This window comes from Micromonospora sp. NPDC047644 (genome assembly GCF_040704315.1).
Taxonomy (GTDB): Bacteria; Actinomycetota; Actinomycetes; order Mycobacteriales; family Micromonosporaceae; genus Micromonospora.
The window spans coordinates 1-113,187 of sequence record NZ_JBEYSY010000004.1; the positions used below are offsets into that span (position 1 = coordinate 1).

Below are 113,187 nucleotides of genomic sequence, written 5' to 3' on the forward strand. Positions count from 1 at the left end.
TGGCCAATGGTGATCACCGCGATCGGCATCGGGGTCATCGGGCTCTCCGCCCGCACCGACCGGGCCGCCGTGGCCCACCCCCGGCCCCGGCCCCACCCCCACCCCCGGCCCCACCCCGGCCCGGCCCGCGTTGATCAAGAGGTTTACGTCAGGAACCGCAGCTCCGGTGACGCGAACCTCTTGATCACGAGATGGGGTGGAGTGGGAGGGGAGGGGTGGCGCGTTGGTTGGTGGTCGGAGGACGGGATGGGTGCAGCTTCGGGGATGTTGCTGCCTTGACGGCTTCGGAGGAAGCGCCTTCGGTGATGTTGCGCCGATCTTCCATCGAGATCGTGCTCGATCCTGGTGGTAGTGCTCTCCCGGGCTCGCGTCACCCCTCTATCCAGGATCGAGGGGCTTGCTCGACCGCTCCGGGGGGTGATCCCGTCGCGCGCTCCATTGATCATGAAGTTGTTGCCCTCCGGATCGGCGTGTCGTGGCAACAACTTCATGATCAACAGGCTGTGGGGGGATGGGGCGGGGCGGGGAGGGCGGGGGGAGCGGGAGGGGGAGGGTGGGGCTGGTGAAGGGGGTGCCGAGGTGGGGGGTGGCCAGGACGGTGGGGGAGTGGGTGCGCAGGGCGGTCAGCCGGGAGGTGCGGGCGAGTTCCGGGTCTTCCTCGTGGGCGTACGCCAGGTCGGGGTCGACGAGTTGCACCATGTGCACCAACAGGTCCCCGGTGAGCAGCATCCGCTCGTCGGCCCAGGTCAGGAGCACCGACTGGTGACCGGGCGTGTGGCCGGGGGTGGGCAGCAGTCGTACCGCCGGGGTGAGGGCGGTCTCGCCGTCGACCACCCGGAGCTGGCCGGCGGCGCGCAGGGGCGCGATGAGGCCGGCCGGCAGCCCGGGGTTGAGCGTCTTCGCCGCGTCGATCTCGGCGCGCTGGACCAGGTAGCTCGCGTTCGGGAAGTACGGCCGCCCCGGCGTGCCGGTGACCGCCCAGCCGATGTGGTCGCTGTGCAGGTGGGTCAGGACGACGGTGTCGACGTCGGCGGTGTCGATGCCGGCGGCGGCCAACTCGGCGGGCATCCGCCCCGGCACGGGTGCCCAGCTCGCGGCGGGTGCGTCGGCCGGGCCGATCCCGGCGTCGACAAGCGTGACCGGCCCGTCTCCGGCGCGGATCGCGAAGCTGCGGAACGGCAGCCACCATTGCCCGTCGCCGGTCACCGAGCCGGGATCGCGCCGGTCGGCCTCCGCCCAGTGCGCCGCCGTGGCCTGCGGAAACGCCTCCGTGCGGGGCTGAAAGAAGGCACCCTCACCGTCGGTGAGCGCGGTGACCGTGATAGACCCGAGGGTGCGGCTCAGTGGCATCGGACGATGATTCCAGGGCATTCCTGTTCCGCGCAGCCCGGTTTCGCCGGCCGGTCGAGGCCGGCTGGGGGCTGCCCGCCCAATTGCAGTACGCTCGTACTGCTTGAGCACGTGTCCCCCGAGAGGAGCGCCGGCCGATGGCGAAGATCAAGGTAAACAACCCGGTCGTAGAACTCGACGGCGACGAGATGACCCGGATCATCTGGAAGCAGATTCGGGAGCAGCTGATCCTGCCCTACCTCGACGTCGACCTGCACTACTACGACCTGTCGATCCAGTACCGCGACGAGACCGACGACCAGGTCACCATCGACGCCGCCAACGCCATCAAGGAGCACGGCGTCGGCGTCAAGTGCGCGACCATCACCCCGGACGAGGCCCGGGTCGAGGAGTTCGGCCTGAAGAAGATGTGGCGGTCGCCCAACGGCACCATCCGCAACATCCTCGGCGGCGTCGTCTTCCGTGAGCCGATCATCATGTCCAACGTGCCGCGGCTGGTCCCCGGCTGGACCAAGCCGATCATCATCGGCCGGCACGCCCACGGTGACCAGTACAAGGCCACCGACTTCGTCGTCCCCGGCCCGGGCACGGTGACCATCACCTACACCCCGGCCGACGGCGGCGCGCCGATGGAGATGGAGGTCGCCAACTTCCCCGGCGGCGGCATCGCCATGGGCATGTACAACTACGACGAGTCGATCCGGGACTTCGCCCGGGCGTCGTTCCGGTACGGCCTGGACCGCAACTACCCGGTCTACATGTCCACCAAGAACACCATCCTCAAGGCGTACGACGGCCGGTTCAAGGACATCTTCGCCGAGGTGTTCGAGGCCGAGTTCAAGGCCGAGTTCGACGCCGCCGGCCTCACCTACGAGCACCGGCTCATCGACGACATGGTCGCCGCCGCGCTCAAGTGGGAGGGCGGCTACGTCTGGGCCTGCAAGAACTACGACGGTGACGTGCAGTCCGACACCGTCGCGCAGGGCTTCGGCTCGCTGGGTCTGATGACCTCCGTCCTGCTCTCCCCGGACGGCCGGACCGTCGAGGCCGAGGCCGCGCACGGCACCGTCACCCGGCACTACCGGCAGTACCAGAAGGGCGAGAAGACCTCGACCAACCCGATCGCGTCGATCTACGCCTGGACCCGGGGCCTGGCCCACCGGGGCAAGCTGGACGGCACCCCGGCGGTCACCGAGTTCGCGAACACCCTGGAGCAGGTCATCATCGACACCGTCGAGGGTGGCCAGATGACCAAGGACCTCGCGCTGCTCATCTCGCGCGACGCCCCGTGGCTGACCACCGACGAGTTCATGAACGCGCTCGACGAGAACCTGGCCCGCAAGATCGCCGCCTGATCCAGGCGTACCGCGTCATCGGAGCCCGCCGGCATCTCAGCCGGCGGGCTTCGGCGTGTCCGGCGCCGCCGCGCCGGCTGGCGTCACTGCCCCCGGCGCGCCTCGTTGACCAGGATGGACGAGATGCCAGTCGCGTCCAGGAAGGTTGACCACGGTCGACCCGCGGCACCCGTGCGCCGATCAGCCAGCCTTCCCGGCTGTGCCGTGCACAGCCAGCCGTCCCTTCCCTGCGGGGGGCCCTGTCCCGGGCCCCCCGCGCCCTGTTTCCCGCCAAGCCCATGCGGCACCGCACAACACCGCGCCGCGCCGCACAACACCGCGCCGCGCCGCACAACACCGCGCCGCGCCGCACAACACCGCGCCGCGCCGCACAACACCGCGCCGCGCCGCACACGCCCTGCCAAGCCAAGCCGTGCCACGCCGAGCTCAGGCCCCGCGCGCCGCAGGGCTGCTCAGGCGGCGCGCAGCAGGTCGGCGGCGCGTTCCGGTGCGATGTCGTTGATGAAGACGCCCATCCCGGATTCGGAGCCGGCCAGGTACTTCAGCTTGTCCATGGCCCGCCGGATGCTGAACAGCTGCAGGTGCAGGTGGCCCAGCTCGCGGTCGACCCGCACGGGAGCCTGGTGCCAGGCCGAGATGTAGGGCATCGGCATGTCGAACAGGCCGTCGAATCGGCGCAGTAGATCCAGGTAGAGCGGCCCGAAGGCGTCCCGCTCGCTGTCGCTGAGCGCCGGGATGTCCGGCACCACGCGGTGCGGCGCGACGTGCACCTCGAACGGCCAGCGGGCGGCCGCCGGGACGAACGCCGTCCAGTGTTCGTTCTCGGTGACCACCCGGTCACCGGTGGCGCGCTCGGCGGCCAGCACGTCCGCGTACAAGTTGCCTCCGCCGGTCCGCTCGGCGTGCCGGCGCGCCGCGGCCAGCAGCGCGCGGGTGCGCGGCGTCACGAAGGGGTACGCGTAGATCTGGCCGTGCGGATGGTGCAGCGTGACGCCGATTTCAACGCCCCGGTTCTCGAAGCAGAAGATCTGCTCGACGCCGGGCAGCGCGCCGAGCACCTCGGTGCGGTCGGCGAGGGCGTCCAGCACGGTGCGGACCCGGCGCGGGGGCAGGCTGGCGAAGGAGGCGTTGTGATCCGACGTGAAGCAGACCACCTCGCACCGGCCGAGGCCCGGCCGGACCGGTGTGAACGGGGTGATCTCGCCGGGCTCCTCGGCCACCCGACCGCTCAGCGACGGGAACCGGTTCTCGAAGACCACCACGTCGTAGTCGGGCGCGGGGATCTCGGTCAGCCGGTCGCCCACCGACGGGTCGAGAGGGCACTCGTTCGCCGGTGGGAGGAAGGTGCGGGTCTGCCGGTGCACGGCGACCGCCACCCACTCGTCGGTCAGCGGGTCGTAGCGCAGTTGCGACGCGGGAGGCGGCGGCGGCAGGTCCCGGCGGTCCGGCTGGTCGCGGACCGCGTCGTCGCGCTCGTCGAAGTAGATCAGCTCCCGGCCGTCGGCCAGGTCGATCGCGGTGCGCTTCACGGCGCCGTCCCCTCAGTTGTCGGCGTGCGCGTTCCGCGGCCCGCCCCTGTCGCCTTGACCATGATCAGTTCGCCCACCTTCTCGCCGAGTACCCGTCGTGCGGGTGGAGGCAACCGGTCGTCGCTGACCAGTACGTGGGCCGCCGTCAACCCGACGATCGAGGAGATGCCGACGGTGCCCCACTTGGTGTGGTCGGCGAGCACCACCAGCTGGTCCGCCGCCGCCACGAGCGCCCGATCGGTCTCCGCCTCCATCAGGTTGGGGGTGGTGAAGCCGGCCCGTTCGGTGATCCCGTGGACGCCCAGGAAGAGCAGATCCAGGTGCAGTGAGCGGACGGCCCCGACCGCGAGCGGACCGACCAGCGCGTCCGACGGTGTGCGTACGCCGCCGGTGAGCACCACCGTCTGGTCCGGGCGGCCACCGGCGTGCATGATCTCGGCCACCGGCAGCGAGTTGGTCACCACTGTCAGCTCGGGCACGGCCACCAGCCGGCGGGCCAGTTCGGCGGTGGTGGTGCCGGCGGAGAGCGCGACCGCCGCTCCCGGCCGGACCAGCTGGGCCGCCCGGTCGGCGATGGCGGCCTTCTCCGGCAGTTGGCGGACCGACTTGGCGCGGAAGCCCGGCTCGTCGGTCGAGCTTGGCCCGGTCGTGGTGGCGCCGCCGTGCACCTTGGCCAGCAGGCCGCGCTCGTGCAGCGCGTCGAGGTCCCGCCGGATGGTCATGTCGGAGACGCCGAACTCGCCTGCCAACTCGCTGACCCGGACGCCGCCGGTCGTGCGGACCCGCTCCAGGATGGCCGTCTGCCGCTGCTGAGCGAGCATCAGCCGTGCCTCCCCGAGCGTTCCGTACCCTCACGCGGTCAAACGTGTTCCAACAAAGGTGAACACTAGCGCGTGTCGCTCAGCGGTGAGAGGAACGGGTACGGCGACGCCTCAGGCGGTGGCGATCTTCAGCTCCACCCAGCCGGTCTCGGTCAGGTGGTGCAGCACGGCCTGCACCGCGTCCGCCACGCTCAGGTCGGTGGTGTCGAGCACCAGATCGGCGTCGGTCGGCTCCTCGTACGGGTCGTCGATGCCGGTCATCCCGGTGAGCAGGCCAGCTCGCGCCCGCGCGTACAGGCCCTTGCGGTCCCGCCGCTCGCACACCTCCAGCGGAGTGGCCACGTGCACCAGCACGAAACCCGATCCGGCGGCGAGGGCCATCTCCCGGGCGGTGGCCCGGGCCGCCGCGTACGGGGCGATCGGACAGCAGATGCCCACCCCACGGTGCCGGGCGATCTCGGCGGCCACCCAGCCGATCCGCCGGACGTTGAGATCCCGGTCGGTCTTGCTGAAGCCCAGCCCGGCGGAGAGTTCCCGACGCACCACGTCCCCGTCGAGCAGGGTCACAGTGCGGTCGCCGCTCTCCCGTAGCGCGTCCGCCAGCCCCCGGGCGATCGTCGACTTGCCGGAGCCGGAGAGACCGGTCAGGAAGACCACCAGCCCTCGCTGCCGACGCGGCGGCCGGGCCCGGGCCAACTCCCGCGCCACGGCGGGCGGCGTGTGCCACTCCGGTAGCGGGAAGCCCCGATCGAGCAGGTCGTCGATCTCCGGCTGGGTCAGCGCGAGCCGGCGGTTACGCGGCGGGATGTCCTCCCGCCACCGCCACTGCCCGTCGCGGTTGTCGTAGGCGAGTTCGCGCGGCACCAGCACCCGCAGCCCGGCGCCGGAGAGCATCTCTCCGGTGGAGAGCAGGTGGGTGACCCCGTACGCGGCCGAGACCCGGGCGCGAAGCAACGCGTCGCTGATCTCCTCGCGTCGGTGCGACAGTGGCACCGCGATCAGGGTGGCGGGCGGCATCCGGTCCCGCGCGGCGAAGATCGAACGGACCAGCGCCTCCGGTGGGAGCCCGTCTGCGCCGCCCTCGCCGACCGGGATCATCACGAGCAGATGAGCGGCCAGGGTGCGGGCGGCGTGGGCGATCTGGGCGAGCTGTGGACGATGCAGCGGCCGATCGGCGATCACACCGAGCACCCGGCCCGGGGGCAGCAGCGCGCGGACCTCCTCCGGGTTGCGCCGCAGTCGCTGGAACGGACCGTGCCCGCCGTCGCCCAACCGCCGAACCTGGCCGCCCACTCCCGCCACGCCCTCGCGGACCGGCCAGACGTCGGCCACGTCCAGGGCCGCCGCCGGGGCGCCCTCCCCGTCGGTCAGCACGAGCGCCCGGCGGGCCGGGTCGCGCGGGTCGAAGCTCTGCGCCAGGGCGGCCGGCACCTGGAGAACGACCGCGACCTGCCACGGTGTGCCGTCCGCCAGCCGGCCGCGTCGACTGACCGAGACCAGGTCGGCACGGGTCATGAAGCCGGTCAGCGGGGCGTACGCGCCGGTCAGCAGCAGCTCCAGATCCGCGAGCTCACCGGGACGTGGCGTGTACGCCGGTGCGTCACGCAGCACCTCGTCGGGCAGCACCCAGCCGTTGCTCATCCACACCCCCCACTCGCTGACCGGCACACAGTTTCGCAGCCGACCGCCCATCGGTCGAGAGCGCCACTCCAGGACCCAGGCGGGCGGATCAGCGCTTGATCCGCCGGCCTACCGCCGACCGCACCCGGTTCCACACCTTCCGCTGGTCGCGGATCCGGGGCCGCGATCCGTCGGCCCGGCAGATGAACACCAGCGGCAGTCGGGCGTCCTCGGTCCAACCCACGTTCGTGATCCGGACCTTGAGCTGCCAGCTGCCTCTGGTCCGGCCCCCGTTGAGGGCGGCGAAGTCGATCGTGGCGGTGGCCCGGTGCACCAGGTGGACGGTGTCCGCTCCGGTCGTACCGGTGATCCGCTCGGTCTCGAAGGTGTTCGGAAGAAAGATCTCGGTGCCGGTCTCCCGATGGCGGGCCACCAGGTCCAGGCGGGCCTTACGCACCTGCGCGGTGGCGTCGAGCACCTCGGGGGCGATCTCGTCCATCGGGAGCACCAGCACGTCGCGGCCGTCGTCGGTGCGGAAGCCGACTGGCTGGTCCTCCGAGCGAAGCTCAGCGGCGAGGGTCACCGTGACAGCGTGGTCCGCGTGCTGGAGCTCGTCGATCTTGCCGTGCGCGGCGATGCCCGCCTCCCAGGCGGCCAGCTTGCGCAGGTCAGCGACCCGGCCCCGCTCCGCCAGGTACGTCACTGCCCGCAGCAGGGGCGGCAGGCCGGCGGCGACGCCAGGGGCGAAGCGGTCCTGGATGATCTTCTGGACCTCCAGCGCGACCTGCTCCAGCCACGCCTCGTCGGCCTCGAGTGCCCGCTTGCCGCGCAGGCGGCTGATCATCTCGTTGCGCAGCCAGCGCCGGTGCAACCGGTCCCGCAGCGGACCGGGCTCGGTGTGCGCGTCGACGATGTCCAACGCCTCCCGCACGGCCCGGTAGTAGCTCGTCGGCTCCAGCGGACCCGCGGTGACGTTGCGCGCGTCGGTCCGGTGGACGTGGTGGTAGCAGACGTAGTCGGACAGCACCGAGGTGTGCCGGCTCAGGAAGTAGGCCCGCACGACCATCGCGTGGTCCTCCAGCCGACGCTTCCCGCCCTCCGGAAACCGCAGATCGTGCTCGTTGAGGAACGCGCGCCGGAACAGCTTGTGACAGGTCAGGCTGTCGATCAGGGGCGAGTTCGCCAGGGTGGCGTCGAAGCGGTTCTTGCGGAACAGCTCCCGCGGCACCGGGCGCCCGTACCCAGCCATCTTCCCCACCACGATGTCGGCGTCGTTGGCCTTCGCGCAGGCGTAGAGCCGCTCCAGTGCCTCCTCGGCGAACCAGTCGTCGTCGTCGGCGAAGAAGACGTACTCGCCGCGGGCGTGTTCGACGCCGAGGTTGCGCGGACGCGACGGCCAGCCGGAGTTCTCGATGTGCAGCACCCTGATGTGGGGGTGCTCGGCGGCCAGCCGGTCCAGCCGCTGCGCGGTGTCGTCGGTCGAGCCGTCGTCGACGAAGACGGCTTCGAACTCGTCGGTGGGCAGTGACTGGCGCAGCAGCGAGGCAGCGAGCTTCTCGATGTGTCGGCCGCTGTTGTACGCCGGCACGACGACGCTCACCTTGGGGACGCCCACCTCGGCCATCAGGATTCCTCCCGCGTCGTCGGTCGATCACCGGGCGGGTCGATGCCTGGTGAACGGGAGGTGAATGGTGTCACCCTGGACGGGTCTTTCCCAAGGCGGGGTCGGGTCGAACGCGGGACCGGCGCAAACGTCACCGGAGCCGCGGCGGGGGACCTTAGGGGTCCGCCGGGAAAAGGATCAGGGGAGTGCCGGGGGCGTGCCGGTGTCCCTGCTGGGCATCGACTCCCTACGCTGGGCCCGTGACACTGATCGCGACCCAGTCGCTCACCAAGACGTACGGAGGTCGGGTCACCGCGTTGGCCGACCTCACCGTCGCCGTCGAGCCCGGGATCATCGGCCTGGTGGGCGCGAACGGCGCCGGCAAATCCACGTTGATCAAGATTCTGCTCGGCCTGATCGCACCGACCAGCGGTCAGGTCTCGGTGCTCGGCATCGACCCGACCGCAGACCCGGCGGCTGTCCGCAGCCGCGTCGGCTACATGCCGGAACACGACTGCCTCCCACCGGACCTGTCCGCCGCCGAGCTGGTCACCCACCTCGGTCGGATGAGCGGCCTGCCCCGCACCGCGGCTCGCGAGCGGGCCTCGGAGGCGCTGCGGCACGTCGGGCTCTACGAGGAGCGCTACCGCCCGGTCGGTGGCTACTCGACCGGGATGAAACAGCGCGTCAAGCTGGCGCAGGCGCTGGTGCACGACCCCGACCTGCTGTTGCTGGACGAACCGACCAACGGCCTGGACCCGGCCGGCCGCGACGCCATGCTGGCCCTGGTACACCGGATCGGCACCGAGTTCGGCATCTCCGTGCTGGTCTGTTCGCACCTGCTCGGCGAGGTGGAGCGGATCTGCGACACGCTGATCGCCATCGACGGCGGCCGGCTGCTGCGCGCTGACAACATCTCCGCGATGACCACGGCCACCGACGTGCTCGCCGTGGAGGTCAGCGAGGGCACCGAGGAACTCGCCGCCCGACTCGCCGAGCTGAAGCTGCCGGTCGCCCGGGACGGGCGACTGCTCCTCGTGCCGCTCGCCGACGACGGCACCTACGACCTGATCCTCGGTGCGGTCGCCGAACTGGACCTGCCACTGCACCGACTGGACCAGCGCCGGCACCGGGTGGCCGAACTCTTCGCCACGAGGGAGCTCACTCATGCCTGAGCCGTCCACCGCCGCGGTGCGCTCCACGCCCACCGGCGTCATCCACGACATCGGCTACCAACGCTACGAGGGCCCGAGACTCGGCCGCCGACAGGTCTTCGGCGCTCTCTACGGGCACGGTCTGCGCACCGCGTTCGGTCTCGGCCGCAGCGCCAAGGCCAAGATCTTCCCGTGGCTGGTGGTCGGCATCGTCAGCCTGGTCGCGGTGGCCCTGGCCGCGATACGCAGCCAGATCGGCGAGCCGGTGGCCACGTACGCCCAGTTCGCCGACGCGATGAGCTGGCTGGTCATCTTCTTCGTCGCGGTCGTCGCCCCGGAGCTGGTCTCCCGGGATCTGCGCAGCGGCGTGCTGCCGCTGTACTTCTCCCGGCCGCTGCCGCGCTCCGACTACGCGTTGGCCAAGCTGCTGGCGCTGGTCACCGCCCTCTGGCTGCTGCTCGGCGGGCCGCAGCTGCTGATGTTCCTGGGTGCCGCGTTCACCACCAAGCAGGGTATGCGCGGGGTGTGGAACGAGCTGCTCGACCTGCTCCCCGGCCTGCTCTACGCCGGGCTGTGGGCGGTGGTCTTCGCCTCGGTCGGCCTGCTGGTCGCGTCAATGACCGGTAAGCGCGCCTTCGCCGCCGGCGGTGTGGTCGCGGTCTTCCTGATGACCACCCCGATCGTGGGCGTGCTGAGCATCCTGCCGTCGCGTGCCGCCAACGAGCTGGCCGGGCTCGCCTCACCCTCCACGCTGGTTCAGGGGGTGGGCATCTGGTCCCTGGGTGACCTGCTGGTCGAGGGCGATCCGGGCGAGATGATGATCGGCGGGTTCGGCCCGGTCTACGCCCTGGCCGCGGTGCTGCTGGTCGCCGGTGCGACCGCCCTCCTGCTGGCCCGCTACCGGAAGGTCGCCTCATGAGCACGCTGAGCCTGACCGGGGTGTCCCGGTGGTACGGCAACGTGGTCGCCGTCAACGACATCAGCATGGCCCTCGGCCCGGGCGTGACCGGGCTGCTCGGCCCGAACGGCGCCGGCAAGACCACGCTGCTGCACATGATGGCCGGTTTCCTCTCCCCGTCGCGTGGCACCGTCACCCTCGACGACGAGCCGACCTGGCGCAACCCCGACGTCTACCGGCGGCTGGGGCTGGTCAGCGAGCGGGAGGCGGTGCAGGGTTTCCTCACCGCCTACGAGTTCGTGCTGGCCAGCGCGAAGCTGCACCGGCTGCCCGATCCGGCGGCGGCGGCCCGACGGGCGATCGATCTGGTGGAGCTGGAGTCGGCGCAGGACCGCCGGATCGGCACGTACTCCAAGGGCATGCGCCAGCGTGCCCGGGTGGCCGCCGCGATGGTGCACGACCCGCAGGTGCTGCTGCTCGACGAGCCGTTCAACGGCATGGACCCGCGCCAGCGGCTGCACATGATGCAGCTGCTGCACACCCTGGGTGACGCTGGCCGGACGATCCTGTTCAGCTCGCACATCCTGGAGGAGGTCGAACAGGTCTCCGGGACGGTGCAGGTGATGGTGGCCGGCCGGTTGGCCGCCTCCGGCGACTTCCGGACCATCCGCCGGTTGATGACCAACCGCCCGCACGTCTTCGCGGTGCGCTCCACCGACGACCGGGCGCTGGCCGTCGCGCTGATCGCCGAGGCGTCGGTGAGTGGGGTCGAGTTGGACCCGACCGGCTTGACCGTGCGGGCCGGCGACTACGGCGCGTTCACCCGGGCGCTGCCCCGGATCGCGCTGAACAAAGGCATCCGGGTACGGCAGCTGGTGCCGTCCGACGAGTCCCTGGAGAGCGTCTTCTCCTACCTGGTGGAGGCCTGACATGTCGACAGTTACCTGGATCACCGCGCGCGGGTTGTTCGGCCGACGTCGCTTCCTGCTGCTGCTGCCGCTGCCGTTGGTGCTGCTCGGGCTGGCCGTGCTCTGCCGGTCGCTGGGGGTGGACCCACGCCAGTGGGGGCCGCCGGTGCTGGTCGGCCTCGGGCTGGCCGTGGTGCTGCCGGTGGTCGCGCTGATCATCGGCACCGGCGTGCTGGGCGCCGAGATCGACGACGGCACCGTGGTGCACATCCTGACCAAGCCGCTGCCGCGCTGGCAGATCGTGCTGCCGAAGCTCGCGGTGGCCGCCGGGGTCACCGCGCTCACGGTGGCGGTGCCGCTCTACGTCGCCGGTGTGCTCGCCGATTCGGTACGCCTCGGACTGGGGCTCGCGGTCGCGGGGGCGCTCGGCGCGCTGGCGTACTCGGCGCTGTTCCTGGCGCTCAGCCTGGTCACCAGGCGGCCGGTGCTGCTCGGGCTGGTCTACGTGCTGATCTGGGAGGGGTTGCTGGGCAACTTCGTCAGCGGCACCAAGGTGCTCTCCATCCAGCAGTACGTGATCGCCCTCGCCGACCGGATCGCCCCCACCGGGCTGCTGGAGACCAGCGTGTCGGTGCCGGTGGCGTCGGTGATGACCGCGCTGGTCAGCGTCGGCTTCACAGTGCTCGCGATCGACCGCCTGCGCTCGTTCAGCGTGGCCGGCGAGACGAGCTGACAACGGTGCGTGCCGCTGTTCCGGCCAGCCCCCGCGCGGCGGTAGGGCTGGCCGGATGGACCGGTCGGGCCACTTCGGGCCAGGCTGGTGGGCGTGAGCGTCGAAGCGGAGCGGACGTCGTTGGCTGAGCCGTACTCCCGGAGCAGCCGGCCGTGGCTGACCAGCCTTGCCGTCGCCGGGCTGGCCTGTGCCACGGTCGCCACGGCGGCTCAGGGCACCGGCAAGTTCCACTGGTGGGCGGTCTTCATCCTGATCCCGGCCGCGTTGATCGCGGCCAGCGGTGGGCCGTTGCTGGCTCGCGGGGGCGGCCGGGCCTTCGCCGGCTACATGCTCGCCTGCGTCGGCACGATCGTCTTCGCGGTCGGCGCGCTGCTGATGTTCGGCGTGATGGGGCGAGGCTGGCCGCTCCTGGTGGTGCTGCCCTGCCTGGCGGTGGCCGGCACCTACTGGTGGCGCGCGGCCCACCCGCTGGTCCGCGGCCTGCACCGGGCCGTGGCGCTGCTCGCGCTGACCGCCGCGCTGCTCGGCCTGACCCTGCAACTGATCCGGGTGGATCTGATCCACCTGAAGACCGGTTGGTGGGGCGCTTTCCTGATGCTGGCCGGGGCCATCGTGCTGGGCAACGCGGGGGAGCTGACCCGGCACCGGATGCCGTACCGCCTCCAGGCGATCACCCTGCTGGTGGGGCCCGCCGTGATCGCGTTCCTGCTCGGGCTGCGTTTCCTACGCGGCTGGTAAACCCCCGGTTCGCCGCCGCCCGCTCGGGCGGCGGCGAACCGGCGGGTCAGAAGGCGCAGGCGATGACCAACTCCGGGGTACGGTCCGGGAGCAGGTCGAGTTTGCCGATCCGGCCCGCCGCCCGTAGGTCGTCGGCGACCAGCGTCAGCTGCTCCAGCAGCGCCGCCGGGCCGAGCGCCTCCGCCAACGGCACCTCCGCCTTCATCGACAGCTTCCGCTCCGATTTGGCCCGTCGCACCTGGCTCAACGCGTCACCGGCGAGCCGCAGCAGCGCCGGGTCGCCTGAGCCGCCCTCGATCGTCCGGGCCACCTCGTAGGTGGTGGGCCAGGGCGCCTTGTGCACCGAGCCGTACCGCCACCACGACCAGACCTCCTCGGTCACGTACGGCAGCACCGGGGCGAACAACCGCAGCTGCACCGAGAGCGCCGAGGCCAGCGCCGCCCGTGCGGAGTCAGCCGCCGCGCCGGTGCCGTAGGCCCGCTCCTTGACCAGCTCGATGTAGTCGTCGCAGAACCGCCAGAAGAACGCCTCGGTGACCTGTAGGGCCGCCGTGTGGTCGTACGAGTCGAAGGCGGTGCCGGCAGCGGTGACCACGGTGGCCAGCTCGGCGAGCATGGCCCGGTCCAGTGGTGTCGTCGCCGACAGCTCCAGGTCGCGGCGTGGCGTCAGACGCGCCGAGCTGGAGTTGTCGTACGGGGCGCGCAGGGCGTCCGCCGCGCCCAGCCCGAGCGCGAACCTGGACGCGTTGAGCAGTTTGGTGGCCAGTCGGCGGCCGACCTTGATCTGCGCCGGGTCGAAGGCCAGATCCATGCCGGGCTTGCCGCTGGCCGCCCAGTACCGCACGGCGTCGGAGCCGTGCTGCTCCAACAGGGCGAGCGGGGTGACCACGTTCCCCTTGGACTTGGCCATCTTCTTGTGGTCCGGGTCGAGGATCCAGCCCGAGAGCACGGTGTCCCGCCAGGGCAGCACCCCGTGCTCGAAGTGCGAGCGGACGACGCTGTCGAAGAGCCAGGTCCGGATGATCTCCTGCCCCTGCGGGCGGAGGTCCATCGGGAAGACCCGGGCGAACAGGTCCGGGTCGGTCTCCCAGCCACCGATGATCTGCGGGGTCACCGAGGACGTGGCCCAGGTGTCCAGAACGTCCGGGTCGCCGATGAAGCCGCCCGGCCGGCCGCGTTGCGACTCGTCGTAACCGGGTGCCGGGTCGCTCGACGGGTCGACCGGCAGCGCGGACTCGTCCGGCGTGAGAGGGTGGGACCAGTCCGGCTCGCCAGTGTCGTCGAGCCGGTACCACACCGGCACCGGCACGCCGAAGAAGCGCTGACGGCTGACCAGCCAGTCCCCGTTGAGGCCGCCCACCCAGTTGTCGTAGCGGTGTTTCATGTGCGCCGGCACCCAGTGCAGTTGCTCGCCCCTGCCCAGCAGCGTGGCTCGCAACGCCTCGTCCCGGCCGCCGTTGCGCAGATACCACTGTCGAGTCGACACGATCTCCAGTGGCCGGTCGCCGCGTTCGTAGAACTTGACCGGGTGGGTGATCGGACGCGGCTCGCCGATCAGGTCACCGGCGTCGGCCAGCATCCCGACGATCTCCCGGCGGGCGCCGTTGACGGTCTGCCCGGCCAGCGCCGCGAACGGTTGGGCCGGCACCCCGTGCGGCGGCTCGGGGAGCAGCCGACCGTCCCGGCCGATCACCACCCGGGTGTCCAGGCCCAGCTCGCGCCACCAGGTCACGTCGGTGAGGTCACCGAACGTGCAGACCATCGCCACACCGGTGCCCTTGCCGGGCTCGGCGAGGGGATGGGCGTACACCGGCACGTCGACGTCGAACAACGGACTGCGCGCGGTGGTGCCGACCAAATCGGCGTACCGCTCGTCGTCGGGGTGGCAGACCAGCGCCACGCAGGCCGGTAGCAGCTCCGGCCGGGTGGTGTCGATGAGCACCTCCCGCCCGTCGGCCGCGGTGAACCGCAGCCGGTGGTAGGCGCCGGGGCGCTCCCGGTCCTCCAACTCCGCCTGGGCGACGGCGGTGGCGAAGCCGACATCCCACAGGGTCGGCGCCTCCGACTGGTACGCCTCGCCGCGGCGCAGGTTGCGGACGAACGCCCGTTGGCTGGTGGTCCGGGCGATCCGGCCGATGGTCGTGTACGTCAGGGACCAGTCCACCGACAGCCCGAGCCGTCGCCACAGCGCCTCGAAGGCCTGCTCGTCGGTGACCGTCAACCGTTCGCACAGCTCGATGAAGTTGCGCCGGGAGATCGGGGTGGGGTCGCGGCGGGCCGCGTCGTCGACCGGAGCCGCCGGTGGCCGCCACACCGGGTCGTACGGTAGGGCCGGATCGCAGCGCACCCCGTAGACGTTCTGCGCCCGACGCTCGGTGGGCAGGCCGTTGTCGTCCCAGCCCATCGGGTAGAAGACGGCCTTGCCGCGCATCCGCTGGTACCGCGCGGTGGTGTCGGTGTGCGTGTACGAGAAGACGTGCCCCATGTGCAGCTCGCCGGATACGGTCGGCGGTGGGGTGTCGATCGAGAACACGTCGCTCCGCTGCTTCGAGCGGTCGAACGCGTACGTGCCTTCCTCCTGCCAGCGGCGTGCCCAGCTCTCCTCGAGCCCGTCCAGGGTCGGACGCTCGGGAACGCCGGCGCGGGCCGTCCTCGCCGTATCGGTCATCCTGCGATCGTAGGCACCTACCGGCTGCGGGGCGACGGAGTTGCGACCGAACACACCGGCCGGCGGTCGTGGCCGCGCAGGGGCGGCCCGGTCAGATCAGCGAGTCACGCCACTGGCGGTGCAGGGCGGCGTAGCGGCCGTCGGCCTCGGCGAGCACGGCCGGCGGGCCGTCCTCGACGACCCTCCCGCCGTCGAGGACGAGCACCCGGTCGGCGGTCTCCACGGTGGAGAGTCGATGGGCGATCACCAGCGCGGTGCGGTCGCGCAGGATCGTGCCGAGTGCCCGCTGCACCAGACGTTCCGTCGGCACGTCCAGCGACGACGTCGCCTCGTCCAGGATCAGCACTGTCGGGTCGGCCAGGAACGCGCGGGCGAACGCGACCAGCTGCCGCTGGCCGGCGGAGAGCCGGCCGCCGCGCCGGTGCACCTGAGTGGCGTACCCCTCGGGTAGTGCGGCGATGAAGTCGTGCGCGCCGATCGCCCGCGCGGCGGCCTGGACGGCGGCGTCGTCCGCCCCCGGGCGACCGAACCTGATGTTCTCCGCGACGGTCCCGCTGAAGAGGTGGTTCTCCTGCGTCACCAGCACCACCGCGCGGCGCAGGTCGGCGTCGCGAACGTCACGCAGGTCGATCCCGTCGAGCCGGACCGTGCCGGTGTCGGGGTCGTGGAACCGGGCGACCAGCTTGGCGATCGTCGACTTGCCCGCCCCGGTGGGGCCGATCAGCGCAACGGTCTGCCCGGCCGGCACCGTCAACTCCAGCCGGCAGAGGATCGGGGTGTCGGACCGGTAGCCGAAGCCGACCGAGCAGAACATCAACTCGCCGCGGCCGGGCCCGGTCGGCAGCGGTGTGGGCCGGGCCGGTTCGGCGACGGCCGGTCGTTCGTCGAGCACCCCGGCCAGCTTCTCGAGTGCGGCGGTGGCCGACTGCAACGAGTTGTAGAACTGGCTCAGCTCCTGCATCGGCTCGAAGAAGCGGCGTAGGTAGAGCAGGAACGCGGCGAGCACCCCGATCTCGGTCTGCCCGCCGAGCACCCGCCAACCGCCGTAGCAGAGCACCGCCGCCACCGTGACGTTGCCGATCAGTTTGATCGCGGGCGAGTACGTGGCGATCAGCCGGAACGCGTGCAGGCTGCTCCGCCGGTAGTCGTCGCCGAGCGCCACGAAGATCCGTTGGTTGCGAGGCTCCCGGCGGAACGCCTGCACCGCCCGGATGCCCCGCATCGACTCGACGAAGTGCACGATGACCAGCGCGACCGCGTCCCGGGTTCGTCGGTACGCGCTGGCCGACGACCGGGCGAACCAGCGGGAGAGCCAGAACAGGAAGGGGAAGGCGAGCAGCGTCACGGCTGCCAGCGGAAGGTCCAGCCAGAGCAGGATGGCGGCCACCGACAGGATGGAGAGCCCGGCCAGCACCAGGCTGTCGATCCCACCGTCGACCAGCTCGGCGATCGAGTCCAGGTCACTGGTGAGCCGGGAGACCATCCGGCCGGACGTGTACCGCTCGTGGAAGCCCACCGACAGTCGCAGGAAGTGCCCGAACACCCGCTGCCGCAGGTCGAACAGGACGGCCTGGCCGATTCGGGCGGAGAGGGTGAGGAAACCGCGGCGGGCCGCGTACTCGGTCACCGCGGCCACCGCGAACGCCCCGGCGACGGTGACCAGCGGGCCGGCGTCGCCGGCGCGCAACGGCGGGATGGCCCGGTCGATGCCGATCATGACCAGGTACGGCCCGGCCATCGCGGCGGCGTTCTGCGCCAGCAGCAGGGCGACCGCCGCGGCGAGACGCCGCCGGTGCGGGCGGAGCAGGTCGCCCAGCAGGGTGCGGCTGAGCCGGCGTAGCCGGGCCACCGCCTCGGGGCTGGTGTCCTCGGCTCGACTGCGGTCGGCCTCCGGGTCGGTGGCGGTTCCGCGCCAGCGGGCAAGCTCGGGCTCCTCCTCGGGAGGTGGATCGGCCTGCTCCGGCACCCTCACGAGCGCACCAGCCCCCACCCGTCCGACGGCGACGAACTCGGGCCGCTGGCTCCGGCCGGAGGTGGGTGCCCGCCGGGCGGCTCGGCGGCCAGCAGAGCCCGGTACGCCGGGACGGTGGCCAGCAGGTCGGAGTGCCGGCCGGTCGCCGTGATCCGTCCGTCCTCCAGCAGGGCGACCCGGTCGGCCAGCGCGATCGTCGATGGCCGGTGCACCACCAGCAGCGCGGTGCTGTCGCGCAGGACCCGCCGCAGCGCCGCTTCGACCAGGGCCTCGGTGTGCACGTCGAGCGCGGAGAGCGGATCGTCCAGCACGAGCACCGCCGGTCGTCCGAGCACGGCCCGTGCCAACGCGAGCCGTTGGCGTTGCCCGCCGGAGAGGGACAACCCCTGCTCGCCCACCCGGGTCGCCAATCCCCAGGGCAATTCGTACGCGAAGTCTGCCTGGGCCAGCGCGAGCGCCGCGCGGATCTCGTCGTCGCCGGCGTCCGGGTGACCCAGGGTGAGGTTCTCCCGCACCGACATGGAGAAGAGCGTCGGCTCCTCGAACGCCACCCCGACCAGCCGACGCAGCGAGGCCAGCCGCAGCTCGCGCAGGTCGTGACCGTCCAGGGTGATCCGGCCGGTGGTCACGTCGTGCAGCCGGGGGACCAGGGAGAGCAGTGTGCTCTTGCCGGAGCCGGTGGCGCCGACCAGCGCCAGCGTCTCACCCGGCTCGATGGTCAGGTCGATCTCGCGCAGCACCGCCGTGGTGGCACCCGGATAGCCGAACGCGACCCGCTCGAAGCGCAACCGACCGTGCACCGCGTTGCGCGGCAAGGCGACAGCGCCGGCAGAATCCACGATCTCCGGTGGAGTGTCCAGCACCTCCTGGATCCGGTCGGCGGCGGTGGCCGCCTCCTGACCGTTGGCGATGATCCAACCCAGTGACTGCACCGGCCAGATGAGCATCAGTTGGAGGCTGACGAACGCGACCAGCTCGCCAATGGTGAGCGCGCCCCGCGCGGCGGCGGCCGCCCCGGCCGCCAGCACCACGCCCAGGGTCACGTTGGGCACCAGGTCGAGCAGCGCCGAGGTGTTCGCCAGCAGCCGCCCCTTGCCGACGCCGGTGTCGTGCAGCCGCTGGGCCGCACCGGCGAAGCGAGCGCCCAGCTCCGGCCCCCGCCCGTACGCCTTCATGGTGCGCAGGCCCTGCGCGGTCTCCTCGACCAGCGTCGCCACGTCGCCCTGCTGATCCTGCATCCGGCGGGACGCGGCGTGGTAGTGCCGGCCGAACCGGCGACTGATCAGCAGCAGCGGCACCGCGCTGGCCGCGACCAGCACCCCGAGCGCCGCGTGCAGGTTGATCAGCAGCACCACCACGACCACGTACGTGGTCAGGTTGAGCACCAGGAAGAAGACGCCGAAGGAGAGGAACCGGCGGATCACCGACAGGTCGCTGGTGATCCGGGAGAGCAACTGGCCGGACTGCCAGCGGTCGTGGAAGCTGGTCGGTAGCCGTTGCAGGTGGGCGTAGACGTCGGCGCGCAGCGCCGCCTCCATGCCCACCGCCGAGGACGACTGGACCCACCGGCGGATGAAGATGAGCACCGCCTCGACCACGCCGAGCAGCAACGCCAGGCCGCCGAGCTGGAGCAGCCCGGCCGGTTCGTGCCGGGCCACCGGCCCGTCCACGACCCGCTGCACGACCAGTGGTACGGCGATCCCGGCCGCGGTGCCGGCGAGGCCCGCGACGAGCAGCCAGGCGAACTCGGCGGTGTACGGGCGCAGGTAGGGGCGAAGCCGCCAGAGGTTGTGCACGGGGTGGGTGCCCGCGGCGGCCCGGGCGGCCGGGTCGCCGTCGCTCTCCACAGGCACTACCAGACGGTAGCGTCAATGAGTGTCGATGCTCCTGTCAGCTTGTTGTCAAGCGTCGCTCATGACCGAGAAGCCACTTCTTCACGTCCAGCCCCCAGCGGTAGCCACCGAGCGTGCCGTCGGTGCGAAGAACCCGGTGGCAGGGCACGAAGAGGGCTGCCGCGTTCCGGGCGCAGGCGGCCGCCGCGGCTCGGACCGCCGGCGGTCGACCGGCCAGCGCGGCGTACCCGGTGTAGGTGACCGGGGTGCCCGGCGGCACCTCGCGCAGCACCTGCCAGGCGTGCGCCATGAACTCGCCACCGGTGCGTTGCCGCACCGGCACGGTGTCGATGGCGGCGAGGTCACCGTCCAGGTAGGAGTGGACCGCCGCGCTGACCGGACCGAGGTCGGCCCGCTCCCGTAGCGGTGCCCGCAGGGCCGGATGGACCAGGGGCAGCAGCACCGCCGGGTCCGGGGTGAAACCGGCCGCCCGGACGTCACCGTCGGGGCCGGCGAGGATGCTCAGCGGGCCGGCCGGTGTGCTCAGGACGGTGCTGTCGATGTTCATGCCGCTCTCCAGAGTCTGATCGTGGCGTAGGACCGCCAGGGACGCCAACGCTCGGCGTACCTGTCGAGGGTCTGTGGGGTGTGGGGCAGACCGAGCGCCGCGGCGCCGCGCCGGACCGCGAGGTCGGAGCTGAGGAGGACGTCCGGGTCGCCGAAGGCGCGCATGCCCAGGTAGTTGGCAGTCCACGGGCCGATGCCGGGCAGCGCGAGCAGCCGCCGGACGGCCTCCTCCCGATCCACCCCCGGCGCGAGGTCGACGGACCCGTCCACCACCGCCCGAGCCAACCCCCGCAGAGCCTCCCGTCGCCCCACCGGCATCCCGAACCTTGAATCCGGCAGGGCCAAGAGTTCCTCCGCGCTCAAGAACCCCCGCAGCTCACCCCCCGCCGGCCCACCGCGTTGATCATGAAGTTGTTGTCCCGACACGCCGTCGTCGGTGGCAATAACTTCATGATCAACGCGAGTGTGGGCGGAGAGGAGGCGGGTGAGGGTCGTTCTTGCCGAGGTGACCGAGACCTGCTGGCCGATGATGGCGCGGACGGCCTGCTCGAAGCCGTCGACGGCACGGGGAACGCGGATGCCGGGTTCGGCGGTGATCGCGGGGGCCAGCGCCGGGTCGGCGGCCAGCGTGGCATCGATGGCCGCCGGGTCCGCGTCCAGGTCGAGCAACCGGCGGCAACGGGCCACCGCCGGCGCCAGGTCGCGCAGGTCGGCCAACCGCAACGTCGCCGCCACGTGCCCCTCCGTCGGGGTCAGCGCCACGTGACCGGTGCCGTGCGGCAACCGCAGACCCCGGTGGTACGTCCCGTCGCGGACCGCCTCCACGCCGGGCAACGCCCGCACCGCGAGGAAGTCCAGCAGCGCCCGGTCGTGCAACGGCGGGCGGTACGCCAGCCGGAGCGAGATGGTTCCCGCCCCGGCCGGTGCCTGCCGGCGGCCACGGGCCGTGCGCAGGTCCGACGGGGCGCTCGCGTACACCTCGCGAAGCGTGTCGTTGAACTGCCGCACGCTGCCGAAACCGGCGGCGAACGCGATCTCGGCCATCCCGAGGTCGGTCGTCTCGATCAGGATCCGGGCGGTCTGGGCGCGTTGCGCCCGGGCCAGCGCGAGCGGCCCGGCACCCATCTCGGCGCGCAGCATCCGGTGCAGGTGCCGCTCGGTGTAGCCCAGCCGGGAGGCCAACCCCGGTACGCCGTCCCGGTCGACAACCCCGTCGGCGATCAGCCGCATCGCCCGACCGACCACGTCCGCGCGGACGTCCCACAGCGGTGAGCCGGGCGCGGCGTCCGGCCGGCAGCGGCGGCAGGCGCGCAGCCCGGCACCCTGCGCGGCGGCGGCGGACGGGAAGAACCGGACGTTCTGCCGCTTGGGCGTGATCGCCGGGCAGGACGGTCGGCAGTAGATCCCGGTGGACGTCACACCGGTGTAGAACCAGCCGTCGAACCGCTGGTCACGGCTGTCGACGGCCCGGTAACACCGCTCGAAGTCCATCTCCATGGCACCGATGATGCCCCGCCCGGCCGGCCTTCGGCTGGCGGGAATCGGACCTGGGCGTGCCGGTGCGCGCAGAGCCGGTCAACGGGGGCGTCGACGCCGCCGGTGCGGCTGACCCGATCGGCTGGCCTGGCCGGACGGGCTCGGCTGTCCGGCCCGGCTCGGCTGTGCGGCTCGGCTCGGCTGGGTGGCGCGGTGGGGCTGGCCGGTCAGCAGGGCCGATCGGAACACACCGTCCGGGTCGTACCGTTTCCACAGCCGCCGCACCCGGGCCCCGGTCTCGCCGGGGTAGATCCGGGCGAACGCGGCCGGGTCCGGTCGGCTCTCGAAGTTGACGTACGCGCCGTCGGCGCGGGCCCCGGCGGCCCGCCAGGCGGCGTTCAACGCGGAATCGGCCTGCGGCGGAAACACCGAGGCCACGATCAGCGTGTCCTGGTGGCGATGGGGGTACGCGGTCGCGTCGGCAGCGACGTCGTTGACCGCGCCACCCAACGAGCGGAGCTGGATCACCGCCCGCCCCGGCCCGGTCACCGCCCGCGTCACGGCCCGCGCCCCGGCGTCGTCCAGCGAGGTGAACAGACCGTTCGTGGTCGTGCCACGCTGCTGCCCGACGTTGGGATTGAGGTGCGCGGTCGGCACCAGCGTCGGGTAGGGCAGCAGGTCGGTCCGGTGTTCGAGCACCTTGCCGATGGCGAGCAGCGGTTCCACCGCCGGCCGGGCCCGGCGCAGGCTCTCGGCGGCGACCACCGCGGTGATGGACATGAGGACCGATCGACCCTCGGCGAACACCACGGCTGCCGCTGACAGCTCTCGGGGCGCCTGGGCGAGGTAGGTCGTCCACTCCCGGACGGTGCGGCCGTCCGGATGCGCCTCGACGACCAGCTGCGCGACGCCCACGTTGCGCTGCTCGGCCGCCTCGATCTCGAAGGCCACCACGATGCCCGCGCCGGCCCCGGCGCCCCGGACCAGCCAGAACAGTTCCGGCTCGTGGTCGGCGTCCGCGCGGACCAGCGTCCCGTCCGCCAGCACCACCTCGACGGCGCGGACCCGGTCGATGGTGAGGCCGTGGGCGCGGACCAGCCAGCCGACACCACCGCCGGTGGCCAGGCCGCCGACGCCGACGCCGCCGTAGTCACCCGAGCTGATCACCAGCCCGTACGGGGCGAGCGCCTTCGCCACGTTCGCCCAGCGGGCACCGGCCTCGACCCGGACCAGCCCGGCCCGCTCGTCGATCACCTGAACCCGGTTGAGCATGGACAGGTCGATGACCACCCCACCGTTGTTGGACGAGGCTCCGGAGAGGCCGTGCCCGCCGCTGCGGACCGCGATGGGCAGCCGCTGCTCCCGCGCGTAGCGGAGCGCGTCGACCACCTGCGCCGTGGTCTTCGGCAGCAGGACCGCGGCCGGTGACGCCGACCTGGTGTACGTCGAGCGCAGTTGCGCGTACCGACGGTCGCCGGGCGTGACGATCTGCCCCCGGAGGGAGTCGGGCACCCGGGCCATGGCGGTGCTCATCGTCGCCGCCGCCGCTCGCTTCTCGGGCTTCCGGGATCGGTCATGGCCCAACAATGAGCGGGCAGCCCGGCCTCGACAAATCCGCCGCCGATCGGCACGGCCCGGGACGCTCGCCGGTACGGGGAGCGCCGCGCGAAGGTGACCCGAATCATCCACCCACCACCGCCGCTGCGTCGTCACCGAGGCAGACGCCCCAGGTCATCGTCGCCGTCCGCGATCGGTGGGGGTTTTCGGCCCGAAAGTGTCGGTCGTGCCGGGTAGCGTCCGGCCACCAACTGAAGAAGGGGTGCGGCGGATGACGAGCGTGGCGGGTTGGGCGGCGGCGTCGACACCGGGTGCGTTCCCGCCGCTGCCCCGCGCGGTGGCGCAGTCCTTCTACCGCCGGATGCGGGCCGTCGCTCCGGCCGCGGTGGGCGCCATCGAACGGGACCGGGCGGGCGATCGCGAGCAGAGCTTCCCCGACACGGCCTGCGGCCGGTTGGCCGGCTCACTCGACGACGCGGGCCTGCGGGCCCTCGGGATGTGGACACACCACTGGTGCATGCGCTTCTACGACGACGACACGAGCGTCGGCCGGCGGTTGATCCGCGAGATCGCCGCGCGGCCGGGGCTGGGCTGGACGGCCGACGAGGTGCGTTGGATGCTGCGCGAGTCGGTCTCGGCCGGGCCGGCCGCCGCCGACCGGTTCACACTGCCCCGCGCCGCCGCCGGGCAACTGCCCCCGGCCGACCGTCGGGGGCTGGGTCACTGGCCCGAGGTCGAGGTGCCCCGCCAGCGGCGGCCCGACCAGTGTCATTGATCATGGTGGGGTTCGGCCGTCACCCGCGGCTGGCGGTCGGCCCCGCACCGAGCACACCGCAGACCCGCTACGGCAGGATGGACGGCGCACCGCCCCCGACGGAAGGACGCTCCGATGCCCGCCAGCGAACCGACCATCATCGCCACCAGCATGGGCTTCTTCCGGGGCGACCGCGGGCCGTACGACCTGAGCCCCAGCCCGGTCTTCGAGCTGGCGGCCGAGTTGGCCGAGGCCGGTCCGCAACCGCGGGTCTGCTACCTCGGGCAGGCCGTCGGCGACCAGCCCACCTCGCTGACCGCCGTCTACAGCGCGTTCGCCCCCACCCGGTTCCGGCTGTCGCACCTCGCCCTGTTCCCGATGCCGAACGTCGAGGACGTCCGGGCCCACCTGCTCGCCCAGGACGTGATCTGGGTCGGCGGTGGCAGCGTGGCCAACCTGGTGGCGGTGTGGCGGGTGCACGGGCTCGACGAGATCCTGCACGAGTGCTGGCAGGCCGGCGTGGTGCTGGCCGGCGTCTCCGCCGGCTCGATCTGCTGGCATGTCGGCGGTGCCACCGACAGCTTCGGCCTCCGGCTGCGCGGCTTCACCGAGGGTCTGGCCTGGCTGCCGTACGGCAACGGGGTGCACTACGACAGCGAGGCCCAGCGCCGCCCGCTCATGCACGAGCTGGTCGGTGACGGCACGCTCCCCACCAGCCACTGCACCGACGACGGCGTCGGCCTGGTCTACCGGGGCACCCGGCTGGTCGAGGCAATCGCGGACCGCGAGGGCGTTTCGGCGTACGAGGTCAGCCGTGGCGCGGACGGCAGCGTCCGGGAGGCGGTCATCGCTCCCCGCCGGCTCGGCTGAGCCTCACGCCTGCTCGCCCGGCCGTCGGTGGCGTCGCACCGCGTCGAAGACCTGGGCCAGCTCGGCGGCGTCCTCCCCGGCGTGGTGCGTGTGCGGCATGTCGTGCAGCCCCAACTCGTGCTTGATCGTGTCCTGCCGGGTCCGGGCCCAGTCGCTGCCGGTCAACCCCATCCAGTAGCTGCGGAGATCGACACCGGAGCCGGTCGCGCCGAACGGGCTGTGCCCGACGAAGCGGACGAAGTACCAGTGCACGAACATGCCGTCCCAGACTGCCGGGGCGGCGAGGAAGACCGGACGGCCGACCCGGCGCAGCCCGTCGACCCAGGCCGCCGCGGCGGACATCGCCTCCTGCGCGGTGGGTGCCTCCCGCAGCAGCCGATCCCGGTCCAGGCCGGAGACGGCCAACGCCGCCGGGACGAACTCGTCGGAGATGGGACGCAGCTCGGTGTAGAAGGTCAGGTCCGGGCGGCCGGCCACGGCCATGCCCAGCGAGATCATGCTGTACGGCCCGGGTACCGGCCCGTCCGCCTCCACATCGACGGCGATGTACAGCTCGGGCAACGTCGAGGTCATCCCACCTCCAGCAGCGGAACGTCGAACCGGGAGATTAGCAACGCCCGACCGGGCGCGGTGGGAGCGACGATCGACCAGCGGCGCGGCGAGGAATCGGAGCCGCGTGGACCGGCCCGGCCGGGACCGGCGTAAGCTGGCCCGTCGTGAGTCTCACCATCGGCATCGTCGGCCTGCCCAACGTCGGCAAGAGCACGCTGTTCAACGCGTTGACCAAGAACGACGTGCTGGCGGCGAACTACCCGTTCGCCACCATCGAGCCCAACGTCGGCGTGGTCGGGCTGCCCGACGAGCGGCTGGGCAAGCTGGCCGAGATCTTCTCCTCGCAGAAGGTGCTGCCGGCGCCGGTGTCGTTCGTCGACATCGCCGGCCTGGTCCGCGGCGCGTCGAAGGGGCAGGGCCGGGGCAACGCCTTCCTGGCCAACATCCGGGACGCCTCGGCGATCTGCCAGGTCGTCCGGGCCTTCTCCGACCCGAACGTGGTGCACGTCGACGGAAAGGTCTCCCCGGCCGACGACATCGAGACGATCAACACCGAGCTGATCCTCGCCGACCTGCAGACCCTGGACAAGGCGCTGCCCCGGTTGGAGAAGGAGGCCAAGCTCCGCAAGGACCGGGCCGTCGCTGTCGCCGCCGCGAAGGCCGCGATCGAGGTGCTCGACGGTGGCACCACGCTCTACTCCGGGGCCGCTGCCGCCAAGATCGAGCTGGAGCACCTGCGCGAGCTGCACCTGCTCACCACCAAGCCCTTCCTGTACGTCTTCAACGTCGACGAGGCCGAGCTGGCCAACGAGACGTTCCTCGACGAGCTGCGCGCCCTGGTCGCCCCCGCCGAGGCGGTCTTCATGGACGCCAAGATCGAATCTGAGCTGGTGGACCTGCCCGAGGAGGAGGCCCGCGAGCTGCTGGAGTCGATCGGGCAGAACGAGCCCGGCCTCAACCAGCTCGTCCGGGTCGGCTTCCGTACCCTCGGCCTCCAGACGTACCTCACGGCCGGCCCCAAGGAAGCGCGCGCCTGGACCGTCCCGGTCGGCGCCACCGCCCCGGAGGCCGCGGGTGTCATCCACAGCGACTTCCAGCGCGGCTTCATCAAGGCCGAGGTGGTCTCCTACCACGACCTGGTCGAGCACGGTTCGATGGCGTCGGCCAAGGCGGCGGGCAAGGTCCGCATCGAGGGCAAGGAGTACGTCATGCAGGACGGCGACGTGGTGGAGTTCCGCTTCAACGTCTGAATCCGGCCTGTTCCCACAGGTCAGGCGGTTGAGTCGTTGCCCTGGGGCACACCGGGGGCACAACCCCACGCGTCATCGACGGCGCGGCGGGTGCGCCCCTCCGAGTCCGGCATCAGATGACCGTACGTCGACAGGACCAAGGTCGCGTTCTCGTGCCCGAGCCGTTCAGCGACCACCATGACCGACGCGCCCTGCATCAGCAGGACCGAGGTGTAGTGGTGACGTAGGTCGTGTGTCGTGATGCAGTCCGGCGGGCCCGCATTCCTGACGGCCGCGCCGAAGATAAGCGTGCCGTAGTAGTCGTGTCGGTAAGGGCCGGCAAAGCGGGTCGTGAAAAGTGCGCCGTCATGAGCCGGTGGAACTGCGCCATGTGCGCCCGCAGGGCGTCGGCGACGACCTCAGGCAATGGCACGGTCCGGCGTGAGCGCGGTGTTTTGGGACTGTCCGCACCTCGGACTGTGGCGCGAACTGCCACTCAATCCGCACCAGGCGCGCGGCGAAGTCGACATCCTGCACGCACAGCGCGAGCAGCTCGCTGAGACGTAGGCCCAATCCGGCTGAGACGAGCCGCGCGGCCAAGAGCCGCGCGGCGTGCGTGGGGGAGCGCACGCCGGCCGCGTCGGCGAGCTGCGGTTGTCGCGGAGTTGCGGTTACTGCGCCTCCGGCGGGGCGCTCCGGCTCCAGGATGGCCGGGGCTCCGTCGGCGGGTCGCGGTCCGTGGGTGGTTGCGGTAGGCCATGACTCCAGGTTGGAGCACGCCGCGTGGTTGAACGTACGGTAACGGTCTAGGTACTAGGATGAAGGCCCCTCGTCTCGCGGCTCGGAGTGGCATGTGGCACGTCGATTCTTGTTCTCGGATGAGAGCGGTGACCTTACATTCGCCAAGGGGCCCAACATCTCGAAGTACTTCGCAGTGGGCACACTCGTCGTCGACGAGCCTGAGCTGCGTAAGTTGCGGGCAGCGCTAGCAGCCCTGCGCGATGAGTTGGCGTTCCGTAACCATGGTCTCGACTCGTACTTCCATGCCACGAAGGACTCACATGACGTGCGGCAGGTCGTCTTTACGATCTTGTCGACGCTGGACTTCCAGTTCGATGTCACGCTGCTAGAGAAGTCGAAGGCGCAACCTCACGTTCGCAAAGATGAGGCCACGTTCTTCCGGTACGCGTGGTACTACCACTCGAAGTGGATCGCCCCCAAGGTCTTCGCGCCGGACGATCAGGCCCTGATCGTAGCCGCTGAGCTGGGCACCAAGCGGACCCGGAAGGCGTTTCGGGGTGCCATCGAGGACGTCTTGACTCAGTGCGTTAGCTACAGGGTGAAGCGCACCTTGGCCTTCTGGCCATGCTCCAGCGACTTCGCGTTGCAGGCTGCGGACTACTGCACGTGGGCTGTCACGCGGAAGCACGAGCGAGGCGATGACACGTACTTCCAGATAATTCAGCCGAAGATCCGCTACGTGTACGACCTTTGGTCCACCGGCACCACGCACTACTACTAGGCACAGAAAGCACGAACCCCCGCCTAACTAGGCTCTCGCCAGAGCCCAGGGGCTCTTTCGTCAGACGGGGTCGCGCAGCTCCATGGTAGCGCGGTAGCCCACTTGACAGAAGGCTGAAACTCGCTCCGTTGTCGTACGTTTGCGCACGGTAGTTCTGGCAATCGGACATACGTACTACTTCAGGATGGCGCAAAGACCGACCATAGAAGACGTCCATAGAAGCCTTGAGGTGCGGCTAGCCCTTGCCTCGGCGGCGCTTCAAGGTCTGAAGCCGGCCGCCCCAACGCAGGTCGGTCGCTCCGGGGCATCCCGGGGTTGCGACCGCGACGCATCGACGGTGCGACGGGTAGCGCCTCCGAATCCGGCGTCGGGTGGCGCCCCAGGTCCACCAGGCCAGGCTCGCGTTCTCGTGCCTTGGCCGTCAGGCAGGAGCGAGACGGTGGGGCGCGCCGTTACGGCTGCATCGAGGCAGGATACTCCCACCATGGACCAGATCTGGCCGGTTCTTCTCGTCGCCGTGCTTGGTGTTGCCGGCACCCTCGGGGCCGCTGTTTCGACCCAGTTCCTGACCACTCGCCGCGAGGACCGTCGGTGGACCCTGGAGCGCGAACGAGAGCAGGAACGCTGGGAGCGGGAGTGCCAGGACCGAGCGGCCCAGTGGCAACGAGAGGATGAGCTTCGGCATCGCGAGTCCCGCGAGGAGACCTACAAAGAGTTCATGCAGACCATCTGGAACTGGGGTCGAAGGGCGGCCGACATCAGGCAGATGATCGAGGCCGGCGAGGGTCATTTGTTCATGGTGGACACCGATGACCTCTACGACGCCAGCGTGAAAGCCGTCGGCATCATGGCGGAGTTGGAGCTGTCGGCCTCCGTGCCGGTCCGAGACTCCGCCCGTGAATGCTGCGACCTCATGTCGAGGTTCGTCTCCGAAGTGGATGCCGTACTTCCCATCTCGGAAGGAGCGGATGGGCTCGACGTGCCGGTCAGGCTTCATGACAGCTACAAGGTTGTCGCCAGAAAGACCGTTGAACTGATGCGCGCCGACCGTGGCCTCATGTCGCTGGCCGCAATCGATCCGCAGATGCTGCCCAATACCCGGTCTGGTTCGCCAGCGCCGTTCGACCGGGACGTCGATCGGTTCGAGCGCTTCCAGCTGGTTGGCCTGGGCGGGGTGAGGGCCAGCTCCGAATCGTGACGGCTGGTGCCCAGGACGATCAGCGACAGCTGCCGACCGGCTATGTCGATCACTTGGTGAACGACGCTCGTCGCCGACTCGGCTTGTGTTTTCTTCCAGCCCTGGCGTTCGCGAACTGTCGTTGGCGCTGGTCTCGTTGCTGACGCTGCCAGTCCTGACGCCGGTGGCCGCGTCGTTGCTGATGGAGGTGGGCCATCACGGCCAGCGCCATCCATCCGGACAGAACCAGGCCTGCCGCTCCGACCACCCCTTGCAGCCGGCCTCGATGCCCGCTGAGGATGCCGAAGTCGGTCACGAAGTCATCCGGGTCGTCGGGGTTGACCCAGATCCGCACCGCGCTGCCGGCCTCCAGGCAGATCTCCCAACAGCCAACCTCGGCCTGACGCCGGGCACCGGCGAACTCGTAGCTCAGGTGCATCGTCTTACGGCGCTCGCGCACCAGATCATCGACGACGGCCTGGGCTGGCACGCCATGGGCCCGCAGTCGACCCTCCCAGGCGTCGTTGTCCTGAAAGGTCTTGAAGGGCAACCACATCATGACCATCCCGACCACGAGGCCGAGCGCGTAGACGGGGTAGCGGACGCGCCACCAGCTTCGCAGGATCTGCACGGTGGCCATGGTGGCAGTCGATGTCGACGAGCGGCGGTACGTTGACCGGATGACGGAACAGATGCTCCGGTCGTCGTTCGGCGCGGTGGCGACCGCGTACGCGGAACACCGCCCGGATTACGCGCAGGCCGCGGTGCGGTGGGCGTTGGAGCCCGCCCCCGGCCTACGCGTGCTCGACCTGGGCGCCGGCACCGGCAAGCTGTCCGCGACGCTGGCGGCGGTGGGCGCGGACGTCGTGGCTGTCGAACCCGACCCGGCGATGCTCGCCGAGCTGCGACGTGCGGTGCCGACCGTCCGTGCCCTGCCGGGCAGCGCCGAGGCCATCCCGATGCCGGACGGGTCCGTCGACGCCGTGCTCGCCGGCAACGCCCTGCACTGGTTCGACATGACCGTCGCGGGGGCGGAGATCGCCCGGGTCCTCGCGCCCGGCGGTGTCCTGGCCGGTCTGTGGAACATCATGGACGACCGGGTCGACTGGGTTGCCAGGCTCGAACGGGTCAGCGGGAGCGCGGCGATCGGCCCGCGTGACACGTTGAGCAGTTGGTGTGCCGCGACGGCGGGCATGCTCGTTCCGAGCGCTGGCGTGGCCGCCCGGTTCGGGTCGGCGGAGCAGGTCGAGTTCCCGCACGGGCAGCGCCGCAGCGCCGAGTCGCTCGTCGCGACGCTCGCGACACGGGCCGGGATGCTGGTCATGCCGGAAGAGGAGCGAGCGGCCACCCTCGGCCGGATCCGTTCCTTCCTCGACAGCCGAGCCGAGACGGCGCACGGCGAGTTCACGCTGCCGATGCTGACCGGCGTGCTGCGCGCCCGGCGACGCTGACGACCGGCGAACCGACAGCGGGGTGGGGCAGTAGGTCAGGGGCGGGCGGCCTTCTCGCCGTGGACCGCCACGTACTCCGCGGCCAGCCAGGGCCCGAGGTCGTCGATGAGTTCGCCGAGCACGCCTGGATCCGGGGAAGGCCGGCGGCCGACGACGGCAGCTCTCCGCATCTGCCCGACGCGTTCCGGATAGTGAAGTCCGAACGCCTCGGCGGACTCGGTGAGGTCGCTCGTCCAGCCACCCCACCGAGGCATGACCAGGGTGAATCCGGTCCTGACGATGCGACGAGCGACGAGCCGCGTGAGAGTCTGGCGTTGCTGGTCGGTGTCCGCTTCGGCTGCCTGGCGGCGCCACCCCGCAAGCGCGAGAGAGAGGTCTCCGTTCGTCTCGCGGGCGAGCAGGGGAGTGGGCCGGTAACGGGGGAGTTGGTCGGCGAGGTCGTCGCCGAGCAGGGGAGTGCACAGGCAGGCCACGAAGAAACCGAGGTCGTGCCGCTCAAGCTCGCTGAGCAGCGTACGGGCGCTGAACAGCAGGATGCCCACGCCGTCGATCTGTGCGAAGGACCGGTCGAGGTCCTGCTCGATCCTGGTGGCAGCCGTCCGGTCGGCCTCGGTCGGTTCGGTGCGCAGGGCGAGAAGCAGATCGAGATCGGAGACGCCGAGGGTGGCGGTGCCGCGCGGGATGCTGCCGTAGAGGTAGGCGCTGTGCAGCCGACCATCGTCGAACGACTCGGCTGTCCGAGTGCGTGCCGCTTCGACAACACCGGCGAAGGCGGCCGGGACGCGGCTCAGTGCACCCTCACGCGCAATCCATCCCTCGGCGTCCAATCCCCTTCCGGCCATGGGGACACTCTGCCGGAGCGGGCGGCGACGACCACCCCCCGGTCCGAACGATCGGGGAGCCCTACTGCTCTGCCCAGGCGCCCAGCTCGTTGCCGCTGGGATCGGTGAAGTGGAACCGCCGGCCACCGGGGAACTCGTACGGCCCGTCCACCACCTGGCCGCCGGCCTCCTTGACGGCCTGCGCGGACCGGTCCAGGTCGCTGGAGTAGAGCAGCACGAGCGGGCCGCCCGCCCGGACCGTCCTGTCCAGACGGAGACCGCCGACCTCGGGCGTGCCGTCGCCGTGTGGGCTGCGGATGCCGGCGTACTCCGGCCCGTAGTCGTTGAACTGCCAACCGAACGCGTCGGCGTAGAACCGCTTGGCCACGGCGAGGTCGGTCACCGTGAGCTCGACGTAGTCGATGGCGTGGTGTCGGTGGGGCGTTGGCTCAGACATGTGCCGATCGTGCACCCCGGGTACGACGGAACCGCGACGCGCAACGAAAGGTTGCGTGAGAGGCGTGGGCTGTCGTAGGTTAAGTGCAACCAAAGGTTGCGAAAGGTTGTGGACATGGAACAGGGAACGATCGAACGCGACATCCACGTCAACGCGTCCCCCGAGGTCGTCTTCGAGGTGGTCAGCCAGCCCCAGCACATGCGGGAGTGGTGGCCCGACGACGCGCGGTTCGAATCCGTCGCCGGTGCGCCCGGCGAGCTGGTCTGGCGCGACGCCGACACCGGAGAGACGAAGACCGTGGCGATCGCCGTCGTCGAGGTCGACCCGCCCAAGCGGTTCGCCTTCCGGTGGTGCTTCACCGAGCCGGACCGGAACGGGCAGGCGCTCTTCGTCACCTTCGACCTGGTGCCCAGCGGTGGCGGCACACTGATCCGGATGACCGAGACCGGGTTCCGTGAGCTGGGTTGGGAGGTCGCTGTCCTGGAAGAGCAGTACCGCGACCACGAGAACGGTTGGGATCACTACATGCCCCGGCTGGGCGAGTACATCGTGCGGCTGGTCGCGACCCCATGAGCGCGGTGGTCGACGACGAGCTGTGGTCGGCAATCGGCGACCCGATCCGTCGTACGATGATCGATCTTCTTCTCGCTGACGGGCCCGGCACGGCCACCTCGTTGAGCAGACGGCTACCCGTCACCCGTCAGGCCGTCTCGAAGCACCTTGCGGTCCTCGACCGGGTTGGGCTGATCCACGCCGAACCGGCCGGTCGCGAGCGTCACTACCAGGTGGACGAGGCGCAACTCGCCCGCGCGGTCGCCCAGTTGTCGGCGGTCGGCTCGACCTGGGACGCCCGCCTCCGCCGGATCAAGCGCATCGCGGAGACGATCGAACACCACCGCATCAGCAACCAGGGAGGCTGAAAATGGTCGACATCCTGCACCAGGTCGGCGTCGTCGCTCCACTTGCCGACGTCTACCGCGCGGTGGCAACCCCCGAAGGCGTCGCCGGCTGGTGGTCGGTCGACACGACCGGCAAGAGCGAGGTCGGCGGGCAGTTGGCCGTCCACTTCGGTGACGAGGGCGGGTTCGACCTGGAGATCCTTGAGCTGGACCCGGCCGGCCGGGTGCGGTGGCGGGTCGTCGGTGGCCCGGAGGAGTGGATCGGCACCGAGATCAGTTGGCGGCTCGCCCAGCGGGGTCGGTACACGATCGTCGACTTCACGCACGCGGCGTGGCGCGAGCCGACCGAACTCATGCACGAGTGCAGCACCAAGTGGGCGATCTTCCTGATGAGCCTCAAGGAGTTGGTCGAGACGGGGCGCGGCCGGCCGGCGCCGGACGACGTCCAGATCAGCGACGGGCACTGACCTCGGTGTTGGTTGGGCCGCCGGGGGATCGCACGCTTCGCCGCGAGATCGCGATCCCCCCGGCGGTCAGGCCGAGAGCGGCTATCGCCACCGCACAGAGCAGCAGCGTCGGGCGTGCCCCGAGGGCGCTCACCAACGGCCCGCCCAGCATGGTGCCCAAAGGCACCGCCAGCACGAGGATGGCGCCGTTCGCGGCCAGCACCGCCGGGAGCTGCGTGGTCGACGTGCTGCGCTGGAACAGCGCTATCGAGGTCGACCGGTAGGGCGCCCAGATGACGCCCGCGAGCGCGAAGGCCGGCAGCGACAGGCTGACCGGTGCGCCCAGGCCGAGGGGCAGCATGGCCACCCCGAACCCGATGACGATGCCGATGGTGGTGGCGCGCAGCGGCCAGTCGCGAAGGTGGCCGGCGATCACACCGCCGACGAGCCCGCCGAGACCGAAGGCGGTGTAGTAGGCGCCGAGCAGCGTCGCGGACGCGTGCAGGTCGTCGGTGATGTGAATGGGCATCGCCACGTACACCGGTCCGAAGAGGAAGAAGAACCCGAGGCTCAACACCAGCAGGCCCAGCAGGGCGGGGTTGTGGCGGATGACAGCGAAACCGGCCGTCCGCGACGCGCCGCGCTCGGCCCGCTGGACGCCGCCGGCGTCGGGAAGGGCGAAACGGTACGTGAGGGCCAGCACGGCGAAGGTGACGGCGTCGACAGCGATCACCCACACCGGGCTCACCCAGCCGATCAGAACGCCCGCCAGCGGCGGGCCGACGATGGTGGCGGATGCGGCGATGGTGGTGAGAAGGGCGTTCGCCGGCAGGTGGTGCTGTGGCGGCAGCAGCTCGGCGATCAGGGTGAAGCGCCCGGCGGTTCCCCACGAGTGCAGTAACGCCGAGGCGGCCAGCAGGAGGACGTACAGCCAGACGGTGAGCACACCGGTGAGGTGCGCGAGGGGGATCGCCGCGAGCGCGCTGGCCCGCAGGATCGCGTCCCACCCGGCGAGTTGTGCGCCGCTGCGCCCGCGCAGCAGCCGACCGAAGACGACGGTCCCGGCCGCGCTGGGCAGTGTGTACGCCGCAATGGCCAGCGCGAACCAGGTGCGATCGTGCGGGGCGAGTTGGATGGCGAGCCAGGTCACCGCGACCACCGCCAGGCCGTCCCCCAACGCGGAGACGGCCAGCCCGGGTAGGACGCGTCGGAGCCGAGGGTGACTGACCACCGGCCAGTACGGAGAGGAGCGCGGGAATCGGGCGGCGTCTGTCATGAAAGTCAGCTCACCCGGCGCGGGACCCGCGGATCAACACCTACTGCTGGCAGCAGAATCAGCCGAGGGTGAACGGCCGGGTCACCGGTTCGAGCCGTCGTTTCGGCGGGCAGCACGGAAGGACGAGCCGATGCTGGCCACGATCGAACCCACCGAGGCGAGCGACACCGCCACAGTGCCGGCCGTGTCGGCCCCGCCGTCCCCGGTCACCTTGAGGATGATGCCGGTGACCATGAGGACGACCGACAGGGCCAGGACCACATGGATGGCTCGTCTGCTCATGGCGGCATCTCACTCTCGGTCGGCGGGGGATCGACTCGGGTTCCTTGACGTCGGGGCGATGACTGCTCGACTTTCCGGAACCCGAGCCGATCAAACCGCTACTCCGTGCGGTAGACCGAGATGTGCGACGGACTGTCGGCCTGGAACGGTCGCCGGTGCCAGTCGGCGTACCGCTCGGTGAGCCGGAGCCCGGCCCGCTGCGCCATCTCGTCGATCTGGTGCGGCCAGGCGTAGCGCATGGCGAACGGCTTCAGGTGCACACCGTCCCCGTCGAACGTGATCGTCTGCCGGATGAACCGCTGCGCCGGCCGGTCGTACCGGTGCAGTCGGATCGTCGCGGAGTCCTCGGTCACGGCATGTACCTGCACCTGCTCGTGGCGGTCGAAGTCACGCGGATCGGGCACGAACGTCTCGATGACGAACGCGCCGCCGGGCGACAGCACCCGGGCGACGTTGCGGAAGCAGTCCGCCTGCCGCTCGGCGTCCACCAGGTTGAACAGGGTGTTGAAGACCAGGTACGCGAGCCGGAACTCGCCAGGCACCGGTACGTCCGCCATGTCGGCGACGACCACCGGGATCTGGTCGCCGCCGGGTTTCGCCCGCAGGTGCGCGAGCATCTCCTCGGACGCCTCGACGCCGTGCACGGCGAGGCCGCGTTCGGCCAGCGGCAGCGCGACCCGGCCCGTGCCGATCGCCAGTTCGAGAACCGGACCTCCGTCGGCCAGGTCGGCCAGGAAGTCCACGGCTGGCGCGGGGTCGGGGTTGCCGGGGCCGTCGTAGTCGGCGGCCCAGAGTCGGCCGAAGAGGCCGGGATCGTCGAAGACCGACATCAGCGGCCTCCGGGGTTGGGGTCAGTGGCGCTGCGCAGCGCCAGGGGAACAGTCCTGCTCACGAAGTCTCGATTCGTCGGGTCGGATGACGGTCGGTTCGGGGGACTTCGTCGTGTTGGGCATGGTGGCTGCTCCCTTCGCGTGACTGTCGACCGAGGACACCAGAGACGCCGAGGGCCCGGCAAGGCAATTACGCCAGCCGGGCCCCCGACGGGACGTGCGGTCAGGAGATGTGGTGCAGGATCACGTTGTGCACGTGGTGGCTCTTCTGCGCGCCACGGAACTCCACCTCGTAGGTGTGCGTACCGACGTGGATGGCGATGGCGCCGGTGGAGAAGAACGACCCACCCCACGACTTGTTGCTGACCACGCTCACGCTGGTGATCTTCGAGTACGGGATGCTCGTGATCGCGAACCGCTTGCCGACGAACGAGCGGTCCTGAATGATCACGCGCCGGTCGGTCAGCCCGATGAAGCCGGTGCCGGTGCCGACGGCGTCGTAGACGGCGATGATCTGCTCGCCTTCGAGGAGGCCACTCTCGATCTGCTGGACCTGCTCCTTGCGGTCGTACGCGATGTTCGCCATGTGCTCCAGGTTAGGAAACCGGTGCCAACGTGCCGACCCGGGCGACGACCACGAACTCGCCGTCGCCGAGGCCGACGGGCTCGCCGAGCCAGCCCCCGTGAACCCGGTCCACGACGAAGCCCGCCCTGGTCAGCGAGGTGCGCAGCTCGGCCTCGGTGCGGAAGCGCAGGCTCGCCGCGCTGAGCAGTTTCTCCCCGTCGTCGAAGAGGTAGTGGTGGGTGAAGTCGACCACTCCGTCGCGTACCCCGGTGACCTCGGTCCACGCGCGGACCTGGCCGCCGTCGGGCAGCGTGACCACCCGGTGCGAATCCACCGGGTTCCACCGCTCCCAGCGACGGTCCGCCGGGTCGCGGGCGTCGAACACCAACCGGCCGCCGGGCACCAGCGCCCGGGCCAGGTCGGCGAGGGTACGCGCCCACTCCGCGTCGTCCACGAAGAACTGCGCGACGTGGCTGGTCAGCACCGCCACGTCGAACGCCCGCTCCGGCAGCAGCGCCGAGGTGCCCTCGATCCAGGTCACCCGATCACCACCCGGTCTGGCGCGGGCGGCGGCCAGGGACGCGCCGGCCGGGTCCACCCCGGTGACGGTGTGGCCGGCGGCGGCGAGGGCGACGGTCAGCCGGCCGGTGCCGCAGCCGAGGTCGATCACCCGGGCGGCCGGGGTCTCGTCGACCACTGTTCGGAAGAAGTCGTCGTCCGGCCCCCACCGGCACTCCGCGTCGTACACCGGGACCAGCCGGTGGTGGCGGAACTCGGCGTGCCTCATCGGGGGTTCGCGTCGGTCGCGGCGCGGACGAACTCGCGTACCCGGGTGGTGGTGTTGCTGGGCAGCCAGACCGGCCCTCGTTCGATCGGTGGCGCGTCGTGGATGGGCACGTACGCCACGTCGGGGCGCGGGTAGTAGCGCCGCGTGTGCTCGCCCACCGGCAGGACTCCCCGGCCCAGCGCGACCAGGGAGAGCATCTCGGAGAAGGTGTTGCCGGCGGGCCCCTTCGGCACCGCCCGGCCGGACGGGGTGCGCTCCGGGGTGCGGTCCCGCTTGAACTCGGACGAGGTCACCGTCGGGTACTGCACCACCGGGTGATCGGCGAGCACCTCCAACGACACCGACCGTTCCCGGGTGAGCGGGTGCCCCGCCGCCACCGCGAGCGCCCGGTCCTCGCAGAGCAGCGCCGGGCCGGTGGCCATGCCGTCGAACGGGTACGAAGCGATCAACACGTCGGTCGAGCCGTCGAGCAGCCCGGACCGGCTGGTGGACAACTGCGCCTCGTGCACTTCCACCCGACAGTCGGGGTGCCGTTCACCGAACAGGGCCACCGCCCGGAGCAGCGCCGGCGCGGTCCACTCGCCGAGAAACGCCACCCGCAGCGTCCCGGTCACGCCCCGGGCGGCGTCGGTCGCGCGGCGGACGGCCTCGTCGATGCCGGCCACCAGCGGGGCCAACTCGTCGGCGAGCTGTCGGCCGATCGGGGTGAGCCGGACGACCCGACTGGTACGGGCGAACAGCGGTGCGCCGATCTGGCGCTCCAGCTTCTTCACGATGTGGCTGACCCGGCCGGTGCTGACAGTCAACCGCTCGGCGGTCCGGCCGAAGTGCAGTTCCTCAGCGAGGGTCAGGAACGTCTCGACCTCGTACCGCTCCAGCACACCAGTCCCATCGTTGACCTGTGGGCAACGATCGTAGCGGCATCAGGTCTTGGTCGGCGTCCCTCGTCCGGGGATCGTGAACGCGGCAGGGAAAACCGAGCGGGAGGCTCCGAGATGAGCATTGACAATGACCTGGCCAGCGCGGTGCGGGTAACCGGTCTCGACCATCTGGTGCTGACCGTGGCCGACGTGGAACGGTCCCTGAGCTTCTACTGCGACCGGCTCGGGCTGGCACCGGTACGGGTCGACGAGTGGCGAGCGGGCACCGTCCCGTTCCCGTCGGTGCGGATCAGCTCCAACAGCATCATCGACCTCGTCCGCGGCGAGCCGCAGGGCGCGAACGTCGACCACTTCTGCCTGGTGGTGGCTCCACTGGACTGGGCGCAGGTGATCGAGTCGGGGGTCTTCACAGTGCTGACCGGCCCGGTCAGCCGGTTCGGTGCGCGCGGTTCGGCGACCTCGATCTACGTACGGGACCCGGACGGCAACTCGGTGGAGCTGCGCTGGTACCCGCAGGACGCCGGGTCGGATGCGGAGACGGTCGTCAGCCCTCGGTGACCGCCCGGTAGGCGTCCTCGATCCGGGCGGCCAACAGCACCTCGCCCTCGGTCAGCGGCTCGCCGCTGCCGTGCCCGACCCGGATCTGGGTGCTGTCGGCCCGGCGGCTGATCTCGGGCCGCAGATGCAGCGCATCCGCGACGACCTTGACCCGTTCAGTTAGTGCGGCGTGTTGGGTATCGTCGATCACGAGCGTCCGTCGGATCTGCTCGCCCTCGCGCGTCCAACCAGATAGCAAGGTCAACGCGTCGGAAAGGTAGTCGTGCTTGGCCCTGCTGCTGAACAGCACGCGCATCACCGCACCCCCCAAGCGCCGTTGCCGGCTTGTGGCCAAATCGTCGCCATCCCGTGTCTTGTCGGTGTCCCCTAGTCTCTCGCTGCCCGGAGGGGGTGTCCACGCCCACACTTCCGTGTCTTATTGGCCTAGCGGACGGCTACGGTACCCAAACCGCCGATTGATCTGGCACCCTGGACGCCCGTGCGGACCGAACGGGCGAATGATGGCGGGCAGGCCGAACGACGGGACCTGAAGGTGATCGTCGGTGCGGCGATCATCCGGGATGGGCGGGTGCTCGCCTGTGCGCGTTCCGCCCCACCCGAGGTGGCGGGCATGTGGGAGTTTCCGGGCGGAAAGGTCGAGCCGGGGGAGGCCGAGACCGACGCGTTGATCCGGGAGTGCGCCGAGGAGTTGGCCGTACGCGTCGAGACCGGCGACCGGGTTGGCCGCAACGTACGGATGGCGCACGGCCGCTCGGTGCTCAAGGTGTACGCGGCCCGCCTGCTCGGCGGTGACCAGCCGCAGGCGCTGGAGCACCAGGCGCTCCGCTGGCTCGCGGCCGACGAACTGGACTCGGTCACCTGGCTCCCCGCCGACGCCCCCATCGTGGCCGCCCTCCGCCCCCTCCTCCTGCGCAACTCTCGTTGATCATGAAGTTATTGCCAAGACACGCGCGCGTGAGGGCAATAACTTCATGATCAACGGCCCGGGTCCCGGGTCCCGGGTCCCGGGTCCCGGGTCCCGGGTCCCGGGTCCCGGGTCCCGGGTCCCGGGTCCCGGGGCCGGGCCCGGGGCCGGGGCCGGGGTTGGGGTGGGGTTGGGAAGTGGGACGGGGGCCGTGGCGACAGCCACGGCCCCCGTTTCTGTTCGGGTTGTCAGTGCTTGTTGTCCTGCTCCGGGTGGGCGAAGTTGAGGTGCTCCGGAGGCAGCGGGAAGGTCACGTCGTCGCCGAAGGGCGACGGCGCGGCGGCCCGGTCGAAGGTGAGCTCGGTCAGCGGCAGCTTGCCCCGGTCGTCGACCGCCGGAGCGGTCGGGTGGGGCACCTCCCGGTGCCAGTTGACGCCGCTCTGCGCCTGCGCCTCGGCCGCCGAGTCGTGGGAGCCACCCGCGTGCGAGTGCACCCCGCCCCGGGCGGAGCCCGGCGTCGCCGAGCCCGTACGGGCGGTGGTCACGCTGGTCTGGGGCGTCTCGCCCCGACGGAAGATCTTGCTACCAAGCCACACAAGGGGATCGTACCTGCGGTCGACGACCCGTTCCTTCATGGGGATGATCCCGTTGTCAGTGATCTTGATGTGCTCGGGGCAGACCTCGGTGCAGCACTTGGTGATGTTGCAGAAGCCGAGGCCCTGTTCGGCCTGCGCGTACTCCTTGCGGTCGGTCCGGGCGTCCAGCGGGTGCATGTCCAGCTCGGCCGCCCGGATGAAGTACCGCGGACCGGAGAACGCCTGCTTGTTCTCCTCGTGATCGCGGATCACGTGGCAGACCGTCTGGCACAGGAAGCACTCGATGCACTTGCGGAACTCCTGCGAGCGCTCCACGTCGACCTGCTGCATCCGGTAGTCACCCGGCGCCACGTCCGCCGGAGGGGCGAACGCCGGGGTCTCCCGTGCCTTCTCGTAGTTGAACGAGACGTCGGTGACCAGGTCCCGGATGACCGGGAAGGTGCGCAGCGGGGTGACCGTGACGGTCTCGTCGTCGCCGAAGGTCGACATCCGCGTCATGCACCCCAGCCGCGGCTTGCCGTTGATCTCCATCGAGCAGGAGCCGCACTTGCCGGCCTTGCAGTTCCACCGGCAGGCCAGATCGGGCGCGTCGGTGGCCTGCAGACGGTGGATGACGTCGAGGACGACCTCGCCCTCGTTGACCTCCACCATGTAGTCCTGGAGGTCGCCGCCGCTCTCGTCGCCCCGCCAGATCCGGAACTGACGCTTCCCGCTCATCGGTTGTCCGCCTCTCCAGCGTCGTCAACGAGGGCGTCGAAGTCGGCGAGCTCCTCGTCGGTGAGGTACTTGGCCAGCTCGGCCCGGTCGAAGAGGCCGATCAGCTCCGACCGCATCTTCGGCAGCGGCTTGCGGGTCAGCTGCACGGTGTCGCCGTCCAGCGCGCAGACCAGGTTGACCTGCCGCCACTTCGGCTCCATCGTCGGGTAGTCCTCCCGGGTGTGCCCGCCGCGCGACTCCTGCCGCTCCAGCGCCGCCTTCGCGGTGCACTCCGAGACCACCAGCATGTTGCGCAGGTCCAGGGCCAGGTGCCAGCCCGGGTTGTAGCGTCGGCCGCCGGCCGCGCTCACCTTGGCCACCCGCTCCCGCAGCTCGGCGAGCCGGACCAGCGCGTCGGCCAGCTCACCCTCCCGGCGGATGATGCCCACCAGATCCCCCATCACCGCCTGGAGGTCCTGCTGAAGGGTGTACGGGTTCTCGCCGGTGTCCCGTTGCAGCGGCGCGAGGGCGGTCTCCACGGCCGCCTCGACCTCGTGCACGGCCACCTTCGGTCGGGCGGTCAGCCCGTCGGCGTAGCTGGCCGCGTGCCCGCCCGCCCGCTTGCCGAAGACCAGCAGGTCGGACAGGGAGTTGCCGCCGAGGCGGTTGGAGCCGTGCATGCCACCGGAGACCTCACCGGCGGCGAACAGCCCGCGTACGTGGCCGAAGGCCGCACCCGAATCCGGGTCGACCTCGACGCCGCCCATCACGTAGTGGCAGGTCGGGCCGACCTCCATCGGCTCGGCCGTGATGTCGACGTCGGCCAGCTCCTTGAACTGGTGGTACATCGACGGCAGCCGGCGGCGGATCTCGTCGGCCGACCGTCGGCTCGCGATGTCCAGGAAGACGCCACCGGCGGGGGAGCCCCGGCCGGCCTTGACCTCGCTGTTGATGGCCCGGGCCACCTCGTCGCGGGGCAGCAGCTCCGGCGGGCGTCGGTTGTTGTCCGGGTCGGTGTACCAGCGGTCCGCCTCCTCCTCGGTCTCCGCGTACTGCTTGCGGAAGACGTCGGGGACGTAGTCGAACATGAACCGCTTACCCTCGGAGTTCTTCAGGACGCCACCGTCACCACGCACCGACTCGGTGACCAGGATGCCCTTCACCGAGGGCGGCCAGACCATGCCGGTCGGGTGGAACTGGAGGAACTCCATGTTGATCAGCGTCGCCCCGGCGCGCAGCGCCAGCGCGTGCCCGTCCCCGGTGTACTCCCAGGAGTTCGACGTGACCTTGTAGGAGCGCCCGACGCCACCGGTGGCCAGCACGACCGCCGGCGCCTCGAACAGGATGAACTCGCCCGACTCGCGGTAGTAGCCGAACGCGCCGGCCACCCGGTCACCATCGAGCAGCAGCTCGGTGATGGTCGTCTCGGAGAACACCCTGATCCGGGCGTCGTACGAGCCGAACTCCCGCTGGTCCTCCTGCTGAAGCGAGACGATCTTCTGTTGGAGGGTGCGGATCAGCTCCAGCCCGGTCCGGTCACCCACGTGCGCCAGGCGCGGGTACTCGTGGCCACCGAAGTTACGCTGCGAGATCTTGCCGTCCTTGGTGCGGTCGAAGAGCGCACCGTACGTCTCCAACTCCCAGATCCGCTGCGGCGACTCCTTCGCGTGCAGCTCGGCCATCCGGAAGTTGTTGAGGAACTTGCCACCGCGCATGGTGTCGCGGAAGTGCACCTGCCAGTTGTCCCGGCTGTTCACATTGCCCATCGCGGCCGCGGCGCCGCCCTCGGCCATCACCGTGTGCGCCTTGCCGAACAGCGACTTGGAGATGATCGCGGTCTTCTTGCCGGCCAGCCGGGCCTCGATCGCCGCGCGCAGACCGGCGCCGCCGGCCCCGATGACGACGACGTCGTAGTGGTGTCGTTCGATGCGAGTGGTTGTGGTCATGTCAGGGGCCCTTTAGTTGATGAACCGCAGGTCGGAGAACCAGCCGGCAGCGAGCGCCATGATGTAGAAGTCGGCCAGCGCCAGGGTGCCGAGGGTGATCCAGGCGAGCTGCATGTGCCGGACGTTCAACGCCGAGACGAACGTCCAGGCCTTGTACCGCACCGGGTGCTTGGAGAAGTGCTTGAGCCGGCCGCCGATGATGTGCCGGCAGGAGTGGCAGGAGATCGTGTACGCCCAGAGCATCACCACGTTGAGCAGCAGGATGATGTTGCCCAGCCCGAAGCCGAAGCCCTTCGGCGAGTGGAAGGCGAGGATCGCGTCCCAGGTGTTGATCAGCGAGATGATCGCGGCGGCGTAGAAGAAGTAGCGGTGCAGGTTCTGCCCGAGCAGCGGGAAACGGGTCTCACCGCCGTACTCCTTGTGCCCGTCCGGGACCGCGCAGGCCGGCGGCGACAGCCAGAACGACCGGTAGTACGCCTTGCGGTAGTAGTAGCAGGTGAGCCGGAACAGCAGCAGGAACGGCAGGGTCAGCGCGGCGTCCGGGATGATCCACCAGCCGGGCAGGAACCGGCCGAAGTGCGAGGCCTCCTCGACACACCGGTCGGTCACGCACGGGGAGTAGAACGGGGTCAGGTAGTGGAACTGATCCACCCAGTACCACTTGTGCATGAAGACCCGGACCGTCGCGTACGCGACCCAGGCGCTGAGCCCGATCACGGTGATCAGCGGGGCGAACCACCATCGGTCGGTACGCAACGTCTTCGCCGCGATGGCGGCGCGCGCCCGCGCCCCCTTCGGCCTCGTTGCCGTTGAAGTCATTCGAGTCGTCTCCTCGACGGGCCCGTACGGGCGGGCTGGTCTCTCTCCGGTCGGCACGCGGACCGGCGAACCCGCACCCGCTGCCACGTCATGCGCACACCAACGACCACGCCGGATCGACCGACGCAGCTAAGTGACACACGTTACGCCGATCTCCGCGAGCCGTCCGCGCAAGGGAGTGTCCCGTGTGTCTGGCCTGCGGAAAAGCCCTCGCCGCGCCGCTTTTGGCGCGTCGCCGACATCGGCGAGCGTGGCCGACACCGTCAGCCGGAAGCTCCTCCGGTGAAGTGCCAGGACGCCAGCCGCAGCGAGGGGGCCGCCCACCAGGCACCGTCCACCCGGTCCGGTTGGCGCACCGCCCGCGCGCCGAGCCCGAGCACCGCCCCCGGCCCGAGCGCCCGCGGGTACGACTCGATGAACCGCAGGTCACGGACCGCCCGGACGACAGTGCCGTCCTCGATCAGCCAGACGCCGTTGCGGGTCAGCCCGGTGACGACGAGGCTCTTCGGGTCGAGCACCCGGGTGTACCAGAGGTCGGTCACCAGCAGCCCCCGGCGTACGCCGGCCACCAACGCGGCGGTGTCCGCGTCGACGACCGCCCCGGCCGCCGCGCCGGTGGTGCTCCGGCCCACGGCGCTGGCCGGCCCCGCCACCGCGCCGCTCAGCCGCAGGTTGCGGGGCATCGGCCCCCAGGTGGCTCCCCCCGCGACCGCGTGCCCGGTGGACTCCGCGCCCGCCTCGGCGGCGGTCCGCCGATCGTGCGCCACCGCCCGGGTGGTGCCCGCCTCGACGAGCGTCAGCGCCCGTCGGCCGGTGCCCTCGGAGTCGAACGGCAACCCGGACCCGCCCAGCGGGTCGTCCACCACCGTCACCGCCCTGTCGAACTGGGCCGCGCCCGGCTCGGCGAACGACTGCCGCTCGGCGTACCGCTTGCCGTTGAAGCCGTAGAAGGACAGGTTCTGCAGGAGATCCGCCACCGCGGCCGGCTCGAACACCACCTCGTAGTGCCCCGGCGGCAGCTCCACCGGGTCGGCCGCCGCCCGCACCTTCGCGGCCGCCTGCGCGCCCAGCTCGGCGCCGTCGAGGTCGGACAGCCGGTCGGTGCTGCGCCGGGCCACCCCGTCCGCGCCGTCGAGGCGGGCGATGCCGTCCATCGCCGCGTCGACCGAGCGGCCGTACGCCGAGTGCCCGGCCGAGTTGGCGAACGCCGACGAGCGGTGCGCGGTGCGGCAGTAACCGGCCGTGCTGAGGCCCCCGGCGGCGGCCACGAACGCCCGCACCCGATCGGCCCGCTGATCCGGCTCAGCGTGCGCGGTGGCCTCGTCGACGGGCGGGGCGTCGGGCGTGGGCATGGGCGGGGTAAGCCCCGGCCAACCCGGGTCGGGCGGGCAGAGCCGCGCCGCGGCCAGGGTGCGCTCCACCAGATCGGACGTCCCGTCGGCGGTGACCACGCTGCCGCCACCGGCAGCCGTCCGACCGTCGACGTGCACCCGCAGTCGGACCCCGACGGTGGACTCGGAGACGTTCTGGTGGATGCCCGAGTTGGCGAACCGGGTCAGCGCCAGGTCCGCCCGCGTCACCACCGCCTCGGCCTGCGCGGTCGGCCCGCCAAGACGCCGCACCAGCTCCACCACCTGCCCCGCCAGCTCCAACTCCGTCTGCCCAGTCATGCCGAGCCACCTTTCGTTCGCGACTGCGGGGCGCGCAAACCCGGCTCACTCCTCGCGCTCACGCTGGGCCACCTTTCGTTCGCGACTGCGGGGCTCGCAAACCCGGCTCACTCCTCGCGCTCACGCCGAGACCCCGACGCGGACGTTGCGGAACCGGGCCGGCGCGGCCGGGTGGCCGGTGTGCCCGATCTGGCCGGGCTGGCCCTTACCGCAGTTGGGCGTGCCCCAGGAGACCGTCTCGCCGGAGAGCATGTCCATCGAGCGCCAGAACAGGGGGCCGATCCCGGTGTACGTGGGGTTGCGCAGCATCCGCCCCCGCCGCCCCTTCTTGACCTCCCAGCCGACCTCGCAGCCGAACTGGAAGTTGAGCCGCTTGTCGTCGATCGACCAGGACCGGTTGACGTCCATCAGCACGCCGTCGTCGGTGGCCGCGATGATCTCCTCCAGCGTGTGCGGGCCGGGTTCCAGGCCGACGTTGGTCATCCGCACCATCGGCAGCCGGGCCCACCCGTCGGCCCGTACGCTCCCGCTGTAGTCGAGGCTGGCCATGGCCGCGGAGTCGCGGCCGGCGAGCACGCCGACCCAGCGACCGTCCCGGACCGCGTCCCGTTTCACCGCCGGGGAGCCCTCGTCGTCGAAACCGAAGCTGCCCAGCGCACCCGGGATCGTCGGGTCGATGGTGATGTTCATCAGCTCCGAGCCGTAGCGGAGCGAGCCGAGCTGGGCCAGGTCCAGCCAGGACGTGCCGGCGAAGGCCGCCTCCCAGCCGAGGATCCGGTCCAGTTCGATGGCGTGCCCGACCGACTCGTGGATCTGCAGGGCCAACTGTTCGCCGCCGAGGATCAGGTCTGTCTCACCGGCCGGGCAGGCTGGCGCGGTGAGCAGCGCGCGGGACTCCTCGGCGATCTGCGCGGCGTGCGCGGCCAGCTCCAGCGACTCGACCAGCTCCCACCCGGTGGTGCCGTACTGGCCGCGGTAGCTCGGCCAGGAGCGGCGCTGCGTCTCGCCGTCGCCGATCGAGGTGGCCGAGATGCCGCCGCCGCACTCGCGGATGCGCTGGTCGATCCGGTGGCCCTCGCTGGAGACGAACCACTTCGCGGTGTCCCAGATCTGGTACAGGCCCTCGGCCAGGTCCGCGCCGTGCTCGGCCATCGTGCGCGTGGCGTCGACCAGCAGATCGCCCTTGTCCGACAGCGCCACCCCGAGTGGGTCGATCTGACAGCCGGAGGCCCAGCTCGCGGTGACAGCCTGGACCGGCACCAGATCGACCGAAGGGCCCGGCACCCGCGCGCTCGCCATGGCGGTCCGCGTCGCGCGCCGGCCGGCGTCGCGGGCGGCGGCGTCCGACAGATCGGGTACGGCGTGGAAGCCCCAACTCGCCCCGACGAGCGCTCTGACCCCGAGCCCGATGCTCTCGTCCTGGGTCAGTTCCTCCACGTCACCGTTGCGCGCGGTCATCGACTCGTAGCGGCGGTGCATCACCCGGGCGTCGGCGTACCGGGCGCCCCCGTCGAGGGCGGCCTGGACGGCGGCGGCAGCCGCGTCGAACTCGGTCATGGACCGACCCTAAGCCAGCCGACCGGCACCCGTCAGGGGAGCAGTTCCTCCGGCCGGATGGTGGCCTTCACCGGCTCGGTCAGCTCCAACACCTCGCCGGTCCTGGTGGTCGACCGCTCTACGTAGTGGGCCCCCTCTAGCTGGTAGAGGTTCACGCTCAGGCTTTCTTGCTCAACGAGGAGATACCACTCGATCCCGGCTCTGGCGTACAGGTGCGGCTTCAGCACCCGGTCGATGGTGGCGGTGTGTGGTGCGGTGACCTCCCCGACCAGCAGGACCGGGCCCGCCGGCACGCAGTCGGCCGTGAGATCCAGCTCCGCCGTCACCACAAGGTCGGGGTTGAGGATCCGCGTGCCAATCAGTCGTAGGTTGATCACCGGGAGCAGAAGGCGATTCGCCGCAGCGCAGCCGGGTTCCAACGCGGCCGTCAGACCACGGACGATCACCTGGTGTCGGACGGACGGCGGTGGTCCGATGAGCAGGCTGCCGTCGAGGAGTTCGATCCGCTGGGTTGTCTCGCCGAGGGCGAGGTAGTCCGACTCGGTCCATGGCAGCGCGTAGCCAAGAATGCTGGCGGGAATCACCTGCCCAGTGCAGCTCATTCCGGATCGCTCAGGTCGCGCCTGACGTGCGAGCACAGGATGAAATGCCCGGTCAGAAGGGGTAGCCGTCGAGGTTGAGGTGCCAAAGATCGCGCTCTGTGCAGATGTAGGCGTTCCCGGCGCTCCGCGGAAGGCAAGATCGCGCAACATCCTGGTTGTAGTGGTGTCCGCGCGTCGGCGATGCCACTGGATCCTGGTTCGAGCGTGACCTTGGCGGCGGTGGGCGCACCAAACCCCGCTCCTGCTCTCCGTGCGGTGGTTCGTCGTCAAGATCCGCGCAGGATCGGAGATGTTGCTGCCTCCTCGCGTGTCGGAGGCAGCAACATCGGGGAAGTTGCGCAGATCTTGGCGCGGTGCGCGGTGCGCGGTGCGCGGTGCGCGGTGCGCGGTGCGCGGTGCGCGGTGCGCGGTGCGCGGTGCGCGGTGCGCGAGATGAACGGGTGTGGATGGCGAGGTGACGGGGGTGCGGGGCCGATGCCGACTCGTTACGCTCGGGCCCGCTGACACGTGCCGACTTTGTAGCTTATTTTCACCCTCGGGACTTTGTTGTAAGTTCTCTTCGTCACTGAGGGAGGTGGCCGTGGACAGCTCGGAACCCTCGCCGTCCGGGGACCCGGACGACCGCCCCGCTGTGCCGGCACAGCGCTCCGACCAGGACGCCTACCTGCGGGTACGTGACCTGCGGGTCCGGTTCGACACCGAGGACGGCGTGGTGCACGCGGTCGACGGGGTGTCGTTCGCCGTCCAGCGGGGCCGCACTCTCGGCATCGTGGGTGAGTCCGGCTCCGGCAAGAGCGTCACCTCGCTGGCGATTCTCGGCCTGCACGACCCGAAACGGACCACCGTCACCGGGGAGATCTCCGTGGGTGGCCGGCAGGTGGTCGGCCTCGCCGACGAGGAGGTACGCCGGCTGCGCGGCCGGGACATGGCGATGATCTTCCAGGATCCACTGTCGGCGCTGCACCCGTACTACACGGTGGGCCGGCAGATCGCCGAGGCGTACCGGGTGCACCACCCGAAGGCCAACCGGCGCGAGGCCCGCCAACGTGCTGTCGACATGCTGGACCGGGTCGGCATCCCGCAACCGGCACGTCGCTTCGACCAGTACCCGCACGAGTTCTCCGGCGGCATGCGCCAGCGGGCGATGATCGCGATGTCCCTGGTCAACGACCCGGCGCTGCTGATCGCCGACGAGCCGACCACCGCGTTGGACGTCACCGTGCAGGCGCAGATCCTGGATCTGCTGGCCGACCTCCAGGCCGAGTTCCACTCCGCGATCATCCTGATCACCCACGACCTCGGCGTGGTCGGCCAGGTCGCCGACGACGTGCTGGTCATGTACGGCGGGCGGGCCGTCGAGCGGGGCAGCGTGGAGCAGGTGCTCCGGGCGCCGCAGCATCCGTACACCTGGGGGTTGCTCTCCAGCGTGCCGTCGCTGCACGGCGACGCGGACGCGGACCTGGTGCCCATCCCCGGCAACCCGCCCAGCCTGATCAACCTGCCCTCGGGCTGCGCGTTCCACCCGCGCTGCCGGTACGCGGACCGCGCCGGCAGCCGCTCCCGCACCGAGGTGCCCGAGTTGCGCCCAGCCGGGGCCGATGGCCACCTGGTCGCCTGTCACCTGAGCGCGGAGGAGCGCGCCGCGTTCTACGCCGAGGACATCGCGCGAGTGGGGGTGGCTGTGTGAGGGCGAGGAACGCAGCGCGGCGGAGTACCGCAGTCCCGAACGGAGGACCGTGGAGATGACCGACGAACCACTGCTGCGGGTACGCGGCCTGAGCAAGCACTTCCCGGTACGTCAGGGGCTGCGCTCCACCGGTCTGGTGCGGGCGGTCGACGGGCTCGACTTCGACGTGCGCCCGGGCGAGACGCTCGGCCTGGTGGGGGAGTCGGGCTGCGGCAAGACCACCACCGGTCGGATGCTGGTGCGGTTGCTGGAACCGACGAGCGGCAGCATCGAGTTCGACGGGCGGGACATCACGCACGCCGGCCGCCGGGAGTTGCGCCCGCTGCGCCAGGAATTCCAGATCATCTTCCAGGACCCGTACGCCTCGCTGAACCCTCGGCACACGGTGGGCCGGATCGTGGCGATGCCGCTACAGGTCAACGGCATCAAGCCGCCGGGTGGCATCAAGGCCCGGGTGCAGGAGTTGCTGGAGCTGGTCGGGCTGAACCCGGAGCACTACAACCGGTACCCGCACGAGTTCTCCGGTGGTCAACGCCAGCGCATCGGCATCGCCCGCGCGCTGGCCCTGCGGCCGAAGCTGATCGTCGCGGACGAGCCGGTGAGCGCGCTGGACGTCTCGATCCAGGCGCAGGTCGTCAACCTGCTGCGCGACCTGCAACGCGACCTTGGCCTGGCCTTCGTGTTCATCGCGCACGACCTGGCCGTGGTCCGGCACTTCTGCCAGCGGGTCGCGGTCATGTACCTGGGTCGGATCGTGGAGATCGGCGACCGGGCGGACATCTACGAGCGCCCACAGCACCCGTACACCCGGGCGTTGCTCTCGGCGATCCCGGACGTCACCCAGCTCGGCCCGGCGGGGCGGATCCGGCTGACCGGTGACGTACCCACCCCGCTGGACCCGCCGTCGGGCTGTCGGTTCCGCACCCGGTGCTGGAAGGCGCAGGACATCTGCGCCACCGAGGAGCCCGCGCTGATCCCCCGCGATGGCGGCAACCAGGCCACCGCGTGTCACTTCCCCGAAGGGGCGGGGTCGATCACCCAGGTCGTCGAGGAGGTGTCGTCGTGAGCCTGTCCCCGGTGGAGGGCGTGGCGCTGGCCGAGATCGAGTCCGGCGGCGACGAGGGCGCAGCCGCGACCAGGGGCGTCGTAGGCCGTTCGCCCGGTCAGCTCGCCTGGCTGCGGCTGCGCCGCGACCGGACGGCGATGATCAGCGGCGTACTCCTGGTGTTCTTCCTGCTGTTGGGGTTGGCCGCCCCCCTGATCGAAATGGTCTACGGGATCGGCCCGCGGGAGCAGTTCCAGAACATGCTGGACGGCTTCGGCATGCCGCTGGGGTACGCCGGCGGGGTCAGTGGGGAGCACTGGTTCGGTCTGGAGCCGGGGTTGGGCCGGGACATCTTCATCCGCCTGATCTACGGGCTGCGGACGTCGCTGTTCATCGCGTTCGCGGCGGCCCTGATCACCGCGACGATCGGTGTCGTGCTCGGCGCGCTCGCCGGCTACCTCGGCGGCTGGCTCGACGCGGTGATCAACTGGATCACCGACCTGACCCTGGCCATGCCCTTCCTGATCATCGCGCTGGCGCTGACGCCCACCATCACGTTGCGCTTCTACGGTGAGCGGGGGCAGGTGTCGTCCGCCTTCGGGGTGGGCGTCCTGATCGCCGTCTTCGCCATCTTCGGCTGGACCAGCACGGCCCGGCTGGTACGCGGGCAGGTGATCGCGCTGCGCGAGCGGGAGTTCGTGGAGGCCGCCAAGGCCAGCGGCGCCGGGGTGGGACACATCATCTTCCGGCAGTTGCTGCCGAACATCTGGGCGCCGATCCTGGTGTCGTTCTCCCTGGCGGTGCCGCAGTTCATCACCAGCGAGGCGGCGCTGTCGTTCATCGGCGTCGGCCTGAGCGACGAGACGCCGAGCTTCGGCCGGATGATCTACCGCAGTCTGGACTTCCTCCAGACCGACCCGGCGTACGTGTTCTTTCCGGGCATCACGATCTTCGCGCTGGTGTTCGCCTTCAACCTCTTCGGCGACGCGTTGCGCGACGCGCTCGACCCGAAGTCGTCCCGGTAGGGGTCACAATCATGGCGCGATTTCTGCTCAAGCGACTCTTCTCCGCCACGCTGACCCTCTTCGCGGTGAGCGTGTTGACCTTCCTGATGTTCTTCGCCCTGCCGCGCGACCCGGTCAGCAGCATCTGCTCGAAGAACTGCAACCCGGAGCGGCTGGAGCGGGTCCGCGACGACCTGGGCCTGAACGACCCGCTGATCAGCCAGTACGCCGGCTACATGAAGGGCATCGTGACCGGTCGGGACCTGGGCAGCGCCCAGGGTGGCCGGTGCGACGCGCCCTGCCTGGGCTGGTCGTACGTCACCAACGAGGCCGTCTCGGACACCATCGCCCGGGTGTTGCCGGTGACGCTGAGCATCGTGATCCCGGCGGCCATCCTCTGGTTGCTGCTCGGCGTGGGGCTCGGCATGGTGTCCGCGCTGCGGCGGGGCACCTGGCTGGATCGGCTGGCCATCGGCTTCTCGCTGACCGGGGCCTCGTTGCAGCTGTACTTCGTGGGCGCGGTGCTGCTGCTGGTGTTCGTCTACAACCTGCGGCTGTTGCCGGTGCCCAGCTACACCTCGATATTCGACAATCCGGCGAAGTGGGCCAGCGGGTTGGTGCTCGCCTGGGTGGCGCTCGCCTTCCTCTTCTCGGCCATCTACGCCCGGTTGTCGCGGGCGCAGATGCTGGAGACGCTCTCGGAGGACTTCGTCCGGACCGCGCGGGCCAAGGGCCTGGCCAAACCCACTGTGTACGGGCGACACGCCCTGCGCGCGGCGATCACCCCGGTGGTGACGATCGCGGGGCTGGACGTGGGCGGGGCGCTGGGCGGGACGGTGATCACCGAGACGACGTTCGGCATCCAGGGGTTGGGGCGTACGGCGGTGGACGCGGTGCGCGCGGGTGACCTGCCCACGATCATGGCGACCGTGTTGATCGCCGCCGTCTTCGTGGTGTTGGCGAACGTGCTCGTGGACCTGCTGTACGCGGCAATCGACCCACGGGTGCGACTGCGCTGAGTCATCGGTGACCAGCGCGCGGCCGGTGGCGGAATTTATCGACAACTGTTACACAACTCGTAGGTTTTCTTCCTTACGATCCTCGGGACGTCGGCGGTTCTCGCCCCGACGAATTCGCACGGCACATGGGTGAAGGGGGTACTTCATGAGACCACGCGTGGCGGTTGCCGCAGGCGGCGCGATAGCTCTGGTGGTGGCACTGGGTGCGTGCTCGAAGAACACGGGCGAGGGCACCACGGTGGACAACAACCGGCAGCAGACCGGGGTCATCGCGACCGACCCCAAGGACTCGCAGGGCCCGGCGGCCGAGGTGAGCGGTGCCGTGAAGGGCGGCACCTTCACCATCATCCGGGAGTCGCCGATCTCGCACCTGGACCCGCAGCGGACGTACTCGTTTGCCGGTCTGATGACCAACCCGCTGTTCGCCCGCTACCTGACCACCTGGAAGGACGACGGCAAGGGCGGCCTGGTCCTGGTGGGCGACCTGGCCGAGACGCCGGGCAAGAACGTCAACAACGACTGCAAGGTCTGGGAGTTCACCGTCAAGGACGGGGTGAAGTTCGAGGACGGTCGACCGATCACCTCCAAGGAGATCGCGTACGGCATTGCCCGGTCCTTCGACCCGGACCTGTCCGGCGGCCCGACCTACATCCAGGAGTGGCTGGCCGACACCGCGCAGTTCGACACCAAGTGGGACTTCAAGAAGAACAAGACGTCGCTGCCGCCCGGCCTGACCACGCCGGACGCGAAGACGCTGCGCTTCGAGTTCGCCAAGCCCCGCTGTGACCTGCCGTTCGCGGTCTCGCTGCCGACCACCGCGCCGCTGCCGGCCGACAAGGACACCGGCGTCGACCTGGACAAGCAGCCGTTCTCGTCCGGCCCGTACAAGGTCGCCAAGAACCAGGTCGGCGTGCAGATCACGCTGGACCGCAACCCCAACTGGGACCCGAAGACCGACCCGGTCCGGCACCAGTACCCGGACCAGTTCGTCTGGAGCTTCGGCCCGACCGCGGACGCCGCCAACAACCGGGTGATCGCTGACAACGGCGCCGACCAGAGCGCGCTCGCCTTCAACACCGTGCCCGCCTCGCTGGTCGCCAAGGTGGCCGGGGACGCCACCCTCAAGTCGCGCAGCATCCTCTCGCCGACCCCGAGCGCGAACCAGCTCGTGATCAACAACCAGCGGGTCACCGACCTCAAGGTCCGTCAGGCGCTCAACTACGCCATCGACCGCGAGGGCTTCATCAAGGCCATGGGCGGGCAGACCGTCGCCGCGCCGCTGACCACGCTGATGCCGCCGGCCACCATCGGCTACCAGGCGTACGACGCGTACCCGGCGGGGGCCAACGGCAACCTCGACAAGGCCAAGGAGCTGCTCGGCGGGAAGACGCCGGAGCTGGTTCTCGGTGTGGCCGACAACTCCACCGAGCAGCAGCAGGGCGCGCAGCTCAAGGCCAACCTGGAGCGGGCCGGCTTCAAGATCACGCTGCGGAACATCTCCGACGACGCGAAGCTCGACGAGATCAAGAAGAAGGACAACCCCTGGGACCTGTACATCGGTAACTGGGCGGCGGACTGGCCGAGCGGGGCCTCGATCCTGCCGGTGCTCTACGACGGCCGCACCATCAAGGCCGAGGGCAACAGCAACCAGGCCTACTTCAACGACCCGGCGATCAACAGCGAGATGGACCGCATCTCGGCGCTGCCCGCCGCCGAGCAGGGCCCGGAGTGGGCCAAGCTCGACGAGCGGATCATGAAGGAGCACGCGCCGGTGGTGCCGCTCTTCGTCGACGTGGCCTACAACGTGCACGGGTCCAAGGCGGGCGGGGTCTTCATCTCCAGCGTCTTCGGCTACCCGTCGTTCGTGAACGCGCACGTCAAGCCGTAAGTCGAACCGCAGACCAGCAGGGTCCCCTTCCGACAACGTCGTCGGGAGGGGACCCTGCTGTCATGGACTGGTATCCGCCCATCGAGCCGTACGACTCCGGGATGCTCAGCGTCGGCCACGGCAACGAGCTCTACTGGGAACTGTGTGGAAACCCGGCCGGCAAACCCGCGGTCTTCCTGCACGGCGGCCCCGGCGGTGGTCTGCTCCCCGGCAATCGGCAGTACTTCGACCCGTCCGGCTACCGGGTCGCGCTGTTCGACCAGCGAAACTGCGGTCGCAGCCAGCCCTTCGCCGGCGACCCGAAGACGTCACTGGAACACAACACCACCCCGCACCTGGTGGCGGACATCGAGCAGCTACGCGAGCACCTAGGGATCGAGCGTTGGCTCGTCTTCGGTGGCAGTTGGGGCAGCACCCTCGCCCTGGCCTACGCGCAGGCCCATCCCGAGCGGGTCACCGAACTCGTGCTCCGTGGCGTGTGGCTGGTACGCAGGTCGGACGAGGCATGGGCGTTCACCCCGGCGGGCGCAGCGCACCTGTTTCCCGCCGAGTGGGCGGCCTTCTGTGCGGCGATCCCCGTGCCGGAACAGGGCGACCTCGTCGGCGCCTATGGCCGCCGCATCTTCCATCCCGACCCCGCGGTCCACGGCCCGGCGGCCCGCGCCTGGATGAACTGGGAGCTTTCGGCCAACACCCTGCTGCCGATTGCGCCGCCCGGCATCGACGACGCCAGCCTGCTGGCGTTCGCCCGCATCACACACCACTACATCAGTAACGGCGGCTTCCTCCCGCCGGAAGGTCTCCTGGCGGGCGTCGACCGCATTCGACACATCCCGACGGTGATCGTGAACGGCCGTTACGACATCAAGACGCCACCGAGCCAGGCCTGGGACCTGCATCGGGTCTGGCCTGAGGCCGTGTTCCACATCGTGGAGGACGCGGGTCACAGCGGCTCCGAACCTGGCACCCGCAGCCTGCTCATCGAAGCCACCAACCAGTTCCTCGCGTAAGGGTCGCGCAATGGCCTCTTGAAAACGAATCGGTCCCTGTGACGATCGGGTGGTCGGTGCCCTGCTTGATGAGGCCGCCGAGCTGGCCGTCCAGGTGGGCGACGGACACGACCATCACCGGACGGCGTTCGGGCCGACGGTCGTCGAGTTGGTGCAGGTCGCCGCCGCCGCGGAGTTGGGCGACGGGCCGCAGGGGGTCGCCCGCCACGAGTTGGCGATCGGACGGGACGGGTGGCGATGGCTGCCGGTCGAGCACCGCGCCGCGCACCTGATCGACGCGGCGCGCGCGTACCTTCTGACGGACGACGCCACCAACGCGGCCCGGGTCCTGCTGCGGGCCGAGCGCGTCGCGCCCGCCGAGATCCGCGACCGGCCGGTCGCCCAGGACGTGGTGGCCCAGGTCGCCCGCGACCCGGCTGCCCCAGCCACGATCACCCAGCTCGCGCGAGAAGACCGCGCCGATCTTGCAGTTTCGGTCGTCTATATGAGTGGAATGCCTGTTGTGTCGCGACAGGAAGTGCAAGATCGCCGAGCACTGCTCGGCGGCCTGAATCCGGAACTCGGGCGTGTCCGGGATTCCGGGGCTGTCCGGCGTCGCGAAGATACCGGTCAGCCACCGGACCCACTGGTCGGCGATTCCCCGGCCGCTCGGCGAGTCGGGCGGCACCTGCTCGCGCTGCGTCCATCACCGGTTGGCCGATCGCGGCACCCTTCTCCAGGGCGTCCAGCATCGGCGACGAGGTCACCAGCGGCCCGGCCCCGGTGGTGTATGCCTCGTGCAACTCACGGCGTACGGCGTGGCGCACCTCGGTGTCCCGGACCAACTCGGCCAGCTCGATCCACGACATCAGCTCCGCGCGGGAGGTGGCGTGGGCGACAGCGCCGAGCACCGACCAGGGGTACGGGGAGTGGCCCTGGGAGTCCAGCCAGGGGTAGTAGTGGTCGGACACCGGCACCACGTGGTCGACGAAGTCGGCGAGCCCGCCGGGCAGGTACGGCGGCATGATGTTGAACCCGTCGGCGGCGCCCTGGGTGAACCACAGTGTATAGGGCAGCTCCGGACGGCGGGGGCGAGCGCCGAGATCAGAGTTGGGTCGGGGCCGGTGCGGCTGGGATGATCGGGGCCATGCGGTCGGAGTCGAGGTGACGGCTACGCCGGTGCTGCCGGTGCGCGGTTCGCTGGCGGTCTGTCCCGGCACTTTCGATCCGTTCACCCCCGGCCACGCCGACCTGGTGGCGCGTGCCCGGATGATGTTCGACCTGGTCATCGTGTTGCTGGCGGTCAACGCCGACAAGCAACCAACCGCCGAGGCCACGGCCAGGGCGGCCCGCGTACGCGACGAAATGCCTGCGGCCTGGGGCAATGTCGAGGTGGACACCTGGGCCGGGCTGACCGCCGCCTACTGCGCGCGTCGAGGTGCCACGGTCATCGTCCGCGGCGTGCGCACCGCCGCGGACCTTCGCTACGAGTACCAGCTCGCCGCGATGAACGAGCAACTCGGCATCCAGACCGTCTGGCTGCCGCCCCGTCCGCACCTGGCCGCCGTCTCGTCCACTGCCGTACGGGCGTATGACGCGGCGCGGCCGGCACCGCCGATGCCATAGCGTCCCGGAGAGCCGGAGCGGATGGCCGAGTCGCGGGAAGGCCGGCGATGACGCGTTCGAACGGAAGGGGGCGTCGATGACGCGACCAACACTGTTCCTGACGGTAGGGCTGCCGTGCACCGGGAAGACCACCACCGCCCGGCGCATCGAGATCGAGTCGGCGGCACTTCGTCTCACGAAGGACGAATGGGTGAAGGCTCTCTACGGGCCGGAGAATCCGTCGTCGGCCCAGGACGTGATCGAGGGACGACTCATCGAGATCGGGCTGCGGGCGCTCGAACTCGGCACCAATGTGGTGATCGACTTTGGCCTCTGGAGCCGGGACGAGCGCTCCGCCCTCCGCCAGGCGGCAGCAGACCTCGGCGCGCTCGTGGAGCTGCGCTACTTCGAGGTCAGTCCGGCCGAGCAGCGCCGGCGACTGGATCGGCGGCAGGCCGAAGCGCCGCACACCACATGGCCGATGTCCGACGCGGAACTCGCCGAATGGGCCGCCAGCATCGAGATTCCGACACCCGGCGAGCTGAACGGCAGCGAGCCGGTCGATGACCCACCTGCTGGTTTCGCGACGTGGCACGAGTGGCGCAGGCACCGGTGGCCGCCGACAGTCTGCTGACCGCGCACCTTCTCGACGGGAGCGGAGGCGGCTCGCGGCCGGCCTGCCAGGCAGAAGAGCGTCGCCCAACCGGCCCGCAGTATCGCCATGTCTCATCGCCAGCGCATCCTGTTGCTCGCACGACTTTGGCGACGTCGGCCTCTGACAACCAGTGCTAGGCGTACACGTTGACGACCGACCGCCGAAGAGCGTTGTCCGTGCGTTCCAGAGTTAGGCTCGGCCCGGATCCTGACCCTGGGAGTTGTCGATGCGCATCACCGCTTGGCTGCGATCACCGCCCATCCGTGGACGCGTGGTCATTGCTGCCGTGCTGGTCGGCTGTTTCGTCTGGGCGATGGTGATCGTCGGGCTGTCGTTCGCGATGGTGGAGCAGGGCGGCGGCCAGTGGTGGGTGATCCCACTGTTCGGCGCGTTCGTGTTGGCCATGGCGATGCTTGCCGTCCGACGGGTTGCCGCCGCCCCGTCCAGGACCGACATGGCATCGGCAGGACTGGCCGCACCCGTCGTCGCCCGGGGTCCGTCACCAGTCACGGTGCGGCGCGCGCCCGCCGAGCCGCTCAGCTCGCGCGAACTGGAGGTGCTGCGGCATCTGGCGACCGGCCGTACGAACGCGGAGATCGCCAAGGCGCTCTTCGTCGCGACCGGCACCGTGAAGGCTCACCTCAACCACATCTTTCGCAAGCTCGATGCGGCGAGCCGCCTGCAGGCCGTTGCGCACGCACGCGAGGCCGGCCTGCTCGAGTAAACCCGTTTTAAACCGCCGGTAGGCCGATTGGCAGATGCCCTACCTGGCCGCCGTTCCTAACGTCCGGGGCATGAAGCTGCGTATTGATCATTTCGCGCCGTTCGCCCTCGTCGCGGTATTCACGATCGTGGTGCAAGGGCTGTCCCTGATGGAGTTCCTTCCCTTACCGATCGCCCTGGTGATCGGAGCCGGATGGGCGGTCCTCATCGGGCTCGTCGCGCGCTGGGTCCGCCGTAGGCCGCCGCTGAGCGCACGGATCGAGGACGGTCTGGTGGCGTTGGGCTGTGTGACCATGGCGCTCTTCGCGTTCGGCGGCGGCATCGGGCTGATCATGCTGGGCGCCGCGCTCGACAGTTCCTCGATCACCGGCGAGACGATGGTGACGATGTTCCTGCCCAGCATCCCCATCGCGATCGCGGCGAACGTCCCCACCGAGCTCGTCATCCTCCCGGGTCTGCTGGTCCTGGGATGGCGGCCCGGCATCCGTCGGATCCTCTTCGTCGCCGCAGCCGCGGTCTATTTCGTTCACCGGGTCTGGACCTACCTGGTGTTCGCGCCCGACCGTCTGGACTTCGCCGCTGCCGAGCGGTCGACGGCGGTGCTGACCGCGGCCGAGAAGGACCAGTTCGCCGCGGCGCTGCACGTCGACGATCCTCGCTGGATCCTCAACCTGGTTATCTTCGCGATCCTCTTGCTCGCGGCGTTCTTCCCCCACGGATCAGGGGACGATCACCACGCCGCCGCGCACCCCGCCCTGGGCCAGCCGCTCGTGGGCGACCGCCGCGTCGGCGAAGGGGTACACGTCAGCGACCCGGAGCGGGATGTCGCCGCTGGTGACGAGTTTGACCAGTTCGCCGAGCCGGGTTCCGTCCGGTAGCACCTCCAGCGCGAAGGTCCGGATTCCGCGTACCGGCTCCGGGCGGAGCGGGGGTGACGCGGCCACGTAGCCGCCGCCGTCCCGAACGAGGCCCAGCAGCGATTCGCCGATCACCGCCAGGTCGATGACCGCGTCGAACGTGCCCGTCGGATCGTCGGCGCGGGACAGGAACGCCGCACCCAGCGACTCGACGAAGTCGCGGTCGTCGGCTCCGGCGAGTCCTGTGGCGTGCAGGCCGGTCGCCCGAGCCAGCGCCAGAACGAACCCACCGACCTGCCCGGCGGCGCCGCTGACGAGCACTGTCGACCCGGCGGGGAGCGCGAGCAGGTCGAGTGCCTGGGCGGCGGCCAGGCCGTTGGTCGGCAGGGTCGCCGCCTCGGTGGCGGGGGCACCGGCGGGCGCGGCGGTCAGCCAGGCGGCGTCGAGGACCACGTATTCGGCGTGGGCCCCGGCCGTGGTTTGCAGCCACGGCGAGAAGCCGAGGACCTCGTCGCCGATCCTGAACTCGTCGACCGACGGGCCGACCGCGTCGACGCTGCCGGCAACGTCCCAACCGGGCGTGTACGGCAGACCGGTCGGCAACGGGGCCGGGAACCGACCGGAGCGGACCATCAGGTCGACCGGATGGACGACCGACGCCGCGACCCGCACCCGGACCTGCCCCGGCCCGGGCTCGGGCACCGGCACCTCGGCCACGTGCAGGACCTCCGGCCCTCCGAACTCCGCATAGCTGACTGCGCGCATCGCCGTCTCCTTCGTGGGATTTCGTTCTCACCACGACCCTACGAATCTTAGGCACTGTGAGAAAGTAGGTACCTTGAAGTGCCTAGGGCACCAGAGGAGGAAAGATGGCGACGTCGACCGCAGCGCAACGCCGCGAACAGGCGAAACGTGACTACGACGCGTTCCTTGACCAGTGCCCGACCCGCGAGCTGCTGAGCAGACTCACCGACAAGTGGGTCGCCCTGGTGATCCCGGCGCTCGTCAACGGCCCGCAGCGGCACGGCGAACTCGCCCAGCGCATCGCCGGCGTCAGCCAGAAGATGCTCACCCAGACCCTGCGCACCCTGGAGCGCGACGGCCTGGTCACCCGCACCGTCACCGCCTCGGTGCCGGTGCGTGTCGACTACGAGCTCACCCCGCTCGGCCATGAGCTGTTCCCGGTCATGATCGCGATCAAGGACTGGGCCGAGTCGCACATGGACCGCGTCTTCGAGGCCCGGACCCGATACGACGCACGCCCCTGAGATCCGGCGACGCCGATGGCGTCAGAAGTCGCCGCAACGTGTCCGCCCGGAGCTGACTGCTGCGGGCCGCCACGATCCCGTCGGCTGTGGCGCTCTGCGAACAAGAGATCTTGGACATTTTCCGTTACGCGCTGACGGAAACTGTCCAAGATCTGCGGCCGAGGTCCGGCTTCGGTCGACGTACGATCCGCCACCGGGCCGGGAGCACCTCGTCGAGCGTTGGTGATCGTCAGCCGGGGACACCGAGCAGGTGGGTGCGGAGGAATTCCAGCTCCAGGGGGAGGAGCCGCTCGGCGGTGCCGTTCGCGGCCATGTGCGTCGCCCCGGTCAGCGGCAGCACGGCGTGCGGTCGGCCGGTGCTCAGCAGGGCGGCCGAGAGCCGGAGGGTGTGCGCGGCCACCACGTTGTCGTCAGCCATGCCGTGCACCAGCAGCAACGGACGGGCGTGGTCCGGGCTGGTGACCGGCTCGGCGGCCAACTCGACCAGCGAATGGTGCGCGTAGATGTCCTGGCCGTCTTCCGGCAACCCCAGATAACGCTCGGTGTACGCGGTGTCGTACAGCGCCCAGTCGGTCACCGGGGCGCCCGCGATCCCGCATCGGAACAGCTCCGGGTGGCGCAACACCGCCAAGCCGGCCAGCCACCCACCGAACGACCAACCGCGCACTCCCACCCGCCCCAGGTCCAGGTCCGGGTGCTTGCCGGCGAGAGCGGTGAGCGCGTCGACCTGGTCGGTCAGGATCACGTCGGCGACCCGCCGGTGGATCGCCTTCTCGAACGACGGGGCCACGCCCGGCGTACCCCGGTTGTCGATGGTGACCACCGCGAACCCGGCGTCGGCCCACCACTGCCGCTCCAACCACGCGGCCCGCGCCGCCACGACCTCCTGGTGCCCCGGGCCGCCGTAGATGTCCAACAGCACCGGCAGCCGCCGGCCCGTCACGTGGTTGTCCGGGTAGAGCACCGCCGCCGGCAGCCGCCGGTCGGTCACCCGTTCGAGCAGCGGCAGCGGAGAATACGGCGGGGTGGCGGCGAACGAGCGCAGCTCGGCGATCTCCTGGTCGCCGCGGCGCACCGTCCAGCGCACCCCGGCGTGATCGAGCGACGCGACCCCGACGGCCAGCACGTCCCCGCCCACGGCGGCGGTGTACCAACCGGAGTCGGTGGTGAGCCGACGCGCGTCCACCCCACCGCCGATGGTGGTGCGGACCCGGAACAGGTGCCGCTCGCTCGGCTCGCCGTCGCTCGCCTCCACCAGCAGGTCGGCCGGGCCGGTGGCGGCCGGCAGCCGACCCACCACCCGTCGTACGTACAGCGACGGCGGGGTGAGCAGGGTGCCGTCCGCGAACAGGCACCGGGCGTCGTACCCGTCGTGGGCCAGTTCCCCACCGACGAGTACGCGGCCGTCCGGCAGGTGCGCCGGGGTGCCGGCGATCGGTTCGACCCAGCGCGGATCGGCCAGCTCGGCGTGCACCTGCGTCTCACCCGTGCGCGGGTCGACCGCCAGCACCAGCCCGTGCTGCTGCGAACGGCGCAGCACGGTGATCAACGGGCTGCCCTCGCCCCAGCTCACCCCGGTCAGGTACGGGTAGGTCTCCCGGTCCCAGTGCACGTCGACCCAGCCGTCGTCCAGGTCCAGCAGGTGCAGGCTGACCTCCGCGTTCGGCCCACCGGCCCGGGGGTACGCGACGGCGGTCGGCGCGCTCGCCGGCTCGGCCGGGTCGTGCAGGTGCCACCGCTCCAGGCGGGACTCGTCGACCCGGGCGGCGAGCACCGAACGGCCGTCGGGCGCCCACCAGTACCCCCGGAACCGGCCGAACTCCTCCGCCGCGATGTGCTCGGCCAACCCCCAGCTCACCCCGGCGTCCTCGCCGGCCAGCAGGGTGTCGGTGCCATCGGGGTCGATCACCCGCAGTTCACCCCGACGCACCCCTTCGGCGGCGTCCGTCACGTACGACAGCCGCTGCCCGCTCGGGTCCGGACGTGGGTCCAGCACCGGGCCGACGGTCGCCACCTCCACCACGTCGCCGTGCACCAGATCGGCCCGGAACAGCCGCCCGGCCAGCGCGAACACCGCGACCCGGCCGGCCGCGTCCAACGCGTACGAGCCGATGCCGGCGGCGCTGAGCCGCAGCCGCTCGCGCAGCGCGCGTTCGCCGGGGGAGAGGGAGCGGACATCCCCGCCCTCGCCCAGCAGGGTCGCCGGATCGGCGACCAGGCGCTCCTCGCCGGTGCCCACGTCCAACAGCCAGAGCGCGTCCGCCGGGTCCTCGGGGCCGGCGGAGCGCAGGAAGATCACCCGGGAGCCGTCCTCAGCCACCGAGACAGCGCGTGGCGCGCCGTGGCTGAACCGGCGGGTGCGGGCGGCCAGCTCCGGAAAGTCCACACGCCAAATCGTAGAGCGGGAGCGGGGGTGATGTGGCCGACCTGGGTGGACGCGTCAGCGTTGGCTGGGCCGAACCGCCAGTTAGAGTGACCGTCGTGACGATGCTGCCCGAGCGCCGCCTGCTGCTGGTCCACGCGCACCCCGACGACGAGTCGATCGGCACCGGCTCGACGATGGCCCACTACGCCGCCGACGGCGCGCACGTCACGCTGGTGACCTGCACGCTCGGCGAGGAGGGCGAGATCCACGTGCCGGCGCTGGCGCAGCTCGCCGCCGCCGAGGCCGACCAGCTCGGCGGGTACCGGGTGGCCGAGCTGGCCACCGCCTGCGCCGCGCTCGGCGTCAGCGACCACCGTTTCCTCGGTGGTGCCGGCCGCTACCGTGACTCCGGGATGATGGGGCTCGCGACGAACGAGCACCCCCGGGCGTTCTGGCAGGCCGACCTCGACGAGGCCGCCGGGCACCTCGTGGAGATCCTGCGGGAGGTACGCCCGCAGGTGCTCGTCACGTACGACCCGAACGGCTTCTACGGCCATCCCGACCACATCCAGGCGCACCGGGTGGCCATGCGTGCCGTCGAGCTGGCCGCCGCGGAGGGCTGCGCCCCGCTCAAGGTCTACTGGACGGCCCTGCCGCTCAGCGTCCTGGAGGCCGGCATGACGCATTTCGCCGAGTCGTCCGACAACCCGTTCGGCGGCATCGAGGACATCGCCGACCTGCCCTTCGGCACCCCGGACGCCCAGATCGCCGCCCGGGTCGACGGCACCGACCAGCACGCGGCCAAGGAGGCAGCGATGCGGGCGCACGCCACCCAGATCCCGGCCAACTCGTGGCTCTACTCGATCGCCGGCAACTTCGGTGGCGAGTTCATGGGCGTGGAGTTCTTCACCCTCGCGGTCGGTGAGAAGGGCCCCGGCGTCGGGCCGTACGGCTGGGAGGACGATCTCTTCGCCGGCCTGCCCGCGGAGACCGCCCCGGACCGGTCCCCGGTCGCGGCGGCGGGTTCCCGGTGACCCTGCCGGCCGCACCGGTGACGGTCGAGGAGGACCAGGAAGCCCCGCTCCCGGCGGGGCCGCCGCCGCGGCTGCTGGACGTGGGCGTCCGGGTGATCGGTGGGATCGTCGTGGTGCTCGCTGGGGTGCTGACCGGCGTACTGGAGCTGCTGCTCGCCACGCTCCGCGTCGGCGGGCACCTGGTCGGCGTGTCGGTGCTCCTCGCCATCGGCGCCAACATCCTGCTCAGCTGGTTCGCGTACGAGGCGGTCGGCCGTCGCTGGGCGGTGGCGCTGCCGGCGGTGCCGTGGTTCGCGCTGATGGCGGTCGCCGCCATCCGGACCAGCGAGGGCGACCTGTTGCTGGCCGGCGACAACTGGGTCGGGCTGGCCATGATCGTGGCCGGCGCGATGACCTTCGCGGTGATGGGCTTCCGGCAGATCCTCGCCCCACAGCCGACCATGCTCGGCCGCTGACGCCGGGCTGGTTCCGGCCCCTGCCGGGTGATGACGGCTCCCAGCTAGGAGTGGTAGATATTCCTGCCAGGGATGCGAACCCCGCGACGGGGCGTACGGCAGGAGGGACCGGCGATGGACAAGCGGTGGCGTGACCTCGGAGTGCTCGTTGCAGCGCTGTTCGCGGTCAACGTGGTCGCCCGACTGATCATCCGGCTCGGCTTCGACGGTGACGACACCGCCGCCGACCGGGTGTCGCTGGCGATGTTCACGGTGATCGGCCTGATTCTCGCCGTGGTCGCCTTCCGTTGGGGTCGTCGCCGGCCGTTGGCGGGCTGGGCCGCCGACATGGCGCTCGTGGTGCCGGTGGCGATGCTGCTGACAGTGCTGGTCGGGCCCCTGCTGGTCGGCCACGACCCGTTCGCCGGTGGGGCGGGGACGTTCTTCGCCCAGATCTGGCTCTACCTGCTCGCCAGCGGCGCCGGCTTGCTGATCGGCTATCTGGTGCTCACCGCGCTCGGCCGGGACTACCGCTCTCAGCAGCTCAAGCGGTACGCCGAGGTCAAGGCCGCGAAGCCCCGCCGGGTGGTCCGCCGCTGACCGGCTCGACGCGCCGCGCCGGTCAGTTCGGGGCGACCCGGGTCAGGTAGGTGTGGTGGGTGACGAAGCCGAGCCGCTGGTAGAGCGCGACCGCCGCCGCGTTGCGCTGCTCGACCTGGAGGAACGCGTGCGTCGCGCCACCGGACACGCCCCAGCCGGCCAGCTCGTGGATGACGCGGCGGGCCAACCCCTGACGGCGGGCCGCCGGCACCACCTCGATGAGGCTGAGGCCCAACCAGCGCCCCTGGCCGGTCATTGTGCCGCGGCCGACGGCCACCAGAGTGCTGTCGGCGTACACGTGGGCGAAGCGGACCTGGCCCACGGCGGTGAGGACGTGTCGGGCGGCGTCCGGGAGGCCGCCCTTGCGGCCGGCGGCGATGGCCAGCCACTCGTCGCTGGGCGCGGTGGCCAGCTCGACGACCGCGCTACCCCACCCGTCGGCCTGGCCGCTGGTGAGTGTCGACGCCGGCAGGGGCAGCGGCGCGGTCTGCACCAGCGTCGGCGGGCGGGTGCCCCAGCCGCGGGCGTCCAGTTCGGCACCGACCGGAGCGGCGAGGGGCAGCGGCGTGTTGATCAACGCGGGTTGGCCTCGCTCGGCGTACCAGCGCTGCACCGCGTCGACCGCGGCGGCCAGTGGCCGGTCCGGGTCGCCGATCGGCAGCGCCGAGTTGGCACGCCCGGTCCAGCCTTCGGCCGACCGGAGCAGCCAGTCACCCAGTCGGCCCCGGACCGGTGCCGGCCAGGCCTCGTCGGCGGCCTGTTCCAGCGCCACGACCGCTGCGGCGGTCGGCCGACGGGTCGGCGGAACGCGCTTGGCGCGGTGGACCTGCGCCACCGGGACCCGAAGCGGCCCCTTCGCGGTGGCCAGCGTGAGATGAGTCTCGCTCAGCTCGACCAGCTCACCAAGGGCATCGGAAAATAGTGGGCGGCCTTCGCGAATCCCCACAATCCGGCGGACCACGATTCGGTGTCCCACATCCTGCTGTCGGAGCACGATCGACCCCCTCCCCGGCGAGATACTAGGCTCTTACCGTCGCGGGAGATCGCGGCGAGTCTTGCGGAGGAGAAGACCGGTGACCTACATCATCGCCGAGCCGTGCGTAGATGTGCTCGACAAGGCATGCATCGAGGAGTGCCCGGTCGACTGCATTTACGAGGGCAACCGGATGCTCTACATCCACCCCGACGAGTGCGTCGACTGTGGTGCCTGTGAGCCCGTCTGCCCCGTAGAGGCGATCTTCTACGAGGACGACGTCCCGGAGCAGTGGAAGGACTACACCGGCGCGAACTACGAGTTCTTCGAGGACCTGGGCTCGCCCGGTGGCGCCTCGAAGGTCGGCAAGGTGGAGAAGGACGCCACCTTCGTCGCCGCGCAGCCGCCGCGCGGCGAGGGCCACTGAACCGGCCCGCGCCGGTCTCGTCGCGGCTGCCCGAGTTCACCTGGGACACCCTGGACGCCGCGGCCACGCTGGCCGCGGCGCATCCGGAGGGCCTGATCAACCTCTCCATGGGTACGCCGGTCGACCCGGTGCCCGAGGTGATCCGGCGGGCGTTGGCTGACGCGTCCGACGCTCCCGGTTACCCCCTGACCGCCGGCACCCCGGCGTTGCGGGCCGCCATCGCGGCGTGGGTGTCCCGAGCCTGCGGTGCTGGCGTCGACGGTCTCGGTGTGCTGCCGACCATCGGCTCGAAGGAGCTGGTGGCCTGGCTGCCCACGCTGCTCGGCATCGGCCCGGGTGACGTGGTGGTGGTGCCGTCGGTCGCGTACCCCACCTACGAGGACGGCGCCCGGCTGGCCGGTGCCACGGTCGTCCGTGCCGACTCGCTCACGGCGGTCGGGCCGACCTCGCGGGTCCGCCTGGTCTGGGTGAACTCGCCCGGCAACCCGACCGGCCGGGTGCTGCCCGCAGCGCACCTGCGCAAGGTGGTCGACTGGGCCCGCGAACGTGGCGCGGTGGTCGCCAGCGACGAGTGCTACCTGCCCCTGGGCTGGTCGGCCGACCCGGTCTCGGTGTTGTCTCCGCAGGTCAGCGGGGGCAGCTACGCCGGGGTGCTGGCCGTGCACTCGCTCTCCAAGCGGTCCAACCTCGCCGGCTACCGGGCCGGGTTCGTGGCCGGCGATCCGGCGCTCGTCGCCGAGCTGCTCAAGGTCCGCAAGCACGCCGGCATGATCGTGCCCGCGCCGGTGCAGGCGGCCATGGTCGCCGCGCTGGAGGACGAGCGACACGCCGAGGAACAGCGGGAGCGTTACCGCGCCCGGCGGGAGGTGCTCGCCGCGGCGTTCACCGGTGCCGGGTTCACCGTCGAGCACTCCGAGGCGGGCCTCTACCTCTGGCTGACCAGGGGTGAGGACTGCTGGCAGACGGTCGACTGGCTGGCCCGACGCGGCATCCTGGTCGCCGCCGGCGTCTTCTACGGCCCGACGGCCGGGCAACATGTCCGGGTCGCGCTGACCGAGACCGACGAGCACATCGCCGCCGTCGCGGCGCGCCTCTCCTGATCGCGGCGCCGGACGGTCGAGCATGGTGGACAGGCCGGGCGCGCGGGTACGGGCGGCGGTCGTCGGCACCGGCCTGATCGGTGGGTCGGTGCTGCTCCGGATGGTCGCCGCCGGCGTCGACGTGGTCGGGTGGGACCCGGACGAGGCCACCCGGCGAGAGACCCGCCGGGTGGGCGTACCCGCGCCGGACCGCCTGGCCGAGGCGGTGGCCGACCGGGACGTGGTTTTCCTGTGCGGACCGTTGCCCACCCTGCCGGCGACGCTGGTCGAGGTGGCGGCGATGACCGGTGAGCATTGTGTGCTCACCGACGTCGGTAGCACCAAGGAGCAGGTGGCGGCGTTCGCCGCCGCGCAGGGGCTGACGCACCGGTTCGTGCCCGGCCACCCGATGGCGGGCACCGACCGGGCCGGCTTGACGGCTGCGCGACCGGACCTGCTCACCGGCGCGGCCTGGGTGCTCTGTCCGACGCCCGGCCCGGCCACCAGCGCGTTCCGGTGGCTGGCCGAGTTGGTGGTGGAGGTCTTCGAGGCCCGGGTGGTGCCGATGTCCGCCGCGGAGCACGACTCGGCCGCCGCGCTCGCGTCACACGTGCCGCACCTGCTCGCCGGCGCGCTGGCCGGCGCGGTGCAACGCGCACCGCTGCGCGACGCGATCCTCGCGCTCGCCGCCGGCAGCTTCTCCGACGGCACCCGCGTGGCCGGGACCCCGGCCGATCGGACCGCCAACATGCTGCTCGGCAACCGGGACCGGGTGCTGCGTGAGCTGGCCGAGGTCACCGCCTTCCTGGACGACCTGACCACCGCGCTGCGCGCCGACGACGCCCCGGCGCTGGCCGCGCGCTACGACGAGGCGCGGGCCTCCCGGAGGGCGCTGCGCGACCGGCGGTTCGACGTGGACGACAGGAAGTTCCCGGCCGGTGGTGACCACGCCGCAGAGGTGTCCTGGTTGCGCGAGCTGGGGGTGGCCGGCGGCTACCTGGCCGGCCTGCGGGTCGATGCGGACACCGTCTCCTACGCGGCGCGGCGGCCCGTCGCTGACTAGGCTGAGGGGCATGGCGGTGGACGGTCCGGTGGTGCAGGTGCGCGGCGAGGCGTACCGGGAGGTGCCTCCCGAGCTGGCCCGGTTCGCGGTCACCGCGACAGCCCGCGACCGGGACCGGGAGGCGACGCTGACCCGGTTGGCCGAACGGGCCGCGGCGGTCCGGGTGCTGCTGGACGGCTCCGGGCCGGCGGTGGCGCGGCGGGAGACCGGCGACCTGCGGGTGCGGCCGGAGACCCGGCGCTCGGGTGAGCGGGTGGTCGCCTGGCACGGCAGTGTCACCACCACCGTCACTGTCACCGACTTCACCGCGCTGGGCGAGCTGATGCTCCGGCTCGCCGACCAGGACCAGGTCGAGGTGGCCGGCCCGTGGTGGGAGCTTCGTCCGGACAGCCCCGCCCATCGTGCGGCCCGGCACGCCGCGATCAGCGACGCGCTGCTGCGGGCCCGGGAGTACGCGGAGGCGCTGGGCGCCCGGGTCATCTCGTTGATCGAGCTGGCGGACGCGGGTCCCACCGACCGGCCGATGTTCGCCCGTGCGGCCTTCGCCGGTGGCGGTGGCGCGGGCGGTGGTCCGCCGGAGCTCGAGCTGGACCCGCAGCCGCAGACTGTGCAGGCGGCGGTGCAGGCGCGGTTCACCATCAGCGACCCGGACCTGGGCTGATGCCGCCGGCCCGGGTGCTGTCCGTCGACGAATTGGTGGCGCGGGCGTCGACGCTCGCCGAGGCCGGTCCGCGACAGCTGCTCGGCATCGCCGGCGCACCCGGTGCCGGGAAGTCCACCCTGGCCGAACGGATCGTCGCCGACATCGGGCCGGCCGCCTGCCTGGTGCCGATGGACGGTTTCCACCTGGCGCAGTCGCAACTGGTTCGCCTGGGCCGCGCCGGTCGCAAGGGCGCCGTGGACACCTTCGACGCCAACGGGTATGTCTCGCTGCTGCGCCGCCTGCACCGGTTGGAGCCGACGTCGGTCTACGCGCCGGAGTTCCGCCGGGAGCTGGAGGAGCCGGTGGCCGGCGCGATCGAGGTGCTGCCGTCGGTCCGGCTGGTGGTGACCGAGGGCAACTACCTGCTGTTGCCGGATTTCCCCTGGCAGGAGATCCGACCACTGCTGCACGAGGCATGGTTTCTCGACCTGGACGCCGAGGTGCGGCACCGCCGGCTGACCGCCCGGCACGAGGCGTTCGGCCGGTCTCCGGAGCAGGCGCGGGCGTGGGCGCTGGGCAGCGACGAGTCGAACGCCGCCATGATCACCCCCACCGCCGACCGCGCTGACCTGGTCGTCCGCCTCTCGGAGCCCCCGACCGTCTAGCCGAGTTCGCGAACCGGCCGGGCCGGGTTGCCGACGGCCACCACGTTGGCGGGCAGGTCCCGGGTGACCACCGCACCCGCTCCGACGACGGTGTCCGCGCCGATCGTCACGCCGGCCAGGACTATCGCGCCACCGCCGAGCCACACGTTGTCGCCGATGGTGATCGGCTTGGCCGCCTCCCACTTGTCCCGTCGCGGGCCGGGCTCGACCGGATGGGTCGGGGTGAGCAGCTGCACGTTGGGGCCGACCTGGACGTCCGCGCCGAGGGTGATCGGAGCGACGTCGAGGAAGACCGCGTTGTAGTTGACGAAGCTGCGGGGGCCGATCCGGATCTGCCAGCCGTAGTCGCAGTAGAACGGTGGGCGGATCCAGGTGTCCTCGCCGAGTTCGCCGAGGAGTTCACGCAGTGCCGCGATCCGGGCCTGCGGATCGGCCGCGGGAGTGGTGTTGAAGCGCTCCATCAGCCGGGCGGCCCGGTCCAGATCGGCGATGATCTCGGGATCGTCGGCGATGTATGGCTCACCGGCGAGCATCTTGTCCTTCATGGAGGTCACCGCCCGATCATGCCGGCCGGTTCGTCGGCTCGTGTCGGGTCCGTCACTTTCCGGCCTTCTTTTTGCATACCCGGTATGTAATTCTGAGTTGTCAATGTGACTCCATCCATCAAGACGCTTGACCAGGAGGATCCGTTGCATCAGGGAAGAAGATTGGCCGCTCTCGGCCTCGTGTTCGCGCTGGCGCTCTCCGTGCCAACTCCCGCCTCGGCCACGGCCGCCGCGCCCGCCCCAGCCGGCGGCACCGACAGACAGGCCACTCCGGGTGGACCCATCGCCAACCGCTCGACCACCGTCACGCTGATCACCGGTGACCGGGTCACCGTCACCGCGTCCGGCGCCTCGGTCCGGCCCGGCGCCGGCCGTGAGGACGTGCAGTTCCTGGTCCAGCGCGAGCGCGGACGCCTCACCGTGACGCCGACGGACGCGGTGCCGTTGCTGCGCTCCGGCCGGGTGGACCGGCGACTCTTCGACATCACCGGGCTGGTCGAGGCGGGTTACGACGACACCAGGCGCAGCACCCTGCCACTGCTGGTGTCGTACGGCTCGACGAACTCCGCCCGGCGTGCCCCGGCCGCCCTGCCCGGCACGCGGCTGACCCGCGACCTGCCGGTGATCCGAGGTGCCGCCCTGAACGGCGACAAGTCTTCCCTCGGCGCGGTCTGGGCCACTCTCGCCACCGGTCCCGCCGGGGCCCGGCTCGACGCGGCGGGGGGCGTCGAGCGGATCTGGCTGGACGGCCGTCGACGGGTGACCCTCGACCACAGCGTGCCCCAGATCGGCGCGCCCGCCGCCTGGGCGGCCGGGTTCACCGGAGCCGGAGTCTCCGTCGCGGTGCTGGACACCGGCGTCGACGCGACCCACCCGGACCTGGCCGGCAAGGTGGCCGAGGCGCGCAACTTCACGGAGGTCGCCGACGCTCGCGACACTGTCGGCCACGGCACCCACGTGGCCTCGACGATCGCGGGCTCTGGCGCGGCCTCCGACGGCAAGTACCGGGGCGTGGCACCGGACGCGACGCTGCTGGACGGCAAGGTCTGCGAGGACAACGGCTGCACCGAATCGGCGATCCTCGCCGGCATGCAGTGGGCCGCTGTCGACAAGAAGGCCGCAGTGATCAACATGAGCCTCGGCGGCTGGGACACCCCGGAGGTCGACCCGGTGGAGGAGGCCGTGCAGACCCTGACCGCGCAGACCGGCACGCTCTTCGTCATCGCCGCCGGCAACGACGGCTCGGACGGCTCGGTCGGCTCCCCGGCCAGCGCCGACGCCGCGCTCGCCGTGGGCGCGGTGGACCGCGACGACGAACTGGCCGACTTTTCCAGCCGGGGCCCGCGGGTCGGCGACGACGCGCTGAAGCCGGACATCACCGCGCCGGGCGTCGACATCGTCGCCGCGAAGTCCGCCAACGGCTTCATCGGTGACCCGGTGGGGGACCGGTATGTCAGGCTTTCCGGCACCTCGATGGCCACCCCGCACGTGGCCGGCTCGGCCGCGCTGCTGGCCCAGCAGCACCCGGGTTGGCGGGCCGACCGGCTCAAGGCCACCCTGATGGCAGCCGCCAAGCCGCACCCGGACCAGACCGCCTACCAGCAGGGTGCCGGGCGGGTCGACGTCGCACACGCCATCACCCAGCAGCTCACCACCGACCCGGTGAGCGTCTCGTTCGGGCGTACGCTCTGGCCGCACACTGACGACGTGCCGATCACCCGTACGGTGACCTGGCGCAACGAGGGTCCGACCCCGGTCACCGTGGACCTGAGCATCGAGGGCGCCGGCCCCGGCGGTCGGGCGCTGCCGGTCGGCCTGTTCCAGCTGGGCGCCAGCCAACTCACCGTGCCGGCAGGTGGCACGGCCAGCACGACCGTCACCACCGACACCCGGGTCGGCGACGTGGACGGTTACTGGACCGGGCGGATCGTGGCCCGGTCCGGTGCTGCGGTAGCTGTCACCCCGTTGGCCGTGAACCGGGAGGTGGAGAGCTACACGCTCACCGTGGAGCACCTGAACCGCGCCGGCGCGCGTACCGCGGACCACTGGACGTCAGTGGTCGGATTGGACACCTTCGGCTTCTGGGACGTCGTCAGTTCCGACGGGGTGGCCACCGTGCGGGTGCCCAAGGGGCACTACGGCCTCAGTGGCCTCGTCTTCGAGCCCGGTCCGGAGGACGAGCAACGCGGGATGTCCATGTTGATGCAGCCCGAGGTGACCGTCGAGCGGGACACCCGGATCGTCGTGGACGCCCGTCGGGCCAGGCCGGTGCGGACGACCGTTCCGGACCGGACCGCCGTGCCGCAACTGATCGACGTCAGTGGCAACTTCACCGCCGACGACGGTAGCTCGTACGGGGTCGGGCTCTGGGCGGAGACGTTCACCGGCCTGACCAGCGGTCAGATCGGCAAGCCGGTCTCCGCGGACACGTTCGTCGCCACCGTCAGCAGCAACTGGACCACGCCGGAGGCGGACAACAGCCCGTACCTGTACGCGTTGGCCGAGGCGATCCCTGGCCGGATGCCCACCGGGTTCGTCCGCGACTACGCCCGGCGCGACCTGGCCACCGTCGTGCACCGGTTCCGCGGTGGCACCCCGGGCACGGCGGCCGAGCGGATGGTCTTCCCCGAGCTGGAGTACAACGTCGGCTATTCCGCCGCGGTCCTGCCCACCGTGGTGCCCGGCCAGCGGGTCGAGTACTACAACACCAGGAACGTGAAGTGGGAATCCGAGATCTTCTTCGGAACGGTGGACGAGGAGGGCTGGTTGGACCCGAACGCCGCGCTCTTCTCCGTCCCCACCGCCTACCGGGCCGGGCGGACGGTTCAGGAGATCTGGAACCAGGCGCCGTACTCGCCGTCCTTCCCGAAACCGCGCTGGCCGCACCAGAGCGTCACCCGGATCGGCGACACCATCCTGGCCGACATACCGATCTACAGCGACGCGGCCGGGCACCCCGGCGCGTCGCTGACCGACAGTGAGCACACCAAGCTCTGGCGCAACGGCAAGCTGGTCGGCGAGAGCGAGTACGCCGGCTACGGGGAGTTCACCGTGCCACCGGGTGCTGCGGACTACCGGCTCGTCACGTCGGCGAAGCGAAGCTTCACCGACCTGAGCACCGAGGTCGAATCCAGCTGGACCTTCCGGTCGAGGCACGTCGCCGGCGAGACGCCGGCCCGACTGCCCCTGTCGGCGGTGCGCTTCGCGCCGCCGCTGCGGGTCGACAACAGTGCTCCGGCCGGTCAGGGCTTCGTCGTACCGGTACGGGTGCAGCGGCAGCCGGGTGCTCCGGCCAGCCGGGTGGAGAAGCTCGTCGTCGACGTCTCCTACGACGGCGGGAAGACCTGGGGCAGGGCGAAGCTGGTCCGCACCTCGACCGACGGCTGGTCGGCCCTGTTGCGGCATCCGGCCGGCGCCGGCCATGTGTCGCTGCGGGGCACCGCCCGGGACACCGCCGGCAACACGGTGACCCAACGGATCATCCAGGCGTACCGGTGGCGCTGAGGCGTACCCCCGCCGGGTCCGCGGCCGAGCGCCGCGGACCCGGCGGGGCCGTCAGTCGTTGGCGTGCAGGGCGGCGTTCAGCTCGATGCCCCGGCCGGTGCGTGGCCGGGCCTCCAGCCCACCGGTGACCGAGTTGCGCCAGAACAGCAGGCCGTCGACGCCGGACAGCTCCCGGGCCTTGACCACCCGGCCGTCGGGGAGCGTGATCTTCGACGCGGCGGTGATGTAGCAGCCGGCCTCGACCACGCAGTCGTCGCCAAGTGAGATCCCGACGCCGGCGTTCGCGCCGACCAGGCTGCGCTCACCGATGCTGATCTTGTCGGTGCCGCCGCCGGAGAGGGTGCCCATGATGGAGGCCCCGCCACCGATGTCGGAGCCGTCGCCGACCAGGACGCCCTGCACGATCCGCCCCTCGACCATCGAGGTGCCGACGGTGCCGGCGTTGAAGTTCACGAAGCCCTCGTGCATCACCGTGGTGCCGGCGGCCAGGTGCGCGCCGAGCCGGACCCGGTCGGCGTCGGCGATCCGCACACCGGAGGGCACCACGTAGTCGGTCATCCGCGGGAACTTGTCGACCCCGTACACCGCCAGGTGGCGGCCGGCGGCCCGCTCGATCACCCGCAGCTCGTCCACCCGCTCCGGTGGGCACGGCCCGGCGGACGTCCAGGCCACGTTGGCCAGCTTGCCGAAGATGCCGTCCAGGTTGAGCTGGTTGGGTCGCACCAGGCGGTGCGACAGCAGATGCAACCGGAGGTACGCGTCGGAGGCGTCCTTGATCGGGTCGTCCAACGAGCCGATCACGGTCACCACCTGCACGGTACGCAGGCCAGGCAGCGGCCGGTCACCGAGCGCGGCCGGCGGCAGGTCGAGCACGTCCGCCTTGTCCTCACCGGCGACCAGCGGCAGCTCGCCCAGGCCCAGCTTGCCGGTCGGGTACCAGGTGTCGAGCACCTGCTCGTCTGCGGTGACCGTAGCCAGGCCGATGCCCCAGGCGGAATCTGCGGACGTCACTGTTACACCTCTCGGTCACGGCCGGGCTGACCTCGGCTCGCTCCTCGCGCTGACAGACCTGAAGGTACCGTGCGAACCATGGAGAACCCGCTGACCCCCGAGGTCCTCGCCGATCCGGTGCAGCTGACCCGCGCTCTGGTCGACATAGAGTCCGTGTCCCTCAACGAGAAGGCGATCGCCGACTGTGTCGAAGAGGTGCTGCGGGCCGTACCGCACCTGACCACCCACCGGCACGGCAACACGGTGATGGCCCGTACCGACCTCGGTCGGTCGCAGCGTGTGGTGCTGGCCGGGCACCTCGACACGGTGCCGTTGAACAACAACTTCCCGTCGACCATGCGCGGCGACCTGATGTACGGCTGCGGCACCTCCGACATGAAGTCCGGCACCGCGTACGCGCTGCACCTGGCGGTGACGCTGCCCGAGCCGCGCTACGACGTGACGTACTTCTTCTACGAGGCCGAGGAGATCGAGTCGCGGTACAACGGGCTCAACCTCGTCGCCCAGGCCTTCCCGGAGTGGTTGCAGGCGGACTTCGCGGTGCTGCTGGAGCCGACGTACGGCATCGTCGAGGCGGGCTGCCAGGGCACCATGCGCTCGGTGGTCACCACGACCGGCGTACGCGCCCACTCGGCGCGCTCCTGGCACGGGGTCAACGCCATCCACGCCGCCGGCGAGGTGCTGCGCCGCCTCCAGACGTACGAGGCGCGCCGGGTCACCATCGACGGCTGCGACTACCGCGAGGGCATGAACGCGGTGCGCATCAACGGTGGGGTGGCCGGCAACGTCGTGCCCGACCTGTGCGAGGTGGAGGTCAACTACCGGTTCGCCCCGGATCGCACCCCGGCCGAGGCGGAGGCGCACCTGCGTGAGGTGTTCGCCGGCTTCGAGGTGAGAGTCACCGACACGGCTGCCGGTGCCGCGCCCGGGCTCGACGCGGCCCCCGCGAAGGAGTTCCTGGCGGCGGTCGGCGCCGCGCCGATCGGCAAGCTGGGCTGGACCGACGTGGCCCGGTTCGCGGCGATGGGCATTCCCGCGCTGAACTTCGGCCCGGGCGACCCGAACCTCGCGCACCACCCCGACGAGCACGTCGAGATCAGCAAGATCCGCGACGGCGCGGCAACCCTGCACCGCTGGCTGGCCCCAGCCTGACCCGCGCCGGAGCACCGGTCCCGCCGGAGCGCCCGGTGATCAAGAGGTTTGCGTCAGCCTGGCCCGTTGTCGGCGACGCAAACCTCTTGATCGGCTCCGGACGGGGTGGGGGAGGCGGGGATCGGGTTCTGCTGGCGGGTGCGGCGGCGTTCGGCCACCACGTCTCGGATCCGTCGCTGCATCTGGCGACGAATCCGGATCATCTCGCTGTTACTGATCACGCTGTCTCCTCCCCCGAAGGCGCGCGCCGGGGCATACCCGGTATGTGAATAGTAAGACGTACGGGAGCGCCGAATAGTTGCCCTTGATCGCGAACAATTTCTCGGCGTCCCCGCCCCGCGCACCCGGGCGGTGCTGCTCCACTACGGTTGCCCCATGAGCCAGAGCAACGGGCGGGAGGCCGGTCGCGGTCCGGGACAGGAGCGGCATCGCGGTGCGGTCACCCTGCGCAGAGGGGCGATCCCGAGCAGCACCGCCGACCAGCGACTGCTTGATTCACGGGGGCGGGGCGACTGGAAGACCAAGGACGCCTGGCGCGCGCTGCGCATCCTCGCCGAGTTCGTCGAGGGTTTCGACACCCTCGCCGACGTGCCGTCCGCGGTCAGCGTCTTCGGCTCGGCGCGCAGCGCGCCGGACAGCGCGGAGTGCCAGTTGGCCGAGCAGTTGGGCGGCGCGCTGGCCCGCGCCGGCTACGCGGTGATCACCGGAGGCGGGCCCGGCGTGATGGAGGCCGCCAACCGGGGCGCCAGCGAGGCCAACGGGCTCTCCGTGGGGCTCGGCATCGAGCTTCCGTTCGAGCAGGGCATCAACGACTGGGTCGACCTGGCCATCGACTTCCGCTACTTCTTCGCCCGCAAGACGATGTTCGTCAAGTACGCCCAGGCGTTCGTCGTGCTGCCCGGCGGGTTCGGCACCATGGACGAGTTGTTCGAGGCGCTCACCCTGGTGCAGACCGGCAAGGTCACCCGGTTCCCGGTGGTGCTCATGGGCGTCGCCTACTGGCAGGGCCTGCTGGACTGGCTGCGCGACACGATGGCCGCCACCGGCAAGATCGGGCCGGTGGACCTGGACCTGATCTGCCTCACCGACGACGTCAACGAGGCGGTCCGGTACATCGTCGCGTCGGAGGCCGCGCTCTCGGCCGAGCAGGAGGCGGTCCGCGAGGAGGCCGTCGCCCGCACCGGCGCGGATCAGCAGGCGGCAGCCGAGCAGGCTCGGAGCCACGACTGATGGCGGCGATCTGCGTCTTCTGCGCCTCCTCTCGTACCCTCGATCAGCGCTGGCTGGACCTGGCCGCCGAGACCGGCGCGGAGGTGGCCCGGCGCGGGCACACGCTGGTCAGCGGTGGTGGCTGTGTCGGCATGATGGGCGCGATCGCCGACGGCGCACGATCCGCCGGCGGTCGTACCGTCGGCGTGATCCCGCAGTCACTGGTCGACCTGGAGGTCGCCGACCTGGCCTCGGACGAGCTGCTGGTGACCGACTCGATGGCCAGCCGCAAGACCCTGATGATCGACAAGTCGGACGCCTTCCTCACCCTGCCCGGCGGGCTGGGCACCCTGGACGAGCTGTTCGAGGTCTGGACCACCGCCACCCTGGCCCAGCACACCAAGCCGATGGTGCTGATCGACACCGACGGGTTCTACCGCCCTCTGCTGGACTGGCTCGACGCGCTGGCCGACCAGACCTTCCTCAAGCCCGCCGGCCGCGACCTCGTGACGGTCACCACCACCGTCACCGAGGCCCTCGACGTCCTGGAATCCCACCTAACCTGACCCCCCACCCCACCCTCCGCCCGGCCCTCCCTCCCGCTCCGCCGGGCCCTCCCGGCCCTCGGCCCGCCCCTGTCGATCATGAAGTTAGCGGCGCGTCCGTCGGCGTGTCGCGCCGCTAACTTCATGATCGACAGGGATAGATGGGGGTGGGAGCGCGGGGCGGGGTGTGGGTGGGAGCGCCGGGGGGTTGGGTGGTGGGTGGTTGTCGTACGGGTCTGATGGGATGAGCTGATGCAGGCGTACCGGTTGGTGCGGCGGCCCGGAGGGCCGGCGCGGGGGGACGGGGCCACGCCTGACGGCGTTTCCGTGCTGGCCGGCGGCGGCACGTCCGTGGGCGGTGTCGGCACATCGGGTGGGCCCGATCGCGTGGCCGGGGCCGAGCTGGCCGTCGGCGGTGGCTGGCGGGCCGATCCGATGCAGGCCGAGGTGGTCGGGCACACCGACGGGCCGATGCTCGTGCTCGGCGGCCCGGGCACCGGCAAGACCAGCACGCTGGTCGAGGCGGTCGCCGCCCGGGTGGCCGAGGGGGCCGACCCCGAACAAATCCTGGTGCTGACCTTCGGCCGCCGAGGTGCCACCGCACTGCGACAACGCATCGAGGCCCGGGTCGCGCAGGACGGCCACCGGGTGCTGCGCGAGCCGTTGGTGCGCACCTTCCCGGCGTACGCCTTCGGGCTGCTCCGCCGCGCCGCCGCCGAGCGGGGCGAACCGTCGCCCCGGCTGCTCACCGGCCCCGAACAGGATCTGATCATCCGTGAGCTGCTGGACGTGGTGGGCGAGGAGCCCGAGGACGACCCGGTCGGCTGGCCCACCGACCTGCGCCCCGCCCTGCGCACCCGGGCGTTCGCCGGCCAACTGCGCGACCTGCTCATGCGCGCCGCCGAACGCGGCGTGGGCCCGATCGACCTGGCCCGGCTGGGTGAGAAGCTCGGCCGCGCCGACTGGCCGGCCGCCGCCCGCTTCCTGCGGGAGTACGTCGCCGTGCTCGCGTTGCGCGACGTCAGCAACCGGGGCTCCATCGCGTACGACCCGGCGGAGCTGGTCCGGGCGGCTACCGGGCTGCTGCGCGACGACGAGGAGTTGCTGGCCGCCGAGCGTCGTCGACTCGCGTACGTCTACCTCGACGAGCTGGCCGACACCGACCCCGCCCAACTGGAGCTGCTCTCGGTCATCGCCGGCGGTGGCAAGTCCCTCGTCGCGTTCGCCGACCCGGATTCCTCCACGTACGCGTTCCGGGGCGCCGACCCGGCCGGGGTGGCAACGTTCCCACACCGGTTCCGGACGGCATCCGGCGCGCCGGCCGCACAGGTGCTGCTGACCACGTCGTACCGGGCCGGGCCGGGTCTGCTCGCGGCGATCGCCCGACTGGGTCGCCGGCTGCGGGGCCCGGCCGCGCACCGCCGGCTGCACCCCCTGCCGGATGCGCCCCCCGGCGTGGTCGAGGTGCACACCTTCCGCTCGGCGACCAGCGAGGCAGCCTGGCTGGCCCACGCGCTGCGCTCGGCACACCTGCTCGACGGCGTGCCCTGGTCCCGGATGGCGGTGCTGGTGCGGTCCACCGCGTTGCAGCTGCCCACGCTGCGACGGGCGCTGCACGCCGCCGGCGTACCCACGGTGGTGCACGGCGAGGATCTGCCCCTGCACCTGCAACCGGCGGTCGCGCCGCTGTTGCTTCTGCTGCGCTGCGCGCTGGAGCCGGAACGACTCGACGAGGAGGCGGCGGTCGCGCTGCTGCACTCGCCGCTCGGCGGGGCCGACCCGCTGGCCGAACGGCGGCTGCGGCAGGGCCTTCGCGCGCTCGCGTTGGCCGGCGGTGACCGACGTCCCTCCGGGGAGTTGATCGTCGAGGCACTACAGGATCCGGAGGAGCTGACCGGCATCGAGCGGCACTGGGCGGAGCCGGCGCAGGCGGTGGCCGGGCTGCTGGCCATCGCGCGCGAGGCCGCCGCCCGGCCGGGCGCGACCGCCGAGGACGTGCTCTGGGCCGTCTGGCACGCCAGCGGCCTCGCCGAGCGGTGGGCCGGCGCGATCAACCAGGGGCGCCCGGAGGCCGGTGAGGGCGACCTGGCCCGGCGTCGGCGGGCCGAGGCTGCCGACCGCGACCTGGACGCCGTGCTGGTCCTCTTCGACGCGGCGGCCCGGTTCACCGACCGGCTGCCCGGTGCCCGCACCGAGGTCTTCCTCGACCACGTGCTCGCCCAGGACCTGCCGGCCGACACCATCGCCCCGACCGCCGACCGGGGAGCGGCGGTACGCCTGCTCACCGCGCACGCCGCGAAGGGCCTGGAATGGGACCTGGTCGCGGTGGCCGGTGTGCAGGAGGGCATCTGGCCGGACCTACGGTTGCGCGGCAGCCTGCTCGGCTCCGAGCGACTGGTCGACGTGCTGGCCGGCCGGTCGGTCGACGGGGCGACCGCGGCGAACGTGGTGGGTCAGACCTCGGCATTGCTGGACGAGGAGCGTCGGCTCTTCCACGTCGCCATCAGTCGGGCCCGCCACCGGCTGCTGGTCAGCGCCGTGGCGTCGGCCGCCGTCGGCGGCGACGACCACGAGGAACAACCCAGCCGGTTCCTGCACGAGTTGGGCCCGAGCATTCCGCCCCCGACCCCGCCCCCGAGCGCGCCGCCCACCCCGCCGAGCGCACCGCCGCCGACCCCGCCCGGCCCGCGCACCGAGCCGTCGTCCGGCGGCAACGGGGGCGCTGCCGCGGGCGAGACCGGCGACGAGGAGCCGGACCGCCCCGGGGCGCTGCCGGTGACCCGTCCACCCCGGGCGCTCACCCTGCCGGCGTTGGTCGCGGAACTGCGTACCGCCATCACCGACCCGGCCGCCCCGGCGGCCCGGCGGCGCGCCGCGGCGGCCGAGCTGGCCCGGCTCGCCGCCGCCGGGGTGCCCGGCGCGCACCCCGACGACTGGTGGGGGCTGCGGGTCCTCTCCGACGACCGGCCGCTCGTCGACGACGGCGACCCGGTGCGGGTCACCCCGTCGGCGATGGAGAGTGCGCTGCGGTGCAGCCTGCGCTGGCTGCTGGAACGACACGGCGGTAGCGGCCCGACCAGCACCGCGCAGGGGGTGGGCAACCTGGTGCACGCCGCCGCGATGCTCGCCGAGGACGCCAGCGCCGACCGGGGCGCGCTGCTCGACTACGTGGCCGCCCGGTTCGACGCGATCGAGCTGGCGGCCCGGTGGATGGCCGGGCCGGAGCGGGAACGCGCCGAGGCGATGGTCGACAAGCTGCTGCGCTGGTTGGCCACCAACCCGCGCCGGTTGCTCGCCATCGAGCACGAGTTCGCCGTCCGCCTGGACGACCCGAACCGGCCCGTCGACCTGACCGGTCGGGTCGACCGGCTGGAGGTCGACGAGGCCGGGCGGCTCGTGGTGATCGACCTGAAGACCGGTAAATCCACAGCTGTCACCGGCACCGACCTTGCCGAGCACCCGCAGCTCGGTGCGTACCAGGCGGCGGTGGAGGCGGGGGCGTTCGCCGAGTTCGGTGACGAGTCCGGTGGTGCCGCGCTGGTGCAGCTCGGGACCTCGGCCAAGGACGCCAGGGAGCAGAATCAGCCGGCCGCCAGCGAGGGGCCGGCGGCCGGTTGGGCGACCGCGCTGGTCCGGCGGACCGCCGATACGATGGCAGCCGCCACGTTCGCCGCGGTGGCCAACTCGAAGTGCCGGGTCTGCCCGGTGCGCACCAGCTGCCCGGTCTCCGGGCAGGGTCGCCAGGTCGTCGAGCCGCCCACCGTCCGACGCGCAGGCGAGGGCGAGCAGTGAGGGCGAGGAGTGAGCCGGTGTTGGGAACTGAGACGGCACGGTGAGTCAGCCCACCCTGTTCGGCGCGGGTCCCGCGCCGACGCCCCGACTCGCGGACTCCGGTCCCCGGTACACACCGGTTGAGCTGGCCAAGCTACTGCGGTTGCCGGCGCCCACCCGGGAGCAGGCCGCGATCATCGCCGCCCCGGTGGAGCCGCTGCTGGTGGTCGCGGGCGCGGGGTCGGGCAAGACCGAGACGATGGCCGCCCGGGTGGTCTGGCTGGTGGCCAACTCGTACGTGCGGCCGGAGCAGATCCTCGGGCTGACCTTCACCCGCAAGGCGGCCGGCGAGCTGGCCCATCGGGTACGAACCCGGCTCGACCAGCTGATCCGCCGACTCGGCCGGCAGGGGCGGGACCCGCTGGACGATCCGCTCGCGGGTGAACCCACCGTCTCCACCTACCACTCGTACGCGGGCCGGATCGTCACCGAGCACGGGCTGCGGGCCGGCTACGAGCCGTCCACCCGGCTGCTCACCGAGGCATCCCGCTGGCAGTTGGTCGACCTGTTGGTGCGCAACTACGACGGCGACATGTCCGAGGTGGACCGGATGCCGAGCACCATCACCGACGCGGTGCTGGCGCTGGCCGGGGAGCTGGACGAGCATCTGGTCGCGCCGGACGACCTGGCGGCCTGGACCGGTCGGTTCTTCGCCGAGGTGCAGTCCCGGCCGGGTCGGGTGTACGCCGACGTGCGTAAGGCGCTCACCCTCCAGCAGACCCGGTTGCGCCTGTTGCCGCTGGTGCGGGCGTACGCCCGGCGCAAGGAGGACTTCGAGGCGATGGACTTCGCCGACCAGCTCGCCCGGGCGGCCCGGGTGGCCCGGGACCACCCGGGGGTCGGCGTGATCGAGCGGGACCGCTTCCGGGTGGTGCTGCTCGACGAGTACCAGGACACCAGCCACGCACAGGTGGTGTTGCTCAACGCGCTGTTCGGTGGCGGGCACCCGGTGACCGCGGTGGGCGACCCGTGCCAGTCGATCTACGGCTGGCGGGGGGCCAGCGCGGGCACCCTGGACCGGTTCCCCACCGAGTTCGCCCGCGCCGACGGTGAGCCGGCCCCGGCACTGGGGCTCACCACGAGTTGGCGCAACCGCCCGGAGATCCTCCGGGTGGCGAACGCGCTCTCCACCCCGCTGCGGGCGGCGGGTGCCCGGGTGCCGGAGCTGCGCTCCGCGCTGACCGTCCGGGACCCGATCCCGCATCGCAGCCCGGGCGGCACGGCCGGCGGCACCGTGCACTGCGCGATGCTGACCACGTACGCCGACGAGGCCGCCTGGATCGCCGACAGCGTGCTCGCCGCCTGGCGTGGCGCGGCCGGGATGCCGGGCGCGGCCCCGGAACACATCCCGGTGGAGCGCCGCCCGACGACGGCCGTGCTGGTCCGGGTGCGCAGCCAGATTCCGGCGATCGAGTCGGCGCTGCGTGAGCGGGGCCTGCCGGTCGAGGTGGTCGGGCTGGGCGGCCTGCTGGACACCCCCGAGGTCCGTGACGTGGTCTGCACGCTGCGGGTCCTGGCCGACCCGACCGATGGCGCCGCGCTGCTGCGGTTGCTCACCGGCGCCCGTTGGCGGATCGGGCCACGTGACCTGGTGGCCCTGCACCGGCGGGCTCGGGCCATCGCGAAGGCCCGGCGGCAGGTGGCCGCCGACGAGGACTCCGAGATCAGCCCCGACCTGTTGGACGAGGCGACGCTGGTGGAGGCGTTGGCGGACCTCGGGCCGGCGCAGGCGTACTCGGCCGAAGGGTTCGCGCGGCTGCGCGCGTACGGCCGGGAGTTGGCGCTGCTGCGCTACCGGCTGGACCAGGCGCTGCCGGACCTCATCGCGGACATCGAGCGGACCATCGGCCTGGACGTGGAGGTCGCGGTGCGGGCCGGCCGGGACGGCGCCGGCGACGCGGGCCTGGCTCGGGGGCATCTGGACGCGCTCGGCGACGTGGCGGCCCGGTTCAGCGGGGAGACGCCCGGCGCGACCCTGTCCGGGTTCCTGTCCTACCTGGCCGCCGCGGAGGACGAGGAGCGCGGTCTGGCGCCGGGCGAGGTCGAGGTGGTGGAGGGCGCGGTGCAGGTGGTCACCGCGCACGCCGCCAAGGGCCTGGAGTGGGACGTCGTGGCGGTGGCCGGGCTCTGCCGGGGGTCGTGGCCGGGGCCGGTGCGCAACTCGGATCACTGGCTGGGTGGGCTGGGCGTACTGCCGTTCCCGCTGCGCGGCGACGCCGACGGGCTGCCCGAGTTGGCGCTCGACGAGGCGGGGGACCAGCGGGCCGTGGCGCGGGCGGTCACCGACTTCACCGACGCGTGGCGGGCCCACGACGAGCGCGAGGAACGCCGGCTGACGTACGTGGCGGTCACCCGGCCCCGCCGGCTGCTGCTCTGCTCCGGTTACTGGTGGGGAGAGGGCACGAAGCGGCCGCGAGGTCCGTCGGTCTTCCTGCGTGAGGTGTACGACGCCTGCCTCGACGGCGGGCCGGGGCACCTGATCGACGCGTGGGCGCCGGAGCCGACCCCGGACGCGACGAACCCCACGGCCGAGGTGGTGCTCCGCGCGGAGTGGCCGGCCGACCCGCTGGGCGGTCGCCGGCCGGCGTTGGCCGAGGCGGCCGGGCTGGTACGTCGCCTGATGGCCGACGGTCCGGCGGCGGCGCTCCCCGGGCCGGTCGGGCCGGTGCTCCCTGTGTCGGCCGGGCCGGTGCTCGCCGGTCCGGTGACGCCGATCGGCTCGGCGGTCGAGTCAGGCGAGCCGGTCGAGCCGGTGGATCCGGAGGTGGCACGCTGGCAGCGCGAGGCGGACCTGCTGTTGGCGGAACGCGCCGAGCTGACCCGGCTCTCCGGTGCGGTCGAGGTGGCGCTGCCCGGGGCGCTGAGCGTCACCCAGCTGGTAGCGCTGCGGCGTGATCCGGCGGCATTGGCCCGTACGCTCCGTCGTCCGGTGCCAGCCGAACCCAACCCGTACGCCCGTCGAGGCACCGCCTTCCACGCCTGGTTGGAGCAGCGTTTCGGCGCCGACCGCCTGTTGGACCTGGACGAGCTGCCCGGCGCGGCCGACGCCGACGCCGCACCCGACGAGGCGCTGGTCGAGCTTCAGGAGCGGTTCCTGGCCAGCGAGTGGGCCGACCGGTCACCGGTGGAGGTGGAGGTGCCCTTCGCCACGGTGATCGCCGCAGTGGTGGTGCGGGGCCGGATGGACGCGGTCTTCGCCCGGCCGGGTGGCCGGTTCGACGTGGTCGACTGGAAGACCGGCGCGCAGCCCACCGGGCCGGCAGCCGACGTGGCCGCCGTGCAGCTGGCGGTATACCGGCTGGCCTGGGCGGAGTTGGCCGGCGTGCCGGTCGACCGGGTGGGCGCGGCGTTCCACTACGTCCGCCACGGGGTCACCGTCCGGCCCGCCGACCTGCTGGATGTGACCGGCCTCACCGCCATGATCGCCCAGTTGCCCGAGGATTCCGCCCAACATTGACCACTGCGGGGAAAACCGTGGTAGGTTGACCGGGTTGCAGTTTTGGTTACCAGAGACTCTGTGTGCGCCTGGCGGGATTGTGGCCCCAGGCGCTCTTTGTTGTGTCCGGAGTTCTCCGGGCGGGGCGACCAGAAGCGACAGGCGATTCGCGCATCCCCGCGCGGAGCGCTCCTCTTCGGGCACGCAACACGTGCGTGTCCGACGTTCCGTCAAGGAGACGAAACACATGGCTATTGGCACCGTGAAGTGGTTCAACGCTGACAAGGGCTTCGGCTTCATCACCCCCGACGGCGGCGGCGCCGACGTTTTCGCCCACTTCTCGGCGATCCAGTCCTCCGGCTACCGGAGCCTGGACGAGAACCAGCGGGTCGAGTTCGAGGTGACCCAGGGCCAGAAGGGCCCGCAGGCGGAGAACATCCGCCCGCTCTGATCTTCGGATCGGTCAGCATTACCTGTCGCGCCCTCCGGGTGTGACGGTGACGGGACCGGCCCGCCCCGCTGCCGCCTGCCCACGCAGGCGGCAGCCCGGAGGCGGGCCGGCCTGTACTCCCTTTCGGTTCGTGCTTGTGAGTCCTGGCGGCCTTTCTCCGCTGGTGACAGCGCCGACTTCGGCGCCCTCCCTCGACACGTGCCGCGTCGAGGAAGGCTTCCGCATGACCACAGTTGTCTCTTCTTTCGCTCATACCGGTCTGGCGCCGGCGCTGCTCACCGCGCTGACCGGGCAGGGCATCACCGAGCCGTTCCCGATCCAGTCGGCGACGCTGCCCGACTCGCTCGCCGGCCGGGACGTGCTGGGCCGGGGTCGTACCGGCTCCGGCAAGACCCTCGCCTTCGGGCTCCCGCTGCTGTCCCGCACCGCCGGCCGTAAGGCGCGGCCGGGCCGCCCGCTGGCCCTGGTGCTGGTGCCGACCCGCGAGCTGGCTCAGCAGGTCACCACCGCCCTCGCCCCGTACGCCCGCGCCGTCGGGCTGCGCTGCGCCACAGTGGTCGGCGGCCTGTCCCTGCAGCGGCAGGCGGACGCCCTGCGCGCCGGCGCCGAGGTTGTCGTCGCCACCCCCGGTCGGCTGCACGATCTGATCAACCGTGGCGACGCCCGGCTCGACCAGGTCGAGATCACCGTGCTCGACGAGGCCGACCAGATGGCCGACATGGGTTTCCTGCCGCAGGTCACCAAGCTGCTGGAGCAGGTCGCGCCGCAGGGGCAGCGGATGCTCTTCTCCGCGACGCTGGACGGCGGTGTGGACCGGCTGGTCCGCCGCTTCCTGAGCAACCCGGTCACCCACTCGGTCGACCCGGGCACCGCGACGGTCACCGCGATGACCCACCACGTGCTGCACGTCGACGCCGCGGACAAGCCCGACGCGTTGACCCGGATCGCCGCTCGTGAGGGCCGCACCATCCTGTTCATGGGCACCAAGCACCGCGCCGACCGGCTGGCCCGTCAGCTGCTCGCCAAGGGCGTACGCGCGGCCGCGCTGCACGGCGGCAAGTCCCAGCCGCAGCGCACCCGGATCCTGGAGCAGTTCCGCAACGGTCAGGTGACCGCCCTGGTCGCCACCGACGTGGCGGCCCGTGGCATCCACGTGGACGGTCTGGACATGGTGGTCAACGTGGACCCGCCGACCGAGGCGAAGGACTACCTGCACCGCGGCGGTCGTACCGCCCGGGCTGGCGAGTCGGGTTCCGTGGTGACCCTGGTCCTGCCGGAGCAGCGCCGGGACGTGTCCCGCCTGATGGCCACCGCCGGTATCCGGCCCGAGTCGGTCCAGGTGCGCGCGGGTGACGGAGCGCTGGCCCGGGTGACCGGTGCCCGCGAGCCGTCCGGTGTGCCGGTGACCATCGTCGCGCCGCCGGCGCCCGCCTCCCGGGCCCGTACCTCCGGCGGCTCGACCGCCGACGGTGGCGCCCGCCCGGCGCACCGCGCGTCGGGCCGGTCCCGTCGACCGCGTCGCCCCCGTACCGTCTGATCTCTGCGCGTCGACCGACCCGTCCCGCTTCGGTGGGGCGGGTCGGTTCTGTCTGCGCGGCGATCCCGGCCGGTCGGCTGTCAGCACGGCCCGACCGGTCAGCCGGCCACGCCGGGTGGCCCCCTCCGCTGAGTCGGTAATCAGCCTCTTCCGGGTCGGCTGGCCGACTGCGCCCCGGTCGGTCGTGGTCGAGGCTGACCGACGGGGGGAAGTCGGGCGGGGGGCCCGGCTCGGGAGGGGTGACCATGGCGGGCGAAGCCGGCTCGGGCGCGCTGCGTGAACTGATCCTGGTGGTCGCGGTCGCGCTCGCCGGGTTGTTGCTCGCCATGGTTGCGGCCTTCGCGCCCTGGCATGCCACCCCGGCGGGTAACGCTCCCGCCGGTCTGGTGGAGCTGCGCAGTCCCGGCGACCCGGGCCTCGGCCCGGCGACCGCACACGCGGGCTGAGCGGCGACCGGCCTACCGGCGCCGGCGGAGGGGCAGGCCCGGTCAGGATCGGTACGAGGTGTGGTCGGGTCGGCGGGGCACCGACCCGACCACATCACCCCACATCCCCACCCTGACCGCCGCACCCTCCACACTCTCCGCGCCACCCACACCCCCGCGCCGACCCAGCACCTACCGCGCCGACAGCACCCATTGCGTCGATCTTGCAGTTTCTGTTGCCGGTATGGGCGCTTATAGCCCTTATGCCACGACAGCAAGTGCAAGATCGCGAGGCGGGGTGGGGCAGGGCGGGGCGGGACAGGGCGCGGGGTGGGGCGGGGGGCGAGGCGGGGGCGAGGCGGGGGCGAGTGGGTGGGGCTAGGCGGGGGGTGTGGGGGTGGGGGTGGGATTGGCGGGGGCGTGGGTGAGCAGGTCGGCCAGGGTGGTGCTGTCGACCACGGTGGCGATCGCCCCGTGCACCGCCAGCCAGACGTCGGTGAGCCCGGCGGCCACTCCGTGATAGCCGGCCCGCTCGGCCGGCAGGCCGCGCACCGTGGTGAGCGACCCGCCGACCGCCCGCAGCACGTCGCCGACGGTGATCTCGTCGGCTGGGCGGGTCAGCGCGTACCCGCCGTCGGCGCCGCGATGGCTGTGCAGCAGACCGGCCCGGCGCAGATCCAGCAGGATGCCCTGCAGGAAGCTGAGCGGGATGTCCTGCACCTCGGCCAGGCTGGCCGCCTTCGCCAACTCGCCGACCCGATCGCCGCCGCCGCCGTCGCCGCCACCACCACCGGCGGCGGCGGCGACGGCGAGCATCGCCCGGAGCGCGTAGTCGCTGCGCGCGGAGACGAACACGTCACTGACCAGCCTGGTCCAGCACGCCCCAACGCCGCCGGATCGCCTTGTCCGCAGCGCCGAACGCGGTGTCCACGAGGAGCCCGACGACCAGGATGACGATCATGATGGCCATCAGTCGTTCCGCGTCCGAGAAGTCCCTGGCGTAGGTCAGCTGAGCGCCGATCGACGTCCGGGCGGCGATGACCACGAGCAGTTCACCGGCCATCAGGCTGCGCCACGCGAAGGCCCAGCCCTGCTTGAGGCCGGCGACGATCGCGGGCAGCGCGGCGGGAGCGATGACGTATCGGTACAGGTTGAGGCCTCGGGCACCCAGGTTGCGGCCGGCGCGCTGCAGCAGCGGCGGGACATAGTCCACCCCATGGATGACGCCGTTGGCGATGGACGGCGCGGCACCGAGCACCACCACAAAGAAGATCGCCTGTTCGCTGAGTTCGAACAGCAGGATCGCCAGCGGGAACCAGGCAATCGACGGCATCGTCTGCAATGCCGTGATCATGGACCCGATGGCGGCCCGGAGCACCTTCGACCGAGAGACGCCGAGGCCGAGCAGCAGCCCGACGGCTACCGCGGCGGCAAAGCCGATCACCGCACGCCGTGCCGTGGTGGCCAGCCCGTCCCAGAGCGCCTGACTGAGGAAGTAGTCGGCGAGATCGGCAAAGACCGGCCCTGGGCCAGGCAGAGCCCACGGGTCCTTCCACCCGGTCCAGACCACGGCCTGCCAGATCCCGATGGCGATGGCCAGGGCGGCGAGCTTGGGCCAGGTGGCCGCCCAGATCCGGGCGCCCCGGGAGACCTCCTTGTCCCGACCGGCGATCTCCAGCGCGTCGAGGCCGGTGATCTCCGCGTCGGTACGCGCCGAACTGGTGAGGGTGTCACCGGCCATGGCGGCCCACCTCCGTACGGAGCCGCTCGGTGACCTCGGCGGCGATGGCGGCGACCTCGGGGGAGTCGATCCGGCGAGGGCGCGGGATGTTCACCTCGGTGGAGTAGATGATCCGGCCGGGTCGGCTGGAGAGCAGGATGATCCGGTCGGCCAGCCGGGCCGCCTCGCGGACGTTGTGCGTCACGAAGAGCACCGAGAGCTTGCGCTCGGACCAGATCCGTTCCAGCTCGTCGTGCAGGATGTCGCGGGTCATCGCGTCCAGCGCCCCGAACGGTTCGTCCATCAGCAGCACCGGAGTGTCCAGGGCCAGCGTGCGGGCGAGCGCGACGCGCTGCCGCATTCCGCCGGAGAGTTCGTGCGGGCGCTTGCGGCCGAAGTCGGCCAGGTGGACGGTGCGCAGCAGCTCGGCCACCCGCTCGCGACGCTGGGCGCGGGGCAGTCGGCGGAGCTTGAGGGGCACCTCCACATTGGCGTCGACGGTCAGCCACGGGAAGAGCGCCGGCTCCTGGAACATCAGGCCCGGGTTGACGTCGCCGGCCAGGGCGATCTGTCCACCGCTGACCCGGTCCAGCCCGGCCACCAGGTTGAGCAGGGTGCTCTTGCCGCAGCCGGACGCGCCGACCAGGCAGACGAACTCGCCGGGTGCGACGTCCAGCGACACCCCGTCCAGGGCCAGGACGGCGTTCGCCCCGCGCCCGTACACCTTTGTCACGCCGGAGAGCGCGACCGCTGTGGTCGCGCTCTGCGGCGTCGTCGTGGTCGACGTCATGGCTGGACGACCTCGGGCTTGCCGGCGGCCTTCAGCGCGTTGTTGAGGTACTTCAGGTCGTACAGGCCCTTGAGGTCGACCGGCTCGGTCAGGCCGACGTCGACGGCGTGGTCGAGCCCGGCCTTCAGGGAGGACGAGATCGGGTCGTTGGTGAATTCCAACGTCGGCCACGCCTGCTTGATGAGCTTCAAGTCCAGCGGCTTTCCGGTGATCTTGCCGATCGCGTCGGAGATGGCCTGCTGCGCCTCGTCCGGCTTGGTGTTGACGAACTCGTTGGCGGCCACCTGACCGTCCACCAGCCTCTGCACCACGTCCGGGTGCGCCTTGAGGAACTTGGTGCTCACCAGCAGGTTGGTGATGACGAACTTCTTGTCCGGCCACAGGTCGCGCTCGTCGACGAGCACCTTGCCGCCGGCGTTGACCAGGCGGGAGACGAACGGCTCGGGCACCCAGGCGCCGTCGATCGCGCCGCTGTTGAACGTCTCGATGGTCTGGGCGTTCTCCTGCGGCACGATCTTGACGTCGCCGCCGCCCTCCTTGGTGGTGGTCAGGCCCTGCTGCTTGAGCCAGTACCGGATCGCCACGTCCTGGGTGTTGCCCAGCTGCGGGGTGGCGATCTTCTTGCCCTTCAGGTCCTGCGCGCCGGTGATGCCGGGCTTGACCACCAGCGCCACGCCGCCGGAGGCCGCGCCGGAGATGACCCGGACGGCCTCGCCCTTGGACTTGGAGAAGGCGTTCACCGTCGGGTTCGGACCGATGTAGGTGGCGTCCAGCGCACCGGAGAAGACCGCTTCGATGGCGGCCGGGCCGGCGTTGAAGGTCTTCGGGTCCAGCTTGACGTTGGTGCCGAGCTTCTCGGTGAAGATGCCCTTCTCCACGCCGACGACGGCCGGCGCGTGGGTGATGTTGGGGAAGTAGCCGAGGCGCAGCGTCACCGGGCCGGAGCTGCCGCCCGCGCCCTCGCTGTCGTCGCCGCACGCGGCGGTGCTGCCCAGGGTCGCCGCTCCGAGGGCGGCGAGGGTGGCCAGGGTGACCAACCGGCGCAGAGGGAGCCGTCTCATCGTCCATCCAATCCGCAGTATTCCTACTTAGTTGGTAGGAAGAGTGGGCCAGGCTGTGGTCAGCGTCAAGACCCATCCACATGGCGGGACGGCGCATCTCAATTATGTCGGTATTTCCTACCAGCTTGCTAGGGTAACGGCGTTCGGTACCGGCTAGAGAGGCGGCTTCGCGATGACCTTCCATTGGTTCCTGCCCACCTCCGGCGACGGCGACCAGGTCGGTGCCGCCACCGTCACCGCGGGCGCCGCGACGCACGACCGGGCCGCGACGGTGGCCTACCTGGCCGAGGTGGGCCGGGCCGCCGAGACGAACGGGTTCACCGCCGTTCTCACCCCGGTGGGCGCCGGCTGCCCCGACCCGTGGATCGTCTGCGCCGCGGTCGCCCAGCACACCGAACGGCTCGGCATGCTGGTCGCGGTCCGGGCCGGTTTCGCGCTGCCCACCCTGATCGCCCAGCAGGCCGAGGCGTTCCAGGCCGTCTCGGGTGGCCGGCTCTCGCTCAACATCGTGACCGGGGGCGACCCGGCCGAGCAGCGGGCGTACGGCGACTTCCTCGGGCACGACGACCGCTACGCGCGTACCGGCGAGTTCGTCGAGGTGCTGCGCCGTGCCTGGGCCGGCGGGCCGTTCGACTACGCCGGACAGCACTACCGGGTCGACGGCGGCGGCCTGGCCACCCCACTCGCCGCGCCGCCGCCGGTCTACTTCGGTGGCGCGTCCCCGGCTGCCGAGACGGTGGCCGCCCGGCAGGCCGACGTGTACCTGATGTGGGGTGAACCGCCGACGTCGATCGCGGCCCGGGTCGCCCGGGTCCGGGCGCTCGCCGCAGAGCAGGGCCGCACCCTGCGCACCGGCCTCCGGCTGCACGTCATCGCCCGTCCGACCGCCGTCGAGGCGTGGGCCGAGGCCGACCGGCTGCTGGCCGGGATGTGCCCGGAGCGGATCGCCGCCGCCCAGGCCCGGTTCCGTCGGATGGACTCGGTGGGGCAGGCCCGGATGGCCGCGCTGAACGCCGGCCGCACCGACGGGCTCACCGTCGCACCGAACCTCTGGGCCGGCGTCGGCCTGGTCCGCGAGGGCGCCGGCACCGCGCTTGTGGGCAGCTACGCCGAGGTCGCGGCCCGAATCGACGAGTACGCCGCGCTCGGCGTCGACGAGTTCATCCTCTCCGGCTGGCCGCACCGCGAGGAGGCCGAGCGGGTCGGTGCCGAGGTGCTGCCGCTGGTGACAGCCCCGGTCGCGGCGGCTCCGGGAAGGTCGCGGGTGGCGGCGGTGTCGACGCGCTAGGGTCGACTCCGTGGCGGCGCGGAGATCCAGAATTCCAGCGACGAAGTATCCGGTCGAGCGGTTCACCCTCGACAACGGCCTGCGGGTGGTGCTCACCCCCGATCGCAGTGCCCCGGTGATCGGGGTGGCCGTCGTCTACGACGTGGGCATCCGCTCGGAGCCGGAGGGGCGTACCGGCTTCGCCCACCTCTTCGAGCACCTGATGTTCCAGGGCTCGGAGAACCTGGAGAAGCTGGCCCACTTCCGGCACGTGCAGGGCGCGGGGGGCACCTTCAACGGCTCCACCCACCTGGACTACACCGACTACTTCGAGACGCTGCCGAGCAACGCGCTGGAACGCGCGCTGTTCCTGGAGGCGGACCGGATGCGCGGCCCCCGGCTGACCGAGGAGAACCTGCGTAACCAGGTCGACGTGGTCAAGGAGGAGATCCGGGTCAACGTGCTCAACCGGCCGTACGGCGGCTTCCCCTGGCTGACCCTGCCTCCGGTCATGTTCGACACCTTCCCGAACGCCCACGACGGCTACGGCTCCTTCGACGACCTGGAGTCGGCGACCGTCGCCGACGCCGCGGACTTCTTCCGTCGCTACTACGCCAGCGGCAACGCCGTGCTGGCCGTCAGCGGGGACATCGACGTGGCCGAGGCGACCGAGCTGGTCACCCGGCACTTCGGCGACGTGCCGGCCCGGCCGGCACCGCAACGGCCCGACTTCACCGAGCCGGACCTGAGCGCGGAGCGGCGCACCTCGTACACCGACGCCCTGGCGCCGCTGCCGGCGGTGGCCGGCGCCTGGCGCGTGCCCGACCCGGTCACCGACTTCGCGGGCTACCTGCCGTACGTGGTGCTGGCCGAGGTGCTCACCGACGGCGACGCGTCGCGGCTGGTCGAACGACTGGTGCAGCGGGACCGCACGGTGACCAGCCTCGGCGGATACCTCGGGTTCATGGGCGACCCGTTCGACGTCCGCGACCCCACCGCGCTGCTGTTGCAGGCGCACCTGCCGCCCGGCGGCGACGTGGACAAGGTGCTGCGCACTATCGACGAGGAGCTGGACCGGCTGGCCACCGACGGGCTGACCGACGGCGAGCTGGCCCGCACCCAGGCCCGGATGGCGACCCACCTGCTGCGGGACACCGACGCGGTGCTCGGTCGGGCGCTGCGCATGGCGGTGCTGGAGCAGCAACGCGGCGAACCGGGTCTGCTCAACGAACTGCCCCGGCTGGTCGGCGAGGTCACCGAGGAGCAGGTCCGGGCCGCCGCGGCCACCCTGCGCCCGGAGCGCCGGGCCGCCATCGAGGTCATCGCCGGAGGCGCCCGATGAGTGTCACCACCGCTCCCGCCCACCCGCGTACGCTGCCGCCGCTCGGGCCGAACCGCAAGCTCAAGGTGCCCAAGCAGGCCGAGCGCACACTGCGCAACGGGCTCACCGTGATCGCCGTACGCCGGCCCGCCGTACCCCTGGTCGAACTGCGGCTCTGGGTGCCGTTCGGCCGGGTCCATCTGGCCCGCGGCGCGATGCTCTCGCAGACCATGCTCTCCGGCACCGAGTCGATGTCCAGCGTGCAGATCGCCGCCGAGTTGCAGAAGGTGGGCGGCGGGCTCTCCGCGGGCGTCGACCCGGACCGGCTGATGCTCTCCGGCGCCGGCCTGGTCACCGGTCTGGACCGGATGCTGGAGCTGCTGGCCGAGGTGCTGACCGGCGCCAGCTACCCCGGTGACGAGGTGGCCACCGAACGGGACCGACTCGTCGACCGGATCCAGGTGGCCCAGAGCCAGCCCTCGCACCTGGCCCGGGAGGCGCTGCTCAAGCGGATCTACGGCCGGCACCCGTACGCGACGCAGACGCCGGAGCCCGGCCAGATCCGTGCCGTCCGACCGGCGGCGCTGCGCACCCTGCACTCGGAGCGGGTCCACCCGACCGGCGCGCAGTTGGTGCTGGTCGGTGACGTCCAGCCGGAGAAGGCGCTGGACGCGGCCGAGCGGGCGCTCGGTGGCTGGTCGGGTGCCGGGCGGGTGGCCGAACTGCCGGCGACCCCGCCACTGGAGCCGGGGCCGCTGCTGCTGGTCGACCGGCCCGGCTCGGTGCAGTCCTCGTTGCGGATCGCGCTGCCGGCGGTGTCACGCACCGACCCGGACCACGCCCCGCTGCAACTGGCGAACCTGATCTTCGGCGGCTACTTCTCCTCCCGATGGGTGGAGAACATCCGCGAGGACAAGGGCTACACGTACGGCCCGCACTCGGTGATCGAGCACTCCGTCGCCGGGTCGGTGCTGGTCGCCGCCGCCGACGTGGCCACCGAGGTCACCGGCCCGGCGCTGCTGGAGACGACGTACGAGCTGGGTCGGTTGGCGTCGCTGCCGCCGAAGCCCGAGGAGTTGGAGCAGGCCCGGCAGTACGCCCTGGGCACCCTCCAGCTCGGCATGTCCACCCAGGCCGGGTTGGCGGCGTTGACCAGCGCGTACGCCGGCAACGGTCTGCGTCTGGACTTCCTCGCCGAATACGCGGCGAGGTTGGCGAAGGCCAGCATCGACGACGTCGCAGCGGCGGCGGCCCGCTATCTGGCCCCGGCCCGGGCGGCGGTCGTGGTGCTCGGCGACGCGGAGCGGGTAACCCCGGGGCTGGCCGCGCTGACCACGGTGCAGACCGAGCCGCAGGCGTGAGCGAGCGGAGCGCTGGCGTGAGCGAGCGAGCCCCGGGGCTCCGCAGCGGGGGGCTGACGTGAGCGGGGAGGCGGCGCCGCCGTTGGCGCGGTCCACGCTGGATCGGGCCGCGCACCGGCGGGTCGACCCGCAGTGGTTGACCGAGGCGTGGTTGCGAGCCCGGGTGCTGCTGCTCGACTCGACCGACGAGGGTCGGACGCTGGCCCGCACCGAGACGTCACCTCCGACGTTGGTGCTGTTCGGGGCGGCGGACGTGCCCGCCGGGTCGGAGTCGGTGGCGATGTTCCTGGGTGTCGAGCCGGACGGGGTGCCGGTCTTCGCTGTCGACGCGCCTCTTCCGGCGATCCCGGGGACCCGGGCGGTCCACCTCCGGGAGGTGGGTCACCTGCTGGCCGACCGGGAGGCCGGCATCTTCACCACCGCGTTGGCGCTGGTCAACTGGCACACGCGACACGGTTACTCGACGAGCACCGGCGCGCCGACCGCGATGGACGAGGCGGGTTGGTCCCGGGTGGACCGCAACGGTGGGCGGATCTGGCCGCGTACCGACCCGGCGATGATCGTGCTCGTCCATGACGGCGTGGACGGCCCGGACGGCCACTGCCTACTCGGCAACAATGCCGCCTGGCAGGGCACCCCGGGTGGTCGCCGCTACTCCTGCCTGGCCGGCTACGTCGAGCCCGGGGAGTCGGCGGAGGCGGCTGTGCTGCGCGAGGTCCGCGAGGAGGTGGGCATCGGCGTCGAGCGCATCGGGTACGTGGGCAGCCAGGCGTGGCCGTTCCCCGGGTCGCTGATGCTGGGCTTCCTGGCCACCGCCAACCCGGCCGAGCCGGTGCGCGTCGACCCGTCCGAGATCGCGTACGCGCGGTGGTTTACCCGCCGGGAGATCGGGGCGGCGTTGGCCGGGCAGACGGTGGACGTGGGCGACGGTGCCCGGCTGATCCTGCCGCCTCCGTCGTCGATCGCGCTGTTCCTCATCCACCGCTGGCTGGACGGCTGGACGGACGCGGACCGCTGAGCACGGTCCCGACCCGTGGCCGCCGTTGCCGCGGCGGTCACGGGCCGGGAACACGGGCCGTCGTGGTCAGCGGGTGCGATCAAACGCGGCGGGGGAGCCGGTCCGACCACGACGGACGACCTGTGGGATCAGGTGCCGGTGTGGCCCGGTCTGTCTCGGAAGGCGGGCCGCGACTCGATCAGCGGGAGGACCTTGACCCGTTGCTTGCCGGCACGGACCGCGCCGACGGTGGCCAGGGCGCGGGCCAGTTGCAGCGCGGCGTCCCGGTTCTCGGCGTGCACGGTCTGCCGGCGCGACTCGGGCGCTGTCGTCTCGTCGCGAAGTCGGTGGCCGTCCGCCCAGGCGGCGGCGATGTCCCCGTCGGCGACGGCGCGGATGTCGGTGCGAACGATCAGGAACCGCATGAGGGTCTCCGGATGAACCGCGACGGATGAGCCAGTGTGGAAGTTCCACGTACTCGAGGCCATGTTACGCCCCGTGTTCGTCGCAGCAACTGAAACGCGCCTATCGGTTTCGAGCCTCGTCCGATCGGCGGATGCCTGCTCAGTGGGGTCGTCGGGTCGCCGAGAGGCGGTGTCGGTGGGTCATGGAGCGACGGTGTCGGCGGGTATGACGCGACGGGGCCGTCGGCAGTGCGCCGACGGCCCCGTACCAGTCACCAGGTCAGTTCAGATCGAACTGGCCCTTCTTCGCTCCGGTGATGAAGCCGAGCCATCCCGCGCGATTGAACAGCAGCACCGGGCCGCTCCGGTCCTTGCTGTCGCGCAGGGCGACCGCCGACGGTCCGGTGGCCAGCGGGGCGACCTCGACGCAGTTGGAGGTCTGGCTGCGTGTGCTGGTACGCCACGGGGCGTCCGCCAACGAGTGGGCGGAGACGGACGGCGTGTTGCGGATTTCGTTCATGGTTCTGCTCCTGAGGTGCAGCGATCCGATGGGACGAGTGGTGCCGCACGTCCCGACGGAAGGTCCCCCGTGGATCACCGGTCCGTCAGTCGCCCCGAATCCCGGCGGCGTTGGGTCGGCGCCGTTGCCGGCCCGAACGCCACTGTGGATGGGGGCGTCGCCTCGGTCAGCCGTCCCGTCGCCTCGATCAGCCAGGAGAGGGTGTCCGAGGCGTCAAGTGCCGCCTTGCATAGCCACTCGAACACCACTTTATAGCGATTTAGCGTGATTGACTCGGTCGACATGACGTCGGTGAAGCCACCTTCGATGGCCAATGTCTCCGGATCGAGGGGATCGGCGAACCGATAGACCGAGAAGGCGGTCGGCGGAAGGTACCAATCGCCGATCTGGGTGTCCCGGGGTAGCACGTGCAGGGCCACGTTGGGCAGCAGCGCCAGCTCGCAGAGCTGGAGCAGTTGTTCGTGCAGCACCTCCGGCGGCCCGGCCCGGCGGCCGAGAGCCGCTTCCTCCAACACCGCCGTGTAGCGGGGAGCGTGCGGCTCACGTGTCAGCAGCGACTGGCGGGCCAGTCGCGCCTGCACCTCGGTCTCCGGCTCGTCGCCGGGCTCCGGCTCGCCCGCGCCCGCGTTCACCTGCCGGGCCGACACGATCCGGAGCTGGGCGTACCCGGGGGTCTGCAACAGGCCCGGCACCAGCACCGGGTTGTACTCGGAGATCTCCGCGCAGCCCGCCTCCAACTCGGCCCAGCCGCGCTGTTGCTGCGTCATCACCGGGAAGTTCTTCAACCAGCCGCGCATGTCGCCGGCCTCGTTGGTGATGCCCAGCAGCTCGTCGTGCAGCGCCTGGTCGGCGCCGTAGAGGTCGAGCAGGTCGCCGACGTCCTGCGGGTCCGGTCGACTGCGGCCGTTCTCCAAGCGGGACAGTTTGGACGCGGAGGCCCAACCGATACGCTCGATGACCTGATCGCCGGTGAGACCCGCAGCCTCACGGAGGCGGCGCAGCTCGATGCCCAACCGGCGACGACGCAGGATCGGGCTGGGTGCGGCAGGAGGCACAGTGTCCTCTTTCCCGTCGACCGCCGCAGACGCGACGGTAACTGTATGAAATTCGCCCCCCACGGTCAGTATGGACGGCGCGACCGGTGTCGGAGGTTCCGGCGAGGGCGTGTCTTGCGAAAATCGCACCACGGGAATGCCGGATAACGACGGACCCGCGGTCGCGGCCCGTCGACCTCGCCCACCCGGGCACGCCATCCCGCCGGAGGGACCCATGCGCACGATCCTGCGCCGACCCGACTTCCGTCTGCTCTTCGGCGGTCTGCTGGCCAGCATGACCGCCGAGTCGATCCTGCTGCTCGCACTCGCCATCTGGGTCAAGGATCTGACCGGCTCGAACGGGTTGGCCGGTGCCACGATCTTCGCGGTCATCGCTCCGATGACGCTGGCGCCGCTGGTCGGCTGGGTTGTCGACCGTTACCCGCGCCGACCGTTCTTCGTGGCCGCGAACGTGTTCACCGCAGCCCTGCTCGCCCCGTTGTTCACCGTCCGCGACGCGGGCGACGTCTGGGTCGTCTATCTGGTGGCGGCCCTGTACGGACTCGCGTCCATCACGCTCGGGGCGGCGCTCAGTGGGCTCATCCGCGAGATGGTGCCGATCGAGCTGCTGGGGGAGGCGAACGGCGTTCTGCAGACCGTACGTCAGGGGATTCGACTTGTCGGCCCGCTGGTGGGCGCGGCGCTCTACGCGGCGCTCGGCGGATGGGCGCTGGCCGGGATCGGCATGGTCGGATTTCTGATCGCGGCGGCGGTGGTCACCGCGCTGCCCACCCCGCAGCAGCGGCAATCTGCCGTCCGGCTGCGGTGGCCGGCCGAACTGGGCGCCGGTCTGCGGCACCTGGCCGGTGAGCCGGCCCTGCGGCGGGCCCTGCTCGGCTACGGGCTCGGGTCACTGGTGATGGGCTTCAGCGAGTCGCTCATCTTCGCCTACGTCGACCAGGGGCTGAACCGGGATGCCGCGTTCGTGGGGGTGCTGTTCACCGTGCAGGGCGTCGGTGGGTTGCTCGGTGGGCTCTGCTCACCGACGCTGGTCCGCCGGCTCGGAGAGGTCGGGACGCTGGCCGCCGGGGTCGCCTTCTTCTCTCCGGCCGCGCTCGCGCTCGCGTTCCCCGATCTGTGGCTCGGGTTCGCGGCGGTGCTGCTGGCCGGGGTCTCGCTTCCGCTGACGATGGTGGGTCTGCACACGCTGATCCAGCGCCGCACGCCGCCTTCGCTGGTCGGCCGGGTCGCCGCCGCCACCCAGGCGGTGGTCCGCGGGCCGCAGGCGGTCTCCATCGGGGCGGGGGCCCTGCTGGTCGGGTTCCTGGACTACCGGCTGCTGTTCGCGCTGGTCGGGGTGGCCACCCTGGCCGCCGGCAGCTACCTGTGGCGGGGCCGGCACCTGAGCGCCCCGGCCGGGGCCCGCCCGCCGACGCCGCCCACCCGCCCGACGCTTCCGGCACCCCGCCGTCCGGCCGAGGACGCCGACCGGGCCGGGCTTCCGGCACCCCGCCGTCCGGCCGAGGACGCCGACCGGCCCGGGCTTCCGGCACCCACCGACGGTGGCTACCGGGGCCGCTTCCCGAAGACGACGAGCGGCCGCCCCGGGTGGGGCGGCCGCGCACCGAGAATGAACCGGCAGATCAGGCGCTGAGTGTCTCCAGGTGCTGCTTCACCTGGGTGATCGAGGGATTCGTCAGGGCGCTGCCGTCGGCGAAACGCAGCGTCGGCACCGTCTGGTTACCGCCGTTGACGCTCATCACGAAGTCCGCGGCCTTCGGGTCCTGCTCGATGTCGACCACCTCGTACCCGATGCCCTCCCGGTCGAGCTGGGACTTCAACCGGTGGCAATAGCCGCACCAGGGGGTGGAATACATCGTCAGCATGGTCGGATCCTCCAACTCCTCCGGCCGCGACTTGGGGATCAAGCCGAGGCTGTTCGCTGCAACGCTGGGAGGAGCTGAGATGATTCCTGGTTGTGGTGGTTCACTCAGCGTCGGAACAGGTGCTCGCCGGGCTGGACCCGGAGCAACGCGCCGCCGTGACCGCACCTGCGGGCCCGGTCTGCATCCTGGCCGGCGCCGGCACCGGCAAGACCCGGGCGGTCACCTCCCGAATCGCCCACCGGGCCCTCTCCGGGGAGATCTCCCCCCGCCACGTGCTCGCGGTCACCTTCACCGCCCGGGCCGCCGCCGAGATGCGACACCGTCTCACGCTGCTCGGGGCGCAGGGTGTCCAGGCCCGGACATTCCACGCGGCCGCGCTGCGCCAGGTGCGGTACTTCGCCCCCCGGCTGCTGGCCGGCAGAGCCATGCCCGAACTGCTGGACAGCAAGGTACGACTGGTCACCCTTGCCGCCGCGCGGGTCGGCCTGCGTACCGACCGGGCGGCCGCCCGCGACCTGGCCGGCGAGATCGAGTGGGCGAAGTCGTCGCTGGTCGAGCCGACCGAATACGTGGTGGCCGCGGCCCGGGCCCTGCGCGACACACCGCACGAGCCGACGAAGGTCGCCGACGTGTTCACGGCGTACGAGCAGCTCAAACGGTCGAACGGCGTGATCGACTTCGAGGACATGCTGCGGGCCGCGGTGTGGGGCATCGAGGAGCACCCGGACGTCGGCGAGCAGATCCGCAGCCAGTACCGGCACTTCGTGGTCGACGAGTACCAGGACGTCAACCCACTCCAGCAGCGGTTGCTCGACGCCTGGTTGGCTGGTCGCAACGACCTGACAGTGGTCGGCGACGCCAGCCAGACGATCTACTCGTTCACCGGGGCGACCTCGGCGTACCTGGTCGACTTTCCCCGCCGGCACCGCAACGCCACAGTGGTCCGGCTGGTCCGTGACTACCGCTCCACCCCGCAGGTGGTCGGGCTGGCCAACGCGGTGATCTCCCAGGCCCGGGGCACCGAGGCGCGCCTGCGGCTGGAGTTGAGCGGGCAACGCCCACCCGGCCCCGAGCCGGACCTGCGGATCTTCACCGACGAGCCGGCCGAGGCGAACGCCGTGGCCGCGCGCTGCCGGTCGCTGATCGACGCGGGCACACCGGCGAAGGAGATCGCCGTGCTGTTCCGCGTCAACGCGCAGTCCGAGGCGTACGAGAAGGCGCTGACCGAGGCCGAGGTGCCGTACGTCGTACAGGGCGCCGAGCGGTTCTTCGAACGGACCGAGGTGCGCCAGGCGATGGTCGCGCTGCGGGCGTCCACCCGCTCGATCCCGGGGGAGACACCGCTGCCGGCCGCCGTCGTCGAGGCGCTCACCGCCGTCGGCTGGGCCCCGGACGCGCCCCCGGCCGGCGGCGCCGCCCGCGAGCGGTGGGAGGCGCTGTCCGCGCTGGTCCAGCTCGCCGAGGAGTACGCGGCCACCCCCGAGGTCGTGCCGATCGGCGAGGCCGCCTCGGTGGAGCGCCCGGTCACCCTCACCGACTTCACCGAGGAGTTGGCGCGCCGGGCCGCACAGCAGCACGTGCCGACGGTGGACGGTGTGACCCTGGCGTCCCTGCACTCGGCCAAGGGGCTGGAGTGGGACGCCGTCTTCCTGGTCGGCCTCGCCGAGGGCACCCTGCCCACCACCTACGCCAAGACCGTCGAACAGGTCGAGGAGGAGCGCCGGCTGCTCTACGTCGGAATCACCCGCGCCCGGGAGTGGCTCTGGCTGTCGTACGCCGCGGCGCGCTCGCCGGGTGGACGAGCCCGGCGGCCGTCGCGGTTCCTGCCTCAGCTGGACCGCTCCGGCGGCACGGAACGGGCGACCGGCGGCACGGGTCCGGCCCGTGGTCCCGAGCGACGGCGGACCCAGACCGTGTCCTGCCGGATCTGCGGCGCGACCCTGCTCGCGGGCCCGGACCGCAAGCTCGGCCGCTGCCCCACCTGCCCGTCCGACATAGACGACGAGCTGCACGAACGGCTGCGCGAGTGGCGGCAGCGGGTGGCCGGCGCGCAGAAGGTCCCGGCCTACGTGGTCTTCACCGACGCGACGCTCGTCGCCCTGGCCGAGCGCCGCCCGGGTCGGTCGGAGGAGCTGATCGCCATCGCCGGTATCGGGCCCCGCAAGCTGGGTCTGTACGGGGACTCGGTGCTGGCCCTCGTGGCCGGTGCCGGGGTGGACGATGTATGCCCTGAGAAAACTTTCGAAATCTCGTCGTAAATTCGTTTGCCCTCGCCCCGGCGCGAGGAATAGCCTCAGGACACACCACGCGAGCGGCGCCATTCCGGCTGCTCACGAGGTCGGTCTAGTCGATTCGAGGAACGTGAGGGAGGTGGCACCCGTGAAGATCTTCACCTATGAGCGTCTGGCGGCGATGCCGTCTGTCTGCGCTCCGCTGTCGGCTGTCCGGGTGGCCCTTGCGGCTGCACGACCGTCGGTTCCACAGGTGCACCAGGTTCAGGCCGAGCTGACCCTGACCGTCGCGCCCGCTGGAGTCGAGGGGACCAGTGGCTTCACGGGCAATGGCATCCAGGTCGTCAAGAAGCGCATGGATGTCCGCGGCGTTCCACCTCGAGGTAAACCGGTCTGACCATCAGACTCCGGCTCACCTCGAGGCCGCGGAACCCGCTTACCGGGATCCGCGGCCTCAGTTTTTTGCCCGCCGTAAGTACGTCGGAATGCGATCCACGAGATCGAAGTGAGAGAGAGGTGACCGGGAGATGAGTCTGGCGTTGGCCCCCCTCGACATGAGCGTCGAGATGGAGGCGAACCTGCCCTGCCGGAAGTTCGACCCCGACCTGTGGTTCTCCGACTCGCCCACCGAGCTCGAGCTGGCCAAGTCACTCTGCGGGGACTGCCCGCTGCGTGTCGAATGCCTGGCCGGAGCCGTTGAGCGAGCGGAGCCGTGGGGCGTCTGGGGCGGCGAGATCTTCGAGCGTGGCGCGGTTGTCCCGCGTAAGCGGCCCCGTGGCCGTCCGCGTAAGGAGGACGTCGCCCGTGACGCCGAGCTTCGGGTCGAGGCCGAGGCGCGCCTGGCGGCCAGTGGGCTGTCCGAGGTGCGTGGCGCGGTCCGGCTGGCAGCCTGACATGTTCCCGACCCGTTCCAACTACGCCGGTGGCACACCGGCAGTGAGTGAGAAGACGATGTTGAACGTTCCGAGTGGAGCCTTCGAGATGCAACTACTCCACGAAGCGTTGTCCCGGGCTCGAATGCGCCGGCCTCAGGCCGGTCGTACCACCACGAGCACTGAGGCAACCCGATCCGCCCGTACCGTCGCCATGACCAGCCGCAATCAGGCGGCCCGCGACCTGGGCGTTCTCTAGTACCACCCCACGCAGAAGGGCGGGTGCCGACTGGCACCCGCCCTTCCCCATGTGATCAGCCGCCCGGCCTCGACGTGATCAGCCGCCCCGGGTCTCGACGCTCAGGCGACCGGGGCGAAACCGGGCAGCCAGCGCTCCAGGATGCTCCGGTACGGCGCCTTCGCCTCCAACTGGCACAGCACCCCGATCGACCCGAGCGTCACCCGGTGGATCAGCAGGTACGACGGTGGCAGGTTGAGCTGCCTGCTCAGCTGGTACGTGGGGGAGCGAGGGCTGGCCAGTCGACCCGCCTCGGCCCGTAGCCAGGCCCGGGTGAACCGGAAGCCGTCCGCCGCTATGGGCTCCAGCATGGGGCGGATGAAGTCGAGCACCCCCTCGGCGTCGATCTCCTCGGCCGAGCCGATGAACCCCTCCGACCGCAGCCCCGCCACGACCTCGTCGGCATCGCCGCGCAGGGCTGTTGCGGCGATACGACCGATCGGCTCCGGGGTGCCCTCCGGCATCCGGGCCACCGCACCGAAGTCGATCACCCCGAGTCGACCGTCCGGCAGCAGCCGGAAGTTTCCCGGGTGCGGGTCGGCGTGCAGCAGCCCGGCCCGTTGCGGCGCGGAGAGGTGCAGGGTGGCCATCAACCGACCCGCCTCGTCCCGATCCTCCTCGGTGCCCTCGCGGATGATGTCGGCCAGCGGGGTGCCGGTCACCCATTCGGTGACCAGCACCCGGGGCGAAGCGTTGATCACCTCCGGGATGTAGATCTCCGGGTCGTCGGCGTACGCGGCGGCGAAGGTGCGCTGCGACTCGGCCTCCAACTCGTAGTCCAACTCCTCGGTGATCCGTTCGCGAAGCTCGGCCAGGAGCGGCTTGACGTCGAGGCCGGGCTGGATGGCCCGGAACATTCCGCCCAGTCGGGAGAGCTGCTTGAGGTCGGCGAGCAGGGCATCGCCGGCCCCCGGATACTGGATCTTGACCGCCACGTCGCGGCTGTTCGGTTCGCCCGACTCGTCGAAGCCCGGCTCGCGCCACCGCGCCCGGTGCACCTGGCCGATGCTCGCGGCGGCGGCCGGGACGTCGTTGAACTCGACGAACATGTCCCGCCAGTCGGGGCCGAGCTGCTCGGCCAGCACCTTGTGCACGCTGGCGGCCGGCAGCGGTGGCGCCGCCTCCTGCAACTTCGTCAGCGCCTGCCGGTAGGGCGCGGCGATCTCCTCCGGCAACGCGGCCTCGAAGACCGACAGCGCCTGGCCGAACTTCATCGCCCCGCCCTTGAGCTGGCCCAGCACGCTGAACAGCTGCTCGGCGGTGCGCTGCTGAATCTCCGCGGAGATCACGTCGGAGGCCAGCCCGGTGACGCGCTTGCCCATCCCGAGAACGGTCCGGCCGGCGAAGCCGAGCGGCAGGGCGGCGAGCTTGGCGGTGCGGGACACGGCGCGGCGCGGGATGTCGGTCACCCGGTCATTGTTACCGACCGGAGGGCCCCGCTGCTGCTCTGCGGCTGGGCTGGTGCGGACAGTCGGCCTCGCGAGCACGGGCACGCCGGGTGTGGCGGCCAGCCCCGGCGACGGAAATGGCCGGCACCGGTGATCTCCATGGCGCTGCCCAGCGTCTCCGGCTGGCCGCCGTCGAGCTGCCTCAGCGCCTCGGCCAGGGCGTACCCGCAGGCGGCGAGCAGCGTGCCGGTCGTCGCGGCGGCCACCGGGTCGGCGGCGGCGAGTTGCGCGGCGAGCCGGGGCCAGTCCGGGTCGCGGTCGGCCCGGTGCAGCTCGACGCAGTGCAGGCAGGGCCCGGCGGGTGGGCGGACCATCGGCCCGATCACCGGTACGCCCTCGCGCAGTGTGACCAGCAGGTGCGGCTGTCGGCGTTGGGCGAGACCGGCGGCCAGCAACGCCGGGGGTCGGTCCGTCCCGAGCTGGATCACCAGGTCGATCCGCCCGGCGCGGCGGGGGTGGGTGCCGGTGCCGGGTGCGACGCGGTTGACCGCGGCCCGCACCGCCGGTGCGAGCGGCCGACCCAGTTCGGCGGCGGGGATGCCGGTGCCGACCAGATCGACGGGGCGTACCGAGCCGGTGAGCTGGGGTATCACCTGCCCCACGCCGGACTGGGCCAGTGCCACGGTCAGCGGCCCGCCGAGCGCCCCAGCACCGGTGAGCAGGACGCGGGCGGCCCGCCGCCTGCGCAGGACCTGCGCGGGGGTGCCGGGCAGTCGGGCGGCGGCCAGGGCCAGCGCGCCGGCCTCCGCCGCGAGCCGGGCGCGGACCGTGCCGGTCAGGTCGCGGGGAAGCAGGCTGTGCGCGGCCACCAACAGGCCGGCGGCCCGCAGGGTGTCGAGCAGGGTACGCGCGTCGTCGGCGCTGACCTGGGCGGAAGCCGCCTGGATCAGCACGGTCCGCTCGCTGCGGCTGCCGTCGAGCAGGTCGAGCAGGTGGGCGGCGCGGGGGTTGGCCAACTCCAGTAGGGCGGCCGGCCCGGGGCCGACACCGAGTTGGAGGGTGTGTCGGTCCCGCCAGAGCCGGTTGAGGCCGGGCAGCAGGGTGGGGCGGGGCAGTACGGTGCGGCTCATGGTCACGAATCGTGACCGCGTCTTAGCGTTCAGTCGATCGTTGTCCACAGGCGGTCAGGCCGCTGTCCAGCGCTATCCACAGGGTTTCGCGAGTTTTCCACAGCCCTTCCCGCCTGTTGTCGGCCACCCGACAGGGCTCCCGCAGAGGCGGTGCCACTCGCGATTGGCAACGGGGGTGGGGTGGCCACCCGGCCACCCCACCCCCGTTCACCCGTTCGGGTCAGACCTTGGCCTTGCCCAGGATGCGGTTCACTGTTGTCCCGCATACCGGACACTTGCCCTTGGCCATGTTCATTCCGGTCTTCGAGACCTCGACGTGCCCCTCGAAGTCCCGCTTCTCCTTGCACTTCACGCAGTAACCGTTGTAGGTCGTCTGGGCCTGGTCGGCCACGGTGCCCTCCTCGTCTCGTCCGCCGGTCAAAACCGTCCCGGCGGGGTGCCCGGCGGCGGGCCACACGGGGCGCCGGCGCTGGGTCTCACTCCGCGGCCACCTTCGTGACCGCTGGTCCGCGGACCCTACCCAGGTCTGGGCAGTTCCATGTCAGCTGTGCATCGACACTGTGAGCAAGTCGACGTCGAGAGTGTGCATGGCGAAATAGGTCGGATAAGTCAGTTTGGCGGGGACACGCCGACCAAACCCTGACAGCCACCCGTGCGGGTGCCTCCGCGGCGCATCTCGGACGGTGATCACCTACGGTAGGAGATGTGCCGCGCACCGGCGCCGTCGGCGTTCACCAAGGGTGACGAGACGGCGTGATGGCGCTGCGGTCAAGAAATTTTCGGGACGCCTGGCGACCAATCACCATTTTCTGGGCGCGTGTCGTGCGGTTGACTCTTGCGGACCCCTGGTCAGTGGGCATTAGCTTTCCTTCGTGACACGTAGTCGAGGCTGCGCGGCCGAGTGATGGCGGGGACGCGCAAGCCGGTCGTCGAGGTGCGACGCAGTCAGCGTCGACGACGCACGGTGTCCGCGTACCGTGACGGTGAGCGAGTGGTCGTCCTCATTCCCGACCAGTTCTCCCGTGCCGAGGAGAGCGAGTGGGTCGACCGGATGCTCGCCCGGTTGGCCGCCCGGGAGGGGCGCCTCGCCCGGTCCGACGACGAGTTGCTGGCCCGCGCCAACCGGCTCATCGACCTCTACCTCGCCGGATACGCCACGAAGGCGGTGCCGGCCAGCGTCAGATGGGTCACCAACCAGAACGGCCGGTGGGGCTCCTGCACGCCGGCGGACCGCAGCATCCGCATCTCGCACCGCGTCCAGGAGATGCCCGACTGGGTGATCGACTACGTGGTGCTGCACGAGTTGGCGCACCTCATCGTGCCCAGCCACAACGCCCGGTTCTGGGCGCTCGTCGGTCGCTATCCCAAGGCGGAACGCGCCCGCGGCTACCTCGAAGGGGTCGCCGCCGCCTCCTCCTGCGCGCCGCTGCCCACCTGATCCCGCACTGCCGCCCCGAGCCGGTGGCTACGCGGGCCGAGTCGCGGGGTGCCACCGGGGACGCGAACGCCTAGATCCACTCGCGTTCCTGAATACCGCGCTGTCGGGAGTTCCGGGACACCGCGACTTCATGGAAGCCGAGTCGATCATGCCGCCGGGTCCCGCTCAGCTACCTGGGTCGGGCGGGTCGGGTGGCGGGGTGGGGCGCTAGGGTCGGGGGATGGCGCGACGGGTGGTGGTGGCGTTGCTCGGGCCGGTGCACTGGTCGCCGCCCGGCGTCGACCGGGCGCAGTGGCGGGCGGCGCTGGCGGAAGACGTCATCGACCTGTTCGCCACGCTCAACGAGGTGGAGGTCGCGGTCGCGGTGACCCCGGCCGACCGGGCCCTGGCCGATGCGCTGGTGTGGCCCGGCACAGCGGTGTACGAGGTGGCCGAGCCGACGCCGAACGCCGTCTTCGCCGCGCTGGAGGGGTACGACCAAGCAGCCGTGCTGGTCAGTGACGTGCCCGACCTGCCCGCCCTGACCGTCGGCAAGCTGCTGCGCCCACTCACCAGCCGGCCGGTCGCGGTGGCTCCGGTCGAGGGCGGTGGCCCGGGTCTGCTCGGGGTCGCGGTACGACTGCCCGCGCCCGACTGGCTGCCGACGCTGGAGCTGGACACGGCGACGCCGGCTGAGGCGCGCGCCAATGCCCCGCGCCCGGGTGACGTGGCGGTCACCACCGGCTGGCGACGGCTGCGCGGCCCGGCTGACCTGGCCACGCTCGACCCGGCTTTCGAGGGTTGGGAAGCGACCCGCGCCCTGCTCTCCGGGGCGGGCCGATCCACCTGAACCTCCCCCCGGCGAGGGGGAGGCCGACCCACCTGAACCGTCGGCACCGCCGGACACGCCGCGGGTGCCCGCCGTGGATCTGCGGGCACCCGCGGCGCAGGTCGTCGATGGGCGGGGGTCAGGACCTGGCGTCGCCCTCGCCGTCGGTCTCGTCGGACGGGCCGGGCCGACCCGACTGATCCGACTGGCCGGGGGCCTTCTCCTCCACTCCGCCGGGGGCGGTGAAGTCGAAGCTGTCCAGCTCGCTGAGATCCATGTCGTTCATCGCGAAGGCGACCGGATCGGCGAAGTCGTCGTCCGACGGCAGCAGGTCCGGGTGGCCCCAGATTGCGTCGCGGCCCTCGATGCCACGGTGCTCGGTGAGTGCGGCCCAGAGCGCCGCGGCCTCCCGCAGTCGGCGGGGCCGCAGCTCCAGACCGACCAGCGCGGCGAAGGTCTGCTCGGCGGGACCGCCGGCGGCCCGGCGACGGCGGAACGCCTCGCCCAGCCGGACGACGTTCGGCAGCCGGTCGCTGGCGGCGCTGTCGACGACGTGGCACACCCACCCCTCGACCAGGGCGAGTGCGGTCTCCAGGCGGGCCAGCGAGGCCTTCTGCGCCGCAGTGTCCTCCGGAGTGAAGATGCCCTCCAGGGCGATCGCCTGCATCGACTCGGGGTCGGTCGGGTCGACCCGGCCCATCGCCTCCTCGATCGCCTCCCGGTTGACCCGGATGCCCGAGGCGTACATCTCGACAGCGCTGAGCACATGCCCACGCAGCCACGGGACGTGCTGGAACAGCCGCTGGTGGGCGGCCTCGCGCAGCGCCACGTAGAGGCGGACCTCGTCCTCGGGCAGCTCCAGGCCCTCGCCGTACGCCCGGATGTTGGCCGGGATCAGCGCGGCCGTGCCGGCCGGACCGAGCGGCAGCCCGATGTCGCCGGCGGAGAGCACCTCCGCGGCGAGCGAACCGAGGGCCTGGCCCAGCTGACCGCCGAAGAGCGCGCCACCGAGGGAGGCCACCATCGACTGCATCGGGCCGAGCTGGGCGCGCGCCTCCGGTGGCACCAGGTCGCCCATCGCGCCGACCATCCGGCTGGCGACGGGGTCGCACAGCTTGCGCCACACGTCCAGCGTCTTGAAGATCCACTCGTTGCGGTTCCACGCAACGGGGTTCTGGATGCCGGTGGGCCACGCCGAGGCGGGCTCCAGCCACAGGTCGGCGAGGCGCAGCGCCTCCTCGACCGCGTTGCGCTCGTACATCGACACCGCCGGGTCACCGGCGGCCGCGAGCTGACTGGCTGCTACCTGCCGGGCCAGGTCCCAGTTGACCGGCCCGCTGCCCGGCGCGGAGAGCAGGTGCTGCAACTGCGACATGAACTGCTGCATCTGCGCGGGATCGTTGGGGTCTGGTGGTTGCCCACCCGGGAGCGCGAAACCGAACGGAATATCAGGCACGACATCTACGGTACGCGGACCGCGCCCCAGGTAGCCGCCGCTGGCGTTGCGCTGAGGGCGAAGTCGCGCGGCGCATCCGGCGGGCGGGCCGCAACCGGTCGGTACGCTCTGCGGCATGAGACGTCGCGGCCTGACGGTCCTGCTCGGTGCCCTGTTCACCGCCCTGCTGAGCATCGGGGTGCTCCGGGTGCCGATTCCGTACGTGGTGCTGGGCCCGGGGCCGACGGTCAACACCCTCGGTACCGAAGACGGCAAGGAGGTCATCCAGGTCACCGGTCGGGAGACCTCGACCTCGGCCGGCCAGTTGCGGCTCACCACGGTGGGGGTGCAACCCTCGGTGCGGTTGCGGGGGGCGATCGCCGGCTGGTTCTCCGACGACGAGGCGGTGGTGCCGCGTGAGCTGGTCTACCCGCCGGGGGAGTCGACAGAGCAGGTCGAGCAGCGCAACGCCGAGGACTTCAAGGCGTCGCAGACCAGCGCGGAGACCGCAGCGCTGCGGGAGCTGGGCTTTCCGGTGCAGGTGGTGATCAAGACGGTGGCCGGGGACGGCCCGGCGGCCGGTGCGCTGAAGGTCGGGGATCTGATCACCTCGGTCGACGGCCAGCCGGTGCCGGTGGCGGCGAAGGTCACCGAGCTGGTCCGGGCCAAGCCGGCGGGCACGGCGTTGACCATCGGTTACACCCGGGACGGCACGCCGGCCACCGCGACGGTGACCAGTCAGGAGCAGGACGGCCGACCGCGGATCGGTGTGGAGATCGATCAGCAGCAGCCGCACCCGTTCACGCTCGGCATCGACCTGGGGGACATCGGTGGGCCGAGCGCCGGTCTGATGTTCGCCCTGGGGATCGTGGACAAGTTGACCCCGGCCGATCTCACCGGCGGTCAGATCATCGCCGGCACCGGCACCATCGACGACGAGGGCGCCGTCGGGCCGATCGGTGGGATCGCCCAGAAGCTGGTCGGCGCCAAGCGCGCCGGCGCGAAGGTCTTTCTGGTGCCGGCCGACAACTGCGCGGAGGCGGTCCGCAATCCGCAGCCCGATCTGCCGCTGTTGCGGGTGGGCTCGTTGGACGAGGCGATGACCGCTCTGGAGGCGTTGCGCGCGGGTGGTCAGCCGACGCGTTGCTGACCGGTGTGACCGTGCCCCGACACGCTCAGGAACACCCCGTACTCTGGGTGCCTGGTCGGAGCCGATCATATCGAGCGTGCGGAGCCAACAGTGGTCATGCGTAGCAGCAGCCCCCTCCCGAGGATGAGCCGGCGCGGGCGCGTCACCATCGCGGTCCTGGTCGGGGTGTTCGTGCTCTTTACCCTGCTCGGCTGGGGTGTCCAGGCGTGGACCGACTGGTTGTGGTTCGACGAGGTCCGCTACACCGAGGTCTTCACCGGCGTCCTGCTCACCCGGTTGGTGCTCTTCCTCGCCATCGGCCTCGGCATGGCGGTGATCGTCGGTGGCAACCTGTGGCTGGCCTACCGGTTGCGCCCGCGACTGCGTCCGCACTCGGTGGAGCAGGCGACGCTGGAGCGCTACCGGATGCTGCTCAGCCCGCGTCTCGGCACCTGGATCGCGCTGACCGCCGCGGTGGTCGGGCTCTTCGCCGGTCTGTCCGCGCAGAACCGGTGGAACCAGTGGCTGCTGTTCCGCAACGGCGGTGACTTCGGCGTCAAGGACCCGGAGTTCGGTGTCGACATCGGCTTCTACGTCTTCCAGCTGCCGTTCTGGCGTTACCTGCTCGGGGTCGCCTTCACCGCCGTGGTGCTGGCCGTGATCGGCGCGCTGGCGGTGCACTACCTCTTCGGCGGGGTGCGCCTGCAGGGCGTCGGGGACCGGATGAGCAACGCGGCCCGCGCGCACCTGAGCACCCTGGTCGCGGTCTTCGTGCTGTTGAAGGCGATCGCGTACGTGTTGGACCGGCGGGCCATGCTGCTGGAGTACAACGAGGGCGCCAAGTTGTACGGCGCCGGCTACGCCGACGTCAACGCGTTGCTGCCGGCGAAGGAGATCCTCGCCTACATCTCGATCGTGGTGGCCATCGCGATCCTCGTGTTCTCCAACGCCTGGATGCGGAACCTGGTCTGGCCGGGGATCTCGCTGGCGCTGCTCGGCGTGTCCGCGGTGGCCATCGGCGGCATCTACCCCTGGGCGGTGCAGACCTTCGAGGTCAAGCCGAGCGCCAAGGACAAGGAAGCGCCGTACATCCAGCGCAGCATCGACGCGACGCGCGCGGCGTTCGGGTTGGGCGCCACCGAGACGACCCCGTACGCGGCGAACAACCTCACCCCACCGGGAAACCTTGCCACCGACACCTCGGTGGTGTCGAACGTGCGGCTGCTCGACCCGCAGTTGGTCAGCGAGACGTACACCCAGCTCCAGCAGGTGCGTGGCTTCTACGACTTCGGCCCGAAGCTGGACATCGACAGGTACGGGGTGAACGGCAAGGTCTCCGACTACGTGGTCGGCGTCCGGGAGATCAACTACGGCGAGCTGACCGACCAGCAGAACACCTGGATCAACCGGCACACCGTCTACACCCACGGGTACGGGCTGGTGGCCGCCCCGGCCAACCAGGTGGTCTGCGGCGGGCAGCCGTTCTTCGTCTCCGGCTTCCTCGGCGAGAAGACCCAGGAGGCGTGCTCCTCGCAGACCGAGCAGATTCCGGCCAAGCAGCCGCGCATCTACTACGGCGAGCGGATGGCGGCCGACGACTACGCCATCGTCGGGCAGTCCGACCCGAACAAGAAGGCCGAGTTCGACCGGCCGGTCGGTGAGGGCGGCGGCGAGTCCTACACCTACACCGGTGAGGGCGGCGTGGAGATCGGCTCCTTCACCCGGCGACTGCTGTACGCCATCAAGGAGCAGGAGTCGAACTTCCTGCTCTCCGAGGCGGTGAACAAGGACTCCAAGCTGCTCTACGTGCGCAACCCGCGCGACCGGGTGGAGAAGGTCGCGCCGTTCCTCACTTTGGACGGCGACCCGTACCCGGCGGTGGTCGACGGTCGGGTGCAGTGGATCGTGGACGGCTACACCACGGCGGCCTCCTACCCGTACGCGGAGCGGGTCAACCTGCAGACCGAGACCACCGACGAGTTGACCAACCGGGGCACCTTCCAGCTGGCCCGCGAAGACGTCAACTACATGCGCAACTCGGTCAAGGCCACCGTCGACGCGTACGACGGCACCGTGAAGCTCTACGAGTACGACGACACCGACCCGGTGCTCAAGGCGTGGAACAAGGCGTTCGGCGGCGACCTGGTGGTGCCGAAGGCGGAGATCCCGGTCGAGCTGAACGAGCACCTGCGCTACCCGGCGGACATGTTCAAGGTGCAGCGCAACCTGCTCACCAAGTTCCACGTGACGAACCCGGGTGACTTCTACTCCGCCCAGGACTTCTGGCAGGTGCCCAACGTGCCGGACGCCCCGGACAGCGGTCAGAAGCAGCCCCCGTACTACCTCTTCACCCAGTTCCCCGGGCAGGAGAGCCCCCGGTTCCAGCTCACCTCGGCGGTCACCCCCAACGGCCGGCAGAACCTCGCCGCGCTGATCTCCGGGTCGTACGTCGACGGGCAGCCCCGGCTGGAGGTGCTGGAGTTGCCGGATCAGACCCGGATCTCCGGCCCGGTGCAGGTGCACCAGCAGATGACCAACAACGCGAACATCCGTCAGCAGCTCAACCTGCTCTCCAGCAACCAGGCGCAGGTGCAGTACGGCAACCTGCTCTCGTTGCCCTTCGCCGACGGGATGCTCTACGTCGAGCCGGTCTACGTGAAGAGCAACCAGCAGGACGCGTACCCGCTGTTGCAGAAGGTGCTGCTCTCGTACGGTGACGGCGGCTCCTTCGTGGCGCTCGCCGACAACATCAACGACGGCATCAAGCAACTGGTCGAGCAGGGTAAGAAGGCCGGGCAGGGCACGTCGCCGCCGCCGACGACCGGGGGCAACCCGACGACCCCGACGCCGACGCCGACGCCTTCGGGGACGGCGGCGCCAACGCCGACCCCGAGCGCCGGCACCCCACCGCCGACCGGTGACCTGGCTGCCGCCGCGGACCGGGTGCAGACCGCGATCACCGAGGTCCGGGCCGCGCAGGCGTCGGGCGACTTCGAGCGGTACGGGCGTGCGCTGAAGGCCCTCGACGAGGCGCTCACCGCGTTCCAGCAGGCGCAGCAGGCCGCTGGTGCGCCGGGTGCCAGCCCGAGTGCTGGAGGCTGACCCGCACCGCACGCAGTTCCTCCCCGAGCCCCCGTCACTCGGACCGCATCAGGTCCGAGCGGCGGGGGCTCGGCCGTTGGCCTGATCTGTGCGGATCTGTCACGTCACCGACAGCGCTGCCCTGGGCCGCAACCTGCGACGCCGGTCCGCCGTCCTCACTGCAACGGGGTGGGGACGAGGGGGAACAGTCGTGCGGGACGCGCAGAGCTTCGACGACTTCTACCGCAGCACCGCCCGGCGGACGCTGCGGTACGGCTACGCGGTCGCCGGCGACCACGGTGAGGCGCAGGACCTGGTGCAGGAGGCGTACACCCGGGCCTGGCGGCAGTGGGGGCGACTGTCGTCGCATCCGGCGCCGGAGGCCTGGCTGCGGCTCGTGGTGGCCCGGCTGGCGACCG

General features: G+C 71.4%; 105 protein-coding genes and 1 pseudogene (1 of these 106 only partly in view). 58 read left to right on the forward strand and 48 right to left on the reverse strand.

Annotation, left to right across the window (positions count from 1 at the left end):
• Positions 1-378 precede the first annotated feature (378 nt).
• Positions 379-1,350 (reverse strand): MBL fold metallo-hydrolase, encoded by a 972-nt coding sequence (locus AB0877_RS07785; RefSeq protein WP_366607693.1) that lies wholly within the window; start codon positions 1,348-1,350, stop codon positions 379-381.
• A 137-nt stretch (positions 1,351-1,487) separates the two neighbouring features.
• On the opposite strand from AB0877_RS07785, the gene AB0877_RS07790 reads away from it, so the two are divergent.
• Positions 1,488-2,705 (forward strand): NADP-dependent isocitrate dehydrogenase, encoded by a 1,218-nt coding sequence (locus tag AB0877_RS07790; protein WP_366607695.1) that lies wholly within the window; start codon positions 1,488-1,490, stop codon positions 2,703-2,705.
• Positions 2,706-3,157: 452 nt separating this feature from the next.
• Here the strand turns inward: AB0877_RS07790 and galT are convergent, their stop codons facing one another.
• The 4 genes from galT to AB0877_RS07810 form a co-directional block, all read right to left on the reverse strand.
• Complete coding sequence (galT, locus tag AB0877_RS07795; RefSeq protein ID WP_366607697.1) at positions 3,158-4,234, reverse strand: galactose-1-phosphate uridylyltransferase; 1,077 nt, start codon at positions 4,232-4,234, stop codon at positions 3,158-3,160.
• Positions 4,231-5,055: a DeoR/GlpR family DNA-binding transcription regulator gene (locus AB0877_RS07800; RefSeq protein ID WP_366607699.1), complete on the reverse strand. Its 825-nt coding sequence runs from the start codon at positions 5,053-5,055 to the stop codon at positions 4,231-4,233. The genes galT and AB0877_RS07800 overlap by 4 nt, the downstream gene beginning before the upstream one ends.
• Positions 5,056-5,166: 111 nt before the next feature.
• On the reverse strand, positions 5,167-6,696 hold the full coding sequence (gene cysC / locus AB0877_RS07805) for an adenylyl-sulfate kinase (protein ID WP_366607701.1): 1,530 nt from the start codon (positions 6,694-6,696) through the stop codon (positions 5,167-5,169).
• Between the two features lie 88 nt (positions 6,697-6,784).
• Positions 6,785-8,299, reverse strand: a complete 1,515-nt coding sequence (locus AB0877_RS07810) for a glycosyltransferase family A protein (protein ID WP_366607703.1) — start codon at positions 8,297-8,299, stop codon at positions 6,785-6,787.
• 239 nt (positions 8,300-8,538) lie between these two features.
• On the opposite strand from AB0877_RS07810, the gene AB0877_RS07815 reads away from it, so the two are divergent.
• From AB0877_RS07815 to AB0877_RS07835, 5 genes are all read left to right on the forward strand, one after another.
• On the forward strand, positions 8,539-9,453 hold the full coding sequence (locus tag AB0877_RS07815) for an ABC transporter ATP-binding protein (protein ID WP_238681676.1): 915 nt from the start codon (positions 8,539-8,541) through the stop codon (positions 9,451-9,453).
• A complete protein-coding gene (locus AB0877_RS07820; protein ID WP_366607705.1) occupies positions 9,446-10,351 on the forward strand; it encodes an ABC transporter permease in 906 nt (301 codons plus the stop codon). Before AB0877_RS07815 ends, AB0877_RS07820 begins: the two co-directional genes overlap by 8 nt.
• Positions 10,348-11,259: an ABC transporter ATP-binding protein gene (locus AB0877_RS07825; protein ID WP_366607707.1), complete on the forward strand. Its 912-nt coding sequence runs from the start codon at positions 10,348-10,350 to the stop codon at positions 11,257-11,259. Before AB0877_RS07820 ends, AB0877_RS07825 begins: the two co-directional genes overlap by 4 nt.
• Position 11,260: 1 nt before the next feature.
• Positions 11,261-11,971, forward strand: coding sequence for an ABC transporter permease subunit (locus tag AB0877_RS07830; RefSeq protein WP_366607709.1), 711 nt, complete (start codon positions 11,261-11,263; stop codon positions 11,969-11,971).
• A gap of 93 nt (positions 11,972-12,064) precedes the next feature.
• The gene (locus tag AB0877_RS07835) at positions 12,065-12,709 is read left to right on the forward strand and encodes a hypothetical protein (RefSeq protein WP_366607711.1); all 645 of its coding nucleotides are present in this window, start codon (positions 12,065-12,067) and stop codon (positions 12,707-12,709) included.
• A gap of 46 nt (positions 12,710-12,755) precedes the next feature.
• Here the strand turns inward: AB0877_RS07835 and valS are convergent, their stop codons facing one another.
• The 6 genes from valS to AB0877_RS07865 form a co-directional block, all read right to left on the reverse strand.
• Positions 12,756-15,377 (reverse strand): valine--tRNA ligase, encoded by a 2,622-nt coding sequence (gene valS, locus AB0877_RS07840; RefSeq protein WP_366607713.1) that lies wholly within the window; start codon positions 15,375-15,377, stop codon positions 12,756-12,758.
• Between the two features lie 91 nt (positions 15,378-15,468).
• Positions 15,469-17,349, reverse strand: coding sequence for an ABC transporter ATP-binding protein (locus tag AB0877_RS07845; protein ID WP_366607715.1), 1,881 nt, complete (start codon positions 17,347-17,349; stop codon positions 15,469-15,471).
• Positions 17,346-19,202, reverse strand: a complete 1,857-nt coding sequence (locus tag AB0877_RS07850; protein ID WP_366607717.1) for an ABC transporter ATP-binding protein — start codon at positions 19,200-19,202, stop codon at positions 17,346-17,348. The genes AB0877_RS07845 and AB0877_RS07850 overlap by 4 nt, the downstream gene beginning before the upstream one ends.
• Before the next feature lie 37 nt (positions 19,203-19,239).
• On the reverse strand, positions 19,240-19,749 hold the full coding sequence (locus AB0877_RS07855; RefSeq protein ID WP_355010172.1) for a methylated-DNA--[protein]-cysteine S-methyltransferase: 510 nt from the start codon (positions 19,747-19,749) through the stop codon (positions 19,240-19,242).
• Positions 19,746-21,245 (reverse strand): AlkA N-terminal domain-containing protein, encoded by a 1,500-nt coding sequence (locus tag AB0877_RS07860; protein ID WP_366607719.1) that lies wholly within the window; start codon positions 21,243-21,245, stop codon positions 19,746-19,748. Before AB0877_RS07860 ends, AB0877_RS07855 begins: the two co-directional genes overlap by 4 nt.
• A gap of 78 nt (positions 21,246-21,323) precedes the next feature.
• Positions 21,324-22,757: an FAD-binding oxidoreductase gene (locus tag AB0877_RS07865; protein WP_366607721.1), complete on the reverse strand. Its 1,434-nt coding sequence runs from the start codon at positions 22,755-22,757 to the stop codon at positions 21,324-21,326.
• A 295-nt stretch (positions 22,758-23,052) separates the two neighbouring features.
• Here AB0877_RS07865 and AB0877_RS07870 point away from each other — a divergent pair, with 295 nt between their 5' ends.
• The gene (locus tag AB0877_RS07870) at positions 23,053-23,556 is read left to right on the forward strand and encodes a hypothetical protein (protein ID WP_366607723.1); all 504 of its coding nucleotides are present in this window, start codon (positions 23,053-23,055) and stop codon (positions 23,554-23,556) included.
• 114 nt (positions 23,557-23,670) lie between these two features.
• Positions 23,671-24,405, forward strand: coding sequence for a peptidase E (locus tag AB0877_RS07875; RefSeq protein ID WP_366607725.1), 735 nt, complete (start codon positions 23,671-23,673; stop codon positions 24,403-24,405).
• Positions 24,406-24,408: 3 nt separating this feature from the next.
• On the opposite strand, the gene AB0877_RS07880 is transcribed toward AB0877_RS07875, so the two are convergent.
• Positions 24,409-24,978: an exonuclease gene (locus tag AB0877_RS07880; protein WP_366607727.1), complete on the reverse strand. Its 570-nt coding sequence runs from the start codon at positions 24,976-24,978 to the stop codon at positions 24,409-24,411.
• Positions 24,979-25,121: 143 nt separating this feature from the next.
• On the opposite strand from AB0877_RS07880, the gene ychF reads away from it, so the two are divergent.
• The gene (gene ychF / locus AB0877_RS07885) at positions 25,122-26,207 is read left to right on the forward strand and encodes a redox-regulated ATPase YchF (RefSeq protein ID WP_366607729.1); all 1,086 of its coding nucleotides are present in this window, start codon (positions 25,122-25,124) and stop codon (positions 26,205-26,207) included.
• A gap of 20 nt (positions 26,208-26,227) precedes the next feature.
• On the opposite strand, the gene AB0877_RS07890 is transcribed toward ychF, so the two are convergent.
• The gene (locus tag AB0877_RS07890) at positions 26,228-26,491 is read right to left on the reverse strand and encodes a tyrosine-type recombinase/integrase (protein WP_366608124.1); all 264 of its coding nucleotides are present in this window, start codon (positions 26,489-26,491) and stop codon (positions 26,228-26,230) included.
• Positions 26,492-27,039: 548 nt separating this feature from the next.
• On the opposite strand from AB0877_RS07890, the gene AB0877_RS07895 reads away from it, so the two are divergent.
• Together AB0877_RS07895 and AB0877_RS07900 are read left to right on the forward strand one after the other, a co-directional pair.
• Positions 27,040-27,708, forward strand: a complete 669-nt coding sequence (locus tag AB0877_RS07895) for a DUF3800 domain-containing protein (protein ID WP_366607731.1) — start codon at positions 27,040-27,042, stop codon at positions 27,706-27,708.
• A gap of 484 nt (positions 27,709-28,192) precedes the next feature.
• Entirely contained in the window at positions 28,193-28,906 is a 714-nt protein-coding gene (locus AB0877_RS07900) for a hypothetical protein (protein ID WP_366607733.1), read from the forward strand.
• A 49-nt stretch (positions 28,907-28,955) separates the two neighbouring features.
• On the opposite strand, the gene AB0877_RS07905 is transcribed toward AB0877_RS07900, so the two are convergent.
• Complete coding sequence (locus AB0877_RS07905) at positions 28,956-29,516, reverse strand: DUF3592 domain-containing protein (RefSeq protein ID WP_366607735.1); 561 nt, start codon at positions 29,514-29,516, stop codon at positions 28,956-28,958.
• Positions 29,517-29,565: 49 nt separating this feature from the next.
• Here AB0877_RS07905 and AB0877_RS07910 point away from each other — a divergent pair, with 49 nt between their 5' ends.
• Positions 29,566-30,336, forward strand: coding sequence for a class I SAM-dependent methyltransferase (locus AB0877_RS07910; protein ID WP_366607737.1), 771 nt, complete (start codon positions 29,566-29,568; stop codon positions 30,334-30,336).
• A gap of 35 nt (positions 30,337-30,371) precedes the next feature.
• Here the strand turns inward: AB0877_RS07910 and AB0877_RS07915 are convergent, their stop codons facing one another.
• Positions 30,372-31,178: a nucleotidyltransferase domain-containing protein gene (locus AB0877_RS07915; RefSeq protein WP_366607739.1), complete on the reverse strand. Its 807-nt coding sequence runs from the start codon at positions 31,176-31,178 to the stop codon at positions 30,372-30,374.
• A 61-nt stretch (positions 31,179-31,239) separates the two neighbouring features.
• Entirely contained in the window at positions 31,240-31,614 is a 375-nt protein-coding gene (locus AB0877_RS07920) for a VOC family protein (protein ID WP_366607741.1), read from the reverse strand.
• A 114-nt stretch (positions 31,615-31,728) separates the two neighbouring features.
• Here AB0877_RS07920 and AB0877_RS07925 point away from each other — a divergent pair, with 114 nt between their 5' ends.
• From AB0877_RS07925 to AB0877_RS07935, 3 genes are read left to right on the forward strand one after another with little or no spacing between them, the layout of a single operon-like run.
• Positions 31,729-32,187 carry an SRPBCC domain-containing protein gene (locus AB0877_RS07925; RefSeq protein ID WP_366607742.1) on the forward strand — a complete coding sequence of 153 codons (459 nt, stop codon included), beginning with the start codon at positions 31,729-31,731 and terminating at the stop codon, positions 32,185-32,187.
• On the forward strand, positions 32,184-32,534 hold the full coding sequence (locus AB0877_RS07930; protein WP_366607744.1) for a metalloregulator ArsR/SmtB family transcription factor: 351 nt from the start codon (positions 32,184-32,186) through the stop codon (positions 32,532-32,534). The genes AB0877_RS07925 and AB0877_RS07930 overlap by 4 nt, the downstream gene beginning before the upstream one ends.
• Before the next feature lie 2 nt (positions 32,535-32,536).
• Positions 32,537-32,980 (forward strand): SRPBCC domain-containing protein, encoded by a 444-nt coding sequence (locus AB0877_RS07935; RefSeq protein WP_366607746.1) that lies wholly within the window; start codon positions 32,537-32,539, stop codon positions 32,978-32,980.
• On the opposite strand, the gene AB0877_RS07940 is transcribed toward AB0877_RS07935, so the two are convergent.
• The 6 genes from AB0877_RS07940 to AB0877_RS07965 all read right to left on the reverse strand — a co-directional run bounded on the left by AB0877_RS07940 (position 32,964) and on the right by AB0877_RS07965 (position 37,580).
• Complete coding sequence (locus tag AB0877_RS07940) at positions 32,964-34,235, reverse strand: MFS transporter (RefSeq protein WP_366607748.1); 1,272 nt, start codon at positions 34,233-34,235, stop codon at positions 32,964-32,966. The genes AB0877_RS07935 and AB0877_RS07940 overlap by 17 nt on opposite strands.
• Before the next feature lie 81 nt (positions 34,236-34,316).
• Positions 34,317-34,517 (reverse strand): hypothetical protein, encoded by a 201-nt coding sequence (locus AB0877_RS07945; RefSeq protein ID WP_366607749.1) that lies wholly within the window; start codon positions 34,515-34,517, stop codon positions 34,317-34,319.
• Positions 34,518-34,615: 98 nt separating this feature from the next.
• Positions 34,616-35,347 (reverse strand): class I SAM-dependent methyltransferase, encoded by a 732-nt coding sequence (locus tag AB0877_RS07950; protein WP_366607751.1) that lies wholly within the window; start codon positions 35,345-35,347, stop codon positions 34,616-34,618.
• A 223-nt stretch (positions 35,348-35,570) separates the two neighbouring features.
• The gene (locus AB0877_RS07955; RefSeq protein WP_030337500.1) at positions 35,571-35,933 is read right to left on the reverse strand and encodes a PH domain-containing protein; all 363 of its coding nucleotides are present in this window, start codon (positions 35,931-35,933) and stop codon (positions 35,571-35,573) included.
• Positions 35,934-35,943: 10 nt separating this feature from the next.
• Positions 35,944-36,699 (reverse strand): methyltransferase domain-containing protein, encoded by a 756-nt coding sequence (locus tag AB0877_RS07960; protein WP_366607753.1) that lies wholly within the window; start codon positions 36,697-36,699, stop codon positions 35,944-35,946.
• Complete coding sequence (locus AB0877_RS07965) at positions 36,696-37,580, reverse strand: LysR family transcriptional regulator (RefSeq protein ID WP_366607755.1); 885 nt, start codon at positions 37,578-37,580, stop codon at positions 36,696-36,698. The genes AB0877_RS07960 and AB0877_RS07965 overlap by 4 nt, the downstream gene beginning before the upstream one ends.
• A 114-nt stretch (positions 37,581-37,694) precedes the next feature.
• Between AB0877_RS07965 and AB0877_RS07970 the strand changes: the two genes are divergently transcribed.
• On the forward strand, positions 37,695-38,138 hold the full coding sequence (locus AB0877_RS07970) for a VOC family protein (protein WP_366607756.1): 444 nt from the start codon (positions 37,695-37,697) through the stop codon (positions 38,136-38,138).
• On the opposite strand, the gene AB0877_RS07975 is transcribed toward AB0877_RS07970, so the two are convergent.
• A complete protein-coding gene (locus AB0877_RS07975) occupies positions 38,125-38,433 on the reverse strand; it encodes a 4a-hydroxytetrahydrobiopterin dehydratase (RefSeq protein WP_357602244.1) in 309 nt (102 codons plus the stop codon). The genes AB0877_RS07970 and AB0877_RS07975 overlap by 14 nt on opposite strands.
• Positions 38,434-38,616: 183 nt before the next feature.
• Here AB0877_RS07975 and AB0877_RS07980 point away from each other — a divergent pair, with 183 nt between their 5' ends.
• Positions 38,617-39,063: a (deoxy)nucleoside triphosphate pyrophosphohydrolase gene (locus AB0877_RS07980; RefSeq protein WP_366607758.1), complete on the forward strand. Its 447-nt coding sequence runs from the start codon at positions 38,617-38,619 to the stop codon at positions 39,061-39,063.
• Positions 39,064-39,290: 227 nt separating this feature from the next.
• Here AB0877_RS07980 and AB0877_RS07985 read toward each other — a convergent pair whose 3' ends face one another.
• The 6 genes from AB0877_RS07985 to AB0877_RS08010 all read right to left on the reverse strand — a co-directional run bounded on the left by AB0877_RS07985 (position 39,291) and on the right by AB0877_RS08010 (position 46,910).
• Positions 39,291-40,355 carry a succinate dehydrogenase/fumarate reductase iron-sulfur subunit gene (locus tag AB0877_RS07985; RefSeq protein ID WP_366607760.1) on the reverse strand — a complete coding sequence of 355 codons (1,065 nt, stop codon included), beginning with the start codon at positions 40,353-40,355 and terminating at the stop codon, positions 39,291-39,293.
• Positions 40,352-42,280 carry a fumarate reductase/succinate dehydrogenase flavoprotein subunit gene (locus AB0877_RS07990; protein WP_366607762.1) on the reverse strand — a complete coding sequence of 643 codons (1,929 nt, stop codon included), beginning with the start codon at positions 42,278-42,280 and terminating at the stop codon, positions 40,352-40,354. Before AB0877_RS07990 ends, AB0877_RS07985 begins: the two co-directional genes overlap by 4 nt.
• 12 nt (positions 42,281-42,292) lie before the next feature.
• Entirely contained in the window at positions 42,293-43,099 is an 807-nt protein-coding gene (locus AB0877_RS07995; RefSeq protein ID WP_124859396.1) for a hypothetical protein, read from the reverse strand.
• 263 nt (positions 43,100-43,362) lie between these two features.
• On the reverse strand, positions 43,363-44,769 hold the full coding sequence (locus AB0877_RS08000) for a metallopeptidase TldD-related protein (RefSeq protein WP_366607764.1): 1,407 nt from the start codon (positions 44,767-44,769) through the stop codon (positions 43,363-43,365).
• Between the two features lie 120 nt (positions 44,770-44,889).
• Positions 44,890-46,326, reverse strand: a complete 1,437-nt coding sequence (locus tag AB0877_RS08005) for a TldD/PmbA family protein (protein WP_366607766.1) — start codon at positions 46,324-46,326, stop codon at positions 44,890-44,892.
• Positions 46,327-46,358: 32 nt separating this feature from the next.
• Positions 46,359-46,910, reverse strand: coding sequence for a Uma2 family endonuclease (locus AB0877_RS08010; RefSeq protein ID WP_366607768.1), 552 nt, complete (start codon positions 46,908-46,910; stop codon positions 46,359-46,361).
• A 649-nt stretch (positions 46,911-47,559) separates the two neighbouring features.
• On the opposite strand from AB0877_RS08010, the gene AB0877_RS08015 reads away from it, so the two are divergent.
• The 6 genes from AB0877_RS08015 (at position 47,560) to pip (ending at position 54,581) form a co-directional block, all read left to right on the forward strand.
• Positions 47,560-48,615: an ABC transporter ATP-binding protein gene (locus AB0877_RS08015; RefSeq protein WP_366608125.1), complete on the forward strand. Its 1,056-nt coding sequence runs from the start codon at positions 47,560-47,562 to the stop codon at positions 48,613-48,615.
• Positions 48,616-48,670: 55 nt separating this feature from the next.
• Positions 48,671-49,681: a dipeptide ABC transporter ATP-binding protein gene (locus AB0877_RS08020; RefSeq protein ID WP_366607770.1), complete on the forward strand. Its 1,011-nt coding sequence runs from the start codon at positions 48,671-48,673 to the stop codon at positions 49,679-49,681.
• Positions 49,678-50,685, forward strand: a complete 1,008-nt coding sequence (locus AB0877_RS08025; protein WP_366607772.1) for an ABC transporter permease — start codon at positions 49,678-49,680, stop codon at positions 50,683-50,685. The genes AB0877_RS08020 and AB0877_RS08025 overlap by 4 nt, the downstream gene beginning before the upstream one ends.
• 11 nt (positions 50,686-50,696) lie before the next feature.
• On the forward strand, positions 50,697-51,683 hold the full coding sequence (locus tag AB0877_RS08030; RefSeq protein ID WP_366607774.1) for an ABC transporter permease: 987 nt from the start codon (positions 50,697-50,699) through the stop codon (positions 51,681-51,683).
• Positions 51,684-51,828: 145 nt separating this feature from the next.
• On the forward strand, positions 51,829-53,571 hold the full coding sequence (locus tag AB0877_RS08035; protein WP_366607776.1) for an ABC transporter substrate-binding protein: 1,743 nt from the start codon (positions 51,829-51,831) through the stop codon (positions 53,569-53,571).
• A 62-nt stretch (positions 53,572-53,633) separates the two neighbouring features.
• Positions 53,634-54,581: a prolyl aminopeptidase gene (gene pip, locus AB0877_RS08040; RefSeq protein WP_366607778.1), complete on the forward strand. Its 948-nt coding sequence runs from the start codon at positions 53,634-53,636 to the stop codon at positions 54,579-54,581.
• Here pip and AB0877_RS08045 read toward each other — a convergent pair.
• Positions 54,550-55,248 carry a hypothetical protein gene (locus AB0877_RS08045; protein WP_366608148.1) on the reverse strand — a complete coding sequence of 233 codons (699 nt, stop codon included), beginning with the start codon at positions 55,246-55,248 and terminating at the stop codon, positions 54,550-54,552. The genes pip and AB0877_RS08045 overlap by 32 nt on opposite strands.
• A 143-nt stretch (positions 55,249-55,391) precedes the next feature.
• Between AB0877_RS08045 and AB0877_RS08050 the strand changes: the two genes are divergently transcribed.
• From AB0877_RS08050 to AB0877_RS08065, 4 genes are all read left to right on the forward strand, one after another.
• A complete protein-coding gene (locus AB0877_RS08050; protein WP_366608149.1) occupies positions 55,392-55,517 on the forward strand; it encodes a hypothetical protein in 126 nt (41 codons plus the stop codon).
• Positions 55,518-55,724: 207 nt separating this feature from the next.
• Positions 55,725-56,186, forward strand: a complete 462-nt coding sequence (coaD, locus tag AB0877_RS08055; protein ID WP_366607780.1) for a pantetheine-phosphate adenylyltransferase — start codon at positions 55,725-55,727, stop codon at positions 56,184-56,186.
• A 76-nt stretch (positions 56,187-56,262) separates the two neighbouring features.
• Positions 56,263-56,799, forward strand: a complete 537-nt coding sequence (locus tag AB0877_RS08060) for an ATP-binding protein (RefSeq protein WP_366607782.1) — start codon at positions 56,263-56,265, stop codon at positions 56,797-56,799.
• Positions 56,800-57,046: 247 nt separating this feature from the next.
• The gene (locus tag AB0877_RS08065) at positions 57,047-57,544 is read left to right on the forward strand and encodes a response regulator transcription factor (protein WP_366607784.1); all 498 of its coding nucleotides are present in this window, start codon (positions 57,047-57,049) and stop codon (positions 57,542-57,544) included.
• 718 nt (positions 57,545-58,262) lie between these two features.
• On the opposite strand, the gene AB0877_RS08070 is transcribed toward AB0877_RS08065, so the two are convergent.
• Positions 58,263-59,165, reverse strand: coding sequence for an NADP-dependent oxidoreductase (locus tag AB0877_RS08070; protein WP_366607786.1), 903 nt, complete (start codon positions 59,163-59,165; stop codon positions 58,263-58,265).
• A gap of 104 nt (positions 59,166-59,269) precedes the next feature.
• Here AB0877_RS08070 and AB0877_RS08075 point away from each other — a divergent pair, with 104 nt between their 5' ends.
• Positions 59,270-59,668, forward strand: a complete 399-nt coding sequence (locus tag AB0877_RS08075; RefSeq protein ID WP_366607788.1) for a helix-turn-helix domain-containing protein — start codon at positions 59,270-59,272, stop codon at positions 59,666-59,668.
• Positions 59,669-59,897: 229 nt separating this feature from the next.
• On the opposite strand, the gene AB0877_RS08080 is transcribed toward AB0877_RS08075, so the two are convergent.
• Positions 59,898-62,054, reverse strand: coding sequence for a prolyl oligopeptidase family serine peptidase (locus AB0877_RS08080; RefSeq protein WP_366607790.1), 2,157 nt, complete (start codon positions 62,052-62,054; stop codon positions 59,898-59,900).
• Between the two features lie 86 nt (positions 62,055-62,140).
• Here AB0877_RS08080 and mshB point away from each other — a divergent pair, with 86 nt between their 5' ends.
• From mshB to AB0877_RS08095, 3 genes are all read left to right on the forward strand, one after another.
• The gene (gene mshB / locus AB0877_RS08085) at positions 62,141-63,067 is read left to right on the forward strand and encodes an N-acetyl-1-D-myo-inositol-2-amino-2-deoxy-alpha-D-glucopyranoside deacetylase (RefSeq protein WP_366607792.1); all 927 of its coding nucleotides are present in this window, start codon (positions 62,141-62,143) and stop codon (positions 63,065-63,067) included.
• The gene (locus AB0877_RS08090) at positions 63,064-63,522 is read left to right on the forward strand and encodes a hypothetical protein (RefSeq protein WP_366607794.1); all 459 of its coding nucleotides are present in this window, start codon (positions 63,064-63,066) and stop codon (positions 63,520-63,522) included. Before mshB ends, AB0877_RS08090 begins: the two co-directional genes overlap by 4 nt.
• 114 nt (positions 63,523-63,636) lie before the next feature.
• On the forward strand, positions 63,637-64,101 hold the full coding sequence (locus AB0877_RS08095; protein WP_366608126.1) for a hypothetical protein: 465 nt from the start codon (positions 63,637-63,639) through the stop codon (positions 64,099-64,101).
• 22 nt (positions 64,102-64,123) lie between these two features.
• On the opposite strand, the gene AB0877_RS08100 is transcribed toward AB0877_RS08095, so the two are convergent.
• Positions 64,124-65,095, reverse strand: coding sequence for a GNAT family N-acetyltransferase (locus tag AB0877_RS08100; protein ID WP_366607795.1), 972 nt, complete (start codon positions 65,093-65,095; stop codon positions 64,124-64,126).
• A gap of 79 nt (positions 65,096-65,174) precedes the next feature.
• Between AB0877_RS08100 and fdxA the strand changes: the two genes are divergently transcribed.
• Genes fdxA through AB0877_RS08125 form a run of 5 tightly spaced genes read left to right on the forward strand, consistent with a single transcriptional unit; the run spans position 65,175 to position 68,951 of the window.
• Positions 65,175-65,501 carry a ferredoxin gene (gene fdxA / locus AB0877_RS08105; protein ID WP_030490464.1) on the forward strand — a complete coding sequence of 109 codons (327 nt, stop codon included), beginning with the start codon at positions 65,175-65,177 and terminating at the stop codon, positions 65,499-65,501.
• On the forward strand, positions 65,498-66,601 hold the full coding sequence (dapC, locus tag AB0877_RS08110) for a succinyldiaminopimelate transaminase (RefSeq protein ID WP_366608127.1): 1,104 nt from the start codon (positions 65,498-65,500) through the stop codon (positions 66,599-66,601). Before fdxA ends, dapC begins: the two co-directional genes overlap by 4 nt.
• 22 nt (positions 66,602-66,623) lie before the next feature.
• Positions 66,624-67,643 carry a prephenate dehydrogenase/arogenate dehydrogenase family protein gene (locus tag AB0877_RS08115; protein WP_366607797.1) on the forward strand — a complete coding sequence of 340 codons (1,020 nt, stop codon included), beginning with the start codon at positions 66,624-66,626 and terminating at the stop codon, positions 67,641-67,643.
• A gap of 10 nt (positions 67,644-67,653) precedes the next feature.
• Complete coding sequence (locus AB0877_RS08120) at positions 67,654-68,304, forward strand: SIMPL domain-containing protein (protein WP_366607799.1); 651 nt, start codon at positions 67,654-67,656, stop codon at positions 68,302-68,304.
• Positions 68,304-68,951: a nucleoside/nucleotide kinase family protein gene (locus AB0877_RS08125; protein WP_366607801.1), complete on the forward strand. Its 648-nt coding sequence runs from the start codon at positions 68,304-68,306 to the stop codon at positions 68,949-68,951. The genes AB0877_RS08120 and AB0877_RS08125 overlap by 1 nt, the downstream gene beginning before the upstream one ends.
• On the opposite strand, the gene AB0877_RS08130 is transcribed toward AB0877_RS08125, so the two are convergent.
• On the reverse strand, positions 68,948-69,505 hold the full coding sequence (locus tag AB0877_RS08130) for a sugar O-acetyltransferase (protein WP_366607802.1): 558 nt from the start codon (positions 69,503-69,505) through the stop codon (positions 68,948-68,950). The genes AB0877_RS08125 and AB0877_RS08130 overlap by 4 nt on opposite strands.
• Before the next feature lie 153 nt (positions 69,506-69,658).
• Between AB0877_RS08130 and AB0877_RS08135 the strand changes: the two genes are divergently transcribed.
• Complete coding sequence (locus tag AB0877_RS08135; RefSeq protein WP_366607804.1) at positions 69,659-73,000, forward strand: S8 family serine peptidase; 3,342 nt, start codon at positions 69,659-69,661, stop codon at positions 72,998-73,000.
• A 51-nt stretch (positions 73,001-73,051) separates the two neighbouring features.
• Here AB0877_RS08135 and dapD read toward each other — a convergent pair whose 3' ends face one another.
• Positions 73,052-74,011, reverse strand: coding sequence for a 2,3,4,5-tetrahydropyridine-2,6-dicarboxylate N-succinyltransferase (dapD, locus tag AB0877_RS08140; protein ID WP_112675716.1), 960 nt, complete (start codon positions 74,009-74,011; stop codon positions 73,052-73,054).
• 78 nt (positions 74,012-74,089) lie between these two features.
• Between dapD and dapE the strand changes: the two genes are divergently transcribed.
• Positions 74,090-75,163 carry a succinyl-diaminopimelate desuccinylase gene (gene dapE / locus AB0877_RS08145; RefSeq protein WP_366607806.1) on the forward strand — a complete coding sequence of 358 codons (1,074 nt, stop codon included), beginning with the start codon at positions 74,090-74,092 and terminating at the stop codon, positions 75,161-75,163.
• A gap of 53 nt (positions 75,164-75,216) precedes the next feature.
• On the opposite strand, the gene AB0877_RS08150 is transcribed toward dapE, so the two are convergent.
• Positions 75,217-75,384 (reverse strand): hypothetical protein, encoded by a 168-nt coding sequence (locus AB0877_RS08150; protein WP_334503590.1) that lies wholly within the window; start codon positions 75,382-75,384, stop codon positions 75,217-75,219.
• Between the two features lie 154 nt (positions 75,385-75,538).
• On the opposite strand from AB0877_RS08150, the gene AB0877_RS08155 reads away from it, so the two are divergent.
• The 7 genes from AB0877_RS08155 (at position 75,539) to AB0877_RS08185 (ending at position 86,618) form a co-directional block, all read left to right on the forward strand.
• On the forward strand, positions 75,539-76,393 hold the full coding sequence (locus tag AB0877_RS08155; RefSeq protein ID WP_366607808.1) for a TIGR00730 family Rossman fold protein: 855 nt from the start codon (positions 75,539-75,541) through the stop codon (positions 76,391-76,393).
• Positions 76,393-76,938: a TIGR00730 family Rossman fold protein gene (locus AB0877_RS08160; RefSeq protein WP_366607810.1), complete on the forward strand. Its 546-nt coding sequence runs from the start codon at positions 76,393-76,395 to the stop codon at positions 76,936-76,938. Before AB0877_RS08155 ends, AB0877_RS08160 begins: the two co-directional genes overlap by 1 nt.
• Positions 76,939-77,169: 231 nt before the next feature.
• Positions 77,170-80,709, forward strand: a complete 3,540-nt coding sequence (locus AB0877_RS08165) for an ATP-dependent DNA helicase (RefSeq protein WP_366607812.1) — start codon at positions 77,170-77,172, stop codon at positions 80,707-80,709.
• 40 nt (positions 80,710-80,749) lie between these two features.
• Positions 80,750-84,205: a UvrD-helicase domain-containing protein gene (locus tag AB0877_RS08170; protein ID WP_366607814.1), complete on the forward strand. Its 3,456-nt coding sequence runs from the start codon at positions 80,750-80,752 to the stop codon at positions 84,203-84,205.
• A gap of 226 nt (positions 84,206-84,431) precedes the next feature.
• A complete protein-coding gene (locus tag AB0877_RS08175; protein WP_007464836.1) occupies positions 84,432-84,635 on the forward strand; it encodes a cold-shock protein in 204 nt (67 codons plus the stop codon).
• A gap of 223 nt (positions 84,636-84,858) precedes the next feature.
• Positions 84,859-86,172 (forward strand): DEAD/DEAH box helicase, encoded by a 1,314-nt coding sequence (locus tag AB0877_RS08180; RefSeq protein ID WP_366607816.1) that lies wholly within the window; start codon positions 84,859-84,861, stop codon positions 86,170-86,172.
• Positions 86,173-86,417: 245 nt separating this feature from the next.
• Positions 86,418-86,618, forward strand: a complete 201-nt coding sequence (locus AB0877_RS08185) for a hypothetical protein (RefSeq protein WP_366607818.1) — start codon at positions 86,418-86,420, stop codon at positions 86,616-86,618.
• Positions 86,619-86,975: 357 nt separating this feature from the next.
• On the opposite strand, the gene AB0877_RS08190 is transcribed toward AB0877_RS08185, so the two are convergent.
• From AB0877_RS08190 to AB0877_RS08205, 4 genes are read right to left on the reverse strand one after another with little or no spacing between them, the layout of a single operon-like run.
• Positions 86,976-87,452 (reverse strand): Rrf2 family transcriptional regulator, encoded by a 477-nt coding sequence (locus AB0877_RS08190; RefSeq protein WP_366607820.1) that lies wholly within the window; start codon positions 87,450-87,452, stop codon positions 86,976-86,978.
• Between the two features lies 1 nt (position 87,453).
• Entirely contained in the window at positions 87,454-88,338 is an 885-nt protein-coding gene (locus tag AB0877_RS08195) for an ABC transporter permease (protein WP_366607822.1), read from the reverse strand.
• Positions 88,328-89,107 (reverse strand): ABC transporter ATP-binding protein, encoded by a 780-nt coding sequence (locus tag AB0877_RS08200; protein WP_366607824.1) that lies wholly within the window; start codon positions 89,105-89,107, stop codon positions 88,328-88,330. Before AB0877_RS08200 ends, AB0877_RS08195 begins: the two co-directional genes overlap by 11 nt.
• On the reverse strand, positions 89,104-90,168 hold the full coding sequence (locus tag AB0877_RS08205) for an ABC transporter substrate-binding protein (protein WP_366607826.1): 1,065 nt from the start codon (positions 90,166-90,168) through the stop codon (positions 89,104-89,106). Before AB0877_RS08205 ends, AB0877_RS08200 begins: the two co-directional genes overlap by 4 nt.
• A 172-nt stretch (positions 90,169-90,340) precedes the next feature.
• Here AB0877_RS08205 and AB0877_RS08210 point away from each other — a divergent pair, with 172 nt between their 5' ends.
• From AB0877_RS08210 to nudC, 4 genes are read left to right on the forward strand one after another with little or no spacing between them, the layout of a single operon-like run.
• A complete protein-coding gene (locus tag AB0877_RS08210) occupies positions 90,341-91,456 on the forward strand; it encodes an LLM class flavin-dependent oxidoreductase (RefSeq protein ID WP_366607828.1) in 1,116 nt (371 codons plus the stop codon).
• A 10-nt stretch (positions 91,457-91,466) separates the two neighbouring features.
• Positions 91,467-92,777 carry a pitrilysin family protein gene (locus AB0877_RS08215; RefSeq protein ID WP_238662768.1) on the forward strand — a complete coding sequence of 437 codons (1,311 nt, stop codon included), beginning with the start codon at positions 91,467-91,469 and terminating at the stop codon, positions 92,775-92,777.
• A complete protein-coding gene (locus AB0877_RS08220; protein WP_366607830.1) occupies positions 92,774-94,117 on the forward strand; it encodes a pitrilysin family protein in 1,344 nt (447 codons plus the stop codon). Before AB0877_RS08215 ends, AB0877_RS08220 begins: the two co-directional genes overlap by 4 nt.
• Positions 94,118-94,175: 58 nt before the next feature.
• Positions 94,176-95,135, forward strand: coding sequence for an NAD(+) diphosphatase (nudC, locus tag AB0877_RS08225; protein WP_366607832.1), 960 nt, complete (start codon positions 94,176-94,178; stop codon positions 95,133-95,135).
• A 128-nt stretch (positions 95,136-95,263) separates the two neighbouring features.
• On the opposite strand, the gene AB0877_RS08230 is transcribed toward nudC, so the two are convergent.
• The 3 genes from AB0877_RS08230 to AB0877_RS08240 all read right to left on the reverse strand — a co-directional run bounded on the left by AB0877_RS08230 (position 95,264) and on the right by AB0877_RS08240 (position 97,093).
• On the reverse strand, positions 95,264-95,539 hold the full coding sequence (locus AB0877_RS08230) for a hypothetical protein (RefSeq protein WP_366607834.1): 276 nt from the start codon (positions 95,537-95,539) through the stop codon (positions 95,264-95,266).
• Positions 95,540-95,798: 259 nt separating this feature from the next.
• Positions 95,799-96,038: a DUF397 domain-containing protein gene (locus tag AB0877_RS08235; protein ID WP_366607836.1), complete on the reverse strand. Its 240-nt coding sequence runs from the start codon at positions 96,036-96,038 to the stop codon at positions 95,799-95,801.
• A gap of 74 nt (positions 96,039-96,112) precedes the next feature.
• On the reverse strand, positions 96,113-97,093 hold the full coding sequence (locus AB0877_RS08240; RefSeq protein WP_366607838.1) for a helix-turn-helix transcriptional regulator: 981 nt from the start codon (positions 97,091-97,093) through the stop codon (positions 96,113-96,115).
• 214 nt (positions 97,094-97,307) lie between these two features.
• Between AB0877_RS08240 and AB0877_RS08245 the strand changes: the two are divergent.
• Positions 97,308-98,480: pseudogene (locus AB0877_RS08245) on the forward strand (MFS transporter); the annotation flags it as partial.
• 235 nt (positions 98,481-98,715) lie between these two features.
• Here AB0877_RS08245 and AB0877_RS08250 read toward each other — a convergent pair.
• Entirely contained in the window at positions 98,716-98,958 is a 243-nt protein-coding gene (locus AB0877_RS08250) for a mycoredoxin (protein WP_366607840.1), read from the reverse strand.
• A gap of 92 nt (positions 98,959-99,050) precedes the next feature.
• Here AB0877_RS08250 and AB0877_RS08255 point away from each other — a divergent pair, with 92 nt between their 5' ends.
• The 3 genes from AB0877_RS08255 to AB0877_RS08265 all read left to right on the forward strand — a co-directional run bounded on the left by AB0877_RS08255 (position 99,051) and on the right by AB0877_RS08265 (position 102,082).
• A complete protein-coding gene (locus AB0877_RS08255; protein ID WP_366607842.1) occupies positions 99,051-101,216 on the forward strand; it encodes an ATP-dependent DNA helicase UvrD2 in 2,166 nt (721 codons plus the stop codon).
• 121 nt (positions 101,217-101,337) lie between these two features.
• Positions 101,338-101,586, forward strand: coding sequence for a hypothetical protein (locus AB0877_RS08260; protein WP_366607844.1), 249 nt, complete (start codon positions 101,338-101,340; stop codon positions 101,584-101,586).
• 130 nt (positions 101,587-101,716) lie between these two features.
• Complete coding sequence (locus AB0877_RS08265; protein WP_030490434.1) at positions 101,717-102,082, forward strand: WhiB family transcriptional regulator; 366 nt, start codon at positions 101,717-101,719, stop codon at positions 102,080-102,082.
• A 339-nt stretch (positions 102,083-102,421) separates the two neighbouring features.
• On the opposite strand, the gene AB0877_RS08270 is transcribed toward AB0877_RS08265, so the two are convergent.
• The 3 genes from AB0877_RS08270 to AB0877_RS08280 form a co-directional block, all read right to left on the reverse strand.
• Positions 102,422-103,768 (reverse strand): AarF/ABC1/UbiB kinase family protein, encoded by a 1,347-nt coding sequence (locus tag AB0877_RS08270; protein ID WP_366607846.1) that lies wholly within the window; start codon positions 103,766-103,768, stop codon positions 102,422-102,424.
• Positions 103,765-104,877, reverse strand: a complete 1,113-nt coding sequence (locus AB0877_RS08275; protein WP_366607848.1) for a TOMM precursor leader peptide-binding protein — start codon at positions 104,875-104,877, stop codon at positions 103,765-103,767. Before AB0877_RS08275 ends, AB0877_RS08270 begins: the two co-directional genes overlap by 4 nt.
• Positions 104,878-105,097: 220 nt before the next feature.
• Positions 105,098-105,268 carry a DUF5679 domain-containing protein gene (locus AB0877_RS08280; protein WP_167457767.1) on the reverse strand — a complete coding sequence of 57 codons (171 nt, stop codon included), beginning with the start codon at positions 105,266-105,268 and terminating at the stop codon, positions 105,098-105,100.
• Between the two features lie 513 nt (positions 105,269-105,781).
• Between AB0877_RS08280 and AB0877_RS08285 the strand changes: the two genes are divergently transcribed.
• Both AB0877_RS08285 and AB0877_RS08290 read left to right on the forward strand, forming a co-directional pair.
• Positions 105,782-106,315 (forward strand): M48 family metallopeptidase, encoded by a 534-nt coding sequence (locus AB0877_RS08285; RefSeq protein WP_366607850.1) that lies wholly within the window; start codon positions 105,782-105,784, stop codon positions 106,313-106,315.
• A gap of 220 nt (positions 106,316-106,535) precedes the next feature.
• A complete protein-coding gene (locus tag AB0877_RS08290; RefSeq protein WP_366607851.1) occupies positions 106,536-107,144 on the forward strand; it encodes a hypothetical protein in 609 nt (202 codons plus the stop codon).
• Between the two features lie 118 nt (positions 107,145-107,262).
• On the opposite strand, the gene AB0877_RS08295 is transcribed toward AB0877_RS08290, so the two are convergent.
• Positions 107,263-108,579 carry a zinc-dependent metalloprotease gene (locus AB0877_RS08295; protein WP_366607853.1) on the reverse strand — a complete coding sequence of 439 codons (1,317 nt, stop codon included), beginning with the start codon at positions 108,577-108,579 and terminating at the stop codon, positions 107,263-107,265.
• A 115-nt stretch (positions 108,580-108,694) separates the two neighbouring features.
• Here AB0877_RS08295 and AB0877_RS08300 point away from each other — a divergent pair, with 115 nt between their 5' ends.
• The 3 genes from AB0877_RS08300 to AB0877_RS08310 all read left to right on the forward strand — a co-directional run.
• On the forward strand, positions 108,695-109,708 hold the full coding sequence (locus AB0877_RS08300) for a PDZ domain-containing protein (RefSeq protein WP_366607854.1): 1,014 nt from the start codon (positions 108,695-108,697) through the stop codon (positions 109,706-109,708).
• 96 nt (positions 109,709-109,804) lie between these two features.
• The gene (locus tag AB0877_RS08305; protein WP_366607856.1) at positions 109,805-112,789 is read left to right on the forward strand and encodes a UPF0182 family protein; all 2,985 of its coding nucleotides are present in this window, start codon (positions 109,805-109,807) and stop codon (positions 112,787-112,789) included.
• A 190-nt stretch (positions 112,790-112,979) separates the two neighbouring features.
• Positions 112,980-113,187, forward strand: the start of a protein-coding gene (locus AB0877_RS08310) for a SigE family RNA polymerase sigma factor (RefSeq protein WP_355008177.1). Its footprint extends 302 nt past the window's final position; 208 of the gene's 510 nt are visible here — the first part of the coding sequence; the start codon lies at positions 112,980-112,982; its stop codon lies beyond the right edge, outside the window.

What these genes read in the sequence shown, in the direction of transcription:
- AB0877_RS07785 (WP_366607693.1), bottom strand. Translation starts at nt 1,350, where the DNA reads ATGCCACTGAGCCGCACCCTCGGGTCTATCACGGTCACCGCGCTCACC.
- AB0877_RS07790 (WP_366607695.1), top strand. Translation starts at nt 1,488, where the DNA reads ATGGCGAAGATCAAGGTAAACAACCCGGTCGTAGAACTCGACGGCGAC.
- AB0877_RS07800 (WP_366607699.1), bottom strand. Translation starts at nt 5,055, where the DNA reads ATGCTCGCTCAGCAGCGGCAGACGGCCATCCTGGAGCGGGTCCGCACG.
- cysC (WP_366607701.1), bottom strand. Translation starts at nt 6,696, where the DNA reads ATGAGCAACGGCTGGGTGCTGCCCGACGAGGTGCTGCGTGACGCACCG.
- AB0877_RS07810 (WP_366607703.1), bottom strand. Translation starts at nt 8,299, where the DNA reads ATGGCCGAGGTGGGCGTCCCCAAGGTGAGCGTCGTCGTGCCGGCGTAC.
- AB0877_RS07820 (WP_366607705.1), top strand. Translation starts at nt 9,446, where the DNA reads ATGCCTGAGCCGTCCACCGCCGCGGTGCGCTCCACGCCCACCGGCGTC.
- AB0877_RS07825 (WP_366607707.1), top strand. Translation starts at nt 10,348, where the DNA reads ATGAGCACGCTGAGCCTGACCGGGGTGTCCCGGTGGTACGGCAACGTG.
- AB0877_RS07830 (WP_366607709.1), top strand. Translation starts at nt 11,261, where the DNA reads ATGTCGACAGTTACCTGGATCACCGCGCGCGGGTTGTTCGGCCGACGT.
- valS (WP_366607713.1), bottom strand. Translation starts at nt 15,377, where the DNA reads ATGACCGATACGGCGAGGACGGCCCGCGCCGGCGTTCCCGAGCGTCCG.
- AB0877_RS07855 (WP_355010172.1), bottom strand. Translation starts at nt 19,749, where the DNA reads ATGAACATCGACAGCACCGTCCTGAGCACACCGGCCGGCCCGCTGAGC.
- AB0877_RS07860 (WP_366607719.1), bottom strand. Translation starts at nt 21,245, where the DNA reads ATGGAGATGGACTTCGAGCGGTGTTACCGGGCCGTCGACAGCCGTGAC.
- AB0877_RS07865 (WP_366607721.1), bottom strand. Translation starts at nt 22,757, where the DNA reads ATGAGCACCGCCATGGCCCGGGTGCCCGACTCCCTCCGGGGGCAGATC.
- AB0877_RS07870 (WP_366607723.1), top strand. Translation starts at nt 23,053, where the DNA reads ATGACGAGCGTGGCGGGTTGGGCGGCGGCGTCGACACCGGGTGCGTTC.
- AB0877_RS07875 (WP_366607725.1), top strand. Translation starts at nt 23,671, where the DNA reads ATGCCCGCCAGCGAACCGACCATCATCGCCACCAGCATGGGCTTCTTC.
- AB0877_RS07880 (WP_366607727.1), bottom strand. Translation starts at nt 24,978, where the DNA reads ATGACCTCGACGTTGCCCGAGCTGTACATCGCCGTCGATGTGGAGGCG.
- AB0877_RS07900 (WP_366607733.1), top strand. Translation starts at nt 28,193, where the DNA reads ATGGACCAGATCTGGCCGGTTCTTCTCGTCGCCGTGCTTGGTGTTGCC.
- AB0877_RS07910 (WP_366607737.1), top strand. Translation starts at nt 29,566, where the DNA reads ATGACGGAACAGATGCTCCGGTCGTCGTTCGGCGCGGTGGCGACCGCG.
- AB0877_RS07915 (WP_366607739.1), bottom strand. Translation starts at nt 31,178, where the DNA reads ATGGCCGGAAGGGGATTGGACGCCGAGGGATGGATTGCGCGTGAGGGT.
- AB0877_RS07920 (WP_366607741.1), bottom strand. Translation starts at nt 31,614, where the DNA reads ATGTCTGAGCCAACGCCCCACCGACACCACGCCATCGACTACGTCGAG.
- AB0877_RS07925 (WP_366607742.1), top strand. Translation starts at nt 31,729, where the DNA reads ATGGAACAGGGAACGATCGAACGCGACATCCACGTCAACGCGTCCCCC.
- AB0877_RS07930 (WP_366607744.1), top strand. Translation starts at nt 32,184, where the DNA reads ATGAGCGCGGTGGTCGACGACGAGCTGTGGTCGGCAATCGGCGACCCG.
- AB0877_RS07935 (WP_366607746.1), top strand. Translation starts at nt 32,537, where the DNA reads ATGGTCGACATCCTGCACCAGGTCGGCGTCGTCGCTCCACTTGCCGAC.
- AB0877_RS07940 (WP_366607748.1), bottom strand. Translation starts at nt 34,235, where the DNA reads ATGACAGACGCCGCCCGATTCCCGCGCTCCTCTCCGTACTGGCCGGTG.
- AB0877_RS07945 (WP_366607749.1), bottom strand. Translation starts at nt 34,517, where the DNA reads ATGAGCAGACGAGCCATCCATGTGGTCCTGGCCCTGTCGGTCGTCCTC.
- AB0877_RS07950 (WP_366607751.1), bottom strand. Translation starts at nt 35,347, where the DNA reads ATGTCGGTCTTCGACGATCCCGGCCTCTTCGGCCGACTCTGGGCCGCC.
- AB0877_RS07955 (WP_030337500.1), bottom strand. Translation starts at nt 35,933, where the DNA reads ATGGCGAACATCGCGTACGACCGCAAGGAGCAGGTCCAGCAGATCGAG.
- AB0877_RS07960 (WP_366607753.1), bottom strand. Translation starts at nt 36,699, where the DNA reads ATGAGGCACGCCGAGTTCCGCCACCACCGGCTGGTCCCGGTGTACGAC.
- AB0877_RS07970 (WP_366607756.1), top strand. Translation starts at nt 37,695, where the DNA reads ATGAGCATTGACAATGACCTGGCCAGCGCGGTGCGGGTAACCGGTCTC.
- AB0877_RS07975 (WP_357602244.1), bottom strand. Translation starts at nt 38,433, where the DNA reads ATGCGCGTGCTGTTCAGCAGCAGGGCCAAGCACGACTACCTTTCCGAC.
- AB0877_RS07985 (WP_366607760.1), bottom strand. Translation starts at nt 40,355, where the DNA reads ATGAGCGGGAAGCGTCAGTTCCGGATCTGGCGGGGCGACGAGAGCGGC.
- AB0877_RS07990 (WP_366607762.1), bottom strand. Translation starts at nt 42,280, where the DNA reads ATGACCACAACCACTCGCATCGAACGACACCACTACGACGTCGTCGTC.
- AB0877_RS07995 (WP_124859396.1), bottom strand. Translation starts at nt 43,099, where the DNA reads ATGACTTCAACGGCAACGAGGCCGAAGGGGGCGCGGGCGCGCGCCGCC.
- AB0877_RS08000 (WP_366607764.1), bottom strand. Translation starts at nt 44,769, where the DNA reads ATGACTGGGCAGACGGAGTTGGAGCTGGCGGGGCAGGTGGTGGAGCTG.
- AB0877_RS08005 (WP_366607766.1), bottom strand. Translation starts at nt 46,326, where the DNA reads ATGACCGAGTTCGACGCGGCTGCCGCCGCCGTCCAGGCCGCCCTCGAC.
- AB0877_RS08020 (WP_366607770.1), top strand. Translation starts at nt 48,671, where the DNA reads ATGACCGACGAACCACTGCTGCGGGTACGCGGCCTGAGCAAGCACTTC.
- AB0877_RS08030 (WP_366607774.1), top strand. Translation starts at nt 50,697, where the DNA reads ATGGCGCGATTTCTGCTCAAGCGACTCTTCTCCGCCACGCTGACCCTC.
- AB0877_RS08035 (WP_366607776.1), top strand. Translation starts at nt 51,829, where the DNA reads ATGAGACCACGCGTGGCGGTTGCCGCAGGCGGCGCGATAGCTCTGGTG.
- pip (WP_366607778.1), top strand. Translation starts at nt 53,634, where the DNA reads ATGGACTGGTATCCGCCCATCGAGCCGTACGACTCCGGGATGCTCAGC.
- AB0877_RS08060 (WP_366607782.1), top strand. Translation starts at nt 56,263, where the DNA reads ATGACGCGACCAACACTGTTCCTGACGGTAGGGCTGCCGTGCACCGGG.
- AB0877_RS08065 (WP_366607784.1), top strand. Translation starts at nt 57,047, where the DNA reads ATGCGCATCACCGCTTGGCTGCGATCACCGCCCATCCGTGGACGCGTG.
- AB0877_RS08070 (WP_366607786.1), bottom strand. Translation starts at nt 59,165, where the DNA reads ATGCGCGCAGTCAGCTATGCGGAGTTCGGAGGGCCGGAGGTCCTGCAC.
- AB0877_RS08075 (WP_366607788.1), top strand. Translation starts at nt 59,270, where the DNA reads ATGGCGACGTCGACCGCAGCGCAACGCCGCGAACAGGCGAAACGTGAC.
- AB0877_RS08095 (WP_366608126.1), top strand. Translation starts at nt 63,637, where the DNA reads ATGGACAAGCGGTGGCGTGACCTCGGAGTGCTCGTTGCAGCGCTGTTC.
- AB0877_RS08115 (WP_366607797.1), top strand. Translation starts at nt 66,624, where the DNA reads ATGGTGGACAGGCCGGGCGCGCGGGTACGGGCGGCGGTCGTCGGCACC.
- AB0877_RS08120 (WP_366607799.1), top strand. Translation starts at nt 67,654, where the DNA reads ATGGCGGTGGACGGTCCGGTGGTGCAGGTGCGCGGCGAGGCGTACCGG.
- AB0877_RS08125 (WP_366607801.1), top strand. Translation starts at nt 68,304, where the DNA reads ATGCCGCCGGCCCGGGTGCTGTCCGTCGACGAATTGGTGGCGCGGGCG.
- dapE (WP_366607806.1), top strand. Translation starts at nt 74,090, where the DNA reads ATGGAGAACCCGCTGACCCCCGAGGTCCTCGCCGATCCGGTGCAGCTG.
- AB0877_RS08155 (WP_366607808.1), top strand. Translation starts at nt 75,539, where the DNA reads ATGAGCCAGAGCAACGGGCGGGAGGCCGGTCGCGGTCCGGGACAGGAG.
- AB0877_RS08160 (WP_366607810.1), top strand. Translation starts at nt 76,393, where the DNA reads ATGGCGGCGATCTGCGTCTTCTGCGCCTCCTCTCGTACCCTCGATCAG.
- AB0877_RS08165 (WP_366607812.1), top strand. Translation starts at nt 77,170, where the DNA reads ATGCAGGCGTACCGGTTGGTGCGGCGGCCCGGAGGGCCGGCGCGGGGG.
- AB0877_RS08175 (WP_007464836.1), top strand. Translation starts at nt 84,432, where the DNA reads ATGGCTATTGGCACCGTGAAGTGGTTCAACGCTGACAAGGGCTTCGGC.
- AB0877_RS08180 (WP_366607816.1), top strand. Translation starts at nt 84,859, where the DNA reads ATGACCACAGTTGTCTCTTCTTTCGCTCATACCGGTCTGGCGCCGGCG.
- AB0877_RS08185 (WP_366607818.1), top strand. Translation starts at nt 86,418, where the DNA reads ATGGCGGGCGAAGCCGGCTCGGGCGCGCTGCGTGAACTGATCCTGGTG.
- AB0877_RS08195 (WP_366607822.1), bottom strand. Translation starts at nt 88,338, where the DNA reads ATGGCCGGTGACACCCTCACCAGTTCGGCGCGTACCGACGCGGAGATC.
- AB0877_RS08200 (WP_366607824.1), bottom strand. Translation starts at nt 89,107, where the DNA reads ATGACGTCGACCACGACGACGCCGCAGAGCGCGACCACAGCGGTCGCG.
- AB0877_RS08205 (WP_366607826.1), bottom strand. Translation starts at nt 90,168, where the DNA reads ATGAGACGGCTCCCTCTGCGCCGGTTGGTCACCCTGGCCACCCTCGCC.
- AB0877_RS08210 (WP_366607828.1), top strand. Translation starts at nt 90,341, where the DNA reads ATGACCTTCCATTGGTTCCTGCCCACCTCCGGCGACGGCGACCAGGTC.
- AB0877_RS08220 (WP_366607830.1), top strand. Translation starts at nt 92,774, where the DNA reads ATGAGTGTCACCACCGCTCCCGCCCACCCGCGTACGCTGCCGCCGCTC.
- AB0877_RS08230 (WP_366607834.1), bottom strand. Translation starts at nt 95,539, where the DNA reads ATGCGGTTCCTGATCGTTCGCACCGACATCCGCGCCGTCGCCGACGGG.
- AB0877_RS08235 (WP_366607836.1), bottom strand. Translation starts at nt 96,038, where the DNA reads ATGAACGAAATCCGCAACACGCCGTCCGTCTCCGCCCACTCGTTGGCG.
- AB0877_RS08250 (WP_366607840.1), bottom strand. Translation starts at nt 98,958, where the DNA reads ATGCTGACGATGTATTCCACCCCCTGGTGCGGCTATTGCCACCGGTTG.
- AB0877_RS08265 (WP_030490434.1), top strand. Translation starts at nt 101,717, where the DNA reads ATGAGTCTGGCGTTGGCCCCCCTCGACATGAGCGTCGAGATGGAGGCG.
- AB0877_RS08275 (WP_366607848.1), bottom strand. Translation starts at nt 104,877, where the DNA reads ATGAGCCGCACCGTACTGCCCCGCCCCACCCTGCTGCCCGGCCTCAAC.
- AB0877_RS08285 (WP_366607850.1), top strand. Translation starts at nt 105,782, where the DNA reads ATGGCGGGGACGCGCAAGCCGGTCGTCGAGGTGCGACGCAGTCAGCGT.
- AB0877_RS08290 (WP_366607851.1), top strand. Translation starts at nt 106,536, where the DNA reads ATGGCGCGACGGGTGGTGGTGGCGTTGCTCGGGCCGGTGCACTGGTCG.
- AB0877_RS08300 (WP_366607854.1), top strand. Translation starts at nt 108,695, where the DNA reads ATGAGACGTCGCGGCCTGACGGTCCTGCTCGGTGCCCTGTTCACCGCC.
- AB0877_RS08305 (WP_366607856.1), top strand. Translation starts at nt 109,805, where the DNA reads ATGCGTAGCAGCAGCCCCCTCCCGAGGATGAGCCGGCGCGGGCGCGTC.